The sequence below is a fragment of the Mesorhizobium sp. NPDC059025 genome (assembly GCF_042739655.1).
In the GTDB taxonomy this organism is placed as follows: Bacteria; Pseudomonadota; Alphaproteobacteria; order Rhizobiales; family Rhizobiaceae; genus Mesorhizobium.
Genome location: NZ_JBHYIM010000003.1, coordinates 565,901 through 679,352 on the forward strand (window position 1 = coordinate 565,901; position 113,452 = coordinate 679,352).

Annotated in this window: 105 protein-coding genes and 4 riboswitches (2 of these 109 cut by a window edge); of the genes, 57 read left to right on the top strand and 48 right to left on the bottom strand. The window is 63.0% G+C overall.

Annotation, left to right across the window (positions count from 1 at the left end):
• A protein-coding gene (locus ACFWYE_RS10635; protein ID WP_129414323.1) for a GGDEF domain-containing protein crosses the window boundary here: on the top strand, positions 1 to 387 show its 3' end. 411 nt of this gene lie to the left of the window's left edge; 387 of the gene's 798 nt are visible here — the last part of the coding sequence; its start codon lies beyond the left edge, outside the window; it ends in the stop codon at positions 385 to 387.
• Between the two features lie 65 nt (positions 388 to 452).
• Here the strand turns inward: ACFWYE_RS10635 and ACFWYE_RS10640 are convergent, their stop codons facing one another.
• Positions 453 to 2,285 carry an ATP-binding protein gene (locus ACFWYE_RS10640; protein ID WP_379111243.1) on the bottom strand — a complete coding sequence of 611 codons (1,833 nt, stop codon included), beginning with the start codon at positions 2,283 to 2,285 and terminating at the stop codon, positions 453 to 455.
• Positions 2,286 to 2,444: 159 nt separating this feature from the next.
• Here ACFWYE_RS10640 and ACFWYE_RS10645 point away from each other — a divergent pair, with 159 nt between their 5' ends.
• From ACFWYE_RS10645 to ACFWYE_RS10660, 4 genes are read left to right on the top strand one after another with little or no spacing between them, the layout of a single operon-like run.
• Positions 2,445 to 3,011, top strand: coding sequence for a helix-turn-helix domain-containing protein (locus ACFWYE_RS10645; RefSeq protein WP_379111245.1), 567 nt, complete (start codon positions 2,445 to 2,447; stop codon positions 3,009 to 3,011).
• Between the two features lie 2 nt (positions 3,012 to 3,013).
• On the top strand, positions 3,014 to 3,322 hold the full coding sequence (locus ACFWYE_RS10650) for a hypothetical protein (protein WP_379111247.1): 309 nt from the start codon (positions 3,014 to 3,016) through the stop codon (positions 3,320 to 3,322).
• Between the two features lie 23 nt (positions 3,323 to 3,345).
• Positions 3,346 to 3,900, top strand: coding sequence for a GNAT family N-acetyltransferase (locus ACFWYE_RS10655; RefSeq protein WP_379111249.1), 555 nt, complete (start codon positions 3,346 to 3,348; stop codon positions 3,898 to 3,900).
• Positions 3,900 to 4,367, top strand: coding sequence for a GNAT family N-acetyltransferase (locus ACFWYE_RS10660; protein WP_379111251.1), 468 nt, complete (start codon positions 3,900 to 3,902; stop codon positions 4,365 to 4,367). Before ACFWYE_RS10655 ends, ACFWYE_RS10660 begins: the two co-directional genes overlap by 1 nt.
• Here ACFWYE_RS10660 and ACFWYE_RS10665 read toward each other — a convergent pair.
• Positions 4,354 to 5,253, bottom strand: a complete 900-nt coding sequence (locus tag ACFWYE_RS10665; protein WP_379111253.1) for a LysR family transcriptional regulator — start codon at positions 5,251 to 5,253, stop codon at positions 4,354 to 4,356. The two genes, ACFWYE_RS10660 and ACFWYE_RS10665, sit on opposite strands and share 14 nt — an antisense overlap.
• Positions 5,254 to 5,378: 125 nt before the next feature.
• Here ACFWYE_RS10665 and ACFWYE_RS10670 point away from each other — a divergent pair, with 125 nt between their 5' ends.
• Genes ACFWYE_RS10670 through ACFWYE_RS10685 form a run of 4 tightly spaced genes read left to right on the top strand, consistent with a single transcriptional unit; the run spans position 5,379 to position 7,925 of the window.
• Complete coding sequence (locus ACFWYE_RS10670; RefSeq protein WP_379068834.1) at positions 5,379 to 6,050, top strand: cysteine hydrolase family protein; 672 nt, start codon at positions 5,379 to 5,381, stop codon at positions 6,048 to 6,050.
• Positions 6,047 to 6,385, top strand: coding sequence for a GYD domain-containing protein (locus ACFWYE_RS10675; protein WP_379111255.1), 339 nt, complete (start codon positions 6,047 to 6,049; stop codon positions 6,383 to 6,385). Before ACFWYE_RS10670 ends, ACFWYE_RS10675 begins: the two co-directional genes overlap by 4 nt.
• A gap of 33 nt (positions 6,386 to 6,418) precedes the next feature.
• Positions 6,419 to 7,225: a transporter substrate-binding domain-containing protein gene (locus ACFWYE_RS10680; RefSeq protein WP_379111257.1), complete on the top strand. Its 807-nt coding sequence runs from the start codon at positions 6,419 to 6,421 to the stop codon at positions 7,223 to 7,225.
• Between the two features lie 28 nt (positions 7,226 to 7,253).
• Positions 7,254 to 7,925, top strand: a complete 672-nt coding sequence (locus tag ACFWYE_RS10685; protein WP_379111259.1) for an amino acid ABC transporter permease — start codon at positions 7,254 to 7,256, stop codon at positions 7,923 to 7,925.
• A 42-nt stretch (positions 7,926 to 7,967) separates the two neighbouring features.
• On the opposite strand, the gene ACFWYE_RS10690 is transcribed toward ACFWYE_RS10685, so the two are convergent.
• A complete protein-coding gene (locus ACFWYE_RS10690) occupies positions 7,968 to 9,767 on the bottom strand; it encodes an NAD(P)/FAD-dependent oxidoreductase (RefSeq protein ID WP_379111261.1) in 1,800 nt (599 codons plus the stop codon).
• Between the two features lie 437 nt (positions 9,768 to 10,204).
• On the opposite strand from ACFWYE_RS10690, the gene ACFWYE_RS10695 reads away from it, so the two are divergent.
• The 7 genes from ACFWYE_RS10695 (at position 10,205) to ACFWYE_RS10725 (ending at position 22,595) form a co-directional block, all read left to right on the top strand.
• Complete coding sequence (locus ACFWYE_RS10695) at positions 10,205 to 11,404, top strand: DUF6600 domain-containing protein (protein ID WP_379111418.1); 1,200 nt, start codon at positions 10,205 to 10,207, stop codon at positions 11,402 to 11,404.
• A gap of 330 nt (positions 11,405 to 11,734) precedes the next feature.
• Positions 11,735 to 13,516: an acetolactate synthase 3 large subunit gene (locus ACFWYE_RS10700; RefSeq protein WP_379111263.1), complete on the top strand. Its 1,782-nt coding sequence runs from the start codon at positions 11,735 to 11,737 to the stop codon at positions 13,514 to 13,516.
• A gap of 146 nt (positions 13,517 to 13,662) precedes the next feature.
• Positions 13,663 to 16,644, top strand: a complete 2,982-nt coding sequence (locus tag ACFWYE_RS10705) for a CHAT domain-containing protein (protein WP_379111265.1) — start codon at positions 13,663 to 13,665, stop codon at positions 16,642 to 16,644.
• 37 nt (positions 16,645 to 16,681) lie between these two features.
• Positions 16,682 to 17,254, top strand: a complete 573-nt coding sequence (gene ilvN / locus ACFWYE_RS10710) for an acetolactate synthase small subunit (RefSeq protein WP_379111267.1) — start codon at positions 16,682 to 16,684, stop codon at positions 17,252 to 17,254.
• Between the two features lie 103 nt (positions 17,255 to 17,357).
• The gene (locus tag ACFWYE_RS10715) at positions 17,358 to 17,954 is read left to right on the top strand and encodes a LysE family translocator (RefSeq protein WP_379111269.1); all 597 of its coding nucleotides are present in this window, start codon (positions 17,358 to 17,360) and stop codon (positions 17,952 to 17,954) included.
• Positions 17,955 to 18,143: 189 nt separating this feature from the next.
• Complete coding sequence (locus ACFWYE_RS10720) at positions 18,144 to 19,433, top strand: efflux RND transporter periplasmic adaptor subunit (RefSeq protein ID WP_379068864.1); 1,290 nt, start codon at positions 18,144 to 18,146, stop codon at positions 19,431 to 19,433.
• Positions 19,434 to 19,439: 6 nt separating this feature from the next.
• Positions 19,440 to 22,595 carry an efflux RND transporter permease subunit gene (locus ACFWYE_RS10725; protein ID WP_379111271.1) on the top strand — a complete coding sequence of 1,052 codons (3,156 nt, stop codon included), beginning with the start codon at positions 19,440 to 19,442 and terminating at the stop codon, positions 22,593 to 22,595.
• Positions 22,596 to 22,694: 99 nt separating this feature from the next.
• On the opposite strand, the gene ACFWYE_RS10730 is transcribed toward ACFWYE_RS10725, so the two are convergent.
• Positions 22,695 to 23,240 (bottom strand): TetR/AcrR family transcriptional regulator, encoded by a 546-nt coding sequence (locus ACFWYE_RS10730; RefSeq protein WP_379111273.1) that lies wholly within the window; start codon positions 23,238 to 23,240, stop codon positions 22,695 to 22,697.
• A 90-nt stretch (positions 23,241 to 23,330) separates the two neighbouring features.
• On the opposite strand from ACFWYE_RS10730, the gene ACFWYE_RS10735 reads away from it, so the two are divergent.
• Together ACFWYE_RS10735 and ACFWYE_RS10740 are read left to right on the top strand one after the other, a co-directional pair.
• Positions 23,331 to 24,800 carry an MFS transporter gene (locus ACFWYE_RS10735; RefSeq protein ID WP_379111275.1) on the top strand — a complete coding sequence of 490 codons (1,470 nt, stop codon included), beginning with the start codon at positions 23,331 to 23,333 and terminating at the stop codon, positions 24,798 to 24,800.
• Positions 24,801 to 24,920: 120 nt separating this feature from the next.
• Positions 24,921 to 25,412: a GNAT family N-acetyltransferase gene (locus ACFWYE_RS10740; RefSeq protein WP_379111277.1), complete on the top strand. Its 492-nt coding sequence runs from the start codon at positions 24,921 to 24,923 to the stop codon at positions 25,410 to 25,412.
• A gap of 35 nt (positions 25,413 to 25,447) precedes the next feature.
• On the opposite strand, the gene apaG is transcribed toward ACFWYE_RS10740, so the two are convergent.
• Positions 25,448 to 25,840, bottom strand: a complete 393-nt coding sequence (gene apaG / locus ACFWYE_RS10745; protein ID WP_379068875.1) for a Co2+/Mg2+ efflux protein ApaG — start codon at positions 25,838 to 25,840, stop codon at positions 25,448 to 25,450.
• A gap of 191 nt (positions 25,841 to 26,031) precedes the next feature.
• Here apaG and ACFWYE_RS10750 point away from each other — a divergent pair, with 191 nt between their 5' ends.
• Positions 26,032 to 27,183, top strand: a complete 1,152-nt coding sequence (locus ACFWYE_RS10750; RefSeq protein ID WP_379111279.1) for a glycosyltransferase — start codon at positions 26,032 to 26,034, stop codon at positions 27,181 to 27,183.
• A 63-nt stretch (positions 27,184 to 27,246) separates the two neighbouring features.
• A complete protein-coding gene (locus tag ACFWYE_RS10755) occupies positions 27,247 to 27,570 on the top strand; it encodes an MmcQ/YjbR family DNA-binding protein (protein ID WP_379111281.1) in 324 nt (107 codons plus the stop codon).
• Between the two features lie 54 nt (positions 27,571 to 27,624).
• Here the strand turns inward: ACFWYE_RS10755 and ACFWYE_RS10760 are convergent, their stop codons facing one another.
• A complete protein-coding gene (locus ACFWYE_RS10760; protein ID WP_379111283.1) occupies positions 27,625 to 28,812 on the bottom strand; it encodes an O-succinylhomoserine sulfhydrylase in 1,188 nt (395 codons plus the stop codon).
• An 86-nt stretch (positions 28,813 to 28,898) separates the two neighbouring features.
• Positions 28,899 to 28,976: riboswitch (SAM riboswitch) on the bottom strand.
• A 91-nt stretch (positions 28,977 to 29,067) separates the two neighbouring features.
• On the opposite strand from ACFWYE_RS10760, the gene ACFWYE_RS10765 reads away from it, so the two are divergent.
• The 3 genes from ACFWYE_RS10765 to ACFWYE_RS10775 all read left to right on the top strand — a co-directional run bounded on the left by ACFWYE_RS10765 (position 29,068) and on the right by ACFWYE_RS10775 (position 31,572).
• Positions 29,068 to 30,162: a 2'-deoxycytidine 5'-triphosphate deaminase gene (locus ACFWYE_RS10765; RefSeq protein WP_379068884.1), complete on the top strand. Its 1,095-nt coding sequence runs from the start codon at positions 29,068 to 29,070 to the stop codon at positions 30,160 to 30,162.
• A 168-nt stretch (positions 30,163 to 30,330) separates the two neighbouring features.
• On the top strand, positions 30,331 to 31,101 hold the full coding sequence (locus tag ACFWYE_RS10770; protein WP_379111285.1) for an ABC transporter substrate-binding protein: 771 nt from the start codon (positions 30,331 to 30,333) through the stop codon (positions 31,099 to 31,101).
• A 183-nt stretch (positions 31,102 to 31,284) separates the two neighbouring features.
• Positions 31,285 to 31,572, top strand: a complete 288-nt coding sequence (locus ACFWYE_RS10775; protein WP_379111287.1) for a pentapeptide repeat-containing protein — start codon at positions 31,285 to 31,287, stop codon at positions 31,570 to 31,572.
• A gap of 34 nt (positions 31,573 to 31,606) precedes the next feature.
• On the opposite strand, the gene ACFWYE_RS10780 is transcribed toward ACFWYE_RS10775, so the two are convergent.
• Complete coding sequence (locus tag ACFWYE_RS10780; RefSeq protein WP_379111289.1) at positions 31,607 to 32,593, bottom strand: MBL fold metallo-hydrolase; 987 nt, start codon at positions 32,591 to 32,593, stop codon at positions 31,607 to 31,609.
• Positions 32,594 to 32,897: 304 nt separating this feature from the next.
• On the opposite strand from ACFWYE_RS10780, the gene ACFWYE_RS10785 reads away from it, so the two are divergent.
• From ACFWYE_RS10785 to ACFWYE_RS10805, 5 genes are all read left to right on the top strand, one after another.
• Positions 32,898 to 33,653, top strand: coding sequence for a transporter substrate-binding domain-containing protein (locus ACFWYE_RS10785; protein ID WP_379111419.1), 756 nt, complete (start codon positions 32,898 to 32,900; stop codon positions 33,651 to 33,653).
• Between the two features lie 191 nt (positions 33,654 to 33,844).
• Positions 33,845 to 34,639 carry an SDR family NAD(P)-dependent oxidoreductase gene (locus ACFWYE_RS10790; protein ID WP_379111291.1) on the top strand — a complete coding sequence of 265 codons (795 nt, stop codon included), beginning with the start codon at positions 33,845 to 33,847 and terminating at the stop codon, positions 34,637 to 34,639.
• A 57-nt stretch (positions 34,640 to 34,696) separates the two neighbouring features.
• Positions 34,697 to 35,338, top strand: coding sequence for a VOC family protein (locus ACFWYE_RS10795; protein ID WP_379111293.1), 642 nt, complete (start codon positions 34,697 to 34,699; stop codon positions 35,336 to 35,338).
• Between the two features lie 88 nt (positions 35,339 to 35,426).
• The gene (locus ACFWYE_RS10800) at positions 35,427 to 36,374 is read left to right on the top strand and encodes a GlxA family transcriptional regulator (protein ID WP_379111295.1); all 948 of its coding nucleotides are present in this window, start codon (positions 35,427 to 35,429) and stop codon (positions 36,372 to 36,374) included.
• Positions 36,375 to 36,582: 208 nt separating this feature from the next.
• On the top strand, positions 36,583 to 36,753 hold the full coding sequence (locus ACFWYE_RS10805) for a hypothetical protein (protein ID WP_379111297.1): 171 nt from the start codon (positions 36,583 to 36,585) through the stop codon (positions 36,751 to 36,753).
• Between the two features lie 33 nt (positions 36,754 to 36,786).
• On the opposite strand, the gene ACFWYE_RS10810 is transcribed toward ACFWYE_RS10805, so the two are convergent.
• On the bottom strand, positions 36,787 to 37,818 hold the full coding sequence (locus ACFWYE_RS10810; protein ID WP_379111299.1) for a LacI family DNA-binding transcriptional regulator: 1,032 nt from the start codon (positions 37,816 to 37,818) through the stop codon (positions 36,787 to 36,789).
• Positions 37,819 to 38,120: 302 nt separating this feature from the next.
• Here ACFWYE_RS10810 and ACFWYE_RS10815 point away from each other — a divergent pair, with 302 nt between their 5' ends.
• From ACFWYE_RS10815 to ACFWYE_RS10845, 7 genes are all read left to right on the top strand, one after another.
• Complete coding sequence (locus ACFWYE_RS10815; RefSeq protein WP_379111301.1) at positions 38,121 to 39,455, top strand: ABC transporter substrate-binding protein; 1,335 nt, start codon at positions 38,121 to 38,123, stop codon at positions 39,453 to 39,455.
• 101 nt (positions 39,456 to 39,556) lie between these two features.
• Positions 39,557 to 40,504, top strand: coding sequence for a carbohydrate ABC transporter permease (locus tag ACFWYE_RS10820; protein WP_379068929.1), 948 nt, complete (start codon positions 39,557 to 39,559; stop codon positions 40,502 to 40,504).
• Positions 40,501 to 41,442: a carbohydrate ABC transporter permease gene (locus tag ACFWYE_RS10825; RefSeq protein ID WP_379111303.1), complete on the top strand. Its 942-nt coding sequence runs from the start codon at positions 40,501 to 40,503 to the stop codon at positions 41,440 to 41,442. The genes ACFWYE_RS10820 and ACFWYE_RS10825 overlap by 4 nt, the downstream gene beginning before the upstream one ends.
• Positions 41,439 to 41,627 carry a hypothetical protein gene (locus ACFWYE_RS10830; RefSeq protein WP_129414363.1) on the top strand — a complete coding sequence of 63 codons (189 nt, stop codon included), beginning with the start codon at positions 41,439 to 41,441 and terminating at the stop codon, positions 41,625 to 41,627. Before ACFWYE_RS10825 ends, ACFWYE_RS10830 begins: the two co-directional genes overlap by 4 nt.
• Positions 41,628 to 41,631: 4 nt before the next feature.
• Positions 41,632 to 42,729 carry an ABC transporter ATP-binding protein gene (locus tag ACFWYE_RS10835; protein WP_379111305.1) on the top strand — a complete coding sequence of 366 codons (1,098 nt, stop codon included), beginning with the start codon at positions 41,632 to 41,634 and terminating at the stop codon, positions 42,727 to 42,729.
• Complete coding sequence (locus ACFWYE_RS10840) at positions 42,722 to 43,717, top strand: ABC transporter ATP-binding protein (RefSeq protein WP_379111307.1); 996 nt, start codon at positions 42,722 to 42,724, stop codon at positions 43,715 to 43,717. Before ACFWYE_RS10835 ends, ACFWYE_RS10840 begins: the two co-directional genes overlap by 8 nt.
• A 12-nt stretch (positions 43,718 to 43,729) precedes the next feature.
• A complete protein-coding gene (locus ACFWYE_RS10845) occupies positions 43,730 to 45,349 on the top strand; it encodes a dihydroxyacetone kinase subunit DhaK (protein WP_379111309.1) in 1,620 nt (539 codons plus the stop codon).
• A gap of 33 nt (positions 45,350 to 45,382) precedes the next feature.
• Here the strand turns inward: ACFWYE_RS10845 and ACFWYE_RS10850 are convergent, their stop codons facing one another.
• From ACFWYE_RS10850 to ACFWYE_RS10875, 6 genes are all read right to left on the bottom strand, one after another.
• Positions 45,383 to 46,420, bottom strand: coding sequence for a C45 family autoproteolytic acyltransferase/hydolase (locus ACFWYE_RS10850; RefSeq protein ID WP_379068944.1), 1,038 nt, complete (start codon positions 46,418 to 46,420; stop codon positions 45,383 to 45,385).
• The gene (gene glnQ / locus ACFWYE_RS10855; RefSeq protein WP_379068947.1) at positions 46,410 to 47,138 is read right to left on the bottom strand and encodes a glutamine ABC transporter ATP-binding protein GlnQ; all 729 of its coding nucleotides are present in this window, start codon (positions 47,136 to 47,138) and stop codon (positions 46,410 to 46,412) included. Before glnQ ends, ACFWYE_RS10850 begins: the two co-directional genes overlap by 11 nt.
• On the bottom strand, positions 47,135 to 47,791 hold the full coding sequence (gene glnP / locus ACFWYE_RS10860; protein ID WP_379068951.1) for a glutamine ABC transporter permease GlnP: 657 nt from the start codon (positions 47,789 to 47,791) through the stop codon (positions 47,135 to 47,137). Before glnP ends, glnQ begins: the two co-directional genes overlap by 4 nt.
• A gap of 64 nt (positions 47,792 to 47,855) precedes the next feature.
• Positions 47,856 to 48,596 carry a glutamine ABC transporter substrate-binding protein GlnH gene (glnH, locus tag ACFWYE_RS10865; protein WP_379111311.1) on the bottom strand — a complete coding sequence of 247 codons (741 nt, stop codon included), beginning with the start codon at positions 48,594 to 48,596 and terminating at the stop codon, positions 47,856 to 47,858.
• 21 nt (positions 48,597 to 48,617) lie between these two features.
• Positions 48,618 to 49,955: an aspartate aminotransferase family protein gene (locus ACFWYE_RS10870; protein WP_379111313.1), complete on the bottom strand. Its 1,338-nt coding sequence runs from the start codon at positions 49,953 to 49,955 to the stop codon at positions 48,618 to 48,620.
• Positions 49,952 to 50,836 (bottom strand): MurR/RpiR family transcriptional regulator, encoded by an 885-nt coding sequence (locus ACFWYE_RS10875; protein WP_379068960.1) that lies wholly within the window; start codon positions 50,834 to 50,836, stop codon positions 49,952 to 49,954. Before ACFWYE_RS10875 ends, ACFWYE_RS10870 begins: the two co-directional genes overlap by 4 nt.
• Before the next feature lie 104 nt (positions 50,837 to 50,940).
• Between ACFWYE_RS10875 and ACFWYE_RS10880 the strand changes: the two genes are divergently transcribed.
• A complete protein-coding gene (locus ACFWYE_RS10880) occupies positions 50,941 to 51,792 on the top strand; it encodes a 3-keto-5-aminohexanoate cleavage protein (protein WP_379111315.1) in 852 nt (283 codons plus the stop codon).
• Between the two features lie 32 nt (positions 51,793 to 51,824).
• Here ACFWYE_RS10880 and ACFWYE_RS10885 read toward each other — a convergent pair whose 3' ends face one another.
• Complete coding sequence (locus ACFWYE_RS10885) at positions 51,825 to 53,336, bottom strand: PLP-dependent aminotransferase family protein (RefSeq protein WP_379111317.1); 1,512 nt, start codon at positions 53,334 to 53,336, stop codon at positions 51,825 to 51,827.
• 246 nt (positions 53,337 to 53,582) lie between these two features.
• On the opposite strand from ACFWYE_RS10885, the gene ACFWYE_RS10890 reads away from it, so the two are divergent.
• Positions 53,583 to 53,801 carry a hypothetical protein gene (locus ACFWYE_RS10890; protein ID WP_379111319.1) on the top strand — a complete coding sequence of 73 codons (219 nt, stop codon included), beginning with the start codon at positions 53,583 to 53,585 and terminating at the stop codon, positions 53,799 to 53,801.
• 54 nt (positions 53,802 to 53,855) lie between these two features.
• Here ACFWYE_RS10890 and araD1 read toward each other — a convergent pair whose 3' ends face one another.
• From araD1 to chvE, 4 genes are all read right to left on the bottom strand, one after another.
• Positions 53,856 to 54,848, bottom strand: a complete 993-nt coding sequence (gene araD1, locus ACFWYE_RS10895) for an AraD1 family protein (RefSeq protein WP_379111321.1) — start codon at positions 54,846 to 54,848, stop codon at positions 53,856 to 53,858.
• Between the two features lie 164 nt (positions 54,849 to 55,012).
• Complete coding sequence (gene mmsB / locus ACFWYE_RS10900) at positions 55,013 to 56,272, bottom strand: multiple monosaccharide ABC transporter permease (RefSeq protein WP_379111323.1); 1,260 nt, start codon at positions 56,270 to 56,272, stop codon at positions 55,013 to 55,015.
• On the bottom strand, positions 56,269 to 57,807 hold the full coding sequence (gene mmsA / locus ACFWYE_RS10905) for a multiple monosaccharide ABC transporter ATP-binding protein (RefSeq protein WP_379111325.1): 1,539 nt from the start codon (positions 57,805 to 57,807) through the stop codon (positions 56,269 to 56,271). The genes mmsB and mmsA overlap by 4 nt, the downstream gene beginning before the upstream one ends.
• Positions 57,808 to 57,947: 140 nt before the next feature.
• Positions 57,948 to 59,009, bottom strand: coding sequence for a multiple monosaccharide ABC transporter substrate-binding protein (gene chvE, locus ACFWYE_RS10910; protein ID WP_379072983.1), 1,062 nt, complete (start codon positions 59,007 to 59,009; stop codon positions 57,948 to 57,950).
• A gap of 265 nt (positions 59,010 to 59,274) precedes the next feature.
• Between chvE and ACFWYE_RS10915 the strand changes: the two genes are divergently transcribed.
• The 3 genes from ACFWYE_RS10915 to ACFWYE_RS10925 all read left to right on the top strand — a co-directional run bounded on the left by ACFWYE_RS10915 (position 59,275) and on the right by ACFWYE_RS10925 (position 61,000).
• Positions 59,275 to 60,240 carry a LysR family transcriptional regulator gene (locus ACFWYE_RS10915; protein WP_379111327.1) on the top strand — a complete coding sequence of 322 codons (966 nt, stop codon included), beginning with the start codon at positions 59,275 to 59,277 and terminating at the stop codon, positions 60,238 to 60,240.
• A 128-nt stretch (positions 60,241 to 60,368) separates the two neighbouring features.
• Positions 60,369 to 60,686 carry a hypothetical protein gene (locus tag ACFWYE_RS10920; RefSeq protein WP_379111329.1) on the top strand — a complete coding sequence of 106 codons (318 nt, stop codon included), beginning with the start codon at positions 60,369 to 60,371 and terminating at the stop codon, positions 60,684 to 60,686.
• Between the two features lie 77 nt (positions 60,687 to 60,763).
• Positions 60,764 to 61,000 (top strand): hypothetical protein, encoded by a 237-nt coding sequence (locus ACFWYE_RS10925; RefSeq protein WP_379068984.1) that lies wholly within the window; start codon positions 60,764 to 60,766, stop codon positions 60,998 to 61,000.
• A 38-nt stretch (positions 61,001 to 61,038) separates the two neighbouring features.
• On the opposite strand, the gene ACFWYE_RS10930 is transcribed toward ACFWYE_RS10925, so the two are convergent.
• From ACFWYE_RS10930 to alaE, 4 genes are all read right to left on the bottom strand, one after another.
• Positions 61,039 to 61,389, bottom strand: a complete 351-nt coding sequence (locus tag ACFWYE_RS10930) for a hypothetical protein (protein ID WP_379111330.1) — start codon at positions 61,387 to 61,389, stop codon at positions 61,039 to 61,041.
• 417 nt (positions 61,390 to 61,806) lie between these two features.
• Positions 61,807 to 62,037, bottom strand: a complete 231-nt coding sequence (locus tag ACFWYE_RS10935) for a hypothetical protein (protein WP_379068990.1) — start codon at positions 62,035 to 62,037, stop codon at positions 61,807 to 61,809.
• Between the two features lie 95 nt (positions 62,038 to 62,132).
• Entirely contained in the window at positions 62,133 to 62,507 is a 375-nt protein-coding gene (locus ACFWYE_RS10940; protein ID WP_379068992.1) for a hypothetical protein, read from the bottom strand.
• Positions 62,508 to 62,634: 127 nt separating this feature from the next.
• Positions 62,635 to 63,093 (bottom strand): L-alanine exporter AlaE, encoded by a 459-nt coding sequence (alaE, locus tag ACFWYE_RS10945; RefSeq protein WP_379111332.1) that lies wholly within the window; start codon positions 63,091 to 63,093, stop codon positions 62,635 to 62,637.
• 249 nt (positions 63,094 to 63,342) lie between these two features.
• On the opposite strand from alaE, the gene minC reads away from it, so the two are divergent.
• From minC to ACFWYE_RS10965, 4 genes are all read left to right on the top strand, one after another.
• Positions 63,343 to 64,101, top strand: coding sequence for a septum site-determining protein MinC (gene minC, locus ACFWYE_RS10950; RefSeq protein WP_379111421.1), 759 nt, complete (start codon positions 63,343 to 63,345; stop codon positions 64,099 to 64,101).
• A 29-nt stretch (positions 64,102 to 64,130) separates the two neighbouring features.
• On the top strand, positions 64,131 to 64,946 hold the full coding sequence (gene minD / locus ACFWYE_RS10955) for a septum site-determining protein MinD (protein ID WP_129414378.1): 816 nt from the start codon (positions 64,131 to 64,133) through the stop codon (positions 64,944 to 64,946).
• Positions 64,943 to 65,221, top strand: a complete 279-nt coding sequence (gene minE, locus ACFWYE_RS10960) for a cell division topological specificity factor MinE (protein WP_379068999.1) — start codon at positions 64,943 to 64,945, stop codon at positions 65,219 to 65,221. Before minD ends, minE begins: the two co-directional genes overlap by 4 nt.
• Before the next feature lie 96 nt (positions 65,222 to 65,317).
• Positions 65,318 to 65,494, top strand: coding sequence for a hypothetical protein (locus tag ACFWYE_RS10965; RefSeq protein WP_165358217.1), 177 nt, complete (start codon positions 65,318 to 65,320; stop codon positions 65,492 to 65,494).
• Between the two features lie 102 nt (positions 65,495 to 65,596).
• On the opposite strand, the gene ACFWYE_RS10970 is transcribed toward ACFWYE_RS10965, so the two are convergent.
• Entirely contained in the window at positions 65,597 to 66,313 is a 717-nt protein-coding gene (locus tag ACFWYE_RS10970) for a dienelactone hydrolase family protein (RefSeq protein WP_379111334.1), read from the bottom strand.
• Between the two features lie 155 nt (positions 66,314 to 66,468).
• On the opposite strand from ACFWYE_RS10970, the gene ACFWYE_RS10975 reads away from it, so the two are divergent.
• The 6 genes from ACFWYE_RS10975 to ACFWYE_RS11000 all read left to right on the top strand — a co-directional run bounded on the left by ACFWYE_RS10975 (position 66,469) and on the right by ACFWYE_RS11000 (position 75,392).
• Entirely contained in the window at positions 66,469 to 67,071 is a 603-nt protein-coding gene (locus tag ACFWYE_RS10975; RefSeq protein ID WP_379111335.1) for an ANTAR domain-containing response regulator, read from the top strand.
• Positions 67,068 to 68,297 (top strand): CmpA/NrtA family ABC transporter substrate-binding protein, encoded by a 1,230-nt coding sequence (locus ACFWYE_RS10980; protein ID WP_379069005.1) that lies wholly within the window; start codon positions 67,068 to 67,070, stop codon positions 68,295 to 68,297. Before ACFWYE_RS10975 ends, ACFWYE_RS10980 begins: the two co-directional genes overlap by 4 nt.
• Before the next feature lie 339 nt (positions 68,298 to 68,636).
• A complete protein-coding gene (locus ACFWYE_RS10985) occupies positions 68,637 to 69,932 on the top strand; it encodes a nitrate/nitrite transporter (RefSeq protein WP_379111336.1) in 1,296 nt (431 codons plus the stop codon).
• 20 nt (positions 69,933 to 69,952) lie between these two features.
• Entirely contained in the window at positions 69,953 to 72,403 is a 2,451-nt protein-coding gene (nirB, locus tag ACFWYE_RS10990; protein ID WP_379111337.1) for a nitrite reductase large subunit NirB, read from the top strand.
• Complete coding sequence (gene nirD / locus ACFWYE_RS10995; RefSeq protein WP_379069014.1) at positions 72,403 to 72,738, top strand: nitrite reductase small subunit NirD; 336 nt, start codon at positions 72,403 to 72,405, stop codon at positions 72,736 to 72,738. Before nirB ends, nirD begins: the two co-directional genes overlap by 1 nt.
• Before the next feature lie 8 nt (positions 72,739 to 72,746).
• The gene (locus ACFWYE_RS11000; protein WP_379111338.1) at positions 72,747 to 75,392 is read left to right on the top strand and encodes a molybdopterin-dependent oxidoreductase; all 2,646 of its coding nucleotides are present in this window, start codon (positions 72,747 to 72,749) and stop codon (positions 75,390 to 75,392) included.
• Positions 75,393 to 75,428: 36 nt separating this feature from the next.
• Here the strand turns inward: ACFWYE_RS11000 and ACFWYE_RS11005 are convergent, their stop codons facing one another.
• The 13 genes from ACFWYE_RS11005 to metH form a co-directional block, all read right to left on the bottom strand.
• The gene (locus tag ACFWYE_RS11005; protein WP_379111339.1) at positions 75,429 to 77,507 is read right to left on the bottom strand and encodes an ATP-dependent helicase; all 2,079 of its coding nucleotides are present in this window, start codon (positions 77,505 to 77,507) and stop codon (positions 75,429 to 75,431) included.
• Between the two features lie 180 nt (positions 77,508 to 77,687).
• Positions 77,688 to 78,188 carry a flavin reductase gene (locus ACFWYE_RS11010; protein ID WP_379111340.1) on the bottom strand — a complete coding sequence of 167 codons (501 nt, stop codon included), beginning with the start codon at positions 78,186 to 78,188 and terminating at the stop codon, positions 77,688 to 77,690.
• A 136-nt stretch (positions 78,189 to 78,324) separates the two neighbouring features.
• Positions 78,325 to 79,359: a methionine synthase gene (locus ACFWYE_RS11015; RefSeq protein ID WP_379111342.1), complete on the bottom strand. Its 1,035-nt coding sequence runs from the start codon at positions 79,357 to 79,359 to the stop codon at positions 78,325 to 78,327.
• 27 nt (positions 79,360 to 79,386) lie between these two features.
• Complete coding sequence (locus ACFWYE_RS11020; RefSeq protein ID WP_379111423.1) at positions 79,387 to 80,370, bottom strand: DUF1852 domain-containing protein; 984 nt, start codon at positions 80,368 to 80,370, stop codon at positions 79,387 to 79,389.
• A gap of 163 nt (positions 80,371 to 80,533) precedes the next feature.
• Positions 80,534 to 80,749, bottom strand: a riboswitch (cobalamin riboswitch).
• A gap of 135 nt (positions 80,750 to 80,884) precedes the next feature.
• Positions 80,885 to 81,787: an AraC family transcriptional regulator gene (locus ACFWYE_RS11025; protein ID WP_379111344.1), complete on the bottom strand. Its 903-nt coding sequence runs from the start codon at positions 81,785 to 81,787 to the stop codon at positions 80,885 to 80,887.
• A gap of 81 nt (positions 81,788 to 81,868) precedes the next feature.
• Positions 81,869 to 82,258, bottom strand: a complete 390-nt coding sequence (locus ACFWYE_RS11030; RefSeq protein ID WP_379111346.1) for a hypothetical protein — start codon at positions 82,256 to 82,258, stop codon at positions 81,869 to 81,871.
• A gap of 181 nt (positions 82,259 to 82,439) precedes the next feature.
• Entirely contained in the window at positions 82,440 to 83,414 is a 975-nt protein-coding gene (locus ACFWYE_RS11035; protein WP_379111348.1) for a GlxA family transcriptional regulator, read from the bottom strand.
• A 119-nt stretch (positions 83,415 to 83,533) separates the two neighbouring features.
• Entirely contained in the window at positions 83,534 to 84,724 is a 1,191-nt protein-coding gene (fdhA, locus tag ACFWYE_RS11040) for a formaldehyde dehydrogenase, glutathione-independent (protein ID WP_379111350.1), read from the bottom strand.
• 139 nt (positions 84,725 to 84,863) lie between these two features.
• Positions 84,864 to 86,090, bottom strand: a complete 1,227-nt coding sequence (locus tag ACFWYE_RS11045; protein WP_379111352.1) for an aromatic ring-hydroxylating dioxygenase subunit alpha — start codon at positions 86,088 to 86,090, stop codon at positions 84,864 to 84,866.
• A 48-nt stretch (positions 86,091 to 86,138) separates the two neighbouring features.
• Entirely contained in the window at positions 86,139 to 86,417 is a 279-nt protein-coding gene (locus tag ACFWYE_RS11050) for a hypothetical protein (protein WP_379069037.1), read from the bottom strand.
• The gene (locus ACFWYE_RS11055; RefSeq protein ID WP_379072987.1) at positions 86,414 to 87,505 is read right to left on the bottom strand and encodes a 2Fe-2S iron-sulfur cluster-binding protein; all 1,092 of its coding nucleotides are present in this window, start codon (positions 87,503 to 87,505) and stop codon (positions 86,414 to 86,416) included. Before ACFWYE_RS11055 ends, ACFWYE_RS11050 begins: the two co-directional genes overlap by 4 nt.
• Positions 87,506 to 87,524: 19 nt before the next feature.
• Positions 87,525 to 88,772: an aromatic ring-hydroxylating dioxygenase subunit alpha gene (locus ACFWYE_RS11060; RefSeq protein WP_379111353.1), complete on the bottom strand. Its 1,248-nt coding sequence runs from the start codon at positions 88,770 to 88,772 to the stop codon at positions 87,525 to 87,527.
• Positions 88,773 to 88,886: 114 nt separating this feature from the next.
• Positions 88,887 to 89,093, bottom strand: a riboswitch (cobalamin riboswitch).
• A 67-nt stretch (positions 89,094 to 89,160) separates the two neighbouring features.
• A complete protein-coding gene (gene metH / locus ACFWYE_RS11065) occupies positions 89,161 to 92,958 on the bottom strand; it encodes a methionine synthase (protein WP_379111355.1) in 3,798 nt (1,265 codons plus the stop codon).
• Positions 92,959 to 93,175: 217 nt separating this feature from the next.
• Between metH and ACFWYE_RS11070 the strand changes: the two genes are divergently transcribed.
• Complete coding sequence (locus tag ACFWYE_RS11070) at positions 93,176 to 93,595, top strand: Fur family transcriptional regulator (protein ID WP_379069043.1); 420 nt, start codon at positions 93,176 to 93,178, stop codon at positions 93,593 to 93,595.
• A 39-nt stretch (positions 93,596 to 93,634) separates the two neighbouring features.
• On the opposite strand, the gene ACFWYE_RS11075 is transcribed toward ACFWYE_RS11070, so the two are convergent.
• The 10 genes from ACFWYE_RS11075 to ACFWYE_RS11120 form a co-directional block, all read right to left on the bottom strand.
• Positions 93,635 to 94,486, bottom strand: coding sequence for a metal ABC transporter permease (locus ACFWYE_RS11075; RefSeq protein ID WP_379111425.1), 852 nt, complete (start codon positions 94,484 to 94,486; stop codon positions 93,635 to 93,637).
• Positions 94,483 to 95,343, bottom strand: a complete 861-nt coding sequence (gene sitC, locus ACFWYE_RS11080; RefSeq protein WP_379069046.1) for an iron/manganese ABC transporter permease subunit SitC — start codon at positions 95,341 to 95,343, stop codon at positions 94,483 to 94,485. Before sitC ends, ACFWYE_RS11075 begins: the two co-directional genes overlap by 4 nt.
• A complete protein-coding gene (locus ACFWYE_RS11085) occupies positions 95,340 to 96,239 on the bottom strand; it encodes a manganese/iron ABC transporter ATP-binding protein (protein WP_379111357.1) in 900 nt (299 codons plus the stop codon). Before ACFWYE_RS11085 ends, sitC begins: the two co-directional genes overlap by 4 nt.
• Positions 96,236 to 97,156 (bottom strand): metal ABC transporter substrate-binding protein, encoded by a 921-nt coding sequence (locus tag ACFWYE_RS11090; RefSeq protein ID WP_379111359.1) that lies wholly within the window; start codon positions 97,154 to 97,156, stop codon positions 96,236 to 96,238. Before ACFWYE_RS11090 ends, ACFWYE_RS11085 begins: the two co-directional genes overlap by 4 nt.
• A gap of 105 nt (positions 97,157 to 97,261) precedes the next feature.
• Positions 97,262 to 98,017: an SAM-dependent methyltransferase gene (locus ACFWYE_RS11095; RefSeq protein ID WP_379111360.1), complete on the bottom strand. Its 756-nt coding sequence runs from the start codon at positions 98,015 to 98,017 to the stop codon at positions 97,262 to 97,264.
• Complete coding sequence (locus ACFWYE_RS11100; RefSeq protein ID WP_379069060.1) at positions 98,014 to 98,256, bottom strand: hypothetical protein; 243 nt, start codon at positions 98,254 to 98,256, stop codon at positions 98,014 to 98,016. Before ACFWYE_RS11100 ends, ACFWYE_RS11095 begins: the two co-directional genes overlap by 4 nt.
• Complete coding sequence (locus ACFWYE_RS11105; protein WP_379111362.1) at positions 98,247 to 99,374, bottom strand: ribonucleotide-diphosphate reductase subunit beta; 1,128 nt, start codon at positions 99,372 to 99,374, stop codon at positions 98,247 to 98,249. Before ACFWYE_RS11105 ends, ACFWYE_RS11100 begins: the two co-directional genes overlap by 10 nt.
• A gap of 29 nt (positions 99,375 to 99,403) precedes the next feature.
• The gene (locus ACFWYE_RS11110) at positions 99,404 to 102,292 is read right to left on the bottom strand and encodes a ribonucleoside-diphosphate reductase subunit alpha (protein ID WP_379111364.1); all 2,889 of its coding nucleotides are present in this window, start codon (positions 102,290 to 102,292) and stop codon (positions 99,404 to 99,406) included.
• A gap of 104 nt (positions 102,293 to 102,396) precedes the next feature.
• Positions 102,397 to 102,597, bottom strand: a riboswitch (cobalamin riboswitch).
• Between the two features lie 71 nt (positions 102,598 to 102,668).
• Positions 102,669 to 103,757, bottom strand: coding sequence for a TonB family protein (locus ACFWYE_RS11115; RefSeq protein ID WP_379111365.1), 1,089 nt, complete (start codon positions 103,755 to 103,757; stop codon positions 102,669 to 102,671).
• 90 nt (positions 103,758 to 103,847) lie between these two features.
• Entirely contained in the window at positions 103,848 to 106,016 is a 2,169-nt protein-coding gene (locus ACFWYE_RS11120; RefSeq protein WP_379111367.1) for a TonB-dependent receptor plug domain-containing protein, read from the bottom strand.
• A 232-nt stretch (positions 106,017 to 106,248) separates the two neighbouring features.
• On the opposite strand from ACFWYE_RS11120, the gene ACFWYE_RS11125 reads away from it, so the two are divergent.
• The 4 genes from ACFWYE_RS11125 to ACFWYE_RS11140 are packed head-to-tail and all read left to right on the top strand — an operon-like array spanning position 106,249 to position 109,629.
• Complete coding sequence (locus tag ACFWYE_RS11125; protein WP_379111368.1) at positions 106,249 to 107,310, top strand: iron ABC transporter substrate-binding protein; 1,062 nt, start codon at positions 106,249 to 106,251, stop codon at positions 107,308 to 107,310.
• Position 107,311: 1 nt separating this feature from the next.
• Positions 107,312 to 108,361 (top strand): FecCD family ABC transporter permease, encoded by a 1,050-nt coding sequence (locus ACFWYE_RS11130; RefSeq protein WP_379111370.1) that lies wholly within the window; start codon positions 107,312 to 107,314, stop codon positions 108,359 to 108,361.
• Positions 108,358 to 109,194: an ABC transporter ATP-binding protein gene (locus ACFWYE_RS11135; RefSeq protein WP_379111427.1), complete on the top strand. Its 837-nt coding sequence runs from the start codon at positions 108,358 to 108,360 to the stop codon at positions 109,192 to 109,194. The genes ACFWYE_RS11130 and ACFWYE_RS11135 overlap by 4 nt, the downstream gene beginning before the upstream one ends.
• Before the next feature lie 39 nt (positions 109,195 to 109,233).
• A complete protein-coding gene (locus ACFWYE_RS11140; RefSeq protein WP_379111371.1) occupies positions 109,234 to 109,629 on the top strand; it encodes an NUDIX domain-containing protein in 396 nt (131 codons plus the stop codon).
• Between the two features lie 30 nt (positions 109,630 to 109,659).
• Here ACFWYE_RS11140 and ACFWYE_RS11145 read toward each other — a convergent pair whose 3' ends face one another.
• Complete coding sequence (locus ACFWYE_RS11145) at positions 109,660 to 110,736, bottom strand: substrate-binding domain-containing protein (RefSeq protein ID WP_379069082.1); 1,077 nt, start codon at positions 110,734 to 110,736, stop codon at positions 109,660 to 109,662.
• Positions 110,737 to 110,994: 258 nt separating this feature from the next.
• Between ACFWYE_RS11145 and ACFWYE_RS11150 the strand changes: the two genes are divergently transcribed.
• Together ACFWYE_RS11150 and ACFWYE_RS11155 are read left to right on the top strand one after the other, a co-directional pair.
• Positions 110,995 to 112,425, top strand: a complete 1,431-nt coding sequence (locus ACFWYE_RS11150) for an aldehyde dehydrogenase family protein (RefSeq protein WP_379111429.1) — start codon at positions 110,995 to 110,997, stop codon at positions 112,423 to 112,425.
• 101 nt (positions 112,426 to 112,526) lie between these two features.
• On the top strand, positions 112,527 to 113,452 hold the 5' portion of the coding sequence (locus ACFWYE_RS11155; protein WP_379111373.1) for a methionyl-tRNA formyltransferase. The gene runs 40 nt beyond the window's last position; 926 of the gene's 966 nt are visible here — the first part of the coding sequence; its start codon is at positions 112,527 to 112,529; its stop codon lies off the right edge, out of view.

The following is a 113,452-nucleotide window of genomic DNA, read 5'->3' on the forward strand; positions in this document are numbered from 1 at the left end:
GGGTTGATGATCCTCGACCTCGATCATTTCAAGTCGATCAACGACACGCATGGCCACGACGTCGGCGACGAGGTCCTGCGGGCCGTCGCGGGCTGTCTCAAAGGCATGACCCGCTACCACGACGTCGTTGCACGGCTGGGTGGCGAAGAGTTCGCCGTGGTGACACCCAACATGGATATCGAGCTGTTGCGGAAGTTCGCGGAGCGGATTCGCAAGGGGGTCGCCAACCTGACGATCCTGAACGGCAATGTGCGGCTCAAGGTCACCACCAGCGTCGGGCTGGCGGTCTGGGAGGATTCCGAGACCGCCGAGGCTTTTTACCGCCGGGCCGACAAGCAGCTCTATGAAGCCAAACGTCAGGGGCGTAATCGAGTTTGTGCAGCCTGACCCCACGTCCATGACGTCATCGTCGTTTCAGGTGTCGATCGCAGCCGTGATCAGCTTACGCGCTGTCAGTCGTTTTGCGGTTTGAGCCCGAATGTCGCCGGCTTGAGACCATAGCGGGTGTCGAAATCATCATCCGGCTGCGGCCGTGGTGCCGGCGCAGGCTTGCGATAGTCCGAATCTCCAGCCTGTCGCATCGTGTCGACGACCTCCGAGAAATTCATTGCCGGCTGCGGCTTCGGCACGTTGCGCAGCCGCTCGACGATGCCGACAAGATCGACATCTTGGCCGGCTCCGGATGGCGCTTCCATTGCGTGTTTGGCTGCGCCCGGAATGAGGTTCTGGTCGATCTTCTCGAATTTCAATCGCATCGTGGTGGCGACACCCTCGCCGAAGGCGATCGCCTCACGCTGGCCCATGGAGGACAGGAACGCGAGGCTCGAGGCCGAAGAATCTGCGATGGCGGAACGGATGATGGCCTGATCATGCTCGTTGGCGAGGCGCATGGCGAAGAAGGTCGAACATTGCGACAAGATGGTCGGGTCGAGTTCGCCCGGGCGCTGGGTAACGATGCCGAGATAGCAGCCGTATTTTCGGCCCTCCTTGGCGATACGCGACAGCGCATGCCGGGTCGGCTCGAAGCCAAGCCGCGGGTCGGCGGGCATGTAGCGGTGCGCCTCTTCGCAGAGGAACAGCAGTCGCAGTTTTCCTTCGCTCCACAGAGCAAGGTCGAAGGCAAGGCGGGCCAGCACCGAGCAGACCGAGTTGACGACTTCCGACGGCAGGCCGGCCATCTCGAAGCACGTCACCGGACGGCCGTGATGCGGTACGCGGAAGATGTTGCCGATCGTTTCGTGGATGGTGTCGTCGATCAGGCGCGAATTGAACATGAAACGATAGCGAGGATCCGCTGCCGCCGATTCGATGCGTATGCGCAGCGACTTCAGTGTCGGCCTTTCGGCTTTGCTTTCGAGCAAGCCCATGCGTTCGTCGATCAGCTTGACGAGATCTGCAATGCGATAGGGTACGGGCGTGTCGGCGGTCATGGTGTCGGCGCCGCGGCGCACAAAGCTGGTGCCGCCGGCGTTGCGGTAGAGATTCTTGGCGACCGGGATCAGATCGCGCAGCAGGTCGACCTCCTCGGGCGGCGCCTCGCGCCCACGGAAGACGACTTCTGCGAATTCCTCCAGCTTGAACATCCAGAACGGCAGATCGAGTGTCGTCGCGTCGACCTTGACGCATTGATCCTGCAGTGACGCCGCAAACTCGTTATGCGGGTCGAGGATCAGCACCCTAAGATCCGGCCTGGCGGCGATCGCCTTGCGCAGGAGCAGGGAGACGGCGGTGGATTTGCCGACACCCGTGGTGCCGACAACGGCGAAATGTCGGGACAATGTATCGTCGATGGCGATGTTGGCGGAGATTGCCTCGTCCTGCGACAAGCAGCCGACGGTGATGGCGCGACGCCCGGCGAGGTCGTAGACCGCAGCGAGATCGCGGCTGCGGATGCGGTGGGCGATCGCGCCGATGTGCGGATAGATGGTGATGCCACGGTCGAATACTGGTTTTGCGGCCGCTTCCGCGCCGTCGCGCACCTCGCCGACCAGTTCGATATTGACCTCGATCGGATTCTGACCGCTGTCGTTCCAGGCGAGATCCGATTTGGAAATGGAGTAGACCAGGCCGACCGTACGCGTACTGCCAAGATTGATCGAGATCATCTTGCCGACGGACCAGTGGCCGGTGACAAGACCCTCTTCGCCATCGGCGAAAGCGCTGATGGTGGCGCGGGCGCCGTCGCAGCGTACGACATGGCCAAGGATGCGCTTGTCGGTCTGGGCTGCATCCCGCCGCTCTTGCGATATTGGCTCGCCACCGGAAACTGCGCGTTCGACAAACATCAACGAATGGGGTCCCCACTACCTTCGCGGATGCTAATCAATCTCGGTTAAGGTCGTGTGTGAGCGGATGGTATAGAGGCGGTTAAAAAGCCCGCGACAATTTGAACAATCCGCAAGAAGCCCCCTTTCGCGACAACGATCATATGATATCTTGGATGAATGTCTGATATGTCGGATGATCTTTCGACGAGAATTGCCGCCCGCATCCGTGCGGAGCGCATGGCGAGGAACTGGTCGCTGGCAGAGCTTGCCGACCGGTCCGGCGTATCGAAGGCGATGCTGAGTTCCATCGAACGGGGCTCGGCGAGCCCGACAGCGCCGATCCTGGTGCGCATTGCTACCGCTTTCGAGCTGACGCTTTCCAGCCTGATCGCCCGCGCCGAGCTGCAAGGTGGCAGTGTCGCAAGGCGCAAGGATCAGCCGGAATGGCGCGACCCGGGGACGGGCTACGTCCGCCGGCACCTCTCGCCGCAGACCGACATGCCGCTGGAAATGGTACAGGTTGAACTCCCCGCGGGGGCACGCGTCGGCCTGCCGGCGAGCAGCTATGCCTTCATCCGCCAGCAGATCTGGGTGATGGAGGGGCGGCTCGATTTCACCGAGGGTGAGGTGGTGCACAAACTGGCGCCCGGCGATTGCCTTGCGCTCGGTGCGCCGGCCGATTGCGTTTTCCACGCACCTGGGCCGGAGCCTGCCCGCTACCTTACCGTGCTCATCAGGACATGATCATGCCACGAGTGCCGAAGAGAAATCACAATGGCGGCCCGCCCCTCGACGACTACAGCGGGCCGGCATGGGGCAAGGGGGATCCGCATCGCTTCATCCACTGGCGAAGCGCTCACAAGGCTGCCTGGAGACCCAAATCGCGCGATATCGCACTGTTTCGACTGGCCAAGGCCGAAGCGGTCGGGCTGACCTATGAAGAATATACGCTGGAGTTGCTGGAACGCGGCCGACACCTCAGTGCTGATGATGGTGCGCGTGTCGATGAGATCAAGCGCTCGCGCAAGCGCCGCAGTTTCAGTCATTTCGACTGAGCTTTTCACCCGAAGAAACGACCATGACTGCAATCGAAATCAGAACACTCAGCAACTCGCCGGAAACCCTGGCGGCATTGATCGAAACTCTCATTGAAACAGTCGCTGCCGGCGGCTCGGTCAGTTTCATGCATCCGCTGTCCCCCGAAGCCGCAAGGGCGTTCTGGGACCAGTCGCTGGCAGCCGCTGCACGTGGTGACCGGATCGTACTGGGAGCCTTCGAAGGGGATGTCCTTGCCGGTACGGTGACATTGCTGCTCGGACTGCCGCAAAATCAGCCGCATCGAGCCGAAATTGCCAAGCTGATGACGCGGCATGGTCATCGGGGCAGGGGTATCGCCACCAGATTGATGCAGGCTGCGGAAGAATACGCCGTGCGAGAGGGCCGCACGCTCCTGGTCCTCGACACTGCAGCCGATGGTGGTGCGGGGTCTCTGTATCAGAGGCTCGATTTCACGCTCGCTGGCGAAATTCCGGACTACGCGTTGAAACCTCATGGAGGTCTCAGTGGAACGCTGCTGTTCTGGAAACGGATTGGCCAGACAGATACCGGCGAAATTGGCGGAGGCCTGCACTGATGACATTCGCGATCACACTGGAAGATCCGGCCAAACCCGAGATCGTTGCGCTGCTGGAAGACGGGGAAAGGTATGGTGCTTCGCTCTATCCCGCTGAGAGCAACCATTTCCTGTCAATCGACGAATTGCGGGCCGACAATGTCCGTTTCGCCGTGGCGCGGGATGCTGATGGCGTTGCCATCGCCACGGGGGCATTGGCACTCAACGACGGTTGGGCAGAGCTGAAGCGCATGTGGGTAGTGCCGACTGCCAGGGGCAAAGGCTTGTCCAGGGCGGTGCTGGCAGAACTGGAAGCCAGCGCGCGCGCGGCTGGCATCACCTTGTTGCGACTGGAGACCGGCATTGCCAATCACGAGGCTCTTGGCCTTTATGAACGCAGCGGCTTCGTACGCATTGGGCCATTCGGCGAGTACCGACCTGATCCATTGAGCGTTTTCATGGAAAAGCGACTGGTCAGCTTTTCATAGCTTCCAGAAATTCGATCATGCGGGCTATGAAGGCCCTCAGCAAGGGATCGTCGGCGCGATCAGCGGCCAAGACGAAATAATAGGCGCGCGCCGCAGTGATGGCTGTGGAGAAGGGCTGGATCAGGCGGCCTTCGTTCAGATAGCTGCCTGTGAGCACGTTGGATAACAAGGCGATGCCTCGCCCTTGAACGGCGGAGGAGACGGCGTGGGCTACGGAAGGGACACGCACTCTGGCGCTGCCCTGTAGATCGACGCGGGCTGCGATCGCCCATTTGTTCCATTCCTGACCATCGTCCTCATGCAGCAAGGTGATGCCATTCAGCCGGCGTTCGCGATGTTGCAGGTCCAGGCGAGGAAACAAAACCGGCGAACACACGGTCCTGAGTTGCACCTCGGAGAGCAATTGCCATGAGCGGCCAGGGAAGGGTGGGTTGTCGTAGACGACGGCGATGTCGCTATGCTCCCAATCGACGGCGTCCGCGACGATCGCCTCGTTGATGGTCAGATTGGAGATGCCTCTGCTTTCGGCGAACTCTACGACAGCGCTGCTCAGCCAGGCGACACCAAGCGCGGTTGGCAGCGAAACCGCGAGCGACCGTGTTGCACCATGGATGTCATGCCGGCCGGAGTCGCGGACGGCGGTCGAAAGCTGCGCCAGGGCCTGTGAGACCGTGCGCGAGAAGTCCCGCCCGGCCTCGGTCAGCGCGACGTTGCGGCCGTCGCGCTCGAACAGGACAATTCCGGTGGCATCGCCAAGCTTGCGCAACTGCAAGGAAATTGCACTCGGGCTGAGATGAAGCTCGTCGGCCGCGCCGCGCAGTGTTCCGAGCCGTGAAACCGCCTCGAAAGCCTTGAGATATGGCAGAAAGGCTAGAGGTCGAACCATCGGCAACATAGCTCGGCAGTATGTCTATTGTTTAGTTTTCCTAAGCAATTCTGGTCAGGATAAATCGTTTTTGTCAAACGGTTCCGGCTGTTACCAATAGAAGGTACCGATCCGAGGAGGACTTCATGATTTCGGCCCAGCCGTTCGACTTTCCCTATGACGGCAAACTGTCTGCCAGTGCCACAGCGCTGGTGGTGATCGACCTGCAGGAGGACTTCCTCTCCAACACCGGCTATTTCGCCAAAAGCGGCTACGATCCATCGCCGCTGCGGGCGATCCTGCCAACGGTCAACAGGCTGATCCTTGCTGCCCGCGCCGCCGGTGTGCGGGTCGTCCATACGCGCCAGGGCTATCGCGGCGACATGGCGGATATGACGCCTTATGAGAAATGGCGGCGCAAGCGCAATGGCCTCGAAGGGACAGAGGTTCTGCTGCGTTCGAGCCCTGGCTTCCAGATAGTTTCAGACATCGATGTTCGGGACGAGGACATCATCGTCGACAAGACCTGCAACGGCGCCTTCACCTATACCGACTTCGAGCATGTGCTGCGCGCGCAAGGCATAAGTCATCTGCTTTTCAGCGGCTGCACGACGGATGTCTGTGTGCACACGACACTGCGCGAAGCCTGCGATCGCAACTTCCAGTGCCTGACCATCTCGGACGCCTGCGCCAGCGGCGATCAGTATGCGCATGAGGCGGCGCTGCATATGGTGACAGTCGAGAATGGCATCTTCGGCACGATCGCCCACTCCGATGCCGTGCTGGCCGGCCTGGCCAAGCTGGCGAGGGCAGAATGAGCGGCGATCGCGTCACGCTGGGCGCAAACGAAACTCCCGAGCCGCAGCGCTATGTCTCGTTGATGCGACTGACCGCCAAGGGTCTGGCGGAATTGTCGGACAGTGCCGCGCGCCGGAAGCGCAGTGAAGAGCGGGTGGCCGCACTCGGCGGTCGATCGATCGCCTTCTATGCCACGATGGGACCTTACGACTTCGTGCAGGTGTTCGAGATGCCGAGCAACGAGGCGATGATGCAATATGTGCTCACCGCCCGCCGCGACGGCCATGTCGATCCGTTGATCATGCCAGCCTTCGATCCTCCGACGTATGGGGGGATCGTCGAGCGCGTCCGTTAGCCACGATAAACAACAAACAAAAAGGGGAACGCAATGACCAGAGCTTTCATCATCGGAGCTGCCGTGCTGCTGAGCACGCAGGCAGCCTTGGCGGGGGCGCCGAGTTTCGTGTCGGACGGCGCGATAAGTGTTTGCACCACGGCGGCCTTTCCGCCCTTGTCCTACAAGAAGGATCCTGGCGACACGGTTCCTGTCGGCATCGACATCGAGATCACGGAGGCGCTGGCCAAAATATGGGGCGCCAAAACGTCCTATGTCATCACTGATTTCGCCGGCCTGCTGCCAACGCTGGGGTCAGGCCGCTGCGGCATGATCGTCTCCGGCATCTACGTCAACGAGGAGCGCCGCAAGACCTATGATGGCGTGCGTTACATGAAGTCGGCGACGGTCCTGGTCACCAAGGCCGACAATGGGGAGATTACCGCGCCCGCCATGTTGAGCGGTCGAACGGTGGCACTTGAGGCTGGCACCTACTATCGCGAGGAACGACTGGATCCGCTCAACAAGGAACTTGCCGCCGCTGGTAAGCCGGCAGTGGTCATCCAGAACTATCCAGCACAGCAGGGCGCATATCAGCAGGTTCTGGTCGGCCGCGCGGACGCTACCTTGACCGAGGAAGCGGAGGGCGCCTTCCGCGTCGCCAGCGCACGGGACCAGTTGAAGATCGCCTATACCTGGCAGTCGGATTTTACCTACGGCATCTACGTTGCACGGAAAGAAGGTGACGCGGCGGCTATCAAAGGGGCGCTGAAGACCCTCCGCGAAGAGGGTTTCTTTGCCCGGCTCGCAGAGAAGTACGGGCTGAACCCGGCGGTATTCGATGTGGATTACGAGTCCTGACCGTTTCTAGCCCGAGAAGCCGCCGGCGATGACCTTCGATATCGATCTGTTCCTGAGGGCGATAGCTTCGCCACCCATGCTTTGGGGGGCGATCGTGGCGTTGCTCCTGTCGGTCGTGGTGCAGGCGGTGTCGTTCGCCGCCTGTCTGCCAATCGCGCTTTGCCTGAATTCCCCGAGGCGCGGCCGCAATGCGGCCGCGCAGGTCTATGTCTGGGTGTTTCGTGCTGCACCGCTGCTGCTGGTGTTGCTGCTGATCTGGAACGGAGCGCCGCAACTTGTTCCGGCCCTGCTCAAGGCCAGTTGGTATACGCCGTTCTTTGCCGCTACGATCTCGTTCAGCCTGGTGACGGCTGCCTATATGGCCGAAATCATGAAGGGTGCGCTGCGTGCCATCGGCCCCGGCCAGTACGATGCCGCCAAGGCCCTTGGCTTGACGCGTTTCCAGGGCTTCCGGCTCGTCATCCTGCCGCAGGCGCTGAGAATTGCGCTGCCGTCCCTGGTCAATGAGTTCATCAATCTGGTGAAGCTTACCTCACTCGCCTACGTCATATCGTTGCGCGAGATCATGGCGGTGGTCAATGACGCCATCGCCGCCAGCTTTCGTTTCGTCGAGTGGTACTGTGCCGCGCTTGTCTATTATCTCGTCATCGTGTCGGTCCTCATGATGGTGCAGTCCGCCATCCAGAAACGTCTGGGCTGATGGTGGCTTCAGCGGAGCGAATCCGCTGCAGGGAGGCGACATTCAACCTTTGTGATGTACTTCCTGCAGTCCATAGACCTTCGTGGGAATGCCTGCTTGCCGGGCCTTCAGTTGCAGGGACAGGAACTGCGAATAGTGGCGTGACTGATGCAGGTTGCCGCCATGGAACCACAGTGCTTCCTGCTGCGTCGGCTTCCACATGTTGCGCTGCTCACCTTCCCAGGGGCCTGGATCCTTGGTGGTGCTGGAGCCGAGGCCCCAGCATTTGCCGACCTTGTCGGCAACGTCCTGGCTGATCAGTTCGGCGGCCCAGCCATTCATCGAGCCGTAGCCGGTGGCATAGACGATGACGTCTGCGGGCAATTCGGTGCCATCCTCGAGCAGCACGGAATGTTCCTTGATCTCCTTGACCTGGCCGCGCTGCAGCTTGATCTCACCGTCGATGATCAATTGCGAGGCGCCGATGTCGATGTAGTAGCCGGAACCGCGGCGCAGATATTTCATGAACAGACCGGAGCCGTCGTCGCCCCAGTCGAGCATGAAGCCGGCTTTTTCCAACCCGTCATAAAACTTGGCGTCGCGTTCCTTCATCTGCTGGTAGAGCGGGATCTGGAACTCATGCAGGATCTTGTACGGCACGGAGGCGAAGATCAGGTCGGCCTTGGCGGTGGTGACACCGTTCTGGATCGCCTGTTCCGAATAAAGCGGCCCCAGCCCGACCTCCATGAGGGTATCGGACTTGACGATGTGCGTGGTCGAGCGCTGCACCATGGTGACATCGACGCCGTTTTCCCAGAGGGCGGCGCAGATGTCGTGGGCGGAGTTGTTGGAGCCGATGACAACCGCCTTCTTGCCCGCGTATCTGTCAGGTCCCGGATGCTTCGAGGAATGGTGCTGGTCGCCCTTGAAGGTCTCCATGCCCTTGTATTTCGGCAGATTGGGCCGGCCGGACATTCCGGTGGCAAGCACAAGCTGCTTGGGCCTCAAAACGATATCCTTGCCGTCGCGCCGCACCGTGACGGCCCATTCCTTCTTGTTGTCGTCGTAGGATGCACTCCTGGCCTCGGTTGAGGACCAATAATTCAGCTCCATCACCTTGGTGTACATTTCCAGCCAGTCGCCGATCTTGTCCTTGGGAGAGAAGATCGGCCAGTTCTTCGGGAAGTCGATATAGGGCAGATGATCGTACCAGACCGGATCGTGCAGGCAGAGTGACTTGTAGCGCTTGCGCCAGGAGTCGCCCGGACGTTCATTGCGCTCCACGATGATGGTCGGCACGCCGAGCTGGCGCAGCCGTGCGCCGAGCGCTATGCCGCCCTGGCCACCGCCGATGATGAGCGTGTGCGGCTGGGTGGCAAAGCCGAGTTCGACCTGTTCTTTCTCACGCTCCTCCTTCCAGCTCGGCCGGTTCTTGCCTTGGCCGTGCTTGGCGCCGAGCGGGCGGGTGAAACCCGTCTTTTCTTCATGTCCCTTGAGTTCGGCCGCGGTGGTGAGCAGTGTCCAGATCTTGCCATCCTTCAGCCGGATGTGACCGTAGCCACGCGCCGCCTCCGTCTCGAATGTGATCCAGCCTTCCAGCAATCCATCGCTCTCGGTGGCATCTTCGCCTTCGGCGATCGCGAAGTTCGATGGCCTGATGGCACTGAGCTGGCTCTTCAGCATGGCGCGTATCTGGTCGTGGCCTTCCAGAGTCTTGATGTTCCAGGTGAAGGCGACAAGGTCGCGCCAATAGCAGTCGTCCTGGAAGAAGGAGACCGCCTTCTCGATGTCGTTGGCGGCGAGGACGGCACCGAAATCGGCCAGCAGTCTGGAAAGCTTTGCGTTGGGTGCCTTGTCGAGCATGCGGTTTCCTCCCTTCGAATCGTGATGGTCGTTTGTGGCGGTGCCGATCCTCCCGGCCGCGTAGGGAAAGTATCGGCAGAGACGGCGGCCTTCGTCACGCCCCACCATAGTTTGCGGTGATTTCAATGGGTTGTGGCCGTTTCGGTTTGCTGCACCGCGTACTCGCGGGAACGTGATCGTGCCTGCCGCAATACGGTCTTGGTGCTTTGAAAGCCTGTCTTCAGCGATATCTCGGTCCGCGTTGAGGGACGGCCGCCGGTCGCGTTTCGCAGAAGGGCACGGGCATTGGAGTAGGTGTCGTGAATGCGAAAGGTATTTCTATGACAGGCCGCCGCCTGAAGGCTGCGTCCCTGGTTTTCATCCTTGCGGTTAGCGGAACGACCGGTGTTTCGCTGATAGTGCCAGCGGTCCAATCGGCGCATGCCGCCCCGGTTCCCATGGCGGTGCGGGAACGTCTCACCAGATATGGCGTATGGCAGATCTCGCGGCGATACGGTGAGGTTTGGGTCCCATCCGTTGCCGTTACGTGGCGCCCATACACCGTTGGCCGGTGGGTGTGGACCGACGACGGGTGGTACTGGGAATCGGGCGAACCCTTCGGAGCCGTCGTCTTCCATTATGGGCGCTGGGCCTATGACGACGATCTCGGCTGGGTCTGGGTGACCGGAGATGAATGGGCACCGGCCTGGGTCGTCTGGCGCCACAACAATGACTATGTCGGCTGGGTGCCGGCGCCGCCACCTGAGGAGCGCGTGGTGTTCCGCGACGTCTGGTGGTCGTTTGTGCCGGTCGTGGCGATCGGCGCTGCCGAAGTTCTGCCGGCACTGCGCCCTGTCGAAGACAATGTGACGATCGTGCGCAACACCACCATCATTGAGCAGCGTGTGGTGGTGAACAACATCTACAACAACTATAACAGTCAGACCGTGCGGGTGGAGAACCGAGCCATCCCGATCAATGCCGGGCCGACGCTTGCACGTCTGCCGCAGGCTGTGGCTGCCAAGGTTCGGGCGGCGAAAATCGTGCCGCCGCCCAAGGGGTCTTTGGCATCGGCCAGGCTCGATGTTTCGAAGGCTCGCGAGGTCAAGCTCAGGGCTGCGTCATTGCAGCCGGGAGAGCTCCCATCCTCGCCCGGCCAACCTTTGGTTGGCGCGGCCCCTGTTGCTCCCGCTCCTACAGGGCCGGTCAAATCCAATAACACGACCGCGAGCAAGCCAACGGCCGCGGCGCAGCCCGCCCAGCCGCCGAAACCTGCGCTATCAGCCACCAGCGCAGAAACGCAACAACCGTCGAAAAGGCCGCTGCCACCTACAGCAGGCAAGGGGGCGCCCAGGGCCATGGCCAATATCGACAGGAAGAAAGCTGGGCCGCAACAGGTCCGTGCGAACAACGCACCACGGAAGCTGCCGCCATCAAATCCTGCAGTTGCGCAGCGTCACCGTCCCGATACCGCGGTCATGCAAGGTGGCGGTCGTCCCCAGCAGGGGCCGGCAACTTCCCGGCCGGTACCTCCACGTCAAATGGCTCGTATGAACGCTCCACATCGGCCGCAGGTTGCGCCTCACAAGCCAGCAGCACCGGCACGCAAGCCAATGAAGTGCGATCCACATGATCCACACTGCAAGGCAAAGGGCTGACTGGCGTTGTTGGCCAGAAATTTTTCGCCGCAATCGTTTCGGCGGATTGCGGCGTCCCCGTTCGAGTGGAAGTACAGACGCTCATCGATGTTGAAATCGGCGCGATATCCCGGTTGACAGCACTTCATGCTTGCACCTATTGTCCGCCACGATGAACAAGACGGTACTCATTCTCGTAGGACGGCGCGTGGGCAAGGCGGTGTAACCGCCGGGCGAAGTCCTCCCATGCGCAGACACACAGGCTCCCTCGGGGGCCTTTTTTGTTATCCAGAATATGACCAGAATACCAGCAAGCGCTTGAAAAAGCAGGAAAAGACGGAACGGGACCCCATGAGCAACGGACAAAGCGAACGGCGCGAGATGACAGGCGCCGAAATGGTTGTGCAGGCGCTGATCGACAACGGCGTCAAGCATCTCTTCGGCTATCCGGGTGGCGCGGTCCTTCCGATCTATGACGAGTTGTTCCAGCAGGACGCCGTCCAGCATATCCTGGTCCGCCACGAGCAGGGTGCCGGCCATGCTGCGGAGGGATACGCGCGTTCGACGGGCAAAGCCGGCGTCATGCTGGTGACCTCAGGTCCAGGTGCGACAAACGCAGTGACGCCGCTGCAGGATGCGCTGATGGATTCCATTCCGCTGGTGTGCCTGACCGGGCAGGTGCCGACATCGCTGATCGGCTCCGACGCTTTCCAGGAATGCGATACCGTCGGCATCACCCGGCCCTGCACCAAGCACAACTGGCTGGTGAAGGACGTAAACGAACTCTCCGCCATCATCCACGAGGCGTTCCATGTCGCCACCACCGGGCGTCCGGGGCCGGTCGTTGTCGACATCCCGAAGGATGTGCAGTTCGCTCGCGGAATCTACACGCCGCCGCAGACAGCGCCGCGCACTTCCTATCAGCCGAAGATCCAGGGTGACCTCGACAAGATCAAGGCGGCGGTCGAGATGCTGGCCGGCGCCAAGAAGCCGATCATCTATTCCGGCGGCGGTGTCGTCAATTCAGGGCCCGAAGCAAGCCATCTGCTGCGCGAGCTGGTTGATCTGACCGGCTTCCCGATCACCTCGACGCTGATGGGACTTGGTGCGTATCCGGCATCCGGCAAGAACTGGCTCGGCATGCTCGGCATGCACGGCACCTATGAAGCCAACATGGCCATGCACGACTGCGATGTCATGCTGTGCGTGGGCGCACGATTCGACGACCGCATCACCGGTCGCCTCAACGCATTCTCGCCAAACTCCAAGAAGATCCATATCGATATCGACCCGTCTTCGATCAACAAGAACGTGCGTGCCGATATCGGCATCCTCGGCGACGTCGGCCGGGTTCTGGAAGATCTCGTGCGGTTGTGGCGTGCCACCGCCAAGACCGACAAGAAGACGCTTTATCCCTGGTGGGAACAGATTGCCCGCTGGCGCGCTCGTGACTCGCTTGCCTACAAGCCGAGCAACGATGTGATCATGCCGCAATATGCGATCGAACGGCTCTACGAACTGACCAAGGACCGCGACACTTACATCACAACCGAAGTCGGCCAGCATCAGATGTGGGCGGCACAGCATTTCCATTTCGACAGACCGAACCACTGGATGACCTCCGGCGGGCTCGGTACGATGGGCTACGGCCTGCCGGCGGCCCTCGGCGTGCAGATCGCGCACCCCGAAGCGCTGGTCATCGACATCGCCGGCGATGCCTCGGTTCAGATGACGATTCAGGAGATGAGCGCTGCGGTGCAGTACGACGCGCCGATCAAGATCTTCATCCTCAACAACCAGTACATGGGTATGGTGCGCCAGTGGCAGCAATTGCTGCACGGCAACCGGTTGTCGCATTCATACACGGAAGCCATGCCGGACTTCGTCAAGCTGGCCGAGGCCTACGGTGGCCATGGCATCCGCTGCGAAAAGCCGGGCGATCTCGATGATGCCATCAAGGAGATGATCTCGGTCAAGAAGCCGGTGCTGTTTGACTGCCGTGTCGCCAACCTTGCCAATTGTTTCCCGATGATCCCGTCGGGCAAGGCGCATAACGAGATGCTGCTTCCGGACGAGGCCACCGACGAGGCGGTTGCAAACGCCATCGACGCCAAGGGCAGGGAGCTGGTCTAAGCTTGCTCGCGGCAAAGGACATTGCGACGGTGGCCTTTGCCGCACTCCCCTTAGCGCCTAAGTGGGCTTGCACGGCTTCGCGTGTACTCTGGCGCGTGAAACGCCTGGGCTTGGCCGGTGCGATGGTTGTCGCGCTCGGGCTGCCCGTGTCTGCTCAGCAAGCAGTGCAGTCTCCGGATGGTCAGACGCCGCAGACAACTCCGCGACCGCCAGAAATCCAGGCGGTCGAGACAGCGATCCGCAAATCGGACTTTGCGGACGCGCGCCGGAAGGCTTTGGCGCTGATCGACGGAAAATTTGCCAAGCGTGATCCGAAGGCGGCCGCGTATGCTGCCTATCTGCTGGCGCAGAGCGACATGTATTCCGAGAATTGGACAGATCTCTACGACACGTTGTTCAAACGTGCCGATACGGTCATCCGCAATCTCGATGAGCGGCGTGCGGACGAGTTCTCGCTGCTGCTGGCCGATGCAGCCGGTCGAACGGGCAGGACGGATGAGCAGGACAAATTGCTCGACCTGCATGTCCAGGCGATTGCAGAGCGTTCGGGGCCAGATTCGGAGGCTGCGCTTAATGCGCGTGTCGACGCCGCCTATTCGCAACTGACGGCCAGGCGGCCTGAGATTGCGGAAAAGCGCCTGTTTGCCGCGCTTAATGCCATGGAAGTTGCGGGTCGCGCGGATCTGTTCTTCAAAACGGCCGGGCAGGCCGGCGAAAATTTCCGGCGCTTTGCCGGCGCCGATGCGGCGCAACGCGTTTTCCAGCGTGGCCTCGACTCCAAGTTCATGGAGACTGACACGGGGCCGGGCCGCGGCTTTCTGATGTTCAATGTCGGCGTGTTCCTGCGTGGTGACAAGAACTACGGCGAGGCGATTAAATTCGGCTATCAGGCGCTCACCGTGCTTGCCGATCATTTCGGCATGGGCAGCGTGGAAGCTTTGAATGCTTATGACGGGCTGGCCCAGAGCATGCATGCCGCCGGCCAACTCGCCTCGGCTGAAGCGGCCTATCAATACATCTATGAAAACGGTTTGAAGTCGCTCGGCGAGGACAATGCCGATCTTTGGCGCATGATGAACAACCGTGCTGCCGTCTTGCGCTCTCTCAAGCTGCCTGCGGCTGCACTGGAATTCGATCGATATGCTTATGACAAACGCTTCAAGGCGTTTGGCGGTGGGGCGAACGACACCGTGGTCTCGGCCATGAACATGGCGCACGACCTGTTCGAGGCCGGCCGCTGGAAGGATGCAAAGGCAGCATTGTCCGCGATAGGCCGCATTGTCGCCCAGCCTGGGTTCAACCCGGCTTACCGCCGACAGACAGAGCGCTGGCAGACCTATGCGCAATATCGTCTGGGGGAACGCAAATTCAGCAAGAAGGAGATCCAGGCGCGCGACACCACGCGCTTCACCGAGGGGGCTGATATCGAACAGTCGATGGCCTTCTTCGATCTCTATGGCGACAAGGCCGAGGAAATGAGCCTTCCCCAGGACGCCCTGGCTTATCGCGAACATGCCGTCAGCATTGCACGGGAGCAACTGGGCGATGCGCACCCCGTGACTTTCGAGGCGCAACTCGCGCTGGCAAGGCTGCAGGAGAAAGCGGATGCCAAGGCGGCCGTCGGTACCTATCGCATGCTCGATGCCGTGATGTTCGACTGGGCGCGTTCAAGTGTTTCTGCCTCAGGCAGTCTGCGGGCGGCGCAGGCGGTGCGCATTCTTGCCGACGATATGCTGGGTTCACTTGCCGGCTTCGCGACGCATCAAGCCGATGCTGCCGAACTGTTTGCGTCGGCGCTCGACAATTGGAAGACGCTGACGCGCAGCACCGAACGGCAGTTGCGGGTCGAGGCCGAAACGACCAACGATCCACAGTTGCGGGATTTGATCAGGGGTTATTTCAGCGATTTCGGACGGTTCCGAGAGATCGTCACGGCCACTCTCTACACCGATGCCCTCGCACCTCAACGAGAGGCTATGGAGGACGCGCGCAAGGCCCTGAACGCAGCGCTCGAAAAGCGAGGCGAGGCGCCTGTACAGCCATGGATAAAGAGCAAGATCGAGGAAGCTGGACCCGTGGACAGACCGGCACCCGGCGATGTCATAGTGGATCTCGCCGTCATCAGCGAATGGCCGGCGGACGGGGGTGGTAGCCCCAGCAAATATCGTGTTTTCGCAACGATCTCCCGCGCGGATGTGCCCGCGGAAGTCGTCGAGGTGGATGCCTTCGATCCGCAAGGCGGCAAGGCGGAGCCCGCAAACAGCTTTTTCGAGAAGCTGGCGAAAGTTGTCGGTAACGCTGCGAAAGGCGCGAAGGCGCTCTATGTCATCCCGACCGATTTTCTCTATCCGGTCGATTTCGCTGAATTGCGCCCAACGGGTGACAAGCGGTTGGGCGAGCTGGTCGATGTGCATGTCGCGACCAGCCGGCAGGCGTACCAATTCCGGGCGAAGGAAGATCGCCCGGCTGCCGGTGATGGTATCCTGCTAGCCGGCGGTCTCATCTACAACGATGACGGTAGCAGCTATCTGCCAGGCTCGCGCGACGAGGTCGAAAAGATCACCGCGATCGCGCGAGGGAAGGGACTGGTCGTGCAGGTAGCCGAAGGCAAGGACGGCAGTGAGGCTGCGATGCGTGCCGCTGCCGGCGGCAAGACAATCCTTCATTTTTCGACACACGGTTTCTTCATCGACGGAGAGGGGCTGTCTGCTCGCTTGATGAATGCCGGTTTCGAGCTGTCCGGTGCCAGGCTTTCGGACACGCCTAAGGAAAGTGACGATGACAATATCGTCTACGCGCGTGAACTTCTGAACTGGAATCTCCGGGCGTCACAGCTCGTGGTCGTTTCCGCCTGCGACACAGCGCTGGGTGATGTTGGGGTAACGTCCACGGTACGCGGCCTGCCGCTGGCCCTTTCCGTGGCAGGAGCACGGCGCACATTGCTGACGGTCGAAAAGGTCAGCGATGCGGCGACGGTCCAGTTCATGGCGCGCTTCTACGAAAACCTCCTGGGAGGTGGTCTTGGCTACGCGGACGCCTTCATCAAAACCAAGCGTGACGCCTGGGCTGGTAAAATAGACGGTTTCCCGGCGGACTTGACGAGCGCTTACATCCTCTTCGAACATTGATAGTACCGGCAGCAACCGGCAAATACAGGACGAGACAATGACACAGCACCTTCAACCCACCGGCTCTGCGTATTTCATCGCCAAGGAGACGGAAAAGCCGGAAAACCATACTTTGTCGGTGCTGGTCGACAACGAGCCGGGCGTGCTCGCCAGGGTCATTGGTCTGTTTTCCGGCCGCGGCTACAACATCGAAAGCCTGACCGTCTCGGAGACCGAGCACGAGAAGCATCTGTCGCGCATCACCATCGTGACGCGCGGCACGCCGCATGTGCTCGAACAGATCAAGCACCAGCTCGAGCGTATCGTGCCCGTGCACCGTGTGGTCGATCTTACGGTCCGATCGACCGAACTCGGACAGGAACGGCCGCTGGAGCGGGAACTCGCGCTGGTCAAGGTGGCGGGAACCGGCGACAGCCGTGTCGAGGCACTGAGACTGGCGGATGCCTTCCGCGCCAGCGTGATCGATGCCAACACCGAGCATTTCATCTTCGAAATCACCGGGAAGGGCTCGAAGATAGACCAGTTCATCGCCATCATGCGCCCGCTTGGCCTTGTCGAGATCTGCCGTACCGGCGTGGCGGCGATGAACCGCGGTCCTCAAGGGATGTGACGTGCCGCCTCGGCGGCATTGTCACCGATACAACAATTTCCGTGACTTGCACCGGGAGACAGGTCAACTACGCTGACCTGTCTTGCCGGCCTCATACCCAACCATGTCCTTTGACGCTTTTCTGGCTCTTGTCGTGTATGCCTTCGTGACTTCGGTCACGCCGGGGCCGAACAACTTCATGCTTCTGGCTTCCGGCGTGAATTTCGGCTTTGCCCGCAGCATCCCGCATATGATCGGCATAAGCGTTGGCTTTCTGATCCTGGCCCTTGCCGTTGGCCTCGGGCTGGGCGCGGCGCTTACGGCGTTTCCGGCGTTGCATACGGCGCTGAAGATCGCCGGCGGCGCGTATCTGCTTTATCTCGCCTGGAAGATTGCGATGTCACGTTCGATGGGGAACAGTGGCGAGCAGAAAGCACGTCCGATGACACTGCTCGAAGCGGCCGCCTTCCAGTGGGTCAATCCCAAGGCCTGGGTGATGGCGGTGACGGCCATGGCGGTCTACACCAATCCCGATCGCCCATTCCTGTCCGTTGCGGTGATCGCCATCACCTTCGCCATCGTGAACCTGCCCACGATTTCGGGCTGGGCTGGCTTCGGCGTGGCGTTGCGTGGTTTCCTGTCCGATCCCGTCAAGCTGAAATGGTTCAATATCGTCATGGGTTTGGCGCTTGCCGCAACGCTCTGGCCGATGCTGCGCTGAGGTGCCGATCACGCCGCCGTGAGTTTGTGCAGTGCATTAAATCTTTGTAATGAAGGCGTTTTGACCATTTTCAGTCGTGAAGTTGCGCTATCTTAGTCTGGGATTCATCGCGCACGACCTCATTCGATGAGGTGCATACGGATGCGCCGGGACCGACGAAGGGTCCTGACCTTAGATCGAGAGGGCGCATTGACGGTTCGCAACAAAACATTCATCGGGCTTATCGGAGGCGTCGTTGTCGTCGCCGCAGGTGCCTATCTGTTGCCTGCCCAAGCCTCGAAGATCTGGCATATGCTGCCATTCGGGCAAAAGGAAATCGCGGCCGAGGCAGCTACCGGCGGAAACAGCGGCGGCAGCCGTTCACAAGGTGGTGGCCGTGGTGCCGTTACCGTGGCAACTGCGACGGCCAAGGTCGCCGATTTTCCGATCCAGCGTTATGCGATCGGCTTCCTTGCGTCACCGGCGGTGGCAAACATCAATGCACGCGTCGCCAGCCAGGTTATGACCATTGCCGTCGAGGACGGACAGATGGTCAAGCAGGGTGATCTTCTCATCACGCTCGATGATCGCGCGCTGAAGGCGCAATTGGAAAAGGACATGGCGACGCTGGCCAAGGATCAGGCTCTGGCGGCGAGCGCTGATGCCGATCTGGATCGTGCCAAGAGCCTGCTGGCCAGGCAGACAGGGACGCAGCAGGCTTATGACCAGGCTTTGGCTGCACAGAAGGCAGCACAGGCCACGGTGGCTGCCGATCAGGCGGCGATAGATGCCGACCAGGTTCAACTTGGCTTCACCACGATCACCGCGCCGATTTCAGGTCGGCTGGGCGCCGTGAGCGTCAGTGTTGGCGATCTCGTTACAGCTGGCGGAAGCACCGGCACCGGCGCCACACCGCTGGTGACGATCACCGAAATGGACCCGTTGCGCGTCGCCTTCAATCTGCCGGAGGCCGATCTTTCCCTGCTGCAGCAGGCGGTGGCGAAGCCGGGTTCGGTTTCGGTGACCTTGCACAAGGATGGCACCCCGGCGCCGATCGGGTCCGGTACGGTTGATTTCGTAAATTCCACCGTGGACACCGCGTCTGGCACCATTACGGCGCGGGCGACGGTACCCAATGCCGACCTCAAGCTATGGCCTGGGCAATATGTGAACGTGACGGTCAACGCCGGTATCATGCCGCAAGTCGTCACGGTGCCGACGCAAGCCGTGCAACCCAGCCAGCAAGGCTCATTTGTCTATGTCGTGAAGGCCGACAACACGGTCGAAGCACGCCCGGTCAAGGTGGCGATCAGCCACGAGAACGAAAGCGCTATCGCCAGCGGCTTGCAGGATGGCGACAAGGTGGTGGTGGACGGCCAGTTGAGCCTGAAGCCAGGTACCGCCGTGCGCGAGGCGGAAGGCGCCGGGAAGAGTGGGACCGGCGGAAGCACGTCTCCCAAGGCTGCCGTCAAGGCAAACGGAAACGAAACGGCGGGCTGACCGACCATGATCTCCGAATTCTGCATCCGCAGGCCTGTCGCGACACTGCTGATGTCGATCGCGCTCATTCTGGGCGGTCTGTTTGCCTATAAATTCCTGCCGGTTGCTGCACTTCCGAGCGCGGAATTCCCCACTGTCAATGTTTCTGCATCACTGCCGGGCGCATCGCCCAATGCGATGATGACATCAGTTGCGGTTCCGCTCATCAAGCAGATCGCCACCATTGCCGGCGTGGATTCGATTTCGACCACCAATTCGCTCGGTTCCACCTCGATCGCCGTGCAGTTCGCGCTGAACCGCGATATCGACGCCGCCGCAGCCGATGTGCAGGCGGCAATCGCGCGAACGCAGCGGCAATTGCCGCCTGAAATGACGTCGCCGCCAAGCTACAGAAAGGTCAATCCGGCCGACGCGCCGATCCTGCTTATGGCGTTGACCAGTGATACGGTGCCGCTGACCGACCTCGACGCCATTGCCCAGAACGTGATTTCGCCTTCGCTGTCGACCATCGACGGTGTTGCCCAGGTCATGGTCTGGGGTTCGAAGAAATACGCTGTCCGTATCCAGATCGATCCGACAGCGCTGGCCGCGCGCGGCATCTCCATCGACCAGCTGCAGGCAGCGGTGCAGTCGGCAAACAGCAACGCGCCCGTGGGTGTGCTGCAGAACAGCCAGCAGCAGCTCACCATCACCACCAACACGCAGCTGCAGGACGCGGCCGCCTTTTCCAAGATCATCATCGCGACCAAGAACGGCAATCCCGTCCGTCTTGGCGACGTCACGCGTGTCATCGATTCCGTGCAGAGCACGACATCGGCCTCCTGGTTCGACAAGACGCGCGGCATCATCCTGGCCGTGCAGCGCCAGCCTGATGCGAACACCGTCGAAGTGGTCGATCGGGTCAAGGCGATGCTGCCGTCATTCGAAGACCAGATGCCGGCGGCTGCATCGATTCAGCTGATGAACGATCGCTCGACCTCGATCATCGCGGCCGTCGATGACGTGCAGTTCACGTTGCTGCTGACCATCGGGCTGGTGGTGCTGGTGATCTTCGTCTTCCTGCGTCGGGTGACCGCGACGATCATTCCGGCCGTGGCGGTGCCGATCTCGCTGATCGCCACGCTGGGCGTGATGTTCCTGCTCGGCTTCTCCATCGACAACATCTCGCTGATGGGATTGACGCTCGCGGTCGGCCTGGTCGTCGACGACGCCATCGTCATGCTGGAGAACATTTACCGGCATATGGAGGAAGATGGGCTGCCGGCCTTTCAGGCCGCCGTCAAAGGCTCACGCGAGATCGGCTTCACCATTCTGTCGATGTCGATTTCGCTGGTGGCGGTGTTCATCCCGGTTCTGCTGATGGGCGGCGTCATCGGCCGTATCTTCAACGAATTCGCGGTCGTGGTGACGGTTGCGATCCTCGCCTCGATGTTCGTATCGCTGACATTGACGCCGATGCTGTCGGCGCACCTCCTGACCTTGCCGAAAGGCCACAAGACAGGGCAGGGGGTTGAGCACCAGCATGGCTGGCTGACCCGTGCCTATGACCGGGTCTTGACCTGGTGCCTTGCAAACCATGTGATCGTGTTCCTGGTCTTCCTTGGCACCGCCACACTCTCGGTCTGGCTGTTTACGGTCTCGCCCAAGGGTTTCCTGCCGCAGGAGGACATCGGCCAGATCTCCGTTTCGACCCGTGCGCGCCAGGACATCTCGTTCGACGCGATGGTGAAGCTGCAGGCCCAGGTCGCCGAAGTTTTCGAGAAGTCTCCCTATGTAGCGCACGTCTCGTCGACTGTTGGCGGTGGTTTCGGTTCGGGCGGTCTCAACCAGGGATCGCTGTTCGTCGAGCTGAAGCCGAAGAGCGAACGGCCCGAGATGGCGGACGTGATGGCAAGCCTCAGGCGGCCACTCGCCGACGTACCCGGCATCGGCACCTTCATGCAGCCGGTGCAGAACCTGCGGCTGGGGTCACGCTCTTCAGCCAGTGCCTATCAGCTGGTCGTCCAGGGTCTGAAGACCGACGAGACCAACGATTGGGCGCAGAAACTGACGGAGGCGATGCAGGCCGATCATGCGATGTTCGCCGATGTCAACAATGACCTCCAGAACACGGCGCTGCAGGCTTCGCTGATTGTCGACCGCGACAAGGCGGCCACCCTGGGTGTCGACACCAACACGCTGCTAAACAGCCTCTACGGTGGTTTCGGTACCGACCAGGTGACGACCATCTTCGGTGCCGCTGACAGTTACCAGGTCATCACCGAACTCGATCCGAGGATCGACTGGTCGCCCGAGCGTATGCTGTCGATCCAGTTTCGCACAGCCAGTGGCTCGCTGGTGCCGCTCGGCGCCTTCGCCCGTGTCGACCGGACGGCTGGACCGCTCACCATCAACCAGCTCGGCCAGCTGCCGGCGGTGACGATTTCCTATAACCTGCCGCAAGGCGTATCGCTTGGCGATACGGTGACGCGCATCGAGGCGCTCAAGGCCGAGATCGGCGTGCCAAAGACGATTGCCACCTCCTTCTCGGGTACGGCCAAGACGTTCCAGGATTCACTCGCCAACCAGGGCCTTCTCATCGCCGGCGCGATCCTGACCATCTACATCGTGCTTGGCATGCTCTATGAGAGCTTCATCCATCCGCTGACCATTCTAACCAGTCTGCCTTCGGCGTTGCTCGGTGCGGTGTTGTCGCTACGGCTTGCTGGAATGGATGTCTCGGTTATCGCCGTCATCGGGCTTCTGATGCTGATAGGCATCGTCAAGAAGAACGGCATCATGATGATCGACGTGGCGTTAGTGTTGCGCCGCGAAGGACGAAGTGCGCGCGACGCTATCCACAAGGCCAGCGTCATGCGTTTCCGTCCGATCATGATGACGACGCTTGCCGCCATCATGGGCACGCTGCCGATTGCCATCGGCGAGGGCGCCAGCGCCGAACTTCGTCAGCCGCTCGGCGTTGCCGTGGTCGGCGGACTGATGGTTTCGCAGGTGCTCACCCTGTTCGTCACGCCCGTGATCTATCTGTACATGGAGTGGCTGTCGCAATGGCTGCTGAGCCTCGTCCGCAAGGGCAGGAAGCCTGATCTCCATCTGGTCGAAGGGGCTGCGCAGCCGTCGCTGTTCGACGAGAACAAGGACCGTCAGGTCGCCGCGGAATAGGTGAGGACACTATCGCCGAACCCACTTTGCAGTATGGCCTGATCCTGTTGGCGGTGTAACCTTCGGTCGGTTGGCAGATGCGATGAGCCTGCGCGGGCATTATTCGATGCGTGTCAGCTTTAGCATATCCGTGAACAGGGCGTGCCAATCGGCTTCATCCAGGCTGATCAGGCCGAGCGCCTTCAACAGGAAGGCGCCTTCGCCGGCCAGGAAGGCCACGGCGATCTGGCGATCCGCCGGCCTGGACAGGTCGAGTCTTGTCAGAAAGCCATTATACCATTCCCGGCTTTCGGCGACGCGCTCCGGTGCCTCAAGCAATGCCGTCATCATGACGGCGGATCGCGAGTGTTCCTCCTCATCCTCGTCCCGCGTTACAGAAAGATGCGCCCGGATCATTGACACTGCCGACGGATCGGGACCAGCTTCCTGCTTCACCTTGGCTTCGTAGGCATCTGCCCAGCGGGCGATCATCGCGCGGATCAGATTGTCCTTGGTGCCAAAGCAATATTGCACGCCGCTCTTGGTGATGCCGGCGGCTTTCGCCACCGCGTCGAAGCTTAGCCCCGACGCTCCGAGCTCGGTCACCACCGTCTCGGCGGCGTCGAGGACCTTGTCGCGGTCGATGCTGCGCGGTCTTCCTGACATCTGACCCCTTCCATTTCAATACGATCGTATTTATATGCATGTCCGTGGCCGTTCAAGGCCGTGGATAAAAGTACACTGAAGGAAGTCATCATGTCCCCGTCCAACCGCTGGCTGGTTCTGGCCATCGTGTCGAGCGCGCTGTTCCTGATCGTCATAGACATGACGGTGCTCTACACCGCGCTTCCCACGCTGACGCACGAGCTGAGGGCAACGGCGACGGAGAAGCTCTGGATCATCAATGCCTACCCGCTGGTGGTCGCCGGCTTGCTGCCGGGCGTCGGCACGCTGGGCGACCGGCTCGGCCACAAGCGCATGTTCCTGGCCGGCCTCGTCGTGTTCGGCCTGGCCTCGCTGGGAGCCGCGTTTTCACTGGCTCCGGCCTGGCTGATTGCGGCCCGCGCCTTGCTCGCTGTTGGTGCCGCCATGATGATGCCCGCCACCCTGTCGCTGATCAGGCTGACCTTCATGGATGAAAAGGAACGCGCCTTCGCCATCGGCGTCTGGGCGGCGGTGGCTTCTGGCGGTGCCGCCTTCGGGCCGGTCGTCGGCGGCGCGCTGCTGGAGCATTTCTGGTGGGGCTCGGTCTTCCTGATCAACGTGCCGGTGGTGCTGGTCGCGCTGCTCGCCGGGGCAACGTTGCTGCCCAACAGGCCAGGCAACAGTGACCACCCCTGGGATCTGATCGGCTCGATCCAGGTCATGATCGGTCTTGTGGGACTGACCTATGCCATCAAGGAAATCGCCAAGCGCGATCCGTCATGGCCGACAGCCGCACTCACCTTCACAGTCGGTCTCATCACCATCGTCGTCTTCGTGCGCCGCCAGCTCGCCAGCCGCACGCCGCTGATCGACTTCTCGCTCTTCACCAATGCGCGCTTCTCGGCGGGTGTGGCGACCGCCATGGTGGCGTCGGCGGCCTTGATCGGCGTGGAGCTGGTGTTCAGCCAGCGTCTGCAGCTGGTGCTCGGTCTCTCACCGCTGCAGGCCGGCCTGATCATCCTGCCGATCCCGCTCGCAGCCTTCGTCGCCGGCCCATTGACCGGCCTGGCGTTGCCACGGATTGGCGCCACGCGCGTGCTGTGGTCGTCACTGTTTCTTGCGGGGGCGATGCTTGTCGCCTATCTCCTGGTCTACCGTGGCGAAACCTGGCTGTGGCTCACCGCGCTGTCGCTGATGGGCTTCGGCTTCGGCGCGGCAATGACGGCGGCGTCCAGCGTCATCATGCTGTCGGCGCCGGAGGAACGCGCCGGCATGGCGGCTTCGATCGAGGAGGTCTCGTTCGAGCTTGGCGGCGCGCTCGGCATTGCCTTTCTCGGCTCGCTGATGTCAGGGCTCTACACCTATGCCCTGGTGTTGCCGCAAGGCATTGCGGCACAAGCGGGCGACAGCCTCGATGAGGCGTTGATTGTCGCCGAGCAACTGGCGCCTGTCGAAGCAGAAGCGCTGACCAATCTTGCGAGTGCTGCCTTCGACCAGGCTTTTTTCGGCGTCATCGCGGCAGCGGCAACGCTGCTGGTCGTCGTCAGTCTGGTGATCTGGAGGAGGACTGCGACGGTTTGAGTGTTATCTCTCCTGGAGCGTTTCCGGTTTTCGAGGAAGCGCTCTAGCTATCTGTTTCTACGCAATTCCGGACGGAGTGTGTCACACACCTTTCCTGGAGTTGCCTATTCAGGCGATCCAATGTTCGAAATTCGACCCGCTGAAACAGCAGACTATCCGCGGATCGTGCGGCTCTGGCACCAAGGATGGCATGATGCCCATGCGGCTCTTGTTCCAGCCGGAGTTCTGGCGTTTAGGACGATAGACCACTTCGCTATCTGGCTGCAGGAGGCGCGCGATGCCTTCTACGTTGCTGTCGACGCCGAACTGCTGGGGTTCGTTTCGACGAAGGGCTCCGAGATCGTCAAGCTCTATGTCGACAGAGATGCTCGCGGAGGCGGCGTAGCCCATCGCTTGCTCTTCTTCGCGGAACTCAATCTGGCGGAAAGCGGAGTACAGGAGGCTGAACTGTTCTGTACGGCAGGCAACAGCCGGGCCGAAAAATTCTATCAGCGCGAAGGATGGATCATCTCCCGATCGTTTGACGATCACCTCTGGATGCCGAAAGGCCAAGGCGGGCGCTTTGTCGTGCGGACGCATCGTTTTCAAAAGACGGTCACGCCGGCAACATAAGTTCGTCGCAGGCGGGGGGCCGCGCACATTTCCCCTCAGTTCACCACGCGCCTGGCGTCGGGCAGGTCGAGCGAGAAGGCCGGGATGGCGATGTCGAACTGCTCGCCGCGCGCATTGCGCATCGTGTAGTGCCCGACCATGATGCCGGATGGCGTCGAAAGCGGGCAGCCCGACGTGTATTGGTAGCTGTCGCCGGGGTTCAGTTCCGGTTTTTCGCCGACGACGCCAGGTCCGCGTACTTCCTCCACTTGTCCCATACCGTCGGTGATGTGCCAGTAGCGCGACAGAAGCTGCACGAACTCGTCCGAGCGGTTGTCGATCGTCACCCGGTAGCCCCATACGTAACGGCTCTCGTCGGGGTCCGAGCGGTCTTCGAGGTAGAAGGGTTCCACCTCGACCACGATGTTGCGGGTGACTGCACTGTACATGGGCAACCTGATGCGACTCGGTACCAAAAACTGCAACGAATTTCCGCCCGTGCACCGTCATGGTCAACCTTCTGTCATGTGCACGACATGAAACGGTGATGGTGTGCGCCGATCGCGTCCGGTCCCGTGATGATTCCTGGACGCAGCCTAACAAGGCTTTCAGGCCGCGTTTCCGGGGGTGACCTGACTTCATGGACCTGACAATCGCAGCCGCATCTTTCTCTGCCGCCCTGCTTCTCACCAATCTCGTTTCCATAGGACTGGCGTGGTCCCAGCTGGAACGACGACGCACTGCACCGGCACCTCGTAGCGATGCACCGCCGGTTTCGATCGTCATACCCGCGCGCGGTATCGAGCCCTTTACGCCCGAGACGCTTGAGCGCGCCTTCCGGCTCGACTGGCCGGACTACGAACTGATCTTCTGTGTGGCCCACACCGATGATCCGGTTGCGCTGGCGATCCGCACCACCATGGCGCGTTTCCCCGAGGTACCGGCGCGTCTCCTGTTCGGCGACGATCGTATCAGCGGCAATCCCAAGCTGAACAACTGCGTCAAAGGCTGGGAAGCGGCGCGGCACGACTGGGTGATCCTGGCCGACTCCAACGTCCTGATGCCGCGCGACTACATCCAGAACATGATGCAGGCCTGGCGCCCCGACAGCGGCCTCGTCTGCTCGACGCCGGTCGGTTCGCGTCCAGACGGTTTCTGGGCCGAGGTCGAATGTGCCTTCCTCAACACGCTGCAGGCGCGCTGGCAATATACCGGGGCTGCCGCCGGTCTCGGCTTCGCGCAGGGCAAGAGCATGTTGTGGTCGAAGCCGCTGCTCGATGCCAATGGCGGCATCCACGCGCTGGCCGCCGAGATCGCCGAGGACGCTGCAGCGACCAAGCTGGTCAACGGGCTCGGCCTTAAGGTCCACCTGGTGGCTTCGCCGTTCGAGCAGCCGCTCGGGCACCGCAAGGTGGAGGCCGTGTGGTCGCGCCAGGCCCGCTGGGCAAGACTGCGCCGCGTCACCTTCCCGTTGTTTTTCGCGCCGGAGCTGTTTGTCGGCGCGGCCATGCCGCTGCTGTTCGCGCTGATTGCCGCCGCCGGCTCAGGCGCAGACATGCTCTCGACCACCTTGCTGGTGCTGGCTGCCGTCTATCTGCCGGAATACGCGCTGGCGCTGGCCAAGGGCTGGCACGCCTCGCCGCGGCTGATCGCCGCCATGGTGGTGCGCGACATCATGGTCCCGGCCATCTGGCTGCGCGGCTGGCTCGGCGGCGCCATCGACTGGCGCGGCAACACCATGAACATCACCACCAAGTCCGATGAAGCCGAGGAGGTTCTGTCGGGCGCCTGATCTCTCCGGTATCGCTGCCGGCCGGTTTGCGGCATGATCGCCGGAGGCAGGGGGAGGTTGGCCGTGCTGTCCGAGGATCGCTATTGCCAGATCGCGCTGGGTTTCCCCGGAGCCGAGCAGAGCAGCCATTTCGATGTCACCGATTTCCGCGTGCGCGGCAGGATCTTCGCAACGCTGCGGCCAAAGGACGGCCGCGCCGTCATCAAGCTAGCGCCGGACGAGCAGCGGCTGCTGCTCGAAACATCGGCGAGCCAGTTCGAGCCGATCCCCGGCTCGTGGGGCCAGAAGGGCTGGACGCGGGTCCGGCTGGAAAAGGCGGACGAGGAAACCGTCCGCCATGCCATGGCGATGAGCTGGCGCTCGGTCGCGCCGAAATCGCTGCGTTAGCAGGGAAACGGAGCGGAATGCGGGGTTCCTTCCCATTGCATTCCGCTCGAGTCGTCACGCCTTGGCGAGCGCCTGTTCGATGTCTTCGAGCAGGTCATCGGTGTCTTCGAGGCCGAGCGACAGGCGCAACGTGCCTTCGCCGATGCCCAATTCGGCGCGTGCCTCGTCGGTCAGGTTCTTGTGCGTCGTCGTTGCCGGATGGGTGATCAGGCTCTTGGCGTCGCCCAGATTGTTGGAGATCAGCACCACGTCGAGCGCGTTCTCGAAGGCGAAGGCCGATTTCTTGCCGCCCTTGAGGTCGAAGCAGATCAGCGTTGAGCCGCCGGTCATCTGCTTCCTGATGATGTCGGCCTGCGGATGGTCGGCGCGGCCCGGATAGATCAGCCGCCCGACCTTCGGATGGTCGGCCAGGAAGTCGGCGATCCTGCTTGCTGCTTCCGTCTGCTGGCGCACGCGCAGCGGCAGCGTCTCCAGGCCCTTCAGCAGCACCCAGGCATTGAAGGGCGACAGGCTCGGCCCGGTATGGCGGAAATAGTCGTGCAGGTTCTCGTCGATCCACTTCTTGTCAGACAGCACAATGCCACCGAGGCAGCGGCCCTGGCCATCGATGTGCTTGGTGGCCGAATAGACGACGATGTGCGCGCCGAGCTCCAGCGGCTTCTGCATCAACGGCGTGGCGAAGACATTGTCCACCACCAGCCTGGCGCCGATCGAATTAGCCAGCCTGGCGACGGCAGCGATGTCGACCACTTCCAGCGTCGGGTTGGTTGGGCTTTCCAGGAAGAACAGCCTGGTGTTGGGTCGGACCGCGGCTTCCCAGTTCCCGATCTCGGTGCCGTCGACCAGCGTCGCCTCGATGCCGTATTTCGGTGCCAGCGTCTCGACCACCCAGCGACAGGAGCCGAACAGCGCGCGCGCGGCGACGATGTGGTCGCCTGCCTTGAGGCCGCACAGCACGGCTGCCGTCACCGCGGCCATGCCCGATGCGGTGGCGCGGGCATCTTCCGCGCCTTCCAGCGCGCACATGCGCTTTTCAAACATGTCGACGGTCGGGTTGGCATAACGCGAATAGATGAAACCGGGCTCCTCGCCCTTGAAGCGGGCCTCGGCGCGCTCGGCGCTGTCATAGTGATAACCTTGCGTCAGGAACATCGCTTCCGACATCTCGCCGAAGCCCGATCGCAGCGTGCCAGCGTGGACGAGCTGGGTTGCGGGTTTCCAATTGCGCTTTTTCTCGGTCATGGTTCCATTCCGACACAAACTGGCTGCCATATGACTGGCAGGCACAAAAAAACCGGCCGCGAAGTCGCAACCGGTCCATACGGCCTTTGTCGGGCCCTGCGGTCCTTTAGCGACTTGTTTAACGTGGCTGCAAGCCGACCGGCCAAATCACCACGGGATAAAGCACCCTTTAGACCCGGGGGCGGCTTGCGTCAATTGCCGGCTTCATTAAGAGCATGGAGGACTGGCTGACTTGAGCCACCTGTGGAGTTGTCATTGCGCAAGACAGGCATTCTTCCCGATCAGGACATCGCGGCGCTGTTCCAGGCAGGCAGCCTGAAGTCGCCGCGCCCGCTCGATGGCGACCAGATCCAGCCGGCCAGCCTCGACCTTCGCCTTGGCGAAAAGGCCTACCGTGTCCGCGCCAGTTTCCTGCCCGGCCCCCACAGCACGGTGGAAGCCAAGCTCGAGCGGCTGAAACTGCACGAAATCGACCTCGCCGACGGCGCGGTGCTGGAGACGGGCTGCGTCTACATCGTGCCGCTGCTGGAAAGCCTGGAATTGCCTGGCGACATTTCCGCCTCGACCAATCCGAAGAGCTCCACCGGCCGGCTCGACATCTTCACCCGCGTCATGACCGATCATGGCCAGGAATTCGACAAGATCGCCGCCGGCTATCGCGGCCAGCTTTATCTCGAGGTCAGCCCGCGCACCTTCCCGATCGTCGTCCGCACCGGCTCGCGCCTGTCGCAGATCCGTTTCCGCACCGGCAACGCGCTGTTGTCGGAAGACGAACTGCACGCGCTGCACCGCGCCGAGACGCTGGTGGCGATCGATCCGCCCAACATCTCCAACGGCGGTATCGCGCTGTCCATCGACTTGGCGGGCGACAAGGACGGTCTGGTCGGCTATCGCGGCAAGCATCACACCGGGCTGGTCGATGTTGACAAGCGCGCCGCCCAGGACATCGTCGACTTCTGGGAGCCGCTCTATCGCAGCGGCGCCGGCGAGCTGGTGCTCGATCCGGACGAGTTCTATATCCTGGTCAGCCAGGAAGCGGTGCACGTGCCGCCGCTCTACGCCGCCGAGATGACGCCGTTCGATCCGTTGGTCGGCGAATTCCGCGTGCACTACGCCGGCTTCTTCGATCCGGGCTTCGGCCATTCCGCCGCCGGTGGCACCGGCAGCCGCGCGGTGCTCGAAGTGCGCAGCCACGAGGTGCCGTTCATCCTCGACCATGGCCAGATCGTCGGCCGGCTGGTCTTCGAACACATGCTGAAGCGGCCGACCGCGCTCTACGGCACCGACCTCGGCTCCAACTACCAGGCGCAAGGCCTGAAGCTGTCGAAGCATTTTCGGGCGGCGAGATAGAGTAGGGGAATAGGGGAGTAGGGCAGAAAACGATTGCCTATTCCCCTAGTGCCTTACCGAGAGCCACCCGGCTAAAGCAGCAAGTCCACGTAGCATCCTGTGCTTGCCTGGCCCTCGGCGGCGTGCTTGGCTGTTCGCGGACAACAAGACCAACCCGAGGGGAAAATGATGAAAATGTCCAGATGGTTCGCAACGGTCGCGGCCGCCACGATGTTGGTGGCAGGCGCCAGTGCCGCTCTTGCCGCCGACAAGATCAAGATCGGCACGGAGGGTGCTTATCCTCCTTTCAACACTCTCACCGCCGACGGCAAGCTCGAAGGTTTCGACATCGACATCGCCAATGCTCTGTGCGCGCAGATGAAGGCCGAATGCGAGATCGTCACGCAGGATTGGGACGGCATGATCCCGGCGCTGCAGGCCAAGAAATTCGATGCCATCATCGCTTCGATGAGCATCACCGAAGAGCGCAAGCAGAAGGTGGCCTTCACCAACAAATATTACACCACGCCGCTGGCGCTGGTCGCGCTGAAGGACAGCGCGCTAGCTGGTACGGATGGCGAGGCGGTCAAGGGCAAGACCGTGGGTGCGCAGGCTTCAACCACGCAGGCGAACTATGCGCAGGACGTCTACGCCAAGGCCGGCGCTGACGTGAAACTCTATCCGACGCAGGAAGAGGCGGTGACCGACCTCGTCAACGGCCGCCTCGACGCCGTCCTTTCCGACAAGTTCGTGCTGGTCGACTGGATGAAGAACGGCTCGGCCAAGGACTGCTGCAAGATGATCGGCGACGTCAAGGGAACCGAGACCGAAGCTGGCATCGCGATCCGCAAGGAGGACAACGAATTGCGCGAGAAGTTCAATGCCGCCATCGACGCCATCGTTGCCGACGGCACCTACAAGAAGATCCAGTCGAAATATTTCGACTTCGACATCTATTGAGCCGGCGGTGATTTGCCGCACGGTTCTCGCTGCTGAAAGGAAAGGCCGGGACGTGTCCCGGCCTTCTTGTCTGGCGCCATTGAACCGATGGCGTCCATCCGTCTTTGTCGCTGCATGACAGACGATGCCAAATCGCATGACGTCCTGGCTCGCTCTGCCGCAGGAGAGCGGGACTTTCGAGATATGGATCTTGACGATCGCATCCACGACTTCCGCAACTGCAACCTGCGGGGCGCGATCTTTGCTGGAAGCTCTATTCTGGCCAGATTCAATGGCGCTGACCTGGAGGGCGCGGACTTCAGCAGTTGCAATGTGAAGACATGCGATTTTTCGGGGGCAAAACTTGCCGGCGCAGCTTTCTGCGGGGCGGCCATCGATTCGGCAGTCTTCGATGGCGCCGACCTGAGCGGCGCCAATTTTCGGGGCGCGACCGCCTATGGGCATATATTCGCCGACGGCGAATTGCCTTGACGGCATTCCGCTCCGAGAAGCCCCAGGTTGAGCTCTAGATAGCGCTGCTCCACTGCACCGGCACCAGTTCGAAGCCGTTGCCCGCTTTGGCGATGTGGCCGGTGGCGGGGAAGGGGGCGTGGTAGAAGGCGACCTGCATCTTCTCCGCTGCCGCCATGTCGAGCAGCTTGCGTCGGGTGGCCGTTGCCTGCGGCCCGTCCATGTCGAAGATCGCCGTCCAGTCGGGGTTGCGTACGAAGAGCGCGGGATGGTTGGTGGTGTCCGACAGGGCCATCAGCCTGCCTTCGCCAGAGGTGATGGCGAAGACGGTGTGGCCGGGCGTGTGGCCCGGAGCGGCGATTGCGGTCACGCCGGGCACCAGTTCCTTGTCGGCTTCGAACTGTTTCACATCCTTGGCGACGGGGCCGAAGACACGGCGCACGGTGGCGAAGGCGTTCCTGGCGGCTTCCGGAGCGGCGTTCATTTTGGCATCGTCCATCCAGAACGCCCATTCGGCAGCCGGCACCATCACCTCGGCGTTGGGGAAGACGGCGGTGCCGTCCTTGAGGCGGAAGCCGTTGATGTGGTCGCCGTGGAAATGGCTGATGATGACGGTCGAGACATCCTCCGGCGTGAAGCCGGCGGCCTTGAAATTGTTCATCCAGACCCCGGAGGTCGGCGCGCCGGAATCACCATTGCCGGTGTCGATCAGCACCAGCCTGTCGCCGATCTGCAGCGCCAGCGTGGTGTAGGAGATCGAAAGCGCGTCGCTTGGCAGATAAGCCGCCTCCAGCGCTTTCTGGACGTCGGCCAGTTCGGCGTTGCGGATGAACCCTTCCAGCGGGCGTTTGCCGAAACCGTCGTTGAGGGCGGTGACGGTGATGTCGCCGACCTTATAGCGATAGAAGCCGGGGTTGTGGCTCACGGCTGCGTCTTGTGCTCGGGCCGGAGCGATGCCGGTGGGCAGGTCGAGGATGGCAGCGGTGGCGAGAGCGCCGGCGCTTGCCATGACGGTGCGGCGGGAAAGGGCGAAACTGGCCATTGATGGGACTCCAAAGGTCAGCGGGCACGGCCTTGCCCGGCAGCGCTCATCGCCGACCGGTTCCGCGCCCCGGGGAATAACCCCGAAGGCAGGCTAGCAGCCGGACCGCTCGCTTCAACCCGATGCGGCCGGAGGCGGGTCACCTTTGCGTGAGTCGGTCGTTATCGCGGAAGAAGCGCACCGGTCTTACCTTTGGCAGATGGAGTACCAATCGAAGCCCGGTGCTGGCGCTTCCTCGCTTTGCCGGCACATGTTTGGCAGGATCTGGCCGTTCTGGCTCAATGGAGGGAAAACAAGAATGAAGATTTCGAAATGGCTCCTCTCGGCTGCGGCTGCGACACTGTTGATGGTCGCGCCGGCTGCTGCCGAGAAGCTGAAGATCGCCACGGAAGGTGCTGCACCGCCTTTCAGCACGGTGACGGCGGATGGCAAGCTGGCCGGCTTCGACGTCGATATCGCCAATGCGCTGTGCACCCAGATGAAGATCGAATGCGAGATCGTCGCGCAGGACTGGGACGGCATGATCCCGGCGCTGAAGGCCGGGAAGTTCGACGCCATCATCGCCTCGATGACCATCACCGAGGAGCGCAAGAAGCAGGTCGCCTTCACCAACAAATATTACGCGACGCCGCTGGCGCTGGCCGGCCTGAAGGACACCGCCGTGACGGGCACCGAGCCGACGGCGCTCGACGGCAAGACGCTGGGCGCCCAGGGCTCGACCATGCAGGCCACTTATGCGCAGGATGTCTACGCCAAGGCCGGCGCCGACGTGAAGCTCTACCCGACGCATGAGGATGCTGTCGCCGACCTCGTCAACGGCCGGCTCGACGCCATCATCACCGACAAGTTCGTGCTGGTCGACTGGGTCAAAAACGGCAGCGGCAAGGATTGCTGCAAGCTGATAGGCGACATCAAGGGCACGGAGGCCGAGATCGGCATCGCCATCCGCCAGGGCGAGGACGCGCTGCGCGGGCGTTTCAACGCCGCGATCGATGCCATCGTGGCCGACGGCACCTACAAGAAGGTGCAGGCAAAATATTTCGACTTCGACATCTATTGAGCGGCTGAAGCCGATCAAGAACCGATGGATCTACGGGCGCCGCAGGCGCCCGTTTTGTTGTCTGCGCCAAATCACGGTTTCATAAACCACCGAATGTCCTAAAAAGTGGCATCTTCGACATTCATGACGAAAGCCGGCCGTCCTATCTATAGCTGGCGCCCCGATCGACGGGAGCGCCAAAGGAGATTGAGATGACAAGCGAACACAAAGGTACGGCTCTCGTCACCGGCGCATCGTCAGGCATTGGCGCGATCTATGCCGATCGTCTGGCGAAACAGGGCTACGATCTGATCCTGGTGGCGCGCAACGCCGGGAAGCTGCGCAACCTTGCAAGCGCGATCAGCGACAAGACAGGCCGTTCGGTCGAGGTCTTTCCGGCCGATCTCGGCAAGAGCGCCGATCTGAAGCAGGTCGAAAAGGTGCTGCGCACCGATGCCAGCATCACCATGCTGGTCAACAATGCGGGCATTGGCGCCGTCGCGCCACTGCTTGCCAGCGACATCGACGCCATGCAGTCGATGATCGACGTCAACGTCACCGCGCCGATGCGGCTGGCCTACGCAGCAGCGCCGGGGTTTGTCGCACGCGGCAAAGGCACCATCATCAACATCGCCTCGATCGTCGCCATATCGCCGGAAACGCTGAATGGCGTCTATGGCGGCAGCAAAGCCTTTGTCCTGGCCTTCTCGCAGTCGCTCCACCATGAGCTTGCCGACAACGGCGTCCGCGTTCAGGCCGTGCTTCCGGGCGCGACAGCAACCGACTTCTGGGAACTTTCCGGCAGGCCCGTCGAGCATCTGCCCGCCGAAATCGTCATGTCGGCGGATGCCATGGTCGATGCCGCGCTGGCGGGACTGCGGCAGGGCGAACTGGTCACCATCCCTTCGCTGCCCGACATCGCCGATTGGCAGACCTTCGAGGCGGCACGCAATGCGCTCCGACCCAATCTCTCATTGGGTACGCCTGCCAAACGCTACGCTGCCTGACATCGATCCCTGGCATACTGCCCGCAATGCCGACAACCCACTTTGAAAGAAACGACAATGTCCCAAACTCTGCAGGAAAGTTCCGAAAACTCGTCTTCCGTCTTGAAGCTGGAGGTGGTCGTGCTGCCTGTCGCCGATGTCGATCGCGCCAAGGCGTTCTATGCCGGTCTCGGCTGGCGGCTCGATGCCGACTTCGTCAACGGCGATGCATTCCGCGTCGTGCAGTTCACGCCGCCCGGTTCGAACACCTCCATCCATTTCGGCAAGGGGCTTACACCGGCAGTGCCAGGCTCCGCGCAGGGGCTCTATCTGATCGTGGCCGACATCGAGGCGGCGCGCGCAAGCCTCAAGGCGCATGGCGCCGAGGTGAGCGAAGCGTTCCATCGCGCCGCAGTCGGTGGGCCGGCGCTTCCCGGACGCGATCCGGAGGGACGCAGCTACAATTCCTTCGCCACGTTCAGCGATCCAGACGGCAATGGCTGGATCCTCCAGGAGATCACCGCGCGGTTGCCGGGACGCGTCGAAGCGGACGTCACCACATATGGTTCGGTGGGCGACCTGGCGGCAGCGCTTCGTCGGGCGGCGGAAGCACATGGCGAGCACGAGAAGCGGAACGGCGGCCAGCACGATGTCAACTGGCCGGACTGGTATGCCGCTTACATGGTGGCGGAAAGGGCCGGCACGGACCTGCCGCTCTGAAACGAGGCGGCTTCGCGACCGTTGTAGAAGATGACCTGATTTTCTTATATTCCACCTATTGCGCCAAGGCTAAAAGGGGAATGTGCTGATGCTGCGGATCGGTTTCGTGCTGACACCCGGCTTCCAGATGATGAGCCTGGCCGCCGCTTCGGCGTTCGAGTTCGCCAATCTGGTCGCCGGCGAAAAGGTCTACGAGATGGAGATCCTGTCGGAGACAGGCGGCCTGCTGAGCAATTCAATTGGCATTCCGGTCGAAACGCGCAAGCTGTGCCTATCCGGGCATGACACGCTGATCTTCGGAACGGGGATCGTGATCGACCAGCCGGCCCCCGCCATCGTGGCGTTTGCCCGCGAGGCGTTCAAATCGACGCGTCGCATCGCCTCGATCTGCATGGGCACCGCCATTCTCGCGGAAGCCGGACTTCTCGACGGCAGGCGGGCGACCACGCATTGGCTCGTCGCGCAGAAGTTGCAAATGCGTTATCCGAAGATGCGGATGGAAGAGGATCGCATCTTCATCGTCGACGGATCCGTCTGGACGTCGGCCGGAATGAGTGCCGGCATCGACATGGCGCTCGGCATGATCGAGAAGGATCTCGGCGCGGATCTGGCGCGGGCGGTGGCGCAGCGGTTGGTGCTTTATCACCGTCGCGCCGGCGGCCAGTCGCAGCATTCCGAATTGCTGGCTCTCGATGCCAAGTCGGATCGTATCCAGAAGGCGCTGGCCTACGCCAGGGTGAACCTGCGCTCGGCGCTCTCGGTGGAGGAGCTCGCCGAGGCTGCGCATCTCAGCCCACGCCAGTTCAGCCGCGCCTTCCGCGCCGAGACGGGGCAGACGCCGGCCAAGGCGGTGGAGAACCTGCGGCTCGAGACGGCGCGCCTGATGATGGAGCAGAGCCGGCATCCGATCGACGTCGTTGCTGCCGAAACCGGTTTCGCCGATCGCGAACGCATGCGGCGCGCCTTCATCCGCGCCTTCGGACAGCCGCCCATGGCCATCCGGCGCAGCGCGCGCGAATCGTCGCTCGCGAACTGACGTCTGGTGGAATACCCAGAAACCTTCCGGGAGGGACAAGCGCATTTTCAGCTATTGGTACATCTCGATCCTGCCTCCACACGCGCGGAAAACACTTTCCGAAACAGGCAGGCTGCTAGGATTTCTCCAGGGGCAGCCCGAGCTCAGGCAGACGGGCGCCGTCAGTTTTGGCGGCGCGGATGGCCGGCCATGGGTCTGCATAACAATCGTGAACGCGACGGCGGCTGGCGACTGGGCCAGCGACGGCGCGTACATTGCTCAATTCAATCGGGTCGAGATGGTCTGCTCCGATTTTGATCGGCGAGATTTCTATGAGCAGATCTCCGCGAAAATAGCCGGGTTTCTTCAGTGGGAGATCGCGATCAAAAGCGATGAATAGCCGATCGCTGTCTGCGCGACGGGAGGCGCGAACCTATTCGAACTGCAGGTTCTCCTTGAGCAGGACCTCGATGCGGATACGTTCCTGCGAGGCGAGAAGCTCGCGGTGGTCGGAACGGGCACGCATGATGCGCAGCGCACTGCGCACTGCATGGCCGGGGTCCTGCGCGATCACGGCGTCGATGCGCTCGTCGAGCAGGGCTTGTTCGCTGAAGGGCGTGCGCTCATGTGCGACGATGGTCAGCGGGCGGGACACCTGCGTGTTCCAGACGGCTGTCAGCGGGATGCGCGCCTCGGAGCTCAGCACGTAGACGGCGACCGTGTCGGGATTGTGCTGCAGGGTGCGCTGGATGATGAGCTCGGCGCGTCTTTCGTCGGCATAGGTTTCCAGCGACGGCAGGCATTGCAGTTGCGGGAAGCGGGCATTGATGATGCTGTCGAAGCCGAGGCGGCGCTGGATGCTGTCCAGCGCCATCATGGTTTCAGAGACGACCACGATCCTGCCGCGTCGCTCGCCGATGAAGCGGCCGACGATCTTGCCGGCGGTGGCGCCGGCAGCAAAATTGTCGACGCCGACATAGTCGGCGCTTTCCAGCCGCTCCTGGCCCGACAGGAACTGCACCACCTTGACGCCGCGCTCCACCAGCCGCAGCAAGGCGTCGCGCACCTGTGGCGATTCCGGCGCCATGACGGCGACGCCGTCCAGGTCGTCATGGTCGATGCCGGTGAGGTATTTCGCGACATGGTGCGGGTCGTTCATCGCGATCCGGGCGACCTCCACCTCGGTGGCATCGGTGCGCGATGCCTCCCGGGCCTCGCCGACCCGGGCGATGAGCTCCGACAGATACTGGTCGCCCGACGTCGGCAGCACGAAGCGGAAACGATAGGTCTTGTTGCGCGCCAGCGCCACCGCCGCGGGATTGCGCACGAAGCCGATGCGCTCGATCGCCTCGGCCACCCTTCTTGCCGCCTTCGGGCTGACATTCGGCCGTTCGTTGAGCACGCGGTCGATGGTAGCGAGGCTCACGCCCGCGGCTTCTGCCAGGTCTTTCGCGGTTGGCCGCACGCTCTCGATCTCATTCCGGCTGGCACGAAGCGAACTTCGCGATCACGACTCTAGAACTGGTTTCCTCCAACAAAAGCAGATGAAAAGCAAGAATTGAGGTGCGCACCTCAAATTTTGCTTGCTTTGAGGTGCGCACCTCAATTATGACTCTCGCCATGGCTGCCGGGAGGATCGGCGCGAGCCACGGGCGACGTGGAGGAGCCCTGGTTCGCCGGGAAGATCGTTCCGCGTCATTTGCCCGCAAACGGGCGTTTTCAATCTTCCGATGGAGGTCGGAAGCAGGGGACGGGAGGCCCCAGCCAATGAAATCTCGCTATGTCACATCACTCGCTGCCTTGTGGGCCTTCGCTGCTGCCGGCGCCGCCGGCACGAGCCACGCTAGCGCAAAGGACCTGACACTGTGCTGGGCCGCCTGGGATCCGGCGAACGCGCTTGTCGAACTCAGCAAGGACTTCGAGGCCAAGAGCGGTATCAAGATGAAGTTCGAGTTCGTGCCCTGGCCGAACTTCGCCGACCGCATGCTCAACGAGCTGAATTCCGGCGGCAAGCTGTGCGATCTGATGATCGGCGACAGCCAATGGATCGGCGGTGCCGCCGAGAACGGCCAATACGTCAAGCTTAACGATTTCTTCGACAAGGAAGGAATCAAGATGGACGACTTCATTCCGGCGACCGTCGTCGGTTATGCCGAATGGCCGAAGAACTCTCCGAATTACTGGGCGCTGCCGGCCTTCGGCGACGTCGTCGGCTGGAGCTACCGCAAGGACTGGTTCGCCCGTCCCGAACTGCAGGCCGAGTTCAAGCAGAAATACAGCCGCGACCTCGCTGTGCCGAAAACTTTCGCCGAACTCAAGGACATCGCCGAATTCTTCCAGAAGCGCCAGATCGACGGCAAGACGGTCTATGGCGCTGCGATCTACACGGAACGCGGCTCCGAAGGCATCACCATGGGCGTCATGGACGTGCTCTACAGCTATGGCTTCCAGTACGAGAACCCCGCCAAGCCCTATGATCTCGAAGGCTATGTGAACTCTGCCAAGGCGGTGAAGGGGCTAGAATTCTACAAGCAGCTCTATGACTGCTGCACGCCGCCCGGCCATTCCGATGCCTACATGTCCGAGGACATCGACGCCTACAAATCGGGCCAGGTTGCCCTGCACATGAACTTCGCCTTCACCGGGCCCGGCATCAATGCCGACGCCAATGTCGGCGGCGACAAGTCGGGCTACTTCCCGAACCCGGCCGGTCCTGACGGTGTCGCCTTCGCCCAACTCGGCGGCCAGGGCATTTCCGTGGTCTCGGCTTCGGAAAAGAAGGACGATGCGCTCGCTTACATCAAGTGGTTCGCCCAGCCGGAAATCCAACAGAAATGGTGGCAGATGGGCGGCTATTCGGCGCTGCGCAAGGTGGTCGAGGATCCGGGCTTCGCGACCAGCCAGCCTTATGCGCAGACCTTCCTGGATTCCATGGCCATCGTGAAGGACTTCTGGGCCGAGCCGTCCTACGCCTCATTGCTGCAGGCGGCACAGAAGCGCTTCCACGACTATGTCGTCGCCGGCCAGGGTTCCGCTCAGGACGCGCTGAACGGCCTCGTCAAGGACTGGACGCAGGTCTTCGACGACGAAGGCAAGTACTGATTGCCGGCCTCTGGCCCGCTGCCTCGTAGCGGGCCATGATGCAGACGCAGCCGGTGTGCCGGCTGCGTCGTCAAACAGTCGCAAAAGCAGGGAACGACCCCATGTTGCAATCATCGGTGGACCGTGTCGCCGAGGCGACCCCGCGCGCCATAACCAGACGCGTGCACGGGCTGTCCGACCGGGCTCTTGCCTGGCTCTTCGTCGCGCCGTCGATCGTGCTTCTGCTGGCCGTCAACATCTTTCCGCTGATCTGGACGATCCGGCTGAGCTTCACCAATTTCCGCGTCAACCGGCCCAATGCCGAGGTCGAGTTCATCGGCCTCAAGAACTACCTGAACATCCTGTCCGATCGCGACATCTGGCTGACCATGCAGGCGACGGCCCATTTCCTGATATGGACGATCGTCCTCCAGGTGCTGATCGGCTTCACGCTTGCCTATCTCATCAACAAGAAGTTCCGCGGCAACGATCTCTGGACGACGATCATCGTGCTGCCGATGATGCTGAGCCCGGCGGTTGTCGGCAATTTCTGGACCTTCCTCTACCAGCCGCAGATCGGCCTCTTCAACTATGCGGTCGGTTTCCTGACCGGCGCCGATCCATCCTCCTTCTCGATGATCGGCGACGTGTCGCTGGCGCCGTGGGCGATCATCATCGTCGACACCTGGATGTGGACGCCCTTCGTGATGCTGATCTGCCTCGCCGGGCTGCGCTCCATTCCAGCCAGCATCTACGAGGCTGCCGAATGCGACCGCGCCTCGAAGTGGCGGCAGTTCTGGACCATCACCATTCCGCTGGTGCTGCCCTTCCTGATGCTGGCCGTGCTGTTCCGCGGCATCGAGAACTTCAAGATGTTCGACCTCGTGGTGCAGCTTACCGGCGGCGGGCCGGGTTCGGTCACCGAACTCACCTCGATCAACCTGAAGCGCGAAGCCTTCGAGAAGTGGCGCACCGGCTATGCCTCCGCCTACGCCGTCATCCTCTTCGTGACCGTCTTCGGCCTGGCCTCGATCTACGTCAAAGCCCTGAACAAGGTGAAACAGCGATGAGCAGCTATTCCGTCACCGAGCCGTCGCTGCGGCAGAAATGGTCCGCCGGCGTCCTGGTAGTCCTCCATGCGCTGATCACCATCCTGCCGCTGGTCTGGATCATCGCGACCAGCTTCAAGACGCCATCCGACGCCATCGCCTATCCGCCCAAGACCTTCTTCACGCCGACGGTGGAAGGCTACGTCAACGTCTTCACCACGCGCACGCGCCTGACCGAGGAACAGCTCAAGGCCGTCGGCGAGCCGCAGACCTGGTACGACAGGCTGGTGCGCAAGGACGGCCTCGTCATCTCCGGCCCGTCGCGTTTTGCCGAACGCTTCACCAATTCGGTGATCATCGGCTTCGGTTCGACCGTGCTGTGCATCGTGCTGGGCACCGCGGCGGCCTATGCTTTCTCGCGCTTCAAGGTGCCGCTGAAGGACGATCTGCTTTTCTTCATCCTGTCGACGCGCATGATGCCGCCGATCGCGGTCGCCATCCCGATCTTCCTGATGTTCCGCGCGCTCGGGCTCAGCGACACCCATGCCGGCATGATCCTGCTCTACACGGCGGTCAACCTGTCGCTGTCGGTCTGGCTGCTCAAGGGCTTCATCGACGAGATCCCGATCGAATATGAGGAGGCGGCGCTGATCGATGGCTACACGCGCTTCCAGGCTTTCTACAAGGTCGTGCTGCCACAGGCCACCACAGGCATCGCGTCGACGGCGATCTTCTGCCTGATCTTTGCCTGGAACGAGTACGCCTTCGCCGTGCTGCTGACTTCCGGCAACGCGCAGACCGCGCCGCCCTTCATCCCGACCATCATCGGTGTCAGCGGCCAGGACTGGCCAGCGGTCGCGGCGGGCGCGACGCTGTTCCTGGTGCCGGTCATGGTCTTCACCATTCTCCTGCGCAAGCACCTGCTGCGCGGCATCACTTTCGGAGCCGTCCGCAAATGAGCAGTTTTTTCGACGGATTGTTTCATCTCAGGCGAGGGGCCTGGGAGATGCTGGCATCGGTGCTGATCGCGGCCGGTGTCGTGATGCTCATGCAGCCCTTCGTACTGGCGCTTTACTCCTGGTCCTTCATCGTCACCCTCGTCGGCACGGTGATGTTCATCATCGTCAGCCATTTTCCGGAGTAGGCCGATGGCGCAGATCAGAATCCAGAACGTGCGCAAGGAGTTCGGCCCTTTCACGGCCGTTCAGTCGTCGAGCTTCACCATTGAGGACGGCGAGTTCTTCATGCTGCTCGGCCCCTCCGGGTGCGGCAAGACGACGACGCTGCGCATGATGGCGGGCCTCGAGCTGCCGACTTCCGGCGAGATCTTCATCGACGGCGAGGAAGTCGGCATGAAGCGGGCGAGCCAGCGTGACATCGCCTTCGTGTTCCAGATGTTCGCACTCTACCCTCACATGAACGTGCGCAGGAACATCTCCTATCCGCTGGTCAGCCAGGGCATGAAACGTGAGGAGGTCAAGACGCGCGTCGCCGAGGTTGCTCGCATCCTCAGGATCGAGCACATCCTCGACAAGCCGGTCGGCGGGCTTTCCGGCGGCGACCGCCAGCGCGTGGCGCTCGGCCGCGCCATCGTGCGGCGCCCGAAGGCTTTCTTCATGGACGAGCCGCTCGGCGCGCTCGATGCCGAATTCCGCGAGCACATGGCCGAGGAACTGCGTGCGCTGCACGACCGCATGGGCGCCACCACCGTCTATGTCACGCATGACCAGCTGGAGGCCATGCAGATGGGCGACAAGATCGTCGTCATGAACCATGGCGTCGTCGAGCAGTTCGGCCGGCCGCAGCAGATCTACGACTGGCCGGCGACGAAATTCGTTGCCCAGTTCATCGGCTCGCCATCGATGAACTTCCTCGATTTCGAGGGCATGATCGGCATCAACGGCGACAGCGTCGATCTCGGCGGCGTCAGGATCAAGGTGCCGTCAGCGCGCGAAGGCCGTGCCGGCCGCCTCACCCTCGGCGTACGGCCCGAGCATGTCGGCTTCCGCGACGATGCTCCTTATCGCGGCCGTGTCAGTGCCGTCGAATATCTCGGCACGACCCAGATCGTGACGCTCGCCACCGGGCACGGCGAATTGAAGGCGCGCATCTCCTCTGCCCAGCCGGTGCGCGAGGATGAGCTGGTCGGGCTGGATTTCGACCAGCGTACGCTCTCGCTGTTCGACGCCGAAAGCGGCAAGGCGCTGTTGTCGCAAGGCAATGAGGGGGTGCTGGGCCATGGCTGATGTCGTGCTTGAGAATGTGACGAAGCGCTTCGGCGAAACGGTCGCGCTCGACAACGTCTCGCTGACGGTCCCCGACGGCGCCTTCGTCGTGCTGCTCGGACCGACGGGCGCCGGCAAGACGACGACGCTGCGCATGGTTTCGGGCCTCGACAAACCCGATAGCGGCGAGGTGTATCTGGGTGGCCAGCCGATGAAAGGGCTGTCGCCGGCCGAGCGCAACGTCGCCATGGTGTTCCAGCAATATTCGCTCTACCCGCATCTGACGGTTCGCCAGAACCTGGAATTCCCGCTGAAATCGCCGCTGCTGCGGACGCCGCGCGATATCATCGACAGCAAGGTGAAGGAGGTCGCCGAGGTTCTGCAGATCGCGCACAAGCTGGACAATAAGGCAACCGCGTTGTCCGGTGGCGAGATGCAGCGTGTCTCCATTGGCCGCGCGCTCGTGCGCGACCCCGAGATATTCCTTATGGACGAGCCGCTGAGTTCGCTCGACGCCAAGCTGCGGGCCGACCTGCGCATCGAACTGAAACGCATCCAGGCGAAACTCGGCGCGACCCTGCTCTACGTCACCCACGACCAGATCGAGGCGATGACCATGGCGACCCATGTCGGCGTGCTCAACGAAGGCAGGCTGGTGCAGTTCGGCTCGCCGCGCGAGGTCTATGAGCAGCCCGTCAGCGTCTATGCAGCGACCCGGCTCGGCCAGCCGCGCATCAACGTGCTGCCGGCCGACCTTTTTGCCGGCGCGCCGGCGGGCGCGAAGAGCATCGGCCTGCGGCCCGAACACATCGCGCAGGGCGAAGGGGAGGAGGCGCTGGTCAAGCGGGTCGAACATCTCGGCGACCAGACGCGCCTTCACCTCATCTTGAAGAGACACGACCTCGTCACCGTGACCGACGCGCACACGCCGCTCAGGGGCGGCGAGACCATCCGCATCCAACCCTCACGGCCGCTCTATTTCGACGCCGCCGGCATGCGCCTGGCTTAAGGAGAAAATTTTATGTCGCAGTTCATCAACAAGCGCGAAGACGTTGTCACCGAGGCGATCGACGGCGTGCTCGCGCTCTCCGGCGGCGCATTGACCCGTCTCGACGGCTATCCGCACATCCGCGTCGTTCTGCGCAGCGACTGGGACAAGTCCAGGGTGGCGATCGTCTCAGGCGGCGGCTCCGGCCATGAGCCGGCGCATGTCGGCTTCGTCGGCAAGGGCATGCTGACGGCCGCGGTCTGCGGCGACGTCTTTGCTTCGCCCAGCGTCGATGCGGTGCTGGCCGGCATCCTCGCCGTCACCGGCCCGGCCGGCTGCCTGCTCATCGTCAAGAACTATACCGGCGACCGGCTGAATTTCGGCCTTGCCGCCGAGCGCGCGCGGGCGTTTGGCCTCAACGTTTCCATGGTGATCGTCGGCGACGACATCGCGCTGCCCGACCTGCCGCAGGCGCGTGGTGTCGCCGGCACGCTGTTCGTGCACAAGATCGCCGGCGCGCTCGCCGAACGCGGCGCCGATCTCGACGCCGTGACCACTGCCGCCAGACACGTCATCGCCGGCACCCGCTCCATCGGCATGTCGCTCGACACCTGCCGGGTGCCGGGGTCGCCGAAGGAAGACCGCATTCCCGAAGGCAAGGCCGAACTCGGCCTCGGCATCCATGGCGAGGCAGGCGTCGAGCAGATCGATTTCGCCGGCGCCAGGGCCTCGGTCGCCACGATGGTCGAAAGGCTCGCAGCCGTGATGGGCGATGGGCAGCACGTGGCGCTGATCAACAATCTCGGCGGCACCTCGGTGCTTGAGATGTCGGTGCTCGCGCATGATCTGCTCGGCTCGTCGGTCGGCGACAGGATCAGCCACACGGTCGGCCCGGCGCCGCTGATGACCTCTCTAGACATGCAGGGTTTTTCGATCTCGGTCTTTGCCGCCAATGCAGCTGAACTGGCCCTGCTGAAGACGCCTGTGCCGATCGCCGCCTGGCCGGGCGTCTCCGAGGTTCGCCCAATTGCCGTCGCCGCCTTGCCGGATGGCCTGACGCCGATCATGCCGATGCCCTCCAACCATGCGGCGACACGCGCCTTCCTGATCAGTTGCTGCGACGTGCTGATCGCTGCCGAGCAGGATCTCAATGCCCTCGACGCCAAATCGGGCGACGGCGACACCGGTTCGACATTGGCCGGGGCGGCCCGCGCATTGATCAACGCCATCGACCGCCTGCCGCTGTCCGACCATACGCAACTGCTGCGCGCCATCGGCCTGGAGCTCAGCCAGACCATGGGCGGTTCATCCGGCGTGTTGCTCGCCATCTTCTTTGCCGCTGCCGGTGACGGCGCATCGAGCGGCCTGCCGATGCGCGAGGCGTTGCGGGCGGGGCTGGCCCGCATGCAGGAAATCGGCGGCGCCCATATCGGCGACCGCACCATGGTGGATGCGCTGGCGCCCGCGCTCGAAGCGCTTGGCAGGGGCATGGCCGACGCGGCGCAGGCGGCACGACAGGGCGCGGACTTCACCGCCACGCTCACCCGCGCCAAGGCCGGTCGCGCCGCCTACATCAGCACCAGGCAGCTCGAAGGCCATGTCGACCCGGGTGCCGAGGCGGTGGCGCGGCTGTTCGAGCATCTGGCAGCTTAGCAGCGCCTACGTCAGCAGCCCGCAGGCAAAGCATTATCGGATCGCGTCAGACCGAGAAACTCCCCTCAGGACGAACCGTGGAGCGTCGTCCTTCGTGTCGTAAACGCACCAGTCAACGGATTCCGCGCCGACATGGAAGACAGCCGTTGCCAGCGTATTCTCATGATCGGGGTCGTCGGGTTGTCTCCGGTAGATCGGCAATGCCTGTTGACCATGATCCCACAAGGTGGACAAGGGGTCCGTTGAGCCTTTGGCGATGTCGTTTCCGCGATCCTGTCTCGACAGCGAAGATGCGGTGATGATCTGCCGTTCGTTTGCCATGGCCGGATGGATCAGGTGGTTCGCGTGGCAGCGCCGCTGCGCGAGCATTTCGACCGAGCAATTGGTGTGCGTGAATTCGATACTTGCCAGCCGGGAATCCCCCTGCTGGGCTAGCGTCATGTGAAAGGCGCCGGCGCGGGGCGCGCCGCTCAGCAGATCGACGGCCTCATCGAGCGTATGGCAGTCGAACAGGGCGCGGCCCAGGATCATCCGCGGCAGGCCGATGCCGACGCCGCGCGAGCGAATGTTGTTGACGGCCTGCACGAGGCCGGCCCCGGTCACCGCGAAGGTATGGCCCGGAATTGACGCGGGGTACACAAAGCTTGTGAAGGCGATACCTTCCTCGGGACGGACATGAGCAAGCGCGCAATGGCCGTGGAAGCCGGGGTCGCCGTCCTCGTTGTGCGCAAGGATCGGCTCCGCGCCTGGTATCTGCACGGTGGTGCAGCCGTCGGGCGCGAAGGCCCAAACGTCGCCGCGACAATTCCACAGGAAGACGTTGTCAAAGGGCAGGTCGAGGCCGAGTGCCAGACCCTGCAGCTCCATCCAGTAGGCGGGGAAGCGGGCTTCGACCAGCCGACGCATGGCTTCGATACGGGGATCGTCGCGAAAGCCCATGACGGAGGCCCAGGCATGACTGACGATAAGATGGCGATGGGCAATTTCCCGACCGAAGCGGCCAAGCTGCAGGCCGACTTCCACCGGCGTGCCGATGATCTCGATGAAGCCCAGCCGAGGGTCAATGGACATGCTGCAGGAACTCTCGCAGGCGTGGGTTTTCCGATCTGGCGAGCAGTTCAGCCGGATTGCCGTCGACCGAGATCTTGCCGTCCTCCATGAAGATGAGCCGCGTGCCGACTTGGCGGGCAAAGGCCATCTCATGCGTCACCACGATCATGGTCATGCCTTCCTCGGCCAGCGCCTGCATGACACGCAGCACCTCATGGCGCAGTTCCGGGTCGAGTGCGGAGGTCGGCTCGTCGAACAGCATCAGCTTCGGCTTGACGGCCAGCGCCCTGGCGATCGCCACCCGCTGCTGCTGTCCTCCCGAAAGCTCGGAAGGATAGTGGTGGCCACGGTCGGCGAGACCGACCTTGGCAAGCAGCGTCCTGGCCTGTTCCTGCGCCTCCGCCCGGCCGAGGCCGCGCACGCGGCGAGGACCAAAGGCGACGTTTTCGAGCGCCGTCATCTGCGGAAACAGGTTGAACTGCTGGAACACCATGCCGGCTTCCTGGCGGATCAGGCGCACCTGCGAACGACCGGCTTTCACGCTGATGTTGTCGACGACGAGGTCGCCGCCATTGATCTCTTCGAGCGCGTTGATGCAGCGGAGCAGCGTCGATTTGCCCGAGCCGGACGGGCCTATCAGCACGACCACCTCGCCGGCATCGATGTTGAGGTCGACTTCGCGCAGCACCACGATGGGGCCGAATGTCTTGGTGACCTTTCGAAACTCCACGATGCTCATAGGATCCGCATCCTCTTTTCAGTGATACGCAGGATCAGCGTCATGGTCCCGGTCATCAGCAGGTAGAGCACTGCCACCGCGCTCCAGATCTCGACGGCGCGGAAGTTGGCGGCCATGATTTCCTGGCCCTGGCGGGTGAGTTCGCCGACACCGATGACGATGAACAGCGACGTGTCCTTCAGGCTGACGATGAACTGGTTGCCGAGCGGCGGTATCATGCGCCGGAAGGCGACCGGGCCGATGATGTAGACCAGCACCTTCCATATCGGCAGGCCGAGCGCGAGGCCGGCTTCCTTCAATCCTTTGTGCACTGACAGGAAGGAGCCGCGCACGATCTCCGCGATATAGGCGCCGGCGTTGACGATGATGGCGGTGACGGCGGCGGTCATAGGGTTGACGCGGATATCGGCGAGCATCGGCAGGGCGAAATAGATGAACATCACCTGCACGACGATCGGCGTGCCCCGGATGAGCTCGACATAGGCAAAGGCGATGGCGTTTAGGACCACATTGCCGTAGGCGCGCATCAGCCCGGCGATGAACCCCACGACAAGGCCGCCGGCAAGCCCGGCCAGTGTGATGAGGATGGTGAGGCGGGCGCCGCTCAGCAAGGCGGGCATGGCCCCGGCAATGACGGACCAATCGAATTCCATGAAGGGCTCCCCGAGCGTGAGGAGGGCGCGCCGGCCTTGCCGGCACGCCCGGCTAAAGAAAGCGCTAGAGCTTTGGCTCGGCGCCGAACCACTTCTTGTAGATTTCGGTGTAGCGGCCGTCCTTCTTCATGTTGGCGAGCGCAACATTGACCTTTGCCACCAGGTCGCTGCCTTTCGGGAAGCCGATGCCGTACTGGTGTGCCATCATCTGCTCGCCGACGGCCTTCACCTTACCGCCGCCGGCGGTCTTGACGTAATAAAGCACGTTCGGCGTGTCGTGCATGGCGGCGTCGACGCGGCCGGTCTGGAGCTCCAGATAGGCGTTGTCGATGTTGGGGAACTGGCGCAGTTCCGTTTCCTTGAAGTGTTCCTTGGCGTAGTCCGTCGCGGACGTGCCGGTCTTCACGGCCAGCACCTTGCCCTTGAGGTCGTCTGCGCCCTTGATGGCGCTGTTGGCCGGCACCATCAACAGGAAACCGCTGTCATAATAGCCATCCGAGAAGTCGATGACCTTCTTGCGTTCGTTCTTGATGGTGATGCCGGCGAGCGCGACGTCCACCTGCTTGGTCTGGAGGGCAGGGATGATGCCGTTGAAGTCCATCGGCTGAAGCGTGTAGGTGACACCGATCTCCTTGGCGATGGCTGCCCACATGTCGATGTCGAAGCCGACGTATTTGTCGCCCTCCTTGAATTCAAAGGGTACGAAGGCCGTGTCGGTGGCAACCACCAGGTCTTCGGCGCGGGCGCCGGGGGCAAGGGCGATCGCCGTGGCAAAGGCGGCAAACAGAATAGAACGCAGCTTCATGACAGTTCCCCTTTTACTTGGTTATGTGTTTGCGAGAGTGCTTGTGGCGGCGTCGATCGCATCGCCCAGCCGTTCGACGATCCGGCCGATGTCATCGCGGTCGACGATGAAGGGTGGGGCGAGCAGCACATGGTCGCCGAGCCGCCCGTCGAGGGTGCCGCCCATCGGATAGACCATCAGGCCACGCGCCATGGCTTCCTTCTTGATCAGGCCGTTCAATTTGAGTTTCGGATCGAAGGGCCGCTTGCTGGCGCGGTCGGCGACCAGCTCGACGCCGCGGAACAGGCCGCGCCCGCGAATGTCGCCGACATGGTGGTGGTTGCCGAGGCGTTCGGTGAGCTGCCGGTCCAGTTCCGCACCCATTGCGGTGACGTTGGCGAGCAGGTTTTCGCGCCGGATCACCTGCTGCACGGCAAGGCCGGCAGCCGCGGCCATCGGATGGCCCATATAGGTATGGCCATGCTGGAAGAAGCCGGAGCCATTCGAGAAAGCATCGAAGACCTTTTCCGAAAGAAGCACGGCGCCGACCGGCTGGTAGCCTCCCCCCAGCCCCTTGGCGATGGTCATCAGATCAGGGGTGACGCCGTCCTGTTCGCAGGCGTGCAGCGTGCCGGTGCGGCCCATGCCACACATCACCTCGTCGAGGATGAGCAGCACGCCGTAGCGGTCGCAGATTGAGCGGATGTGTTTCAGGTAGTCGGCAACAGGCGGCACCGCGCCCGCCGTTGCCCCCACCACCGTCTCGGCGACGAAGGCGATGACCTGATCGGCCCCGAGTTCGACGATCTTGTCCTCGAGTTGCTGTGCCGCGCGCACGGCATAGGCCTCGTCGCTCTCGTCCTGTTCCTGCAGGCGATAGGCATAGCAGGGGTCGATATGATGGGTTTCGATGAGCAGCGGCTTGAATTGCGCGCGGCGCCATTCATTACCGCCTGCCGCAAGTGCTCCCAGCGTATTGCCGTGATAGCTCTGCCGGCGCGCGATGATGTGGCGGCGCTGCGGTTCCCCCTTTTCGACAAAATATTGCCGCGCCATCTTCAGTGCGGCCTCCACCGCCTCCGAGCCGCCGCTGACCAGGTAGACGTGGCTGAGCCCGGCCGGCGAGTCTTCGATAAGCAGATCGGCCAGTGCCTCCGCCGTCTCGGACGTGAAGAAGCCGGTGTGGGCATAAGCGAGCCGGTCGAGCTGTTCGTGCAGGGCGGCCAGCACGGCGGGATGGCCGTGGCCCAGGCACGAGACGGCAGCACCACCAGAGGCGTCGATATAGGCCTTGCCTGCGGCGTCGAAGAGCTCGATGCCCTTGCCTCCCACGGCAACCGGCATACTGGAATGGATGGTGCGATGCAGGATGCGGGTCACGGACGCTTCGTCCTCGTCTTGAGATGGGTGTTGAGAGCGGCAGACTGGCGGTCGACGCCAGCCAGTGCTGCGCTGGCCGTGTCCCCGGCCTGGCCGGCAACGAGTGCGCCCAGCACTTCGGCAACGACGAAGGCCGGCGACATTGTATGAAGGAACGAAGGGCTTTCCGTCGGCACGATGACCGTGCAGGCCGCGAGCTGGGCAAGGGGGGCGACAGGGCTGTCGGTGATCGCGACGAGCGGAACGCCCGATGCGCCGGCATAGTCGGCGATTTCGATGGTCTGGCGCGTGTAGGGCAGTACGCTGGCGGCGACCATGACGTCCTGTGCCGTCGCGTTGCCCAGCGCATCGGCGCCGATCCCGCCGACGGCATCCAGCATGATCGAGTGTTTTCCGGCGAGCGAAAGGATGTAGTGCAGGTGCCAGGCTGGCGAATGACTGGAGCGCAGGCCAAGGCAATAGATGCGCCGAGCTGCGCCGAGCCTGCGAGCTGCGTCGACGAGCGTATCAAGCGTACCCGGCTGCGAGAGCTGGCTGATCTGCGCGGCGATGCCGCCCAGCATGTCGGCTGCCAGCGCATGATCGCCCTTGAGCTTCTGGCTTTTCGCCTGGATCCCGACGCGGCCGGCAAAGCCCGTCACATCGTTGCGCATGGCATCGGCATATAGCTGCCGGATATCCTCATAGCCGGAAAGACCGAGATGTTTGGCAAGCCGTGTCATGGTGGCAGGCTGTACGCCCGCCTGCCGGGCCTGCTCGCGCATGGACAGGAGGGCAACGTCATGTTGCTGGTTCAGCACGTAGCGCGCCGCGGTCTGCAGTTGCTCCGACATGGTGTCGAAAGCCTGGACGATCGTTTCAGCAAGGGGACCTGTTTGCATGCTGAATGAATTACATCCATCTCTCCATGTTTGCAACACTTGTTTCAAGATGTATCATGATGATTGAGATGGATCATTGTTTGCGACAACGAGGTGCAGGGGACATGAATGAACAGCTTCAGTCGCAACGGGTCGTGATAGCAGTCGCGCCGAACGGAGGACGGCGCACCGAAGTCGACCACCCGGGCATACCTTTGACCACGTCGGAACTCGCCCGGACGGCCGCCGAATGCCTGGATGCGGGCGCGGCGATGATCCACGTCCACGTGCGCCGGCCGGATGGCCGTCATCTGCTGGATGCCAATGCCTACCGGCAAGTGATCGACGCCATCCGCGCGGAGGTGGGCGATCGTCTGGTGATCCAGATCACGACGGAAGCACTCGGCCTCTATGTGCCGTCCGAACAGATCGCCGTCCTGAAGGCGGTGCGGCCGGAAGCCGTCTCGCTGGCACTGCGCGAACTCGCGCCCGACGAAACCGCCGAGCCTGCCTTCGCGGAGGCGCTTGCCTGGATGAAGAGGGAGAATGTTTCGCCGCAGGTCATCCTTTATGATCCGGCGGAAGCCCTGCGCCTGGCTGCAATGATCAGCCGTGGCCTCGTGCCTTGGCCGGACATTCCAGTGCTCTACGTGCTTGGCCGCTACACCGTCTCCCAGACATCGCGGCCCGCTGATCTCCTGCCGTTCCTGGGGCCCGGCGCGCCACGGTTTTCCCATTGGAGCGTATGCGCCTTCGGGCGGCATGAAGCCGCCTGCGTGACCGCTGCCGCATTGCTCGGCGGCCATATCCGCGTAGGCTTCGAGAACAATCTGTATCTGCCGGATGGTGCGCTAGCGAGCGGCAACGCGGATCTGGTCGAAGCGGTGACCACAGCCATCAGGAAGCTGGGATACGTACCTTGTGATGCAGCAGGCGCTCGTGTCCTCGCCGATGCGTCAACGCGGACACGCGAGTGACGTAGCTTTCCGCTGAGCTCCGAGGCGCAGATCTACAGGCCAGCGCGATCACGTCGCTGCACCTTTGCGTTCATACTCTCAAACGCATGGCCCAGCCGCGCGACGCCCACGTCAATCTCCGCATCCGTCAATGCGGAGAAGCCGAGCAGGAGACCCTGGCGCGGGCTTTTGCCGATACACATGGGTGAAATGGGGAGAACGGTAACGCCGGCGCGGCGGGCGGCACCGGCGAAAACGATATCGTCAATTTCTTCAGGCAGCCGCGCAATCATATGGACGCCCTGGTGGGGCGTATTCACTGTGAACGGAGCCGCTTTTCGATCGCCGAGCGCCGACGCCAGGCTGTTGCGGGACATCCGGTAGGTCTCGCGCAAGCGTCTCAGATGGCTCGAGAAGTGCCCTTCGCGCAGGAAGTCGGCCACCACCAGCTGCTGGAACGGCGCAGGAAAACGATCGAGCAGGATGCGCATCCTGCGAAAGGCCGGCACCACCTTGTCGGGAACGACGAGATAGCCGAGGCGCAACCCCGGCAGCAGCGCCTTGCTGAAGGTGCCGATATAGATGACGCTCTGATGGTCGTCGATGCCCTGGAGCGCGGCCAGCGGCCGTTCATCGTAGCGGAACTCGCTGTCGTAGTCGTCTTCCAGGATCCAGCTGCCGTTTGCGGCCGCCCAGTCGACAAGCGCCAGCCGGCGGGCCATCGAGAGCACCGCACCGGTCGGGTACTGGTTCGACGGCGTCACATAGACTGCCCGAATGGCGTCACCATGTTCGGCCAGGCTGTCGACGCGAAGGCCATCCACGTCCACCGGCACGGCGACCTGCCGGGTGCCGTGCGCGGCCAGGGCCAGCCGTGCCGGCGGATAGCCGGGGTCCTCGATCGCCACCTGGTCTCCGGGGTCGGTCAGCGTGCGAATGGCGAGATCGATCGCCTGCTGGGAGCCGGCGGTGATGAAGATGCGTTCGGGCGAACAACGCAGGCCGCGCGCCGCGGCGAGATAGGACGACACCGTTTCCCTGAGAAGCAGTTCCCCCTGTGGATCGCGATAGTGGTCCGAGAGGATGCCGACATGGCGATACGCCAGCCGTTTCAGGATGGAGCGCGTCTTCGCGTCGGGAGCGGAGCGGCCGGTGACGAACGGGACTTGCGGTGGAGGTTCCAGCACCGCCGATTGAACGGAAGCAAGTGCCGCGCGCGAAAGGCGAGGCGAGACGGCGGTGCGTTCCGTCTGCGCGTGTACGGCCGTGGCCGATCGCTCGGGCACATCCTCGGCGACATAGGTGCCCGATCCGCCGCGCCCGGAGGCGTAGCCCTCGTTGAGCAGTGTTTCGTAGGCTTCGACGACGCTGCCGCGCGATACGGACCAGAGCTTCGTCGCGGCGCGCGTCGAAGGCAGTCGCGCCGCCGCCGGTATCTGGCCGGAAACGATGGCCTGGCGCAACTGGAGGTAAAGCTGCCGGCTGATCGGCATGGTCGAATGGCGCTCCAGGGCAACGTGCACCAGATGGGCGGGACCTTCATGCCGGCGTGAACTTCGTTCCACTCGAAACTCCGAAAGGCGGTCCGGGTCGATCCACTGAAGTGGACCTTCATTTTTGACTGAAACCGGAAGAACAATGAACCACTTTTAGGAGGATCAACGCAAGATGCGTCGTGATGTGCCGGCTGTTCGAAGCGTCCTGTTCGCGGTTTTGGCCATTGCCTGCCTGGCGATGCAAGCGACGTCTGTTCATGCTATGGTGAGGGCTTCGCAGCTGCATGCCGCATGCGCGGCGTCAGGAGGCCTGACATGACAGCTCTCCCATTGCTTGCAAGACTGCCGGGCGCCGTTGCGCTGGCATTCGCGGTTCTGGCCCGCAGGTGGACATCGATCGATATCTTGCCGTCCGAGGGCGCCGTCTGCTCGGATCGTCTCGAACGGGAAATGAGCGAGCTGATGCAATGGTCGAGGCCGGTCTGGCTGGCGCCGATGGTCGACAACAGATCTGACTGGCATCCGGTGGATTAAGGCCCGACGCGCAAATATGACGCGCTGGGAATAACTCTCGGGATTGTCGCCTTCCTAGAGCGCCTTCACCACCACGGTCTCGGGCTGTTCGATCTCGAGCGGATTGCGCAACGGCAGGCCGAACTCAGGCGCTTCGATTTCGAAGACGTCGCCATCTTCGGTGCGAATGCCGTCGGCGAAGGACAGCGTCGCCGTGCCGAACATATGCACGTGAACGTCGCCAGGCCGGCGAAACAGCGCATATTTGAAATGGTGGTGTTCGAGATTGGCGATCGAATGCGACATGTTGGTTTCGCCCGACAGGAACGGCTTCTGCCACAGCGCCTTGCCGTCGCGCAGGATGCGCGAGGTGCCGCGGATGTCGGCGGGCAGGTCGCCGATCAGGATCTCCGGGCCGAAGGAGGCGTTCCTGAGTTTCGAATGGGCGAGGTAGAGATAGTTGACCCGTTCGGTGACGTGGTCGGAAAACTCGTTCGACAGCGCAAAGCCGACGCGGAACGGTTGGCGATCGTCGCCGATCACATAGATGCCGGCGATTTCCGGTTCCTCGCCGGCGTCTTCGGCGAAGGCGGGTGAAAGCAGGGCGGCACCCGGCGCCGCCGCCATGGTGCCGTTGCCCTTGTAAAACCATTCCGGCTGTACGCCTGCCTGTCCCGCCGCCGGCTTGCCGGCGTCAAGGCCCATGCGGAACATCTTCATGGAATCGGTCAGCTGTTCCTCGCCCTCGGCATTCAGCTTCCTGTGCATGGCGTCGCGCGTTGCCGCGGAGCCGAGATGGGTGAGGCCGGTGCCGGTGAGATGCAGATGCGCCGGGTCGGGATGGTTGATCGGCGACAGCAGCCGGCCTTTCCGGTAGAGCGCTTCGAGGTCGACCGTGTCGGCAAGGCCCTTCTTCTCGATCAGCGCTTCCAGCCCGCTGCCGGTGCGCGCCGCTTCCGTCGCCAGCGAATAGACGCTGCGGGCGCCGGTGACGACGCGGGCCTTGCCGCCATTGCGCGCCACGACGCGGATGGCATCGCTGTCGTCGAGGAACTGGGAGATCAGCATGATGTCCTCTTTCCGCCGGTAGTCGGCAAAACCCTTCCTGCGCGGCCCGGTTGGCGGTCCGCGTTCAAATGCTTCATTCGGATGTTGCCCGCGGGGGCTTCATTGCCCCGAATGTACGGCCGGTTACCGGCCTGCGAGCGGCCCTGGTCCCTTCTTTCCGGGTGTCAGGCCTTCTTCTTGTTGTAGAGATCGAAGGCGACAGCGCCGAGCAGCACCAGGCCCTTGATGACCTGCTGCCAGTCGATGTTGATGCCCATGATGCCCATGCCGTTGTTCATGACGCCCATGATGAAGGCGCCGATCACCGCGCCGGCAACCTCGCCGACACCACCCATGGCCGAGGCGCCGCCCACGAACACCGCCGCGATCACGTCGAGTTCCATGCCGGCCCCCGCCTTGGGCGTCGCCTGGTTGAGGCGGGCGGCATAGATCAGCCCGGCCAACGCCGCCAGCATGCCCATGATGACGAAGACATAGAAGGTGAGCCGTTCGGTCTTGATGCCGGAAAGGGCCGCCGCCTTGATGTTGCCGCCCATGGCGAAGATGCGGCGACCGAAGGTCATGCGCTTGGTGATGAACACGAACAGCGCCGTCAGGATACCCATCACGATTAGCACGTTGGGCAGGCCCCGGTAGGAGGCGAACTTGTACATCAGGAACATGATGATCACGGCCATGATGGCGTTCTTGATCGCGAACAGGCCGAACGGTTCGGTTTCGTGGCCGTGGCTTTCCTGCGCGCGCCGTGCCCGCGTTGCCGCGTAGAACATGCCCAGCACGATCAGAACGCCGATCAGCATTGTCGTCGAATGCAGCGCGATGCCAGTGTTCGGGATCGCGGCACCGGAGGCATTGAGCGCCGGCTCGATGATGGTCCAGCGGCCGATGACGTCCGGAATGAAGCCGGCCGACAGCATCTGGAATTCGGTCGGGAAGGGGCCGACGGAACGGCCGCCGAGCAAGGCGAGCAGCAGGCCCTTGAACACCAGCATGCCGGCCAGCGTCACGATGAAGGAGGGGATTTTCATATAGGCGATGAAATAGCCCTGCGCGCCGCCGATGACGGCGCCGACCGCGATGCAGGCCAGCGCGGCAAGCAGCGGATTCCAGCCGTAGTCCACCATCAGCACCGCCGCGACCGCGCCGACGAAGCCGGCGACGGAACCGACCGAAAGGTCGATATGGCCGGCGACGATGACCAGCAGCATGCCGAGCGCCATCACGATGATGTAGGAGTTCTGCAACACCACATTGGTGAGGTTGACCGGCAGGAACAGGATCCCGTTCGTCATCACCTGGAAGAACAGCATGATGACGATCAGGGCCAGCACCAGCCCGTATTCGCGCAAGTTCTCCTTCAGAGCGTCGCGCATGGATTGCCTGGCTGGAGCCGTCTCGGTGGGCGTCGCGGTTTCGGTGGTCATGATGCCGCTTTCTCCTCCCCGCGGACGATCGCCCGCATGATCTTTTCCTGGCTGGCCTCGTGCCCGGCGAGTTCGCCGACGATGCGGCCCTCGTTAAGCACGTAGATGCGGTCGCAGATGCCGAGCAGTTCCGGCATCTCCGACGAGATGACCAGTATGCCTTTGCCCTCATCGGCCAGCTTGTTGATGATGGTGTAGATCTCGTATTTGGCGCCGACGTCGATGCCGCGCGTCGGCTCGTCGAGGATCAGGACGTCGGGATTGGAGAACAGCCATTTCGATAGCACCACCTTCTGCTGGTTGCCGCCCGAAAGATTGCCGGTGACCTGGTAGACGCTGGACGAGCGGATGTTGGTGCGCTTGCGGAAATCCTTGGCGACCTTCAATTCGCGCATGTCGTCGATGACGCCGGCCTTCGAGGACACTCCCGGCAGATTGGCGACCGTCACATTGTGCTTGATGTGGTCGATCAGGTTGAGGCCGTAGGTCTTGCGGTCCTCCGTGGCGTAGGCGAGGCCGGCGGCCACCGCCTTCTCCACCGTCGTGGTGTCGGCGGGCTTGCCGTGCAGCAGTACCTCGCCGCTGATCTTGGTGCCGTAGCTGCGGCCGAATACGCTCATGGCGAACTCGGTGCGCCCTGCGCCCATCAGGCCGGCGATGCCGACGACCTCGCCCTTGCGCACCGAAAGGTTGATGCCCTTGATGATCTGGCGCTCGGGGTGCAGCGGATGGTGCACCACCCAGTCCTTCACCTCGAAGATGGTTTCGCCGATCTTCGGTGTGCGCGTCGGATAGCGGTCTTCCATGGTGCGGCCGACCATCGAGGTGATGATGCGGTCTTCGCTGACGTCGTCGCGGTCCATGGTCTCGATGGTGCGGCCGTCGCGGATGACGGTGACGCGGTCGGCCACCTTCTTCACTTCGTTGAGCTTGTGCGAGATCAGGATCGACGTCATGCCCTGGCGCTTGAATTCCAGCAGAAGATCGAGCAGCGCGTGGCTGTCCTTTTCCGAAAGGCTGGCAGTCGGCTCGTCCAGGATCAGCAGCCTGACCTCCTTCGACAGCGCCTTGGCGATCTCCACCAGCTGCTGCTTGCCGACGCCGATATTGGTGATCAGCGTGTCGGGATTTTCGCTGAGGCCGACGCGCGCCAGCAGTTTCTTGGCGCGGCTGCGCGCCGCGTGCCAGTCGATGACGCCGAACTTCGCCTGTTCGTTGCCGAGGAAGATGTTCTCGGTGATCGACAGCAGCGGCACCAGCGCGAGTTCCTGGTGGATGATGACGATGCCGACGCGCTCGCTGTCATGGATGCCGCCGAAGCGGCATTCCTGGCCGTCGAAATGGATTTCGCCCTCATAGCTGCCATACGGATAAACGCCGGAAAGCACCTTCATCAGCGTCGATTTGCCGGCGCCGTTCTCGCCGACAATGGCGAGGATCTCGCCTTCCTGGACACTCAGATTGACGTCCTGCAGGGCTTTCACCCCGGGAAACGTCTTGGTGATGCCGCGCATCTCCAGAATGGTTTTTGCCATTGCCAAACCCGACGCCTGTGGAGCCCGCCCGCGAAAGGCCGGGTCCCCATGATACAGAACGGCCCAAGAGGCTAAAAGGGGTTGTTGAAAGCCGCGAAAGGGGCTCCGCGCCGTGTTGCCGGCGCGGAGCCCGGGCCTGATTACTTCAGGTCTTCAGCCTTGATGTAGCCGGACTTGACCAGCAGTTCTTCGTAGTTCGACTTGTCGACTTCGACCGGCTTCAGCAGCACCGACGGAACCACCTTGACGCCGTTGTTGTAGGTCTTGGTGTCGTTGATCTGCGAAGGCTCCTTGCCCTGCATGACCTGGTCGACCACCTCGGCGGTGACCTTTGCCAGTTCGCGGGTGTCCTTATAGACGGTGGAATACTGCTCGCCGGCGATCATCGCCTTCACCGAAGGCACTTCGGCGTCCTGGCCGGAGATGATCGGCCAGGGCTGGTCGCCGGTGCCGTAACCGACGCCGCGCAGCGAGGAGATGATGCCGCGCGACAGGCCGTCATAAGGTGCCAGAACCGCGTCGACGCGGCTGCCGTCCGAATAGTTGGCCGACAGGATGTTGTCCATGCGAGCCTGTGCGACCGCCGCATCCCAGCGCAGCGTGCCGACCTTTTCCATGCCCATCTGGCCCGACTTCACGACGAGGTCGCCTTTGTCGATCAGCGGCTTCAGCACCGACATGGCGCCGTCATAGAAGAAGAAGGCGTTGTTGTCGTCCGGCGAGCCGCCGAACAGTTCGATGTTGAACGGCCCCTTCTTCTCCGGATATCCGAGGCCCTTGAGGATCGAATTGGCCTGCAGGACGCCGACCTGGAAGTTGTCGAAGGTGGTGTAGTAGTCGACGTTCGGGCTCTGCTTGATCAGGCGGTCATAAGCGATGACCTTGACGTTCTGCTCGGCTGCCTTCTTGAGCACGTCGGAAAGCGTGGTGCCGTCGATCGAGGCGACGATCAGCGCCTTCGGACCCTTGGTCACCATGTTCTCGATCTGCGCGAGCTGGTTCGGGATATCGTCTTCCGCATATTGCAGATCGGTCTTGTAGCCCTTGGCTTCCAGAGCCTTGACCAACTCGTTGCCGTCGCTGATCCAGCGCAGCGAGGACTTGGTGGGCATGGCGATGCCGACGAGGCCCTTGTCTTCGGCGTGCGCGCCGAAGGTCATGGCTGCGAAACCGATCGCCACCGTGGCGATCAACGTTTTCATGAGCTTCACTGTCTCTCTCCCTAAGTTGAAGAATGCCGCACCGGAAATCCGGCGCCCGCGCAATGCCGCCGGATGGCGGCCCGTCGATCCCTGCTAACCTCCCAGTCGCCCGCTGTCGCCTCCGGCCGTTCTTTCAACGCCGGCTAAGTCTGCCGCAGCGAGCGCGCGAAGGGTGGTTCCCTTTGACATAACTGTCAAATTCGATCTTTGCTGTTTGGTATACCGAAATTGGTATATATGTGTCGGCAGTAGGCGGAGGTGGCAGGTGGATAGCCAGCGGGAAGGCATCGGGCGGTCGGATGGCGCTGCGCTCCTGCACAGCGGGCTCAGCCTGCGCCACATGCGCATGATCGTGGCGCTCGACGATCATGGCCGGGTCAGCGCGGCGGCCCAGGTGATGAACATCTCGCAGCCGGCCGCGTCGCGCATGATTGCCGAAATGGAGGCCATTCTCGATGTGACGCTGTGCGAGCGGCTGCCGCGTGGCATCGCCATGACGCCGTACGGCAAGGCTCTCGCCAGGCGGGCCCGCATTATCCTGATCGAGATGCGCGAGGCCGACCGCGAGATCGCCGAACTGAAGGCGGGCAAGGGCGGTTCGGTGTTCCTCGGCGCCGTGACGGCGCCCGCCATCGAACTGGCGGTTCCGGCCATCCGGGAGATCCGCCGGCTCTATCCGCGTATCGAGATCACCATGCAGGTCGAGACCAGCAACGTGCTGGCGCGCGAGTTGATCGCCATGCGCCATGACTTCATCATCGCGCGCGTGCCGGACGACCTCAATCCGCGCCTGTTCGAAAGCCGCGTCATCGGCATCGAAAAGGCCTGCCTGATCGTGCGGCGCGGCCACCCGCTGATGGTGAACAGGACGGTGCGGCTCGAGGAGACCGCCGGCTATGACTGGGTGTTCCAGTCGGGCTCGTCGCCGCTGCGGCAGGTGATGGAAGCGAATTTCCTCAACCGCAACATCACCTTGCCGGAGCGCATCTTCAATACCAGCTCGCTGCTGCTCACTTTGGTGATGGTGGCGCAGTCGGATGCGATCGCACCTGTCTCCGTGCAGGTGGCGAAATTCATCCAGGGGCCGGAAGGATTGGGCGGCGCCATCGACGTGCTGCCGACGGATTTCGACATCGAAGTCAGGCCCTATTCGCTGATCACCATGAAGCAGCGCGTGCTCTCGCCCGCTGCCAAGATGCTCTACGACTTCATCCTGCGCGAGGTCAGCTGAAGCGTGGGCGAGCTGTTTCCGGCCGGATTTGGCTGATTGCCTTGCCTGTGCGGGCGCGATGCCGTAGCGATGCTTCGATGGATGCAACCCGGCACAGGACACAGAACCTGACACAGAGACTTCTCTGCGTGCTTCTCGTCCTGTTCTTCTGGCAGTACGGGCAGCCCGGAGCAGCCATCGTCTCCGACGGCGCGCCGCGCATTTCGGTCGCCCAGCCGGACCTGAAACTCGGCCTGCCGAACAAAGCGCCCGCGCTGGCACTGGAGAGCGCCCGCTCGATCCGCGCGAAATTCCATGCATCGGCCTTTGATGCGATCCTGCCCGGCCCTGATGCGCTGGATGCGCCGGTTCTGTCTTCCCGCGCCGTCGCATCGGCCGCGCGTGACATCGGCGGGCAGAAACCCGAGCACCCGCAGGCTCGCGACCCGCCGGCGGCGTTGGCCTAGGCCTTAAAGGCTACCCTCCACATTTCCGATTTCATGCGTGCTGCTTCCGGGCAGCTGCGCCAACACGGGCATTTCGAATGAACCGTATCCTCACTCCGTATTCGCTGTTCGGCGTTGCGGTCGCGACGCTGCTCCTGTCAGCCAAACTGCTCATCTCGGTTGGCGTCATCCATTGGGTGATCGCTGCCTTGCTGGACCTGCCGCTTCTGCCTCAGCTCGTCCTGGCCGGTATCCTGGCCGTTCCAACGCTGATCCTGATCTGGAGGATTATCTGGCTGTGCTACGAGGCCGAGACCAGCCCCGAGAACAACTGAAGCAACTTCCGCCCCGGCCTGCCGGGGCGGGCCTTGCATCATAGGCCCCAGGGATGCTTCGGCGCTGGATCGCCGAGTGGATCGTGAAGATCATCCACCTCCGGAAAAAGCTCCCTGAGACCCATCTGGCTCATCGCAGCCGCAGACTTCGCCTCGAGTTGTGCGGCGTTTCTCTTTGCCCATTCGACAAGGTGAGCGACGTCGGGTTCTCCTTGAAGTGTCGGCGATACCCACTCGACCCATTCGCGGATTCTTGCCGCTTTTTCGTAATCCGTGATGCAGGCATCCAGGAGGTTGAGCCGATGCTCGTCGCGTTCCTTGCGCCGTAGGGCGAGAAACCTGCGGCGCTGCAGTGCAGTTTGTTCGACCGTCGGGGAAAAGGCTTCCATAGCGCGCTCCTGCCAAGACATTGCAGGCGCCAGTTCAGCAAATCTGCGTTGCGCAGCCACCCGTTTCTTGCTCGAATTCTGGAAACACCGTGAGCTTGCGCCGAATGGATGTTGCAGGAAACGGGTGGGAGGTCGGTTGGATTCTTGCGAGGCTTCTTCCGTTCCATTCGGGAGGCCACGCAAATGACACCGTTCCTTTTGGCACTCAACAGTCACGCCGCAGCGCGAGGCGAAGGGCTGCAAACCGAATTCACCCGGCACTACGCACGGTTGCTGCGGATGGCCCAGTCGCGGGCTGAAACTCAGCGGTTCGTCAGATTGCCGAAGCCGGCACCGCGGCAAGGCTCCTGACGGCCGACATTGTCCGCCCGCTCATCCGGCTGTCCATCATCATGCCACCATGAAACGCCGGACCGCTCACGCCTGAGAGGCCTCTTCAATCGCTTGCTTCAGGTGTCGCTGGCGCGAATAGCCGGACGACACGGCCAGGCGGGTGAGATGCAGCTCATGTTCCTGCAGCTTGTTTGCAATCAGCAGGGCGACAACGGCAGCGCGCGCATCGCCGTCCGAAGCAGCGATAAGGACATCTGCCGCCCTGTCGATTTCCAGCCGCACTTCGTCGTCCGGTAGTCTTGCCGGTTCGGTCATGGTCGTACTCTCCAGAGCAGTTCGAGCAAAAGCGCAAGGCGGTTTTGCGTAAGACAAAAGTCGGAACGGTTTCGCGCTTCAGAAACCGAACCGCGTTACGCCGCCTTGCGCACGAGCAGGTCGATTTCGCAGTTGGCTGCAACGGGCAGCGCGTTGGCCGGCGCGTTGATCTCGACCACTGTCATTTCGAACGCACGCGAAACTTCAAAAAAGGAACGGCTCTTGCTCAAGGCAAGGATCGCGGCTTCTTCCGCGCCGATCCAGGTGTTGGCATTCCTGGCGTCATCATCCGTATAGTCAGGGTCGTCGTCATGGCAGCCACGCTCGTCCCAGCCCTCGAGCAGGGAGTGTCCTGCCAGTCCATCCAGCGGATGTATCTTTTCGCGAATGAAGACGGCTTCCGCTGCTTTCGACGCGTTGCGGAGTTCTTCCTTCGTCGCGCCATCCATCCTGATCGTGAGAGTCCACATTCCAGCCTCCTGCGGCTTCGGGAAAGGCAGTGAACAAAAAGAGAACAAAAATGTCAAGCGGAGTCTTCAGAACGCCGGAAACGTGCCGCCTTGCGTGTCGAAAACAGGCGGTCCCGCCCCACGATGATCAGGGCGACGGCACGTCTTTCTCCACGGCTTCAGGGTGTCCGCTCTCCGGCTCGGAGGGAAGTCGAAACAGTTTCCGGCACCATTCCAGGAATAGGCCATAGGGCCGGCCGCAGAGTGCGGAGATGACCACGATGCTGCCTGCGGCCGATACGATCTGCGAGGCGGTTGCGCCGTTGATGGCAAGAAGCACGCAGTAGACCGGTATCTGGAAACTGACATTGGCGACTGTATCGACGCCAATGGCCCCCAACTGGCTGGAATGGGCACCTGTCAGGCGGAACAGCCAGTCGCGGTATATGCCGTATGGGCGGCCGATGAACAGGATGACCGGTATTGCAGCAAGCCGCACGCCGGCGCTCTGCCAGGGTGTCAGCCCCGCGACGACGATTTCGACGAACGCTCCGACGATCGTCGAAAACACGATCTGCGCGACTGTGTCGGCGAGATATCTGCGCATGGCTTGCTCACGGGCCTTTTCATCATCAGCATCCGGCTGGCGTGGGCATGTCAACCATCGCCACCCGGCGCAAGGCTGGCGGCCCGTGTCCCGGCTATGCAACGAGAGCCGGGCGAAAGCACTCCGGCCCGTCGACCGATGCCCAGCCGACTATCCGATTGCACGTGTCAAACCACCTTGCGCGAGCCGGGCGTTAACCTTTTGTTAACCATTTCGCTCCTACACCTTGGAAACCGAAAATTAACTAAGATCACCATCGTGTTAACCAAACCCCGGCCCATCCGCCTCAAGGGGCGTTCCTTCCTTGCCCTGTCGCTTACCCCGGAATTGCCGTTCGAGGACTGGCTTGCCGGGCTCGACGATCTGGCCGCCCGTTCCGCCGGGTTCTTCCTCAGACGGCCCGTGGTGCTCGACATATCCGGCCTCGACATCAAGAAGGCGGAACTGCGCACGCTGGTCGACGAACTGAGCCAGCGCAACGTCCGCGTCATGGGCCTCGAAGGCGCGCGGCACTCGCTGCTTGGCCCGGACATGCCGCCGGCCATGAATGACGGCCGCCCGGCCTCGGATTTCGATCCGGCGGCTGAGGACGAATCAGCTGAGGCCGGCGAATCGATCGCAACGCAGGATGCGCCCGCCATGGAAACGATCGCGGCTGCCGGGCCGTCGGTTCAGGTCACCGGTTCGCTGGTCGTCAACGAACCGGTCCGCTCCGGCCAGTCGATCTTTTTTCCCGAAGGCGATGTCACCATCGTCGGTTCGGTCGCCTCGGGCGCGGAAGTCGTGGCCGGCGGCTCGATCCACGTCTACGGCACGCTGCGGGGGCGGGCGCTTGCCGGCACCACCGGCAACGGTTCGGCGCGCATCTTCTGCCGCAAGCTGGAGGCGGAAATGATGGCGATCGACGGCTTCTACCTCACGGCGGAGGACATGGAGCCGGATCTGCGGGGGCGGGCAGTGCAGGTGTGGCTGGAAGGTCATGCGCTCAAAACCGGTATTTTAAGCTGACCCGACGAAGGTCCATAAAGGAGAGGTCAATGGGCAAGGTTATCGTGGTGACATCGGGCAAGGGCGGCGTCGGCAAGACCACGTCCTCGGCCGCGCTGGGCGCCGCTCTGGCGCAGAACGGCGACAAGGTCGTCGTCGTCGATTTCGACGTCGGCCTGCGCAATCTCGATCTCGTTATGGGCGCGGAACGGCGCGTCGTCTACGACCTCGTCAACGTTATCCAGGGCGAAGCGAAACTGACCCAGGCGCTGATCCGCGACAAGCGCGTGGAGACGCTTTACCTGCTGCCGGCCTCACAGACGCGCGACAAGGACAATCTGACGCCGGAGGGCGTCGAGAAGGTGATCGCGTCATTGAAGAAAGCTTTCGACTGGGTCATCTGCGACAGCCCGGCCGGCATCGAACGCGGCGCCACCCTTGCCATGCGCCATGCCGACATCGCCATCGTCGTGACCAATCCGGAAGTCTCCTCGGTACGCGATTCCGACCGCATCATCGGCCTGCTCGATTCCAAGACGCTGAAGGCCGAAAGCGGCGAGCGCATGGAAAAGCACCTTCTGCTGACGCGCTACGATTCCAACCGCGCCGAGCGCGGCGACATGCTGAAGGTCGATGACGTGCTGGAGATCCTGTCGATCCCGCTGCTCGGCATCATTCCCGAAAGCATGGATGTGCTGCGCGCGTCCAACCTCGGTTCACCGGTCACGCTGGCCGACGAGAACAGCGCGCCGTCGCGGGCCTATTTCGACGCGGTGCGCAGGCTGCGCGGCGAAGCACTGCCGGTCACCATCCCGGGCGAGAAGCGGGGCTTCTTCGGCAAGCTCTTCGGGAGGAAGGCGGCATGAACCTGTTCCGGTTTTTCTCAAAGACGCAGTCTGCGCCGGCGGCGCGCGAGCGTCTGCAGGTGCTGCTCGCCCATGAGCGTGCCAGCGCCGGCGGCTCAGACCTTGTCGCCAAGCTCAAGGACGAAATCCTGCGTGTCATCTCCAGGCATATGCAGATCGACCAGGACAAGGTGAGCGTGAAGATGGAGCGCGGCGAGCAGGTCTCGACGCTGGCCGTCGACGTCGAGATCCCGTTCAACGCTGTCAAGGCAGCCGGCAGGAAGAAGGCGGCCTGACGAGCTGCCTTCGACAGGTATTTAAGGGGCATGGGGGACGGACAGCGTCGGTGCCGGCTACGGCATCGCACGGAATATCAGCAAAGGAGCTAGACCATGACCCGTATTTCGCTTCTGGAACGCTTGAAGGAACTCCAGCAGATGCCGCGCTACCAGGGCCGCGACATCACCACCATCAGCGCGGTGCTGTCGAACCAGGCGCTGGCCAAGCACATCGAGGTCTGCGAGCAGGGCGCCGGTCTCGCGCCGCGTCCGCAAGGCCAGGCCGCATAACCCAGACCCGCTCCCACGTTACCGACATCGCCCCATTCCCGCCCGGGTATGGGGCTTGTTGTTTCGCGGCGCGCCAATGCGCGTCGCGATTGTACGACATGCCTAGAGGCGCTGGTTCAGAAGCCAGTCCCACAGCTTGCCGTCGCTCAACGCCGCCGCCTCGACGGCCGAGTGATCGACGCCTTCGAGCACGCTCAGCCGCACATCGCGCTTGAGACCTATCAGCCGCTCATAAAGCACCACTGCGTCCGACAGCGGAATGACATCGTCGTCCGTGCCGTGGAATACCCAGAACGCGGCCTTTTCGTTCGTCCTGCTGAGATAATGGCGGTTGCCGCCGCCGGCGATCGGGACGACGGCCGCGAACCGTTGCGGAAACTGCTCGGCCAGCGCCCAGGCGCCGAAAGCGCCGCGGCTGTAGCCGATCACGTAGATCCGGCTGCGGTCGACGCGGTGGCTGGCGATGACTTCCTCGAGCGCGGCGTCCACCTTCTCGATCGGATAGAGCAATTCCTCGCTGGGGTTCTGCGGCGAGAAGACGAGGAACGGAAATTCCTTGCCGCCTTCGATCAGCTTCGGCAGTCCGCTCCGCCGGACCTTCTCGATGTCGCTGCCGCCCTGGTCGCCGCCATGCAGCCAGACGACGAGCGGATATGCCTTGCCGGAGGTTTCATAGTCCGAAGGGGTGTAGAGCAGGTAGGCAAGGTCGGCTTGGATGGTGGCCTTCGACGTCTGCGCCGCCTGGCCGGCCAGCGCCGTCTTCGGGATTGAAAGAGCGGCCGACGCGAGCGCAACAGCCAGCAGCAACGATCGAAACATTATCCATCCTCCACAACGCTCAACGCCTCCCACCCCGCCATCGACCATATTTTGCCGGTGAGGTCGACACCGCCGCGAAGCGCGCCGGTCCGGCTTTCCAGGACACCGGCTTCTATTTTTGTTGCATTGCAGCAAATGCGCGGCAAAAGTGGCGCATGCTCGGCAGTGCACTCCGCATCCTCGTCATCGATGAGAACCGTATCCGCGCGGCGATCATCGAGGCCGGGCTGCGCGAGGCCGGCCACGCCGAGGTCACGCTTGTCGACGACGTGACAGGCATCGCCGCCCGCATCGCCACGCTCCAGCCGGACGTCATCGTCATCGATATCGAGAATCCCAACCGCGACATGCTGGAAAACATGTTCCAGCTGTCGCGCGCCGTGAAGCGGCCCATCGCCATGTTCGTCGACCGTTCCGACACCGCTTCGATCGAGGCCGCGGTGGATGCCGGTGTCTCGGCCTATGTCGTCGATGGCCTGAAGAAGGAGCGGGTCAAGCCGATCCTCGACATGGCGATCAGCCGCTTCAACGCATTTTCGCGGATGGAACGCGAACTCGAGGAAGCGCGCACCGAATTGCAGAGCCGCAAGACGGTCGAGCGCGCCAAGGGCATCCTGATGAAATCGCGCGGGCTCTCCGAGCAGGAAGCCTATGCGCTGCTGCGCAAGACCGCGATGAACCAGAACCGCAAGATCGGCGATGTGGCGCAGAGCCTGGTCACCGCTGCCGGCCTGCTGGGCGCAGGAGATGATCAATGAGCCGGGTCTGTCAGATATCCGCGGGTTTCCTGCCGCTGCTCGACAGCGCCGTGCTGGTTGTGGCGCGAGAGCTGGGCTTTGCGGCCGGCGAAGGCATCGATCTCCATCTCACCCGGGAGAATTCCTGGGCGAGCATCCGCGACCGCCTGGCCGTCGGTCATTTCAACGTGGCGCATATGCTGGCGCCGATGCCTATTGCCTGCAACCTCGGCCTGACACCGCTCGCCGCGCGCACCATCGCGCCGATGGCCCTGGGGCTCGGCGGCAATGCGGTCACCGTCTCGCGTGCGCTCTGGCAGGCGATGCTGGCGCAGGGCGCGTCGCCGAATCTCGATCCGCGTTCCACCGGGGAGGCGCTGGCCGCGGCCGTGGCGCACCGAAAGGCCGTCGGCGAGGCGCCGCTGCGTTTCGGCGTCGTGCATCCGCACTCTGGTCACAACTATGAGTTGCGCTATTGGCTCGCCGCCTGCGGCGTCGATCCTGAGCGCGACATCGAGATAGTCATCGTGCCGCCGTCTTTCATGGCCGACGCGCTCGGCGCCAGGCGCATCGACGGCTATTGTGTCGGCGAACCCTGGAACACGGCGGCGGTGGCGAAAGGCGTCGGACGCATCGTCACCACCAAGGCCGGGATCTGGCGCTCCAGCCCGGAAAAGGTACTGGGTGTCGCGGCCGAATGGGCCGAGGAACAGCCAGAGGCGCTCTCGGCGCTGTTGCGGGCGCTCTATCATGCCGCCGTCTGGTGCGGCGACAGTGGCAACCGTGGCGAGCTGGCTGAACTCATGGCAAGGCCAACCCATGTCGACTGTCCCGCCGAATGGCTGAAGCCGGCGCTCGCCGGGCTCATCCGCACCGGCGATGGCGGCGAGGTTTCGACGGCGGATTTCTTCGTGCCGCAGGCCAAGGCTGCAACCTTTCCCTGGAAGAGCCATGCCCTCTGGTTCTACAGCCAGATGGCCCGGTGGGGTCAGATCGAGGCGACCCGGGCAAACGAAACCATTGCGCGCGAAACCTATCGTCCCGACCTCTACCGTCAGGCCCTGCGCGATCTCGGCGTGGCGCTGCCAGGGGCCAACGCCAAGGTCGAAGGCGCGCTGGTCACCGAAACGCCGGTCGGTTCTGCCGGCGCCAGCCTGGTGCTCGGGCCGGACGGCTTCTTCGACGGAGCCGTCTTCGATCCCGACCATGTCGAGGACTATATCCGGGGCCAGCTTCCCGCCGGATGAAGGCGCAGGCAATCTTTCGCACTGCATCATTTTTGTGCATTGCGATATCCTGTATGCCGGAAGTTTTGCCAGCGCTGCACGACGCCGATTTGGGCCCGGCGCCGAATTTCTTTGATTCCGTTGCATAAAATTCCGCCGGCCAAAACTGGCACGCATCCTGCTTTGTAACAGTCGAGGCCCAGGGTTGGGCCACGACTTCCGCGTCCAACGACGGGCGCATCAGGCAAGGCTGCCGTTCAGGTCACCACGCGATCCCGGATGTACGGACGCGCGGCGACCTGTCCGGCAGCCTTTTTGTTTTCAACCGCACGGCGGCGCTTGCCGAATACGGAGCGAACAATGAGCGTATCTTCCCGACAAGGCCGCGATCCGGCGGCCACGCATGCACTGACCCTGTCCACGCTGTCGTTCACGGTGTGCTTTGCCGTGTGGACGATCTTTTCCATCATCGGCATCCGCATCAAGCAGGAGCTCGGACTCTCGGAAACGGAATTCGGCCTGCTGGTCGGCACGCCGATCCTCTCCGGCTCGCTTGCCCGCATCGTGCTGGGCGTATGGACCGACCGCTTCGGCGGTCGCCTGGTCTACACCGCCACCATGCTGGCGGCGGCGCTCGCCACCTTCCTGCTGGCGTTCGCGCAAACCTACCCTCAGATGCTGGTCGCCGCCCTCGGCGTCGGCCTGGCGGGCGGTTCCTTCGCCGTCGGCGTCGCCTATGTCTCGCGCTTTTATCCCGCCGAAAAGCAGGGAACCGCGCTTGGCATCTTCGGCGTCGGCAATGTCGGCGCCGCCGTCACGAAGTTCCTGGCTCCCTTCGTGATGTTGGCGCTCGGCTGGCAGGATGTGGCGATCATCTGGGCCTGCGTGCTCGGCCTCATGGCGTGTTTCTTCTGGTTCAGCGCCGAGGATGATCCGGTGATCCGGCAGCGGCGTGCCACCGGTGCCAATCCGCCGCGCAACTTCCGGGCCGAGTTCGAGCCCTTGAAGGACGTGCGCGTCTGGCGCTTCGGACTCTATTACTTCTTCGTCTTTGGCGGCTTCGTCGCGCTGGCGCTCTGGCTGCCGCGCTACCTGATAGGCGTCTACGGCTTCGACATCGCCACCGCCGGCATGATGGGGGCCGCCTATTCAATCCCGGGATCCATCTTCCGCGCCTATGGCGGCGTCCTGTCGGACAGGATCGGCGCGCGCATGGTGCTCTACTGGACCTTCGCGGTTTCGGCGGTGTGCTGTGCGGTGCTGGCTTTGCCGGCGGCCGATTTCACAGTGCGCGGCATCAGCGGCCCGGTCTCCTTCCATATCGAGATCGGCTGGATCGCCTTCATCGCGATAGCCTTCGTGCTCGGCTTCTTCATGGCTGTCGGCAAGGCCGCCGTCTACAAGCACATCCCGGTCTACTATCCCGACAATGTCGGCGCTGTCGGCGGCCTTGTCGGCATGATCGGCGGGCTCGGCGGCTTCTTCCTGCCCATCGCTTTCGGTGTGCTCAACGACCTGACCAATGTCTGGTCGAGCTGCTTCATGCTGCTGTTCGTCATCGTCGCCGCCTGCCTTGCCTGGATGCATCTCGCCATCCTGCGCATGGAGCAGGCCCGCGCGCTGGCCGAACAGGCCGCCATCTCCCCAGCCGAATAGCCACGCGGAGCCTGGAGTTCATGACAGAAAAACTCGTCATCATCGGCAACGGCATGGCCCCGGGGCGCATGCTGGAGCACCTGCTCGAAGCCGCACCCGGTCGCTACCAGATCACCATCTTCAATGCCGAACCGCGCGTGAACTACGACCGCATCATGCTGTCGCCGGTTCTGTCGGGCGAGAAGGACTACGAGGAAATCGTCATCCACGGCGATGGCTGGTACATCAAGCACGGCATCGTGCTCTACAAGGGCCACAAGATCGTCGGCATCAACCGCGAAGCCAGGACCGTCACCTCAGACAAGGGCGTGACCGAGCCCTATGACAGGCTGGTCATCGCCACCGGCTCGGTGCCCTTCATCATCCCGGTGCCGGGCAAGGATCTGCCCGGCGTTCTCTCCTACCGAGACCTCGACGACGTCGGCGCCATGCTGCTCGCCGCCCAGTCGCGTGACAGGGCTGTCGTCATCGGCGGTGGCCTGCTCGGGCTGGAAGCTGCAGCCGGCCTGAAGGAGCGCGGCATGGACGTCACCGTGCTGCACGTCATGCCAACCCTGATGGAGCGCCAGCTCGACCCGGCTGCCGGCTACCTGCTGCAGAAGCAACTGGAGGCACGCGGTATCACGGTCAGGACCAGGGCCAACACCCGGCAGATCGTCGGCGACGGCAAGGTGCAGGGCGTCGAGATCGACACCGGCGAGATCATCCCGGCGACGCTGGTGGTGATGGCGGTCGGCATCCGGCCGAATGTCGGCCTCGCCAGGGAGGCGGGGCTGGAGGTCAATCGCGGCATCGTCACCGACGACCGCATGCAGACTTCCGATCCGGACATCTTCGCGCTGGGCGAATGCGTCGAGGTCGACGGACGCGTCTATGGCCTCGTCGCGCCGCTCTATGAAATGGCCAGGGTGGTTGCGGCGGAGCTGGCGGGTGCCGAAGAAAGACGCTTCGTGCATTCCGACACGCCGACCAAGCTCAAGGTCACCGGCATCGACCTCTATTCGATCGGCGATTTCGCCGACGGCGAGGACCGCGAGGAGATCATCCTGCGCGATGCCACAGCCGGCATCTACAAGCGGGTGATCCTGCAGGACAACAGGATCATCGGCACGGTGCTGTTCGGCGAGACGGCCGATGGTGCCTGGTTCAACGATCTCAAGAAGAAAGAAGTCGACATCTCGCAGATGCGCGACACGCTGATCTTCGGGCAGGCCTTCCAGGGGGGCGCTTCCGCGGACCCTCTGGCGGCCGTTGCGGCTCTGGCGGATGATGCGGAAATCTGCGGCTGCAACGGCGTCTGCAAGGGCAGGATCGCTGCCACGATCACGGAGAAGGGGCTGGCTTCGCTGGACGACGTGCGCGCCCACACCAAGGCGTCGGCGTCATGCGGCTCGTGCACCGGCCTCGTCGAGAAGGTCATGGCGCTGGTGCTGGGCGACACCTACAACCCGGCTGCGATACAGCCGATGTGCAGTTGCACCGACCTTGGCCATGACGAGGTGCGGCGGCTGATCAGGGCCAAGGGCCTCAAGACCATCCCGGCGCTGATGCAGGAGTTGGAATGGAAGACCTCCTGCGGCTGCGCCAAATGCCGGCCGGCGCTCAACTATTATCTCGTTGCTGACTGGCCCGGCGACTATGCCGACGACTATCAGTCACGCTTCATCAACGAGCGCGTCCACGCCAACATCCAGAAGGACGGCACCTATTCGGTGGTGCCGCGCATGTGGGGTGGCGTCACCTCGGCGGCCGAGCTGCGCGCCATTGCCGACGTGGTCGACAAGTTCGCCATCCCGACGGTGAAGGTCACCGGCGGCCAGCGCATCGACATGCTGGGCGTCAGGAAGGAAGACCTGCCCGCGGTATGGGCCGATCTCGGCCAGGCCGGCTTCGTCTCTGGCCATGCCTATGCCAAGGGTTTGCGCACGGTGAAGACTTGCGTCGGCACCGACTGGTGCCGCTTCGGTACGCAGGATTCGACCGGCCTAGGCATCCGCATCGAGAAATTCATGTGGGGTTCGTGGACACCGGCAAAGGTCAAGATGGCGGTCTCCGGCTGCCCGCGCAACTGCGCCGAGGCGACCTGCAAGGATGTCGGCGTGATCTGCGTGGACTCCGGTTACGAGATCCATTTCGCCGGTGCCGCCGGCCTCGACATCAAGGGCACGGAGGTACTCGGCCTGGTCCGCAGCGAGGATGAGGCGCTGGAGGCGATCGTCGCGCTCGTGCAGATGTACCGCGAGCAGGCGCGGTATCTCGAGCGCATCTACAAATGGGCAAAACGTGTCGGCCTCGATGAGATCCGCCGCCAGGTCATGGCCGATCCCGACAGGCGCAAGACCTATTTCGAACGCTTTGTCTTCAGCCAGAAATTCGCGCAGGTCGATCCATGGTCCGAGCGTGTCTCGGGCAAGGACAAGCACGAGTTCCGGCCGATGGCCGAGACGGATTTCAGGGTTGCTGCGGAGTGATGAAGATGGACTGGCTGGATATCGGCGTGCTCGACGACATTCCGCTGCGCGGCGCGCGCTGCGTGAAGACCCGGAACGGCAGGATCGGCGTCTTCCGTACCCATGACGACCGCGTGTTCGCCATCGAGGACCATTGCCCGCACAAGGGCGGGCCGCTGAGCCAGGGCATCGTGCACGGTGCGGCGGTGACGTGCCCGCTGCACAACTGGGTGTTTTCGCTGGAAACCGGCAAGGCGCTCGGCGCGGACGAGGGGGCGGTGAAGACGATTCCGGTGCGCGTCGAGGACGGGCGCATCGCGGTCGCGCTCGGCGCAATGCTGCAGGCAGCAGAGTGAACCTGCACATGAGCGGCACTGAAGTGAGAACCACCTGCCCCTATTGCGGGGTGGGTTGCGGCGTGCTGGCCAAGCCCGGCGGCGAGGTCCATGGCGATCCCGGCCATCCCGCCAATCGCGGCAGGTTGTGCTCGAAAGGATCGGCGCTTGGCGAAACCATCGGCCTCGACGGGCGATTGCTTCATCCGGAAATCGCCGGCAGGCGAACGGACTGGGACACGGCGCTCGACCTCGTCGCCAGCCGGTTCCAGAACACCATTGCCGAGCACGGGCCGGATTCGGTCGCTTTCTACATTTCCGGGCAATTGCTGACAGAGGACTACTACGTCGCCAACAAGCTGATGAAGGGGTTCATCGGCTCCGCCAACATCGACACCAATTCCAGGCTCTGCATGGCATCGACGGTTGCCGGCCACCGCCGCGCCTTCGGCGAGGATGTCGTGCCCGGGGTCTATGAGGATTTCGACGAAGCCGACCTGGTCGTGCTCACCGGGTCGAACACCGCCTGGTGCCATCCCATACTGTATCAGCGCCTGCTGGCCGCCCGCAAAGCCCGCGGTACCCGCATCGTGGTGATCGACCCGCGCCGCACCGCCACGGCCGAGGAATGCGACCTGCACCTGGCACTCGATCCCGGTGCGGATGTATTGCTGTTCAACGGCCTGCTCGCGCATCTGGCGCGTGCCGGCACGCTGGACAGGGACTACATCGCCGCAAGCACGACAGGGGTAGATCAGGCTTTGGCACTGGCTGCGGCCGATGCGCCCACCGTCGAGCACGTGGCGCAGGGTTGCGGCCTGGCGCCGGCCGATGTCCGCTTTTTCTTCGAGCTCTTCTCGGTCACAGAACGGGTGGTGACGGTCTACAGCCAGGGCGTGAACCAGTCGGCGCATGGCACCGACAAGGTCAATGCCATCATCAATTGCCACCTTGCGACCGGCCGCATCGGCAGGCCCGGCATGGGGCCGTTCTCGGTGACCGGACAGCCGAACGCGATGGGTGGCCGCGAGGTGGGAGGGCTCGCCAACCAGCTCGCCGCCCACATGAATTTCGACAGTGGGGAGGATGTCGAGCGTGTCGCACGCTTCTGGAACGCGCCGGAGCTCGCGACCAAAGCCGGGTTGAAAGCGGTCGATATGTTTCGCGCCGTCGGCGATGGCCGGATCAGGGCGCTCTGGATCATGGGTACCAATCCCGCCGTGTCGATGCCGGATGCCGGCCGCGTGCGCACGGCGCTGAAGGACTGCGACTTCGTCGTCGTCTCCGACGTGGCGCGCACCGACACCACCCGTTTCGCCGAGGTGCTCCTGCCCGCCGCCGCCTGGGGCGAGAAGGACGGTATGGTCACCAATTCCGAGCGCCGGCTTTCGCGGCAGCGGCCATTCCTGGCCATGCCGGGCGAGGTCCGGCCCGACTGGCGCATCATCTGTGACGTTGCTGCCCGCATGGGCTTCGGCGCGGCCTTCGATTTTGCCGGTCCAGCCGCGATCTTCCGCGAGCACGCCGCACTGTCCGCCTTCGAGAACAAGGGCGAGCGGCTGTTCGACCTCGGCGCGCTGGCCGGCATGCCGGACGCGGACTATGAGACATTCGAGCCCCGGCTCTGGCCGGCGCGTGATGAACGGACGGCGGGCCGCCTGCTGGGCGACGGCAGGTTTCCGACCGCTGACGGCCGTGCGCGTTTCATCGCCGTGCGGCAGGAGGGCGTGGCGCTGGCAGTCAGCGCCGGGCATCCGCTGACGCTCAACACCGGCCGGCTGCGCGATCAGTGGCACACCATGACGCGGACCGGTGCCGTGCCACGATTGATGGCGAACACGCCGGAACCGATGCTCGACCTCAATCCGCTCGATGCTGCAGCCGGCGGGCTGGCCGACGGCGATCTCGCGCATCTGTCGACACGCTATGGCTCCGCCCGCGCCAGGGTCCGTATCACCGACGCGCAGCAGCCCGGCCAGGCGTTCCTGCCCATGCACTGGAGTGGTCATTTCGCCGCCAATGCCGGGGCAGGGGCACTGGCGACGCCGATCACCGATCCGTATTCCGGCCAGCCGGAGCTGAAGAGCGTACCGTTGCGCATCACGCGCGAGGAGATCGCCTGGGCGGGCGTTCTGATCACACGCCGCAATCTGCGGCCCACCGGCTTCGTTCACTGGAGCCGGTCGGTCGTTGCCGGCGGCTGGGTCTACGAACTCTGCGGCACCGAGACGCCGGACCAGGGCATCCTGCTGGCACGCGGCCTGCTCGCCACGCCAGACCATCTCGTCGAATATCGCGATCGCAAGGGCCTGACCTATCGGGCCGCGGCGGTGGACGAAACCGGCGCGCTGGCCGAGGCGCTGATGGTTGCTCCGAAGGGGCAACTGCCGGCACGCGACTGGCTGGTATCACTGCTTGGCAGCCGGGAGCAACTCACCCCGGCCGACCGCCAGGCCCTGCTGTCGGGTCGCTCGCCGGCAGCCACGCCGGCAGCCTGCCGCATCGTCTGCTCCTGCTTCAATGTCGGCGTCAACCAGCTGGCCGACGCCGTTTCCGCCGGCTGCCGCAGCCTGGAGGCCATCGGCAGGGAACTCGGCGCCGGCACCAATTGCGGCTCCTGCCGCTCCGAGATCAGGACCATCATAGGGGCAGGCCGGGTCGAGGCCGCCGAATGATCACAGGGGCGCCCGGCGGCCGTGAGCGCCGGCTGACTACTTCCACATCGACCGCATCTTGCCCTTAAGGTCAACGCTGGTGCTCGGCCGCGCCGACTGCTCGTCGCGCAGCGCCTGGCTTGTCCAGGACGTGAGCTGGAAATGCTGCAGGATGTGGGACGGGATGAAGCGCGTCTTCGATGCATAGACATGCCTGTCGCCGCGCGCGACCTGGCTGGAGGGGTAGAAACGCTGCGGTACGATCAGGTGCAGGGAATCCTTCGCCCGCGTCATCGCGACGTATAGCAGGCGGCGTTCCTCTTCCAGTTCCTTGCGTTCGCCGGCGCTGAGATCGATCGGGATGCAGCCGTCGACGGCATTGAGCAGGAACACCTTGGTCCATTCCTGGCCCTTGGCCGAATGGATCGTCGACAGGATCAGATAATCCTCGTCGAGAAGCGGCGGGCCGGCTTCGTCGCTGGTTGCGCTGGGCGGGTCGAGCGTCAGGTCGGTCAGGAAGCGGTCGCGCGACGGATAGCCGGACGCAATCTGCTCGAGCTGCAGGAGGTCCGCCCGCCGCACAGTCGCGTCCTCGTGCTTGCGCTCGAGATGCGGCTCGTACCACAGCCTTGCCCGCTCCATCTCCGACGGCCAGCCCGGGCCGCGACGCAGGTCGCAGAACAGATCGACGAACAGCGGCCAGTCCCTGGCGGCGCGCGCCGGCGGCGCGAAACGCGCCAGGCCCATCTCGAGGTCGAGCGACTGCTCCATGCTGTCGATGGCTTGCGTCGCAGCCGACGGCCCGATGCCTGGCAGAAGCTGCATGACACGGAAGCCGGCAATGCGGTCGCGTGGGTTCTGCACGAAGCGCAGCACGGCCAGCACGTCCTTGACATGGGCCGCGTCGAGGAATTTCAGCCCGCCGAATTTCACGAAGGGGATGTTGCGCCGGGTCAGCTCGACCTCGAGCGGGCCCGAATGGTGGGATGCGCGAAACAGCACCGCCTGCTGCTTGAGCTGGGTTCCGGTCTCGCGTTCCTTCAGCACCTCGTCGCAGATGTAGCTCGCCTGTTCGGCTTCGTCGCGCACGGTGACGATGGCCGGCTTTTCGTGCGAGGCGCGGTCGGTCCACAGGTTCTTGGTGAAGCGTTCGGTCGCCTCGCCGATGACGGCATTCGCCGCATTCAGGATCGCGTCGGTTGAACGATAGTTGCGATCGAGCGTGACCACATCGGCAGGCGCCGGAAACAAGGTCGGGAAATCGAGGATGTTGCGGACTTTCGCGGCACGGAACGAATAGATCGACTGGGCATCGTCGCCCACCACCGTCAGGCCGGCCCCGTCCGGCTTGATTGCCGTCAGGATCGAGGCCTGCAGCCGGTTGGTGTCCTGATATTCGTCGACGAGGATGTGGTCGAAGCGCGACGACAGATGCGCGGCGATGTCCGGTTCCGCCGCCATCTGCGCCCAGTAGAGCAGCAGATCGTCGTAATCGAGGATATTCTGCCGCTGCTTGGCCTCGACATAGGCGCCGAACAGCCGTTTCAGCTCCTCGCTCCAGCCGACGCACCAGGGGAAACAGTCGGCGACGACCTTTTCCAGCACGTCCTGCGCATTGACCACGCGCGAGTAGATCGCAAGGCACGTCGCCTTGGTCGGAAAGCGGTTCTCGGTCTCCGAGAAGCCGAGATCGTGCCGGACCAGGTTCATCAGGTCGGCGGAATCCTCGCGGTCGTGGATGGTGAAGCTCGGCTCGAGCCCGATCTCCAGCGCATAGTCGCGCAACAATCGCGCGCCGATCGAATGGAACGTGCCGGCCCAGGTCAAGCCTTCCGTCAGGCTGGCGGCGCGATCCTTCATCACCTCGGCGGCGATGCGCTCGACACGCCTCGTCATCTCGGTCGCGGCGCGGCGCGAGAAGGTCATCAGGAGGATGCGACGCGGATCGGCGCCGCGCACGATGAGATGCGCCACCCGATGGGCGAGCGTATTCGTCTTGCCTGAGCCGGCGCCGGCTATGATCAGCAGCGGTCCGCAAACCGCGCCGTCGCCGTGCAGGACCGCTGCCCTCTGGCCGTCGTTCAGCTTGGACAGATAGGCTGGGTCCTCGATCGAATCACGGATTGCGATGTTCATGCGGCCATGAAGCATCGTTTCCGTTTCGTTCGCAATGGCCGCGGGCCGCCTTGCGGCCTGGGTTACGCCAGCCTGCTCGGCAAGCTTCCCATGCGCGTCTCCAGCGGGGAGCGGAGAAACGCGGCCGATTTGGGAACTGGCACTCGGGAATGCTGGTATAGGGCTAGCCAACGTATCAGGCTAGCCGTTGAGGTAGCGACGCATGCAATAGAGCAGCGCTGCCTGTTCCTCGTTCTCGCGGACGTCTACCACGCGCCCGAATAGGACACGGTGGGTTGCCTCATCGACGGCATTGCTGAGTTCGCATTCGAAGCTGACCGAGGCGTCTGTCAGGACGGGAACACCCGTAAGACCTTCTGTCCATTCGCCAAGTGCAAATCGGTTCACCACCAGTGTCTTTCCGCCGAACGCGTCGGAAAGGTCCTCGTGGCCCGGCATCAACGTGTTGACGCAGAAATAGCGTGCGTTTTCGAAAGCATGAAAACATGAGCTCGCACGATTGATACAGACGAGCAGTGTCGGCGGGGTATCGCTGACGCTGCAGACAGCGGAGGCCGTAAAGCCGTAGCGCTTGCCGCCGGAATTGGTGCTGACGACATTGACCGAAGTGCCGAGGCGCGACATCCCGTTGCGAAACGTGGCTCTGTCCACAATGCCGAAGCGATGCTGCATCACATTCATTTTGATCTCTCGGGCGCGTTCGGAGCGGGCAAACCGAGGCGCTCGCGCAAGGCCGCCTGTCTCCCCGCGGCGGGAACGGCAAGGCATGTCCAGTCAGTCGACGGCGTCGCGTGGCTGTCTGGACGTGCCCCGGTCGTCAGGCCCGGGCTGTGAGTTCTTTTCGAACGATTTCCGCGCCTGCACTCAAGGCATTCAGCTTGCCTCTGGCTACTCGACGGGAGAGGGGGGCCATGCCGCAATTGGTGCAGGGGCACAGTTTGTCGGCATCGACAAACTGAAGTGCTCTTCGCAGAGTAGCGGCCACTTCCTCCGGCGTCTCGATGGTATCGCTTGCCACATCGATGGCCCCGACCATCACTTTTTTACCGCGAACAAGTTCGATGAGATCCATTGGAACGTGAGAGTTGTGGCATTCCAGGGAGATCATGCCGATGCTGGATTTCTGCAGCTTGGGGAAAGATTCCTCATATTGCCGCCATTCCGACCCGAGAGTCTTCTTCCAGTCTGTGTTGGCCTTGATGCCATACCCGTAGCAGATATGAACGGCAGTTTCGCACTTGAGCCCTTCGATTGCCTTTTCCAGGGTGGCAACACCCCAATCGTTCACCTCGTCAAAGAAGACATTGAATGCGGGCTCATCGAACTGGATGATATCGACGCCGGCAGCTTCCAGTTCCCTGGCTTCCTGATTGAGGATCTTGGCGAATTCCCAAGCCAGCTTTTCGCGGCTCTTATAGTGATTGTCAAAGAGCGTATCGATCATGGTCATCGGACCCGGCAGAGCCCATTTGATAGGCTGCCTGGTCTGCCGGCGCAGGAACTTGGCGTCTTCAACGAAAACCGGCTTTTGGCGCGACACTGCGCCGACGACTGTCGGGACGCTCGCATCATAGCGATCCCGAATTCTGACGGTCTCGCGTTTTTCGAAATCAACCCCGTCCAGGTGCTCGATGAACGTCGTGACGAAATGCTGGCGCGTCTGCTCGCCATCGCTGACGATATCGATGCCTGCCTGTCTTTGATCGTCAAGTGACAAACGCAAAGCGTCCTGCTTGCCTTCGATCAATTCCTCATCCTGCAGTTTCCAGGGTGACCAGAGTTTCTCCGGCTGGGCCAGCCACGAGGGTTTTGGCAAGCTGCCGGCGGTTGACGTGGGCAACAGTGTTTTCATGATGGGCAGCCTTGTCTTTTTGGTTGGTCAGCGAACGCGATTGGCGGACCACTGCTCGAGGATGGACTTGTATGGTTTGATGAAGTGCTCCTCGGCGAACTTTCCCTGCTCGATCGCCAGCCGGCTACGCTCTTCCCGATCGTAGACAATTCGGGTCAATGAATAATCCTGGTGTTTCAGACTTGGCTGGTAGCACGCCCCCGCCGACGAGTTGGCGTTGTAGATCTCGGGTCGATAGATCTTCTGAAAAGTCTCCATCGTACTGATGGTGCCGATCAGCTCAAGATTGGTGTAGTCTGCAAGCAGGTCGCCGACAAAATAGAAAGCCAGAGGCGCCACGCTATTCGATGGCATAAAATAGCGGACCTGCATTCCCATTTTCTGAAAGTATTGGTCCGTCGAAGACAATTCATCTTGCCGGTACTCAACGCCCAATACAGGGTGCCGATTTTCGGTGCGGTGATATGTCTTGCTGCTTGAAGCGCTCAGACATATGACCGGAGGCTTGGAAAAATGCTTCTTGTAGGCATCTGAATTCAGGAAACTTTTGAACAGGTTTCCATGCAGATCTCCGAAATTGTCCGGGATGCTGAATTCCGGGCGGTTCTTGTTGTGCTCCGGCAGCAATACGCTGAAGTCGTAGTCTCGCACGTAGGAGGAGAAATTGTTCCCAACAATACCTTGGATCCGCTCGTTCGTCTTTCGGTCAACGATGTTTGTTTTCAATATTTCAATTATCGGGAAGGCATTGTTGTTGTCTTCGGCGCCAATAATCATCTCAACCGAAATGATTTCGAGTTCGACAGAATAACGATTGCCCTTGGGGTTATCCCAATGCGCCAGGGCGTTGAAACGATTGTCGATCATCCTCAGGGCATTGCGCAGGTTTTCCTGTCGGTTCTCTCCTCGGGCCAGATTGGCGAAATTGGTCGTGATACGCGTGTTGTCCGACGGGCTATATTCCTCGTCAAAACGAATACTCTTGAGGCGAAACGTAAAGTCGTCACTCATTGCGACCTGCCGGCGATCGACAAGGGACAGGCGGGGGTTGGCGACTTGAATTTTGGTTTGAGACACGACTTACCCCAATGAGTTGGGGGCATGGGTCAGCGGACACATAGCAAGGCGGTCCGCTACGCGGCCTCCGCTACGGCACACCGGGACACCCCGCCCGTGGACGTTTTTTCGTCAAGGCAGGTCTCCTGGCTCGCGGGTCATCGCTTCTGTCCGTCTTCCCAGGGTTCACCCCAGTGACATTCTGGACGTCAGCTCACCGCTTACAGTTGCGGGGGCAGCTTCGGCTTTCCCGAATATGACGGGGCACCAACTTCCCTCTTAGCCCCGGCGCGTTGCACGCAACGATCGGGGAACCTAGACGCCTTCACCCTCCTGCAATTGTCAGATGAAGTCAATAGCGCATAAAGAAATGTTTATATCTTTATCGCGTGCGTCGGCGTCGGATTTGGCGGCTCAGACGCTGTCCCGGTTCCACCCTGCTTGTCGTGCAGTTGCACGGAGCGTCACATCACGCCGGCCGTTTCTTCAGCGGGATGATGTTCGGCGCTGCCCCAGCCTCGGCGGCGTCGTGGCCAACCGCTTCGCCGCGGGCAAGCGTCCTTCGCGTATTTCCCTCGGCAGGGCCCGTGGCAACGTCCTCGAAATAGCGCGCCGGGGTTGTTCCCAGCATGCGCTTGAACATGGAGATGAACGCGCTGACGCTGTCATAGCCGAGATCGCCGGCGATGTTGGTGACCGACTGGCCCTCCCCAAGACGCCGCAACGCCAGGCCGATGTGAAGCTGCTGTCGCCAGCGCAGGAACGACATGCCGGTTTCCCGTTGGAACAGTCGGCTCAACGTCCTGTTGCTGGCGCCGATGCGGGCGCCCCATTCGTCGATCGTGAAGCGCTGGTCCGGGTGCTCGATCATCGCCCTGGTCAGCCGCTGAAGCCTCCTGTCGGTCGGCATGGGCAGATGGATCGGTTCCAGCGTTGCGGTCGCCAGTTCGTCGAGCAGCACGGCGATGAGCCTGGCTTCGCGTTCGCGGCCCATCGCCGCCGGCGGCGTCGCGCAGTCGAGCCGCAGGATGAGCTCGCGCAGGAACGGCTGGACGAACAGGATGCCGCAATCCGGGTCGAGCGCAGCGGCCAGATCCGCATCGATGTAGAGGTTGAGGATCTTGATATGCCCGGCGACGCGACCGGCATGGGAAACACCGCTCGGTATCCACATGGCGCAATGCGGCGGGACGGTCCAGAGCCCGCCGGCAGCCTGCATCGTCAGCACGCCGCCGATGACACACATCAGCTGCGCCTTGTCATGATGGTGGGGCTCTGTCTCGCCGACGAAAGTCGTTTCGGTGATCAGGCTGAAAACGGGGCGTGGTACGTCATCCACTTGCCCGAAGCCGTGTATTTGCGGAAAATTCACCCGCTTCTCCTGATCCCGGATCAGCCAAACCGATAGCGTATCCCAAACCCGTGCGGCATGTCATCGAGGCCCTGGAGGAGCCTATGATCCGGCACGCGCCTCGAGCAGAAGAAGCATGCCTCTCGCCGCCGCTCGCCTCTCGTCGGTCTCGAAAAGAACGGAAAAGCCGAACGCCTTGCTCGCGGTCGCCGCAGCCAGCCGCACCGCCGCGCTGGCGGGTTTTTTCCCCTCTATCACGATCATGGCGCGGCAATACTTCCTGAAACGATCCCTGGTCCGTTTGAAGAACAGGGCCTTTTCCCTGCGCTCTTCGGCCGTTTCCGTGTCATGGTCGTCCGGTGAATGATCGGTGATCAGCACGAACGGTGCCTGCCGGTTCAGAAGCGCTTCGAGCTCGGCGAGAATCGAAGCAGGCGACTGTCCTTCCTCCCGCGCGAAGACAAGCGGGAAGCGCGTATCGTCCAGGAACATTGATTTGTTTCCTTCCGCAGACCGGGTCGATCGGCAAGCCTTTCCGAGGGGCTAACTGGCGGCAACACCGATATCCCAAGCATGCCACGGCGGCGTTCAGGCTGCTCTCGCGCGTCTGCCAACAAATCCCGCGAACCCGCCATTGCGGTTTCGCGCGGACTTTCCCGTCAGATATGGCCCGTCAGATATGGATTGCCGCCGTCCGCAGCTCCGACGGGCTCTGGCCGTGGAACTTCTTGAAGGTCCTGGCAAAGTGCGAGGCGCTTTCAAATCCCGCTTCCAGGGCGATCTCAAGCATGGAGGCATCGGTGTTTGCGACAAGCGCCTTGGCATGGATCAGCCGCACGCGCTTGTAGGCATTGGCGGGCGACATTCCCGCCTTCTCCTTGAAAAGGCGCTCGAGCTGGCGGCGGCTCACCCCTACCTGCCGCGCCAGCTGCGTGATCGGGATGCGGTCATTGATATGCTGCTCCATCGCCAGAAGCGTCGCCTTGATACGGACGTCTTCCGCCTCGTCGGCAAATGTACGCCTCGCCTGCAGATGGAAGGGGGAGCGGGCGTGATCGATCTGGAGGACTTCCAGCGCGTTGCGTTCGGCATCCTCGCTGATGTGGCTGCGCACGATGAGCGCCGCCATGTCGGCGGCGCTGCTGCCCCCGGCGCACGAACCCCGGTTCTCATCGAGATGGAAGATCCTGTCCGAGCGGACGACATGGTCGGGAAACCGGTCCTGGAAGTCGCGCGCATGGAGCCAGCTGACACAGCACTCGTGGTTCTTCATGAGTCCGGCATCAGCCAGGATGAACGTGCCGGTGCACAGGCCGATGAGCGGTACGTTTGCTGCTGCAACGCGACGCAGATAACGCGTGGTCTCGGCGTCGACGGGCTCCTCCACATTGAGCAGTCCGCCGACCACCACGATATGGCTGAAATGAGCCGGGTCGACGAAACCGGACGTTGGAACGACCTGCACGCCGCAGCTCGATTTCACGGGGTTCTTCGAACTTGCCAGCACATGCCAGTCCGCACTGACGCGGCCCGACCGGTCAAGCTCGTCGCTTGCCAGCCGCAGCGTGTCGATGAACAGCGCGAAGGCCGACAGGGTGAAAGAGCGGCCGAGGATAAAACCCACGCGCAGCTTTGCCGGGGAATTCATGGATCTTTCTCCTGGCTCGAACACAATCCGGCAGCCTCCCGTTCCCATCGGGAAGAGGCGCAGGCCATCGGTTCTCCCAAAGCCTGCGCCACGGCTGCGACATTTTTAGGTCGTCCCGATCAGGCAGCTTTCGAAATATCGCCATGCGGGTCAAGCACGTACTTGACCGCCGCGCCCTGGTCGAAGCTCTCGTAGCCTCGCGCGGCGTCCTCGAGCGAGATCACCCTGGCGTTGACGATATCGGCGATCGGCAGGCGATCATGCAGGATGGCCTGCATCAATTGCCGATTGTATTTGAGCACCGGCGTCTGCCCGGTGTGGAAGGATTGCGCCTTGGCCCAGCCGAGTCCAAGACGCAGCGAGAGGCTGCCGTGCTTGGCAGCCGCGTCGACGGCCCCTGGGTCTTCCGTTACATAGAGCCCGGGAATGCCGATCGAGCCGGCAGCACGGGTGATCTCCATCATCTGGTTCAGCACGATCGCCGGCTGCTCGCCGCCGCTATGGCCGCGGGCCTCGAAACCGACCGCGTCGATCGCGCAGTCGACCTCGTTGGAGCCGGTGACTTCGGCGATCATGTCGCCCAGCCGGTCGCTCTTGGAAAGGTCGATGGCCTCGAAACCCACCTTGGCGGCATGGGCGAGCCGTTCCTTGTTGAAATCGCCGACCATGACGACGGCAGCACCGAAGATGCGGGCGGATGCGGCCGCGGCGAGGCCAACCGGTCCGGCACCGGCGACATAGACGATCGAGCCGACACCGGCGCCAGCGCGAACGGCGCCATGGAAGCCGGTCGGCAGGATATCGGACAGCATGGTCAGATCGCGGATCTTTTCCATCGCACGGTCGCGATCGGGGAATTTCAGCAGATTGAAATCGGCATAGGGCACCATGACGTAGCGGGCCTGCCCGCCGATCCAGCCGCCCATGTCGACATAGCCGTAGGCGCCCCCGGCGCGAGCCGGGTTGACGGTCAGGCACACGCCCGTGTCCTGCCCCTTGCAGCAGCGGCAGCGTCCGCAGGCCACGTTGAACGGCACCGAGACGATATCGCCGACCTCGAGCATTTCGACGTCGCTGCCCTTTTCGATGATCTCGCCGGTGATCTCATGGCCGAGCACCAGGCCGGCTTCCGCCGTGGTGCGGCCGCGAACCATGTGCTGGTCGGATCCGCAGATGTTGGTGGAAACCACCTTGAGGATCACCGCGTGTTCGATGCGCCGGCCATCCGGCGCTGCGAATTTGGGATCGTCGATGTCCTGGACCTCGACCTTTCCGGGGCCCAGATAGACCACGCCTCTGTTCCTGCTCATGCTCTTCCTCCCAGTTGGATTTTCCCAGTCGGATCAGGGGGCGTTTGATTGAATCGCCAAGCTGATCTAACTCTTTGCTGGAGCATGATCTTTTCCGAAAACGGGTTCCCACTTTTCGAGATCAAGCCCTGGTCATTCGCTACGGGCGGCTGATCTCCTCCAGATACCAGTTGATGTAGCGAAGCTCGTTGTGCTCCATCGGCGCGATCGGGCCGGGCACGAAATAGTGCGAGCGCACGCCGCGCGCGGTGTGCTCGATGATCTTCTTGTCCTCTTCGGTGGTGACCTTCCAAAGCCAGGTCAGCTTTTCCAGGTCGTAGTCGCGTCCTTCCTCGGCATCGTTGCGGACGAGCCAGATCAATTCCATTTCGCAGCTGTCCGCCGTCTTCGGCACGAAGCGGTAGATCATGCCGTGATCGGGGTAGCAGACGAGGAATGTGGTGCCGCCGAGATGGATCGAGGTGACGCCACCGTCATATTCGGCGAACCGTCCCATCAGCGGCGCAATCGGCTTGCCGTCCTGGCTGCCGGTGGAGACGCCGTCGTAGAGCGCATAGCGGAAAGTGTGGATCGCCTCCTGCCCCATTGCCGAGTTCTGCCAGCGATCGCCGCTGACGACCTCGATGCCCAGCGCGCAAGTCCGCGCCTCCATCGTCTGGTTGAGCTTCTCGATCATCTCGAGCGGCTGCTCCAGCGCATGGGTCTGGGAATATTCGGGATGTGCCGGTCCGCAGTGATAACACTCGACGTAATTTTCGACGGCCAGCTTCCAGTTGGCCTGCAGCGGATAGAGTTCGCGATGCGCCACCTTCGCTTCGCCCCAGCCATACTGGCCGCAACTGGTCCGCAGCGCCTGCTCGATCGGATCGAAGTCGAGCGGCGTCTCGGCGAAGCTGACGAAGACGAGTCCCGACGCGACACGAACATGCAGCTTCTTGAGACCGTGCTCGTTGCGGTCGAAATCCTTCGGCATCAGCCGCGCGGCGCGCAGCGAGCCGTCATTGGCGTAGGTCCAGGCATGGTAGGGGCAGACGAAGAACCGCGCATTGCCCTTGGGCTTGGTGCAGACCTCGGCGCCGCGATGCCGGCACACGTTGAGCATGGCGTGGATCGTGCCATCGGCCACCCGTGTCAGGATGATCTGCTCGTCGCCGAGTCGGAACAGCTCGAAGTCGCCGGGGTTGGGGATGACGCTGGCATGCGCCAGGCAATGCCAGTGCCGGCGAAACAGGCGCTCCATGTCGCGCTCGAAGATCGCCGGATCCATGTAGAACGGCCGGGCCAGGCCGTGGCCTGGCCGGTGCGTCGCGATCAGGTCGCCTATGGCGTCGTCGGCGGCTGATTGGTGAAGATGCACGATGCTCATTGCTGGCTACTCATCGTTGGCTTGGGAGGGCTGGCGCGGGTCTGATCTTCAAAGATTGGGAACGGGTCTCGGCCAGTCGTCGGAACAGGCGACAGTTGCCAGAAGGCTGCGCAGCACCGCGACATCGGGATGAAGGGAGCCGCGACGGTCGATCAGTTCGATCTGCCGCTGCGCGGCAATCTCGAGGCAGATGCCTGGCGGCACGGACATCAGCCAGTCGGCGAAGACTTCTTCCGGTGGCGGCAGCGGCGAGATCGCCGCCATCGTCCTGCCGTCGACCTTTCGCGGTCGCGCCGCGACAATTCTTGCGTCGTCGCGGGTGGTCATGCCTCGATCTCCAACGCGGTGAGTGGCTTTGAGCAGCAGGCGAGGATGTATCCCTCGGCGATCTCCTCATCGAGGATGCCGCCATTGTGGTTCATCTCCACGTCGCCTGAGACCTTCCTGACGCGGCAGGTGCCGCAGAGACCGAACTCGCAGGCCGCCGAGATGCGGACGCCGCTGGCGCGTGCCGCCTGCAGCACCGTCTGGCCGGGCACACATTGGCCATCGACATTGGAACTGGCGAAACGGACCGGCACCGTCGCCTCGGCGGGCACAACTGCTCCTGCCTCGGTGGTGGCCGGGGGCGGGACCTCCACGGGGGGGGCGCCGAAACTCTCCTGGTGGTAGTGCGCCATGTCGAAGCCGGTCGCCTCCAGCATGGTGCGCACGGCACGCATGAATGGATCCGGTCCGCAGCAGAACACTTCGCGCTCGTGGAAGTCGGGCGACAGAAGCGGCAGCCTGACGGCGTCGATCCGCCCCATATGGCCGAACCAGCTTTCGCGGCTCGACCGCTCCTCGATCATGAAACCGAGCGACAGGCCGGGCATGTTGGCGCCGAGAAGTTCCAGCTCCTTGCGGAAGATGATCTCTTCGGGCCGCCTGGCGCAGTTGACGAAGGCGATGTCCGTCCATGGTGCGCAGTCGTTCAGCCAGCGCAACATCGACATCATCGGGGTGATGCCGGAGCCCGCCGAAATGAAGAGATATTTCCCGGCGGCGTGGTTGTGATGCGAGAAATCGCCTGCCGGGCCGCGTGCCTTGATGCGCGATCCGCGCTTGAGGTTGTCGAACATCCAGCGCGTGCCGATGCTGCCGGCCTGCGCCTTGACGGTGATGGAGATCGAGAACGGCCGCGATGGCGACGAGGCCAGCGTATAGGTGCGCATCAGCGGACCATCGGCCGTCGGCAGCTCCAGAGTGATGAATTGGCCCGGCTTGTAGCGGAACCAGGTCTGCGCGTCCGAGCGGAAGGTGAAGGTCTTCACCTCCGGCGCTTCGTCGACGATGCCGGCCACTTCCAGCACCTGGAGGCGGTCGTTCCATGGCGTCATCTCGTCGAGATGGCGATAGAGGTGGACACCCGTCATGGCGTTCATCGCAGTGGCCTCAAGCAACGCTGCGCAGCGCGGGTCTTTCGCCTTCGGTCAGCCGAGGCTCCATGAAGCGCGCATACCATTCGACGAACTGGATCACGCCGCCTTCATGCAGCTCGGAATAGGGTCCCGGCTGATAGGCCGGCGAGTTGATGCCGAACGCATTCTCCTCGACGATGCGGCGGTCCTCGTCATTGGTCAGCGTCCAGACGTGGATCAGGTTCTGGAGGTTGTAGTCGACGCCCTCGACGGCATCCTTGTGCACCAGCCATTTGGTGGTCACCGCCGTCTCGGTGGCGCTGATTGGAAGAACGCGGAACGTGACCGCGTGATCGCCCAGGATATGATTCCACGTCGTCGGGTAGTGGTAGAGCATCAGGGTGCCGATGCGGTCGGTGGCGACGCTGTCGGACAGGTTCCGCTCCACCGCGCGCTGGCCCGTCATGGTGTAGCTTACGGCGTGCGGCAGCAGCGGCGCGCGCGTCGTGCGATACTGGCCGGCCGTGTCGATAACGAAACGCGACGGCAGTCCCGATGCTTCACAGCGCGCCCAGTGTTCCAGAAGCTCGGGGGCGTCCTCGACACCGTTGACACCGGTCACGGTCGGGGCCTCGGGGAAGGTCTTGCAGAGCTCCGGATGGTTGCCCGCGCAATGGTAGCATTCGCGGTTGTTTTCCCAGACCAGCTTCCAATTGCCTTTTTCGACGATGGTGCTCTCGAAGGCGATCTTCGCATCGGCCAGGCGATGCGGGAGGAAGTAGGGCTCCATCATCTGGCGGAAGGGCGCAAACTCCGCCGGCTGGTCGGCCAGGCAGACGAAGATGTAGCCGCCGGCGCTTTCGCAGGCGACCGGCTTCAGGCCGTAGTCGTTGCGATCGAAGCCTTCGGCCATCTGCCGGGCAAACAGCAGCTTGCCGTCGAGGTCGTAGGTCCACTGATGGTAAGGGCAGACCAGGCGCGCGGAGGTGCCTTTGTCGGCGGTGCAGACGCGGCTGCCGCGATGGCGGCAGGAATTGTGGAAGGCACGGATCCTGTTCTCGCGGTCGCGCACCAGGACGATCGGATAGGCGCCGATCTGGACGGTGAAGAAACTGCCGGGCTTGGCGATCTCGCAATCATGCCCGACGAACAGCCAGTCGCGATACCAGATCAGCTCCATGTCGAGCTTGAAGAAATCCGGATCGGTGTAGAAGGGCTGTTCCAGCGAGAAGCCATCGCGCCTCGCGCGAATGAGCTTCAGCATTTCATGACGTGCGTCCATGTCCTGTCCTCGTCAAAGGACTGAACTGGTGGTGATGGAGGGTAGATGGCCGTACTTGACGGTCTTGGACCGGCGCACGGCTTTCTGCCTCTTGACCGCCCACCGCGATCAGTCGAGTTCCAAAAAGTCCACGGCTGGTTTCCGGGCTCCGAAGCTGTCCTTGTGGGACCGTCTCGACACCTTCCCAGGCTTTCGCCCAGTGGTCTGTCGTCGAGACAGAAGCTTCGCTACCGTTGCGGGGGCAGCGCCGGCATCAAACCGGCTTCCCAATTATCCCTCCGGCGTGGTTCGCCGGAGAGCACCTTGAACATGGTGATCTGATCACGGACGCCGTGCCGGTGCGATGACGAAAGCGACATCGGCGCAGTGTAAAGACGACAGGGCGGAATTACTCAGCGGCCTCGGCTATCGGCGAGGGCACATAGTTAAGGATCGGTCCAAGCCAGCGCTCAACATCGGTGACGGCCATGTCCTTGCGCGCGGCATAATCCTCGACCTGATCGCGCTCGACCTTGGCGACGCCGAAATAGTAGCTTTCGGGCTGGGCGAGATAGAGGCCGGATACCGACGAGCCGGGCCACATCGCCATGCTCTCGGTCAGGCGCACGCCAATCCGCTCTTCCGCCTTGAGCAGGTTGAACAGCGTCACCTTCTCGGTGTGGTCGGGCTGGGCTGGATAGCCGGGGGCAGGGCGAATGCCGCGATAGGGCTCGCCGATCAGGTCGTCTGGCACGAGGTCTTCATCGGCAGCGTAGCCCCAATATTCCTTGCGCACCTTCTCGTGCAGGCGCTCCGCGAAGGCTTCGGCAAAGCGATCCGCCAGCGCCTTGACCAGGATCGAATTGTAGTCGTCATTGGCGCGCTCGAAGCGCTCGGCGATCGCGACCTCCTCGATGCCGGCCGTCACGACGAAGCCGCCGATATAGTCGGGCCTGCCGCTCTCGCGGGGGGCGACGAAATCGGAAAGCGCGACATTCGGCTTGCCGTCACGCTTGGTCAGTTGCTGGCGCAGCGTGAAGAAGGTGGCGAGCTCGGTGTCCCGGGCTTCGTCGGCAAACAGCTTGATATCATCGCCTGTGGTATTGGCGGGCCAGAAGCCGAGGACGGCTTTCGGCGCGAACCACTTCTCGTCGATGATCTTCTTCAGCATCGCCTGCGCGTCGTCGAACAGTTGCCGTGCCGCCGGCCCCTGCTTTTCGTCTTCGAGGATCCTGGGATAGCGCCCCTTCAATTCCCAGGTCTGGAAGAACGGCGTCCAGTCGATGTAGCGGGCGAGTTCGGCCAGGTCCCAGCTTTCGAACACCCTGGTCCCGAGGAATGAAGGTTTCGGCGGCTGGTAGCCGGCCCAGTCGACCTTGTGGGCATTGGCGCGCGCCTTGGCCAGCGGCAGGCGCTGTTTGTCCCGTTCCGAGCGCTCATGCGCCTCGGTCACCTTGCGATACTCGGCCTGGATGGTCTCGACATAGCCGGCCTTCATGTCGGGGGAGAGCAGGCTGGAGACGACGCCGACCGCGCGGCTGGCGTCGGTGACGTAGACGGCCTGTCCCTTCTGGTAGCGCGGATGGATCTTGACCGCGGTGTGGACGCGGCTCGTCGTCGCCCCGCCGATCAGGAGAGGGATATCGAAACCCTCGCGCTCCATTTCCGAGGCCATATGCACCATCTCGTCCAGCGACGGGGTGATCAGGCCGGAGAGACCGATCACGTCGACCTTTTCGTTGCGCGCGGTTTCGAGGATCCTGGCCGCCGGCACCATGACGCCGAGATCGATGATCTCGTAGTTGTTGCAGGCGAGGACCACGCCGACGATGTTCTTGCCGATGTCGTGGACGTCGCCTTTCACGGTGGCCATCAGGATCTTGCCGGCGCTCTGGCGTTCGCCATTGTCGATGCCTGCGGCGGCATTGGCGAGCTTTTCGGCCTCCATGTGCGGCAGCAGGCCCGCGACGGCCTGTTTCATCACGCGGGCCGACTTCACCACCTGCGGCAGGAACATCTTTCCCGCGCCAAACAGGTCCCCGACGACATTCATGCCGGCCATCAACGGGCCTTCGATGACATGCAAGGGGCGCTCGGCGTTCAGCCGTGCCTCGTCCGTGTCGGCATCGATGAATTCGGTGATGCCGTTGACCAGCGCATGCGAGATCCGCTGTTCGACCGGCCACTCGCGCCAGGCCAGGTCCTTCTCCCTGGTTTCCTTGCCGGCCGTGCCCTTGTAGCGCTCGGCGATCTCGAGCATGCGTTCGGTCGCGGTGCCGCCCGCCTTGGGCTGGCGGTTGAGTACCACGTCCTCGCAGGCCTCGCGCAGTTCGGGATCGATCGATTCATAGACGGCGAGCTGCCCGGCATTGACGATGCCCATGTCCATGCCGCGCTGGATGGCGTGGTAGAGGAACACCGCATGCATGGCCTCCCGCACCGGCTCGTTGCCGCGGAACGAGAAGGAAAGGTTCGAAATGCCGCCGGAGATATGGACATGCGGCAGCGTCGCGATGATCTCGCCCGTCGCCTCGATGAAGTCGACGCCGTAATTGTCATGCTCCTCGATGCCGGTGGCGACGGCGAAGACGTTCGGATCGAAGATGATGTCTTCCGGCGCGAAGCCGGCCTGCTCGGTGAGCAGCTTGTAGGCTCTCGTGCAGATCTCGACCTTGCGCGCGCGGGTGTCGGCCTGGCCGACCTCGTCGAACGCCATCACCACGACGGCGGCGCCATACATGCGGCACAGCCTGGCATGATGCAGGAAGGCCGCTTCGCCTTCCTTCATCGAGATCGAATTGACGATGGCCTTGCCCTGCACGCATTTCAGGCCGGCTTCGATGACATCCCATTTCGAGGAATCGATCATCACCGGCACGCGGGCGATGTCGGGTTCGGCGGCAACCAGGTTGAGGTACTCGACCATCGCCTTCTGCGAGTCGATCAGGCCTTCGTCCATGTTGACGTCGATGACCTGCGCGCCGTTGGCGACCTGATCACGCGCGACGTCGAGGGCGGCCGCGTAGTCGCCGGCGGTGATCAGCTTCCTGAACTTGGCCGAGCCGGTGACGTTGGTGCGTTCGCCGACATTGACGAAGGGAATGTCCCTTGTGAGGGTGAAGGGTTCGAGGCCGGACAGGCGCATCTGCGGCGACCGTTTCGGCAGCCCGCGCGGCGCGTGCCTGGAAACCGCGTCGGCGATCGCCGCGATGTGCTCCGGCGTCGAGCCGCAGCAGCCGCCGACCACATTGACGAGCCCTTCGCGCGCGAAGTCCTCGACCTGGCCGGCCATGAACTCCGGGCTCTCGTCATACTGGCCGAAAGCATTCGGCAGGCCGGCATTCGGATAGGCGCAGGTGAAGGTCTCGGCAGTCGAAGACAGTTCAGCCAGGTGCGGACGCATTGCGGCGGCACCGAGCGCGCAGTTCAGGCCGATCGTGAAAGGTTGGGCATGCCGCACGGAATGCCAGAAGGCCGTCGGCGTCTGGCCTGATAGCGTGCGGCCGGAAAGGTCGGTGATCGTGCCGGAGATCATGATCGGCAGCCGGACGCCTTTTTCGGCATAAATCTCCTCGCAGGCGAAGATCGCGGCCTTGGCGTTGAGCGTGTCGAAGATGGTCTCGATCAGGATGATGTCGGCGCCGCCGTCGATCAGCCCGCGCAACTGCTCGCCATAGGCGAGGCGCAGGTCGTCGAAGGTGACGGCGCGATAGCCCGGATTGTTGACGTCTGGCGAGATCGACGCGGTGCGGTTGGTCGGCCCGAGCGCGCCGGCGACGAAACGGCGCCGGCCGTCTTCCTGCTCGGCCCTGCGCAAGGCGCGCCGCACCAGCCGCGCGCCGTCGCGGTTCAACTCATAGACCATGTCCTCCATGCCGTAGTCGGCCTGCGCGATCGACGTGGAGGAGAAGGTGTTGGTCTCGACGATGTCGGCGCCGGCCCTGGCATAGGCGTAGTGGATATCCTCGATGGCCTTGGGCTGCGACAGGATCAGCAGGTCGTTGTTGCCTTGCTGGTGGCAGGCGCAGCCGCCGAAGCGGTCGCTGCGGAAATGATCCTCGCCGAAGCCGAGACCCTGGATCTGGGTGCCCATCGCGCCGTCGAGCACGAGGATGCGCTCGCGCGCGGCAGCTTTCAGCGCTGCGAGGATTTCCGAGCCGTCGGGACGCGACGACAGCGGGCCGAAGAGCTCATCGACCGAAGACATATTACGACACTCTTCATTCCAGGAACGACGTCGCAATCTCAATCACATAAAGACATGTTTATGTCAATATACGAATTCCCTTTCTGGGTCGAGCACCGGCCGGGGCGACGTGGCTCGCTTTTGTGAATGCGACGCAACTGAGATAGGACTAGAAGCTTCCGAAGGTCCGGACTAAGGGCTTTGATGCTTGACCGGAGTGAGGCGGGAGACCGACAGGTTGGAACGAAACATCGCGGATATCTGCAGGGAGTTCGGACTGAAGCTGACCGGTCCGCGCCGGATCATCATGCAGGTCCTGTTCGAATCGAGCGATCATCCCGATGTCGTCGAACTGCACCGCCGCGTCACCGCGATCGAACCGACGATTTCGCTTGCCACCGTCTATCGCACGGTCAACCTGCTGCGCGAGAAGGGGGTACTGGAGCGTCATACGTTCGGCGACGGCCGCGCCCGCTACGAGACTACGCCGCGCGAGCACCATGACCACCTCATCAATGTGGAAACGGGAAGCGTGATCGAGTTCCAGTCCGAGGAGATCGAGCGCCTGCAGGAAGAGATCGCCCGCAAGCATGGTTTTGCGATCGTCAGCCACAGGCTCGAGATCTATGTGCGGCCCCTGAAGCGGAGCCGGACATAGTACCCGAGCGGCTGCGAGGTGACGCGGATGGTCACCGGTTCATTCGGTCACCTCTATCGTTGACCGGGTTCGTACAGCTTTGAGCGTGACGAACAGGAAGGCCGCGACGAACAGTGCGGTGAGCAGCAGCACGATGGTCGGCGCTGGGGCGCTGTCGATGAAGAACGACAGGTAGACGCCCAGCAGCGAGGCCCCGGCCGCGATCACCACCGACAGCCAGAGCATGGCGCTGAAGCGCGTGGTCAGCAGGAAGGCGATGGCGCCGGGCGCGATCAGCATGGCGATGGCGAGGATGATGCCGACCGCCTTCAGTGCGCCGACGATCGTCAGCGAGATCAGGCACAGCAGGCCGTAGTGCAGCAGCTGAACCCGCAGCCCGACGGCTCTTGCCTGCGCCGGGTCGAAGGCATGCAGCAGAAAATCGCGCCATTTGAAGATGATGATACCGGCGGTTATCGCCGCGATGACGGCTGTTTCGGCGATGTCGCGCAGTCCGATGCCGAGGATGTCGCCGAATAGGATGTGGTCGAGATGAACCTCGGACTGGATCTTGACGTAGAGCACCAGCCCAAGCCCGAACATGCCGGAAAACACGATGCCCATCACCGTATCCTGCTTGATGCGGCTGTTGTCCTTGAGGAAGCCGGTGGCGAGCGCACAGACCATGCCGGCGGCAAAGGCGCCGACCGCGTAGGGCAGGCCGATGATGTAGGCGAGCACCACGCCGGGAAAGACGGCATGGCTGATGGCGTCGCCCATCAGCGACCAGCCCTTGAGCACGAGGAAGCAGGAGAGCAGGGCGGTGGGAACCGCAAGCAGCACCGCGATGACCATCGCGTTGATCATGAAGTCGAACCGCAGGGGTGCGAGCAATATATCCAGCATGGTCAGGCCGTCCTTTCCAGCGCCTGGGCGGCGCGGCGGCGCGCTGCCAGCATGCCGTGCCTGGGTGCGAAGACGAAGGCGGTCAGGAAGATCAGCGTCTGCAGCACCACGATGATGCCGCCGGTCGCTCCGTCGAGGAAGTAGCTGGCATAGGCGCCGACGAAGCTTGTGGCAGCACCGATGACCACGGCAATCACCAGCAGGCGGGGGAAACGATCGGTCAGGAGATAGGCCGTGGCGCCCGGGGTCACCACCATGCAGATCACCAGGAAGGCGCCGACCGTCTGCAGGGCGGCGACCGTCGATGCCGACAGCAGCGTGAAAAACATGATCTTGAGCGCGACCGGGTTGAGGCCGATCGAGCGCGCGTGGCTTTCGTCGAAGAAAACCACCATGAGGTCTTTCCATTTCAGCAGCAGGATGGCGAGTGAGACGAAGCCGATGATGGCGAGTTGCAGCGTGTCCTCGGGTGTGATGGCAAGGATGTTGCCGAGCACGATGGTCTGGATGTTCACGGAAGTCGGCGACAGCGACACCATGAAGAGGCCGAGCCCGAAGAAGGAGGAGAAGATGAGGCCGATGATGGCGTCCTCCTTCAGCTTGGTGCGCTGGTTGAGGAAAAGCATCGCGGCGGCGGCCAGCCCGCCGGAAAAGAACGCGCCTATGGAGAAGGGCAGGCCCAGCATGTAGGCGCCCGCGACTCCCGGTACGATCGAATGCGAGAGCGCGTCGCCGATCAGCGACCAGCCTTTCAGCATGAGATAGCAGGACAGGAAGGCGCACACGCCGCCGACCAGCGCCGAAACCCACATTGCGTTCAGCATGTATTGGTAGCCGAAGGGCTCGAGGAGCAGCGCGCTCATTCGCCGTCCTCCCTGAATTGCTGCTGCATGGCCCCGGGTTCGCCGTAGAAGACCAGCGGCCGCTCGTCATCGGTGATGACGGCGACGCGGCGTCGGTCGCTGTCCGCATGCAGCCCGGCGCCGCCGAGCACGAAATGGCGCAGCACCCCGCCGAAGGCCTTCTCCAGATTGGCCTGGGTGAAGGTCTCGGCGGTCGGGCCGGAGGCGAGCACGGTGTTCTTCAGGAGCACGGTTCGGTCGCAGAACTCCGGGACGCTGCCGAGATTGTGCGTCGACACCAGCATGACGCGCCCTTCGTCGCGCAACGCGCGCAACAGGTCGATGATGGCGTCCTCGGTCTTGACGTCGACGCCGGTGAACGGCTCGTCGAGCAGGATGACACGCCCGTCCTGCGCCAGCGCGCGGGCCAGGAAGACGCGCTTCTTCTGCCCGCCCGACAGTTCGCCGATCTGGCGCCTGCGGAACTCCGACATGCCGACGCGGGCAAGGGCGGCCGAAACGGCCTCGCGATCGGCGGCTTTCGGAATGCGCATCATGTTCATGTGTCCGTAGCGGCCCATCATGACGACATCCTCGACCAGGACCGGAAAATTCCAGTCGACCTCCTCGGCCTGCGGCACATAGGCAACCAGGTTCTTGCGCAGCGCCTCGGCGACGGGCATGCCGAGCACCTGGATGCTGCCCCTGGCAAGCCGCACGAAGCCCATGATCGCCTTGAACAGGGTCGATTTGCCCGAACCGTTGACGCCGACCAGCGCCGTGATCGTGCCGGTCGGGACCTCGAAGCTGGCATCGCGCATCGCGGTTTGGCCATTGCGATAGGTGACGGTCGCATCCCGCACGGAGATGCCAGCCGGCAGAGCCGGCTGGGTGACGATCTTGAATGCTGCCGTCATTGCGAGAGGCCTTCGGCGAGGCCCTGCCGCAACGTGTCGGAGGTGACGCGAAGCAGGTCGATATAGGTCGGCACCGGACCGTCCGCCTCGCTGAGCGAATCGACGTAAAGCACGCCGCCATAGTGCGCGCCTGTCTCGCGGGCCACCTGCCGCGCAGGCTTGTCGGAAACCGTGCTTTCGGAGAAGACCGCGACGATGCCGTTCGCCTTGACCGCATCGATGACCTTGCGGACCTGCTGCGGCGTTCCCTGCTGGTCGGCATTGATCGGCCACAGATAGAGCTCCTGCATGCCGAAGTCGCGGGCCAGATAGCTGAAGGCGCCTTCGCTCGACACCAGCCAGCGCTTGTCCTGCGGGATCTCCTCGAGCTTCTGGCGGATCGGCGCGATCGTCGCTTCGATCTTCTGCTTGTAGGCTTCCGCATTGGCCCGGTAGGTGCCGGCATTGGCCGGATCGTTCCTGATGAAGGCGTCTCGGATGTTGTCGACGTAGATCAGCGCGTTTTTCGGCGACATCCAGGCGTGCGGATTGGGCTTGCCGGTGTATGGCCCCTCGGCGATGCTCATCGGCTCGACGCCCTCGGAGACGACGGCGCCGGGCACGTCATGCAGGTTCTGGAAGAACTTCTCGAACCACAGTTCGAGGTTGAGGCCGTTCCACAGGATGAGTTTCGCGCCCTGCGCGCGCTGGATGTCACCCGGCGTCGGCGCGTAGTTGTGAATCTCGGCGCCCGGCCTGGTGATCGATTCGACGATCGCGGCATCGCCGGCGACATTCTTGGCCATGTCGGCGATGACCGTGAAGGTGGTCACGGCCTTGAATTTCTCCTGCGCGGCTGCCGGCGCGATCGCCAGGACGGCGCTGATCGCCATTCCCATCGCTGCGGCCAGGATCGACCGTCTCATCCCATCATGCATAAGCGCCTCCTTGTTGCGACTAATTCTCATTTGCATTCGACCTTTGATGCAAATGAGAATTGTTTGCAATAAGAATTTGCGAAAATACGTTGATGGACGCTGCGGCTAGCTGCCGTGCGCGCCTTTCTGCGTAAGCATGGCTTCGACAATCCAGCCTTTGCCGTCGAGCGCTTCTTTGCGAACCTGTTCGAGGCCGCCGACGATCTCCAGCAGCCTGCCGGAGAGGAGCATGTCGTCCGGCATGCCGGCATAGAGGGTCCAATGCACGTCGTTGTGCCCGCCGACGGTATCCGGTGCCGGGACGGCGGGCTGCATGAAAACGATGGTGTCGGCGTTGTTGGGGAAATCTCCGGCGAGGGAGCGCCCGGTCGCCGTCAGGATCGATCGGCCGACATTGCACAGCGCCACCTTGTGCGCGGTCGTCAGCACCTGAATGCCGCTGTTGCCGGGGATCACCTCATAGTCGAGCTCGAAATCTCCGGTCGACCGCAATCGCTGCAGGATGCGTCCCAGCGTTTCGATCAGCGAGAACCCGCTCCAGACCAGGAAGGCCCCGCATTCGGAAGCATCCAGTTCCTCGAAGGAGAGACCGGTGTGTCGAAGGTCGCCCGCCAGTGCCTCGCCGCCGTCCTTGTGCGGTTCCCTATAGGTAGTGGTGCGGAACGGCCGGTTCCGCACATAGAGCTCGACGATCTCCGCGCGAAGGCGGGCAGGGTCCTTCATTCGTCTGTCGGTGCCTTCGTCAGGCCTGTTATCCGGGATGAAGAACAGCGTCACATGGCCGCGGACATTGATCGCCTGCACTGTCACGAAATCCGGATTGCCGGCGCCGATCGCGACGATGAGGACCTTGCGCCTCATTGCCGGATCGCAGATCCAGGGGCGACCGACCCCTGCAGCGCTTCGAAGAGTTCGGCGAGCCGGCGCGGTCCGGGATGGTCTCCCCGGTATCGCTGCAATCTGGCGATCTCGATGGTCGCCGCCGCGGCGAGGTCCGTCCCGGCGGGTTGCGCAAGCAGCCACGACAGGAACACATCTTCCGGCTGTTGCGGGGCCGCCGGCTGTCCGGCGATGTGTCGTGCTTCGACGTTCAGTCCCATGCCAGCGCCCCGCCATTCTGGTATTCGATGACGCGGGTCTCGAAGAAGTTCTTCTCCTTCTTCAGGTCCATCGCTTCCGACATCCACGGGAACGGGTTCTCGGCCTCCGCGAACACCGGGTGCAGGCCGAGTTGCGCGCAGCGGCGGTTGGCGATGAAGTGCATGTACTGCTCGCACAGCGCCGCGTTGAGCCCGAGGAACCCCCTCGGCATCGTGTCGCGGCCGTAGGAGGCCTCCAGTTCCGCCGCGTCGGCGATCATGGCGCGCACCTCTTCCTGGAACGCTTTCGTCCACAGATGCGGGTTTTCGATCTTGATCTGGTTGATGACGTCGATGCCGAAATTGAGATGGATGGACTCATCGCGCAGGATGTACTGGTACTGCTCGGCAATGCCGACCATCTTGTTGCGTCGGCCGAGCGACAGGATCTGGGCAAAGCCGGTGTAGAACCACATGCCCTCGAAAATGACGTAGAAGGCGACGAGGTCGCGCAGGAAGGCCTGGTCGGCTTCCAGCGTACCGGTGCGGAAATCCGGATCGTCGAGATGCTGCGTGTGCTTCAGTGCCCACGCCGCCTTGTCGGTGATCGACGGCACCTCGCGATACATGTTGAACAGCTCGCCTTCGTCGAGCGACAGGCTTTCGACGATGTACTGGAAGGTGTGGGTGTGGATCGCTTCCTCGAAGGCCTGGCGCAGCAGATACTGCCGGCATTCGGGGTTGGTGAGATGCCGGTAGATGGCCAGCACGATGTTGTTGGCGACGAGCGATTCCGAGGCGGCGAAGAAACCGAGATTGCGCTTGATCATGCGCCGCTCGTCATCGGTGAGGCCGTCCTTCGACTTCCACAGCGCGATGTCGGCCTGCATCGACACTTCGGTCGGCATCCAGTGGTTGTTGCAGCCGGAGAGATATTTCTCCCAGGCCCAGCGGTATTTGAGCGGCAGCAGCTGGTTCACGTCGGCGCGCGCATTGATCATGCGTTTTTCGTCGACGGAAACGCGGGCACCGCTGCGGTCGATCTCGCCGAGGCCACTGGCGGCGACAGCAGGGGGCATCTCCGCTCCGAGATCGATCGCAACTTTGGGCTGGGCTTTTGGTTCGGACCAGTCGAGCATCTTCTTTTCTCCTTCTTTTTCTTCGCTGCTTACTGGCAGGCTTCACATTCCGGATCGTCGATGGCGCAGGCTTTGCCCCAGGCGGCATCGGCATTGACGATGATCGGCTGGGCGGCCGGTGCTGCTGTCACGACAGCCGAGACGGCATTGAGCTTGCCGTCGGTGCCCTTCAGTGTCGACTTCTCGACATGCGTCGCCGAGCGCGAGCGCAGGTAGTAGGTCGTCTTCAGGCCTTTTCGCCAGGCAAGACGATAGAGTTCGTCGAGCTTCTTGCCGGAGGGATTGGCAATGTAGAGGTTGAGCGACTGCGCCTGGTCGATCCATTTCTGGCGTCGTGACGCCGCGTCGATCAGCCAGGAGGAATCGATCTCGAAGGCGGTCGCATAGAGCGCCTTGATGTCGTCGGGCACCCTGTCGATCTGGCCGAGCGAGCCGTCGAAATATTTGAGGTCGGAGATCATCACCTCATCCCACAGGCCGCGAGCCTTGAGATCATGCACGAGCTGCGCGTTCACCACCGTGAAATCGCCGGACATGTTCGATTTGACGAAGAGGTTCTGGTAGCCGGGCTCGATTGACTGCGACACGCCGCAGATGTTGGAAATGGTGGCGGTCGGCGCGATTGCCATGCAGTTCGAATTGCGCATGCCGGATTTCTTGACCCGCTTGCGCAACGCGTCCCAGTCGAGCGTGGAAGACGCATCCATCTCCACGCTGGGCCGCGCCTTTTCCAGGAGGGCAATGGAGTCGATCGGCAGGATGCCTTTCGACCACAGCGATCCTTCATAGCTCGGGTAGCGGCCACGCTCGGCGGCAAGATCGACCGAGGCCGAGATGGCCTGGTAGCTGATCGCCTCCATGCTGGCGTCGGCGAAGGCGACCGCTTCATCCGAGGCATAGGGGATGCGCAGCAGCTGCAGTGCATCCTGGAAGCCCATCAGGCCCAGTCCCACCGGCCGGTGGCGCAGGTTGGAACGGCGCGCCTCTGGGATGGTGTAGAAATTGATGTCGATGACGTTGTCGAGCATGCGCATGGCGACGCCAACGGTCTTTGCCAGGCGATCGAGGTCCAGCCCCTTTTCGCTGACATGGTTGACCAGGTTGATGGAGCCGAGATTGCAGACGGCGACCTCGTCCTTCGACGTGTTCAGCGTGATTTCGGTGCACAAATTGGAGGAGTGAACCACGCCGACATGGCCTTGCGGCGAACGGATGTTGCAAGGGTCCTTGAAGGTGATCCAGGGGTGTCCCGTCTCGAACAGCATGGTCAGCATCTTGCGCCAGAGGTCGACGGCGCGGATCTTGCGGAAGACCTTGAGCCCGCCGGCGGCTGCCTTCGCCTCATAGGCCTCGTAGGTCTGCCGGAACGCGGATCCGTAGAGATCGTGCAGGTCAGCCGTCTCGTCTGGCGAGAACAGCGTCCATTCGCCATTGGCCTCGACCCGTTCCATGAACAGGTCCGGCACCCAGTTGGCGGTGTTCATGTCATGCGTGCGGCGGCGGTCGTCGCCGGTGTTCTTGCGCAGGTCGAGGAACTCCTCGATGTCGACATGCCACGTCTCGAGATAGGCGCACACGGCGCCCTTGCGCTTGCCGCCCTGGTTGACGGCGATAGCGGTGTCGTTCGCCACCTTCAGGAATGGCACCACGCCCTGGCTCTCGCCATTGGTGCCCTTGATGTGCGCGCCAAGGCCGCGAACCGGGGTCCAGTCATTGCCGAGGCCGCCGGAGTATTTGGCCAACAGCGCGTTGTCCTTGACCACCTTGAAGATGCCGTCGAGGTCGTCGGCGACGGTGGTCAGGAAGCATGACGACAACTGCGGCCGTAGCGTGCCGGAATTGAACAGCGTCGGCGTCGAAGCCATGAAGTCGAAGGAGGACAGCAGGTCGTAGAACGCGACGGCCCGAGCCTCGCGGTCGATCTCGCGCACCGCCAGTCCCATGGCGACCCGCATGAAGAAGGCCTGCGGCAGCTCGAAACGCTTGCCCTTCGTGTGCAGGAAATAGCGGTCGTAGAGTGTCTGCAGACCGAGATACTGGAACTGCAGGTCGCGTTCGGGCTTCAGCGCGGCACCCAGCCGGGCGAGGTCGAAGCGGCCGAGTTCTGGATCGATCAGCTCGGCTTCGATGCCGGCCGTGATGAATTCCGGGAAGTAGGAAGCATAGCGGCCCGCCATCTCGGCCTGGGTTGCCTGCTCGCTTCGGCCGGTGACGAAACTCAGGGCTTCGCGGCGGAGGCGGTCGAGCAGCAGGCGGGCCGAAACGAAGGCATAGTTCGGCTCGGTCTCGACCAGCGTGCGTGCGGCCAGGATCGGCGCCAGCGACAGTTCATCCAGCGTGATGCCGTCATAGAGATTGCGGCGTGCCTCGGTGAGGATGGCCTCGGGCGAAACGGCTTCCAGGCCGGCGCAGGCTTCTTCGACCACGCGCGAGAAGCGGGCGTCGTCGAGCGGAACAAGCGCACCGTCTTCGCCCTTCACGTTGAGCGATCCGCCCGGCGCGACCGCATCCGCCTTGTCCACCAGGCGCTCGCGCGCCCGCTCCGCGCGATAAAGCACATAGGCGCGCGCCACCTTGTGGTGTTCGCCGCGCATCAGCGCCAGTTCGACCTGATCCTGGATTTCCTCGATATGGAAAGTGCGTCCGGCTTCGAAGCGGCGCGTCAGCGCCGCAACCACCTGTCCGGCCAGGTCCTCGACAACGTCATGCACACGCCGCGAGCCCGCCGCGCTCGAGCCTTCGACGGCGAGGAAAGCCTTGGTCAGCGCCACCACGATTTTCGTCGCATCGAACGGCGTCACCGAACCGTTGCGGCGTATCACCTTGTAGCCGGGTTCGGCCTGAGGCGAGTGATGGCTTTCGCCGATCGGTGGGGCCTTGTGGGCTCCGTTCGTGGTGAGCGCTGCAGTCGTTGCCATGTCATCCCCGTGGCGTTGTGGGCGGGGATTTTGGGGGAACGCATTGGCCGTTCGGGACGCAGCGACGCCCGGCCACGCGCACCGCCGGGACACCCCGCCCGAGGTTCGTTCTCGTTCGTCGCGGCAGGTCTCCTGGCTCGCAGGTCGTCGCCCTTGTCGGCCTTCCCGGTGCGTTACGGCACCAGTGGCATTCTTCGACGCGGGCTCACTGCTTACAGTTGCGGGGGCAGCACCGGCTTTGCACCGGCTTCCCTCTTAGCTCCCGAACCAGACGACTCGGGAGAACCTCGACTTCGATATCTAGTATAGAACAGCGACTTGATGTCAACGACTGGTGTGGATGGTCGCGGATTTGCCGACAATGGATTTCGGTGGCTCACCGCTTGAAACTGATCGTGATCGCCAGCGTCATCGAGGAGCGGGCTATTTCAGGCGGCGGGGCGGGTACCGGGGAGGCCCGCTTCACGGTCTCGATCGCAGCGCGATCAAGGGCCGCATTGCCGGAGGAGCCCGCGACCGAAGCCGATTTTACGGCGCCTTGGCCATTGATGCGCAACTGCACGCGAACCGACGCAGAACCACTGGCGCCCGGGGGATATTGCCTGAAGCGGCGGATATGGGCGATGACCTTGGCCTGCCATTGCGCAGGTGATACCGCGCCGCGGCTGGTTGCCTTCGCGGGGCCCGTGGAAGTTGCCTGCTTCGGTGAAACCGCCGCCGGCCGAACGGCTTTTTCAGATGGGCCGGACTCGTCTGCTGCCACGGTCTTCTTCGGCGCGCTCTTGCGCTGCTGGCGAACCGGCCTGGCGGGCTCTGCCCGTTCGAGTTTGCGAGTGCGGCTGTTGTTCTCGGCCTTTCGGGGTTCCTGTCGCGCGGCGCCGGGCTTCTCGACCGGGCGGGCGGGTTTGCTTTCCGGCGCCTTCGTGACGGCCGGCACGGCTGGCACGTTTTGCTGCGCGGAGCGGAGAACCTGTGGTGCAGGGGCGGCTTCCTGTTTCGGCTGCGGTGCTTCGGTTCTGGTTTCCGCTGTTTCCTGTCGCGGCTGCCGCGCGGGTTCGGTCGTCGGGGGCTTGTCGTCTTCAGGGAGCGGATCGGCCTGCGCCGGTTCGTCTTGCGGAAGCTTTTCCGGCGCCTTTTCGATATCAGGCCGAGGAACGGCGCGTGCCGGTTCGTCGACCGCATCCGCGGGCCGCTCGGCCTTCAGGGCAGCCTCGGATACGTCCGGAGGCACCCACTCTACCGAGATGGAGTCGACGATGCCCGTATCGGCGGCGGGAGGCAGGACTATCGCGGCGAGATAGAGCCCGGCGCCGATATGGGCCGCGACGGAGACCACGCCACCCAGCAACCAGCGCTGCGCTTCACTGCGGCCGCCTGACGGTTCTTCGCCGGACTCAGGTTCCGGTGCTGCGGTGTTCGGGATGACGTCATCGCTGTCGGGCCGCGGCGCCGGAATTTCTGGCACCGCCTTGTCGTCGGTCGCCGGGGCAGGCGAGGCAGGGCCGGCGCCGCGCGCGGATTTCCGCGCGTGCGATCTCGCCGGCCTGGCCATGCCCTAGAACCGCATGGCCGAGTTCAGGTAGAAGGTGCGGCCCTGTTCCGGGAAGCCGTAGGCAAGCTGGTAGTTCTTGTCGAAGATGTTCCTGACGCCGAAGTCGAACTCGAAATTGTCGTTCAGCTTGTAGTTCATGTTGAGATTGACCAGCGCGAAGCCCTTGGTTTCGAAGAACGCGGTCTCCAGCCGGTCCGTCGACCAGCGTGAGCTGTAGATGGCGACGTTGGGCGACACGGTGAAATTCTCGTACGGCACCCAGTCGGCATAGAGATAGGCGCTGTGTTCCGGCGTGCCGATGGGCTTGAGGCCGGGCCTGACCGGATCGGAAAGCTTGCGCTTCAGATAGGTGTAGCTCGCACCCAAGGTCAGATTGGAAAGCACGTCCCATTCACCGTAGACTTCGACACCATGGTAACGGCCGTCGCCGATGTTCTGGCTCTGGACTTTCCCGCCACCAACACTCACCGACTGGATCACGTCGGAGACGTCGCTGTAGAACACCGAGCCGCCGATCTTCAGCGTTTCGGTCGGTTTGCCGGCCCAGCCGAGCTCGTAGTTCACGGCGCGCTCGGGGCTGAGATCCGGGTTCGGCAGGGCATCGCCGAAGCGGGTGCTGAACCGGTCGAACAGGGTCGGGAAACGCGTGCGTGAGGAAATGCTGGCGTGGAATTCCGACGCGTCGCTGTAGCGATAGATCGCCGCCCCCTGCCAGTTGAATGCCGAGCTGCCGCCATGCGGATATTCGGACATCTTCTTGCTGGCCGAGTCGTATTTCTGGGCCTTGACCAGCTTGTTCTTGTCATAGCTGATGCCGCCGACGAAATCCAAGCTCTCGGTAGCGTGGAAGGTGTTTTCGACCGCCACGGACCAGGTGTCCTCCAGTTTCGTCTGCTTCGGGTCGACGAAGGCTGAAGTGCCCGGCTGGTTGTGATCCCAGTTGGTGTGGTCGTCGCGGCGGTAGTGAACGGCGCCTTTCAGCGTGTTCATAGGGATGAGTTCGGTTCCGGCCTCGACGCTGACACCATAGGCGCTGTCGTCATAGTAGCTGTTGAAGGCGCGCGCCTGCTTCTGGCTCGTGAAGGTCGAGTCGTCATAGGCCGAAAGCAGGTTGTAGAAAGTGTTGTAGTAGGCCTTGGTCTTCACATAGGACTCGTCGCCGAGTTGCGTGTGCGAGTAGAAAGCCAGCGAGTCGATGTCCCAGCGTGGCCATTCCCAGTCGCGCTGGTAGGCGGCGCCCGCCGGCAGCGGCGTGCGCGTGATGCCGCGCACCGGCTCGTAGATGCTGTAGGGCGCGGCCTTCTCACCCTGCTGCTTGGTGTAGCTGATGACGTATTCGTCGGTCTCGTTCGGCGTGTAGCCGAGCTTGAAGTTGGCACGCCAGTCGCGAACGTTGGAGAAGTCGCGGCGGCCGCCATCCTCGACGGGCCCGCCGATGCCGACCGGGACCGGATTGAAGCCCTGCGGCAGGAACCAGCCGTCGCTGTTGCGGAATGAACCGCTGGCCTGGAGATAGAATTTCTCCTGCTTGGTTCCGACCCAGCCGGATGTCGTGAACGCGGAAAGATCACCGGTGTTGCCGAGGTCGACGCCGGTGCGCAGTTCGCCTTCGAATTCCTTGGTCGGCTTCCTGGTGACGAGGTTGATGGCGCCGCCCATGCCGCCAGGCCCGCTCAGCACCGAGACGTAACCCTTCTGCACCTGGATCTCGGAAAGGTCCGGCGTCAGGAAGCGTCCGTAGTCGAGACGATTGTCGGCCGGCAGATAGACACGGATGCCGTCGATATAGAGCGGCACCTGGAAACGATCGAAGCCGCGAACGTAGATCAGCCTTTCGTTGCGGCTGCCGCCGGTGTTGGAGACCTCGACACCCGGCGTGGCTGCCAGCGCATCGTCGAGTGTGTTGCGGTTGCTCTTGTGGATGTCCTTTGCCGTCACGACGCTGCGCGACACCGACTGACCGCCAATGTCGGAAGAGGTGCCTGTAGCGGCGCCATAGACGACGATCTCGCCGAGCTCGAAGACGGGGGAAGTGCCCGCACGGGCGGGCGCAGCAGGTGCGTCGTCCTTTTTCTTTTCGACGTTCCCGTCCTGCTGCTGCGCATGAGCAACCGGCAGTGCGGCAGCGGTTGTCAAAAGGACGAGCAAAGTCGTCGACGAAAGTCGCTTCATGAAAATCCCCCTCAATGCCCCGATCGGACTTGCCCGCCGCCAACGTGACGACAGGTCGTCCTCCCAATTTGTAAGCGTAATATACGGACAAATACAAAGAACGCGCACTCCGTCAAGGCAACGGTTCGCGCTAAACAGTTTATTGCAGTAGGCCAGCAATCCCCTTCCTTGACCGATATGTCAGAACAGAAATAACAATCGTGCTGATTTCAAGCGTGCGAGGGGACGAAAAATGGATCGACGGGGATTTCTGGTGCGGCTCTCGCAGGCATTCCTGCTTCTATGCCTCGGCGTGGCGGCGGCCGCATCCGCGCAGGCCGCAGGCCGCACGATCGTCGATTCCGCGGGGCGTTCCGTCACATTGCCTGAACGTGTGGAGCGCGTGCTGGCGGCAGGCCCGCCGGCCTCCACGCTGTTGTATGTGCTGGCGCCCGACAAGATGGTCGGCTGGGTGCGCGAGCCGGGCGCCGGGGAAAAGGAATTCCTGGCCGCGCCCTACAGGGACCTGCCTGCCTATGGCCGGCTGACCGGCAAGGGCAATACCGCCAATCTGGAACTGGTGCTCTCGCTGAAGCCGGACATCATCATCGATGTCGGCACGGTCGACGCGACCTACGCATCGCTGGCGGACCGGGTGCAGGAGCAGACCGGGATTCCCTATGTGCTGATCGACGGCTCCTTTGCCAAATCCGTTGAAACGCTGCGCAAGACCGCCGATCTGCTGGGCGTGCCGCAGCGCGGCGAGGAACTCGCCGCCTATGCCGCAACCACGCTCAAGGACATGGATTCACTGCTGGCTACTGTTCCGATGAATGAACGCCCGAAAGTTTACTACGGGCGCGGACCGAAGGGGCTTGAGACCGGCCTGGCAGGTTCGATCACCACGGAAATCCTTGGCGCGGTGGGAGCACACAGCGTCGCCGATGCCGCCGGCAAGGGCAGCCTTGCGAATGTCTCTCTGGAACAGGTGCTGGCCTGGAACCCCGACGTAATCCTGACGCTCGACGCGGATGCCCAGGCAGCCATCCTCAAGGATCCGTCATGGTCGGGCATCGGCGCGGTCCAGAAGCGGCGTGTCTACCACACGCCGACATTGCCGTTCGGCTGGTTCGATTCCCCTCCCGGCATCAACCGGCTCATCGGCGTGCCATGGCTGGTCTCGGTTCTTTATCCGGGAAAATCGTCCGGCGAACTGGCGGCAACGGTGCGCTCCTTCTACAAGCTGTTCTACCATGTCGAGCTGACGGACAAGCAGCTGGACACGTTGCTCGCGGATGCCCGGCCGAAACCATAAGATGACGCAATCACCAGGGGCAGCTTTCTCGGCGACCGGCAAGGGGAAAGCCCGGTTGGGCTGGGTCGCCGCATGTCTGACGCTGGTCCTCGTGGTGGTCGCGGCTCTGTCATTCGGCCATTACGGCGTCAGCCTGGCGGAGGCTTTCCGCGTCGTCGCGGCAAGGCTGACGGGGAGCGAGAGCGGCCAGCCGCCGATTGTCGATACGGTGGTGTGGAACGTTCGCCTGCCGCGTGTCGTGTGCGGACTTCTGGTCGGGGCTGCGCTTGCCGTCAGCGGGGCGGTGTATCAGGGACTGTTCCGCAATCCGCTGGTTTCGCCGGACATATTGGGGGTCTCGGCCGGCTCCAGCCTTGGCGCGATCTGCGGCATCTTCTTTTCCCTGCCGGTCCTCGCCGTCCAGGGCCTGTCGTTTGCCGGGGGGCTGGCCGCCGTGGCGCTTGTCTATGGCATCGGCAATGCCGCGCGTGGCCGCGACCCGATGCTGATGCTGGTGCTGGCCGGGATTGCAATCGGGGCTTTGCTTGGCGCCTGCATCTCGCTGCTCAAGGTGCTGGCCGACCCCTACAACCAGTTGCCGGCCATCACCTTCTGGCTGCTCGGCAGCCTTGCCAGCGTCACGCGCGGCGATCTCGTCTCGATTCTGCCGGTGATGGTGGTCGGCCTCATCCCGATGGTGCTGTTGCGCTGGCGCATGAACCTGATGACGCTCGACGATGAAGAGGCGCGGGCGCTGGGGGTGGAAACGGGAAGGATACGGCTCGTCCTGATCGTTGCCGCGACGCTGATGACGTCCGCCGCCGTCTCCGTCTCGGGTATCGTCGGCTGGATCGGATTGCTGGTTCCGCATCTGGCGCGTGCCCTTGTCGGCCCCGATTTCACGCGGCTGCTGCCGGCCAGCGTGCTGCTGGGGGCGGGTTACCTGGTGCTGATGGACACGCTGGCCCGCAACGCGGCCAGCATCGAAATCCCGCTTGGTATCCTGACGGCGGCCGTCGGCGCACCGTTCTTCCTGTGGCTGCTGGTGAAGTCGGCAAGGGGATGGGCCTGATGCTGAGTGCCGTCGATCTCGCCTTCGGCTACCCGGGAAGACGTGTCGGCAGCGGCGCCACCTTTTCGGTTTCGGCAGGTGAAGTGTTCTGCCTGCTCGGGCCGAACGGCTGCGGCAAGACGACCCTCTTCAAGACCGTGCTCGGCCTGCTGCCAGCCCTCGGCGGGCGGCTGGACCTGGATGGCATCCCCGTCTCCAGCCTGTCGCGCCGGCATTTCGCGCAGCGTGTCGCCTATGTGCCGCAGGCCACGGCGGCTCACTTTCCCTTCAGTGTCTTCGACGTCGCCTTGATGGGGCGCGCCAGCCGGATCGGTACTTTCGACCGGCCGTCGGCCAGTGACAGGGCGATCGTGCACGAGACGCTCACCCGGCTCGGCATCGCGCATCTCGGCGATCATCCCTATACCGAGATCAGCGGCGGCGAGCGCCAGATGACGCTGGTTGCGCGCGCGCTGGTGCAGCGCCCCGCCATGATCGTCATGGATGAACCGACCGCCAGTCTCGATTTCGGCAACCAGGCGCGCATCCTTAGCCAGATACTGGCTCTTAAGGGGGAGGGCATCGCCGTCGTGCTCTCCACGCATGAGCCCGGCCACGCCTTCGCCTGCGCGGGCACCGTCGCCTTGATGAGCGCGGGCACGATTGTCGCCTCCGGAACGCCGGATGCGGTTCTGACACCCGAGGCCCTCAGCAGGCTCTACGGCGTGGACGTCACCGTGGCGCGTCTCTCCGGGATCGAGCAGCAGGTTTGCGTGCCTGTCCTGCGGCGCCCCATATTGGAGCCGTGCGGGGACGCAGGCTCGACACGACCGTGGGACTCAGCGCATCCCTGATGGGCCAGCGCATCCGCGGCTGGATCGGGAGCGCCGCCAATGGGACACAGGACGATCCGTATCGCGGCTGCAGCCATTCTGGACAGCCGAGGCAGGCTGCTGCTCGTGCGCAAGCGCGGCACGACCACCTTCATGCAGCCGGGTGGCAAGATCGAACCGGGAGAGAAACCCGAAGCGGCACTTCTGCGTGAATTGAATGAGGAGCTCGGGCTCTCCTTCGAGACTGATGCGCTTCGATATCTCGGTGTGTTTTCGGCCGAGGCGGCCAATGAGCCGGACGCCACGGTTGTGGCGGATCTGTATGAAGTCAGCGCCATGGGGGAGCCCAGACCGGCGGCCGAGATCGAAGAGATCGCCTGGCTGGATGCGCAGAATACCGGCGGGGTCACGCTGGCGCCGTTAACGCGCGACCTGGTGCTGCCGCGTTATTCCTGACGCGACCCCAGGGCCGGGTCGCAACGCCGGCTACTCCGACTTGCGAAACACGTCGGCGATCGTCTTGATGACGCCGGGGTCCCTGACGCTGTAGCCGGGCACAAGCGAAATGGCGCTGTGGAAGTCGCGGCCCTGCATGACCTTCAGGATACGCCTGACCGCGTCAACCTCGAGGATGTCCTTGCGGCAGACGAAGAAATAATCCTCGGTCAGCAGGCGAACGAAACCCAGGTCGAACTGCCGGGCTGCCGCCTCGACGCCGAAGGCGACATCGGCCATTCCCGATGCCACATAGGCGGCCACGGCGGCATGGGTGAATTCGGCGTGTTCATAGCCGTTGATGCGGGTTCCATCGAGCTGGTGCTGGGCAAGCAGCAGTTCGAACAGCTGCCGCGTGCCGGAATCGGGGTCGCGATTGACGAAACGGATCTGCGGGTCGAGCAGGCGCTCCACCGTCGTGATCCCGAGCGGATTGCCACGCGCCACGATCAGGCCGACCTCGCGGGTAACGAAACCGATGACACGGTGAACGCTGGGGTTCAGCCAGCCCTTGCTGACGGCGATCGCCCGCTTCCGCAAGTCACCCTGCGGCAGGTGCATGCCGGCAAGATCGCAGCCGCCATGCGACAATGATACGAGCGAGTTCTGGTTGCTGACATAGCGAAAATCGACGTCGAGCCCCGGCTCGCGGCTGAGCAGTTCGCGCAGCTTCGGCACCGCGAAACCATGGCTGGCATGGACACGCAGCACCAGCGGGCCATTCGGCAGCATCTGGTTGATTTCGGTCTCGAGTTCCTGCGACAGGTTCTGGAGCAGGGGCCTCAGCCTGGCCTCGAGCCGCTGTCCGGCCCAGACCAGCTTTTCACCGAACGGCGTCAGCCTGGTTCCGCTGCCCTGCTTGCGTACCACCAGCGGCATCTCGAAGAAGTCCGACCATTTCTCGATCAGGTTCCAGGCGTGGCGGTATGAAACCTCTGCCTTGTCTGCCGCGGCGGTGATCTTTCCGGTGGCATGAATTTCGGCGAGGAAATCCAGCATGATCTGCAGCGAGCGGTTCCCTTCGCGTCTGCTGAAACGCCATACGGGTTCGATCTCGATCTGGATCATGCCTCCTCCATGGCTGACCGGTTGCCGTTTTAAGATATGAATCAACGTTCATATCCTGCCAGCAGAAGATAGGTCTTCCCGATCATATATCTCTGCCGGTCTTTCGGCAGAAGATTTCATATTCCCCCAGAATTACAATGAAAATAGTTTCATGGTCGTGGTGATAACGACCAATCGGGTCGCGGTCGTGCACAATAGATATGAACTCAAATTCATATTTGGGAGGAAAATGTGCTGGACCGGGTCATCGACAGCGATATGCATAGGCTTCTGATCGACGGGCGTCGCGTCGCGGCCCTTTCGGGGCGCACCTTCGAGACGCTGAACCCGGCGACCGGACAGGTGCTGGCCAGGGTTGCCGAGGCTGGCGTGGAAGATATCGACGTCGCCGTTCGTTCGGCGCGCGCCGCCTTCGAAGGACCGTGGGGCCAGATGAAGGCATCCGAACGCGGCGCGCTGCTGCTCAGGCTGGCGGAACTCATCCGGCGGGATGAAGCCGAGCTCGCCAGGCTGGAAAGCCTCGATTCCGGCAAGCCGGTTTCCGCGATCGCGCGGCAGGATCTGCCGGCCGTGCTGGATACGCTGACCTACTATGCCGGCATGGCCGACAAGATCAACGGCCAGGTGATCCCGGCGCGGCCCGACGCGCTGACCTATACCGTCCGCGAGCCACTAGGGGTCGTCGGCGCCATCATACCCTGGAATTTCCCGCTGATGATCGGGATGTGGAAGATCGCCCCGGCGCTCGCCTGCGGCTGCACCGTGGTGCTCAAGCCTGCCGAACTGACACCGCTCACGGCTCTCAAGATAGGCGACCTCGCTCTGGAAGCCGGCTTCCCTGCCGGGGTGCTCAACGTGGTGCCGGGCTTCGGCAAGGTGGCTGGCCAGGCGCTGGTCGACCATCCCGACGTCGACAAGGTCACCTTCACCGGTTCGCCGGTCGTCGGCAGGCAGATCCTTCAGGGTGCCGCCGGCAACCTCAAGCGGGTGACGCTGGAGCTCGGCGGCAAGTCGGCCAACATCATTTTCCCGGACGGCGATGTCGATACCGCGGTCAAGGCAGCGGGATCCGGCATCTTCTTCAACACCGGCCAGGTGTGCTCGGCAGGGTCGCGCATCCTGGTGCATGAGAGCATTCACGATGCGGTGGTGGAGCGGCTGGCTGCGCGGGCGCAATCGATCCGCGTCGGCGACCCGCTCGAAACATCGACGGCGATGGGGCCGCTGGTGTCGGAAGCCCAGATGAACCGGGTGCTGAACTACATCGAGATCGGCCGCAACGAAGGTGCTTCCGTGATCACCGGTGGCGCACGGCACGGATCAGCCGGCTATTTCGTGGAGCCGACCGTGTTTGCTGGAGTGCATCATGACATGCGCATCTCGCAGGAAGAAATCTTCGGCCCCGTGGCTGCCGTCATCCCCTTCAAGGATGACGAGGACGCGCTGCGGATTGCCAACGGAACGGTCTACAGCCTGGCCGCTGGGGTCTGGACCGGCGATATCGGCCGCGCCCACCGCTTCACCAAGCGGTTGAAGGCCGGCACCGTCTGGGTCAACACCTATGGACCGACCGACATTCGCCTGCCCTGGGGCGGTGCGCGCGATTCCGGCTTCGGCCGCGAACATGGCGAGGCCGCAATCGACAATTTCACCGAGCCCAAGGTGATCTGGATCAACACCGGACGCTGATTTTCCACCCCGGCGCGCTGCCGGCTTTCCACCAACAGTCGAGGACAGACTCTCGCTGAAGCGAGGGCACGGACGGTCTTTGCCAAATTCGAGGAGGCATCATGCGTATCGCAATCATCGGCCAGCAGGCTTTCGGCAAGAGTGTCCTGGAGGCATTCCTGGCGCGCGGCGACGACGTGGCCGGCGTCTTCTGCGCGCCCGAGAAGCCGGGTGCTCGTCCAGACCCGCTGCGGGTCGCGGCGGAAGAGCATGGCTTGAGGCTCTTCCAGCTCCCCAACCTGAAAAGCCAGGCAGCCGAGGGCGCGTTGCGCGCGCTCGACGTCGATCTCGCCGTGATGGCCTATGTGCTGCAGTTCGCCCCGCAGGCCTTCGTCAACATCCCCAGGCACGGCACCATCCAGTATCATCCGTCGCTGCTGCCGGCCTATCGTGGTCCCAGCTCGATCAACTGGCCGATCATCAAGGGTGACAGCCGCACCGGCCTGACCATTTTCCGGCCGACCGACGGGCTGGACGAGGGGCCGGTGATCCTGCAGAAAGCCGTCGAGATCGGCGAAAACGACACGCTTGGAACGGTCTATTTCGACCGGCTTTTCCCGCTCGGCATCGATGCCATGCTGGAAGCGGCGGACCTTGTTGTCGCCGGTCGTCATGTCGAGGTGGTCCAGGACGAGAATGCTGCTTCTTATGAAGGCTGGTGCCGCGACGCGGAGGCCAGGATCGGCTGGAACGCGCATCTGGATGCCATCCACAACCTGATCCGGGGCTGTGATCCTGCGCCGGGCGCCTGGACGACTGTTCTTGGCGAGAAGGTGAGGCTGTTCGAAAGCCGCAAGCATCCGGTGCGCCGGTTCGGCGACGTCCAGGGCAAGCCGGGCGAGATCGCCGCGATCGGCGAACAGACCGTGCATGTTACCGTCCAGGGTGGGACGATCGAGCTGGGTAAGGTGCGTACAGAGGCAGGCCAGAAACTCTCGGCCGCGGCCTTTGCAAAATCGCATGGGCTTTCGGTGGGTGACCGCCTCGA

Bases quoted from the DNA above. Each gene is read 5' to 3' on its own strand.
- ACFWYE_RS10790 (WP_379111291.1), top strand. From the start codon at position 33,845: ATGACAAGCGAACACAAAGGTACGGCTCTCGTCACCGGCGCATCGTCA.
- nirB (WP_379111337.1), top strand. From the start codon at position 69,953: ATGACAGAAAAACTCGTCATCATCGGCAACGGCATGGCCCCGGGGCGC.
- glnP (WP_379068951.1), bottom strand. From the start codon at position 47,791: ATGGAATTCGATTGGTCCGTCATTGCCGGGGCCATGCCCGCCTTGCTG.
- ACFWYE_RS10640 (WP_379111243.1), bottom strand. From the start codon at position 2,285: ATGTTTGTCGAACGCGCAGTTTCCGGTGGCGAGCCAATATCGCAAGAG.
- ACFWYE_RS10775 (WP_379111287.1), top strand. From the start codon at position 31,285: ATGGATCTTGACGATCGCATCCACGACTTCCGCAACTGCAACCTGCGG.
- ACFWYE_RS10820 (WP_379068929.1), top strand. From the start codon at position 39,557: ATGTTGCAATCATCGGTGGACCGTGTCGCCGAGGCGACCCCGCGCGCC.
- ACFWYE_RS10825 (WP_379111303.1), top strand. From the start codon at position 40,501: ATGAGCAGCTATTCCGTCACCGAGCCGTCGCTGCGGCAGAAATGGTCC.
- ACFWYE_RS11020 (WP_379111423.1), bottom strand. From the start codon at position 80,370: ATGAGTGACGACTTTACGTTTCGCCTCAAGAGTATTCGTTTTGACGAG.
- ACFWYE_RS11085 (WP_379111357.1), bottom strand. From the start codon at position 96,239: ATGACGGCAGCATTCAAGATCGTCACCCAGCCGGCTCTGCCGGCTGGC.
- glnQ (WP_379068947.1), bottom strand. From the start codon at position 47,138: ATGAGCATCGTGGAGTTTCGAAAGGTCACCAAGACATTCGGCCCCATC.
- ACFWYE_RS10930 (WP_379111330.1), bottom strand. From the start codon at position 61,389: ATGGAAGCCTTTTCCCCGACGGTCGAACAAACTGCACTGCAGCGCCGC.
- ACFWYE_RS10925 (WP_379068984.1), top strand. From the start codon at position 60,764: ATGAACCGTATCCTCACTCCGTATTCGCTGTTCGGCGTTGCGGTCGCG.
- ACFWYE_RS10685 (WP_379111259.1), top strand. From the start codon at position 7,254: ATGACCTTCGATATCGATCTGTTCCTGAGGGCGATAGCTTCGCCACCC.
- ACFWYE_RS10840 (WP_379111307.1), top strand. From the start codon at position 42,722: ATGGCTGATGTCGTGCTTGAGAATGTGACGAAGCGCTTCGGCGAAACG.
- sitC (WP_379069046.1), bottom strand. From the start codon at position 95,343: ATGAGCGCGCTGCTCCTCGAGCCCTTCGGCTACCAATACATGCTGAAC.
- ACFWYE_RS10760 (WP_379111283.1), bottom strand. From the start codon at position 28,812: ATGACCGAGAAAAAGCGCAATTGGAAACCCGCAACCCAGCTCGTCCAC.
- ACFWYE_RS10800 (WP_379111295.1), top strand. From the start codon at position 35,427: ATGCTGCGGATCGGTTTCGTGCTGACACCCGGCTTCCAGATGATGAGC.
- ACFWYE_RS10690 (WP_379111261.1), bottom strand. From the start codon at position 9,767: ATGCTCGACAAGGCACCCAACGCAAAGCTTTCCAGACTGCTGGCCGAT.
- ACFWYE_RS11030 (WP_379111346.1), bottom strand. From the start codon at position 82,258: ATGTTCCTGGACGATACGCGCTTCCCGCTTGTCTTCGCGCGGGAGGAA.
- apaG (WP_379068875.1), bottom strand. From the start codon at position 25,840: ATGTACAGTGCAGTCACCCGCAACATCGTGGTCGAGGTGGAACCCTTC.
- ACFWYE_RS10940 (WP_379068992.1), bottom strand. From the start codon at position 62,507: ATGTGGACTCTCACGATCAGGATGGATGGCGCGACGAAGGAAGAACTC.
- ACFWYE_RS10880 (WP_379111315.1), top strand. From the start codon at position 50,941: ATGAATGAACAGCTTCAGTCGCAACGGGTCGTGATAGCAGTCGCGCCG.
- ACFWYE_RS11130 (WP_379111370.1), top strand. From the start codon at position 107,312: ATGACGCAATCACCAGGGGCAGCTTTCTCGGCGACCGGCAAGGGGAAA.
- ACFWYE_RS10890 (WP_379111319.1), top strand. From the start codon at position 53,583: ATGACAGCTCTCCCATTGCTTGCAAGACTGCCGGGCGCCGTTGCGCTG.
- ACFWYE_RS11120 (WP_379111367.1), bottom strand. From the start codon at position 106,016: ATGAAGCGACTTTCGTCGACGACTTTGCTCGTCCTTTTGACAACCGCT.
- ACFWYE_RS10650 (WP_379111247.1), top strand. From the start codon at position 3,014: ATGCCACGAGTGCCGAAGAGAAATCACAATGGCGGCCCGCCCCTCGAC.
- ACFWYE_RS11055 (WP_379072987.1), bottom strand. From the start codon at position 87,505: ATGACGGGTGTCCACCTCTATCGCCATCTCGACGAGATGACGCCATGG.
- ACFWYE_RS11060 (WP_379111353.1), bottom strand. From the start codon at position 88,772: ATGGACGCACGTCATGAAATGCTGAAGCTCATTCGCGCGAGGCGCGAT.
- ACFWYE_RS10815 (WP_379111301.1), top strand. From the start codon at position 38,121: ATGAAATCTCGCTATGTCACATCACTCGCTGCCTTGTGGGCCTTCGCT.
- ACFWYE_RS11090 (WP_379111359.1), bottom strand. From the start codon at position 97,156: ATGCATGATGGGATGAGACGGTCGATCCTGGCCGCAGCGATGGGAATG.
- ACFWYE_RS10875 (WP_379068960.1), bottom strand. From the start codon at position 50,836: ATGCAAACAGGTCCCCTTGCTGAAACGATCGTCCAGGCTTTCGACACC.
- ACFWYE_RS11140 (WP_379111371.1), top strand. From the start codon at position 109,234: ATGGGACACAGGACGATCCGTATCGCGGCTGCAGCCATTCTGGACAGC.
- ACFWYE_RS11145 (WP_379069082.1), bottom strand. From the start codon at position 110,736: ATGATCCAGATCGAGATCGAACCCGTATGGCGTTTCAGCAGACGCGAA.
- ACFWYE_RS10700 (WP_379111263.1), top strand. From the start codon at position 11,735: ATGAGCAACGGACAAAGCGAACGGCGCGAGATGACAGGCGCCGAAATG.
- ilvN (WP_379111267.1), top strand. From the start codon at position 16,682: ATGACACAGCACCTTCAACCCACCGGCTCTGCGTATTTCATCGCCAAG.
- ACFWYE_RS11035 (WP_379111348.1), bottom strand. From the start codon at position 83,414: ATGAATTCCCCGGCAAAGCTGCGCGTGGGTTTTATCCTCGGCCGCTCT.
- minD (WP_129414378.1), top strand. From the start codon at position 64,131: ATGGGCAAGGTTATCGTGGTGACATCGGGCAAGGGCGGCGTCGGCAAG.
- ACFWYE_RS10770 (WP_379111285.1), top strand. From the start codon at position 30,331: ATGAAAATGTCCAGATGGTTCGCAACGGTCGCGGCCGCCACGATGTTG.
- ACFWYE_RS10985 (WP_379111336.1), top strand. From the start codon at position 68,637: ATGAGCGTATCTTCCCGACAAGGCCGCGATCCGGCGGCCACGCATGCA.
- minE (WP_379068999.1), top strand. From the start codon at position 64,943: ATGAACCTGTTCCGGTTTTTCTCAAAGACGCAGTCTGCGCCGGCGGCG.
- ACFWYE_RS10935 (WP_379068990.1), bottom strand. From the start codon at position 62,037: ATGACCGAACCGGCAAGACTACCGGACGACGAAGTGCGGCTGGAAATC.
- ACFWYE_RS11105 (WP_379111362.1), bottom strand. From the start codon at position 99,374: ATGCTCGACTGGTCCGAACCAAAAGCCCAGCCCAAAGTTGCGATCGAT.
- ACFWYE_RS11100 (WP_379069060.1), bottom strand. From the start codon at position 98,256: ATGGGACTGAACGTCGAAGCACGACACATCGCCGGACAGCCGGCGGCC.
- ACFWYE_RS10670 (WP_379068834.1), top strand. From the start codon at position 5,379: ATGATTTCGGCCCAGCCGTTCGACTTTCCCTATGACGGCAAACTGTCT.
- ACFWYE_RS11005 (WP_379111339.1), bottom strand. From the start codon at position 77,507: ATGAACATCGCAATCCGTGATTCGATCGAGGACCCAGCCTATCTGTCC.
- ACFWYE_RS11095 (WP_379111360.1), bottom strand. From the start codon at position 98,017: ATGAGGCGCAAGGTCCTCATCGTCGCGATCGGCGCCGGCAATCCGGAT.
- chvE (WP_379072983.1), bottom strand. From the start codon at position 59,009: ATGAAAACGTTGATCGCCACGGTGGCGATCGGTTTCGCAGCCATGACC.
- ACFWYE_RS10675 (WP_379111255.1), top strand. From the start codon at position 6,047: ATGAGCGGCGATCGCGTCACGCTGGGCGCAAACGAAACTCCCGAGCCG.
- ACFWYE_RS11110 (WP_379111364.1), bottom strand. From the start codon at position 102,292: ATGGCAACGACTGCAGCGCTCACCACGAACGGAGCCCACAAGGCCCCA.
- ACFWYE_RS10970 (WP_379111334.1), bottom strand. From the start codon at position 66,313: ATGTTTCGATCGTTGCTGCTGGCTGTTGCGCTCGCGTCGGCCGCTCTT.
- ACFWYE_RS11015 (WP_379111342.1), bottom strand. From the start codon at position 79,359: ATGAAAACACTGTTGCCCACGTCAACCGCCGGCAGCTTGCCAAAACCC.
- ACFWYE_RS10835 (WP_379111305.1), top strand. From the start codon at position 41,632: ATGGCGCAGATCAGAATCCAGAACGTGCGCAAGGAGTTCGGCCCTTTC.
- mmsB (WP_379111323.1), bottom strand. From the start codon at position 56,272: ATGACCACCGAAACCGCGACGCCCACCGAGACGGCTCCAGCCAGGCAA.
- ACFWYE_RS10850 (WP_379068944.1), bottom strand. From the start codon at position 46,420: ATGTCCATTGACCCTCGGCTGGGCTTCATCGAGATCATCGGCACGCCG.
- ACFWYE_RS11125 (WP_379111368.1), top strand. From the start codon at position 106,249: ATGGATCGACGGGGATTTCTGGTGCGGCTCTCGCAGGCATTCCTGCTT.
- alaE (WP_379111332.1), bottom strand. From the start codon at position 63,093: ATGCGCAGATATCTCGCCGACACAGTCGCGCAGATCGTGTTTTCGACG.
- ACFWYE_RS10645 (WP_379111245.1), top strand. From the start codon at position 2,445: ATGTCTGATATGTCGGATGATCTTTCGACGAGAATTGCCGCCCGCATC.
- ACFWYE_RS10795 (WP_379111293.1), top strand. From the start codon at position 34,697: ATGTCCCAAACTCTGCAGGAAAGTTCCGAAAACTCGTCTTCCGTCTTG.
- ACFWYE_RS11150 (WP_379111429.1), top strand. From the start codon at position 110,995: ATGCATAGGCTTCTGATCGACGGGCGTCGCGTCGCGGCCCTTTCGGGG.
- ACFWYE_RS10975 (WP_379111335.1), top strand. From the start codon at position 66,469: ATGCTCGGCAGTGCACTCCGCATCCTCGTCATCGATGAGAACCGTATC.
- ACFWYE_RS10695 (WP_379111418.1), top strand. From the start codon at position 10,205: ATGGCGGTGCGGGAACGTCTCACCAGATATGGCGTATGGCAGATCTCG.
- fdhA (WP_379111350.1), bottom strand. From the start codon at position 84,724: ATGAGCAGGAACAGAGGCGTGGTCTATCTGGGCCCCGGAAAGGTCGAG.
- ACFWYE_RS10830 (WP_129414363.1), top strand. From the start codon at position 41,439: ATGAGCAGTTTTTTCGACGGATTGTTTCATCTCAGGCGAGGGGCCTGG.
- ACFWYE_RS11045 (WP_379111352.1), bottom strand. From the start codon at position 86,090: ATGAGCATCGTGCATCTTCACCAATCAGCCGCCGACGACGCCATAGGC.
- glnH (WP_379111311.1), bottom strand. From the start codon at position 48,596: ATGAAGCTGCGTTCTATTCTGTTTGCCGCCTTTGCCACGGCGATCGCC.
- nirD (WP_379069014.1), top strand. From the start codon at position 72,403: ATGAAGATGGACTGGCTGGATATCGGCGTGCTCGACGACATTCCGCTG.
- ACFWYE_RS10780 (WP_379111289.1), bottom strand. From the start codon at position 32,593: ATGGCCAGTTTCGCCCTTTCCCGCCGCACCGTCATGGCAAGCGCCGGC.
- ACFWYE_RS10655 (WP_379111249.1), top strand. From the start codon at position 3,346: ATGACTGCAATCGAAATCAGAACACTCAGCAACTCGCCGGAAACCCTG.
- ACFWYE_RS10715 (WP_379111269.1), top strand. From the start codon at position 17,358: ATGTCCTTTGACGCTTTTCTGGCTCTTGTCGTGTATGCCTTCGTGACT.
- metH (WP_379111355.1), bottom strand. From the start codon at position 92,958: ATGTCTTCGGTCGATGAGCTCTTCGGCCCGCTGTCGTCGCGTCCCGAC.
- ACFWYE_RS10730 (WP_379111273.1), bottom strand. From the start codon at position 23,240: ATGTCAGGAAGACCGCGCAGCATCGACCGCGACAAGGTCCTCGACGCC.
- ACFWYE_RS10660 (WP_379111251.1), top strand. From the start codon at position 3,900: ATGACATTCGCGATCACACTGGAAGATCCGGCCAAACCCGAGATCGTT.
- ACFWYE_RS11050 (WP_379069037.1), bottom strand. From the start codon at position 86,417: ATGACCACCCGCGACGACGCAAGAATTGTCGCGGCGCGACCGCGAAAG.
- ACFWYE_RS10750 (WP_379111279.1), top strand. From the start codon at position 26,032: ATGGACCTGACAATCGCAGCCGCATCTTTCTCTGCCGCCCTGCTTCTC.
- mmsA (WP_379111325.1), bottom strand. From the start codon at position 57,807: ATGGCAAAAACCATTCTGGAGATGCGCGGCATCACCAAGACGTTTCCC.
- ACFWYE_RS10725 (WP_379111271.1), top strand. From the start codon at position 19,440: ATGATCTCCGAATTCTGCATCCGCAGGCCTGTCGCGACACTGCTGATG.
- ACFWYE_RS10980 (WP_379069005.1), top strand. From the start codon at position 67,068: ATGAGCCGGGTCTGTCAGATATCCGCGGGTTTCCTGCCGCTGCTCGAC.
- ACFWYE_RS11000 (WP_379111338.1), top strand. From the start codon at position 72,747: ATGAGCGGCACTGAAGTGAGAACCACCTGCCCCTATTGCGGGGTGGGT.
- ACFWYE_RS10740 (WP_379111277.1), top strand. From the start codon at position 24,921: ATGTTCGAAATTCGACCCGCTGAAACAGCAGACTATCCGCGGATCGTG.
- ACFWYE_RS10965 (WP_165358217.1), top strand. From the start codon at position 65,318: ATGACCCGTATTTCGCTTCTGGAACGCTTGAAGGAACTCCAGCAGATG.
- ACFWYE_RS10845 (WP_379111309.1), top strand. From the start codon at position 43,730: ATGTCGCAGTTCATCAACAAGCGCGAAGACGTTGTCACCGAGGCGATC.
- ACFWYE_RS10680 (WP_379111257.1), top strand. From the start codon at position 6,419: ATGACCAGAGCTTTCATCATCGGAGCTGCCGTGCTGCTGAGCACGCAG.
- ACFWYE_RS11010 (WP_379111340.1), bottom strand. From the start codon at position 78,188: ATGAATGTGATGCAGCATCGCTTCGGCATTGTGGACAGAGCCACGTTT.
- araD1 (WP_379111321.1), bottom strand. From the start codon at position 54,848: ATGCTGATCTCCCAGTTCCTCGACGACAGCGATGCCATCCGCGTCGTG.
- ACFWYE_RS10735 (WP_379111275.1), top strand. From the start codon at position 23,331: ATGTCCCCGTCCAACCGCTGGCTGGTTCTGGCCATCGTGTCGAGCGCG.
- ACFWYE_RS10665 (WP_379111253.1), bottom strand. From the start codon at position 5,253: ATGGTTCGACCTCTAGCCTTTCTGCCATATCTCAAGGCTTTCGAGGCG.